Origin of the sequence: Commensalibacter melissae (genome assembly GCF_009734185.1) — a bacterium.
Lineage (GTDB): Bacteria > Pseudomonadota > Alphaproteobacteria > Acetobacterales > Acetobacteraceae > Commensalibacter > Commensalibacter melissae.
On the sequence record NZ_CP046393.1, the window covers coordinates 821,544 to 936,886 of the forward strand.

Genomic DNA, 115,343 nt, shown 5'->3' on the forward strand with positions numbered 1-115,343 from the left:
AGGATCCCATCAGGCTGGTCCTTACATGCCTAAAAAGCTGCTTATGGATCTTTTTCCATCATTGCAATATAGTGGTAAAAAAAATCCAAGGGTTACATTCGAACTGCGACTTGACAGTTGTCATGATATCAGGGATGTAACGGCAATATGGTATAATAACAAATGGCATGATGGTGGAACTCGAGATGAAGTGCGTATAACAAACTGGGGAGGTCAGCATTCCGCTTTGCTTGAACCTGAAAATACGGGTTCTTTGGTCATTTTTTCTTTTCAAAGACAACAGGGACGGGATGTTTCTCTTTGTAATGTGTGGGTGTGTGATCATGTAACAGAGGAAGATTTGATTGAAAATCTTATAGGAGTTATTATTCCCGGGAAACATATTATTCGATCCTGGGATAGGATTTGCTTTGCAGAAAAGAACAAAAACAATTCTTGTTGCTTGTCACCAGAGAATATACCAGAAGATTGGAGAAATAACTTTCCGACAACTATAGATATTTTTAAAAAAGTAATTGAGTTAATACCTGATATTGGTGATACTATCAATGAGCGTCTTATTAGACGTAGAAATTGTGAATTTGAGCTTTTTAGAAATATTGAAAAAAATATAGAGTTTTCTTTTATTCAGCAGGGATTTAGTACGATTGACGCATTTCTTGAAACAGCAAAAAAAATTTTGCAAAGAAGAAAAGCACGGTCAGGTCGTTCGTTAGAGCTTCATCTTAGAGAGATTTTTTTAGAAGAGAAATTAAAGGAAGGGTTAAATTTTTCATATCAACCAGAGACGGAAAATGGTAAAAGACCAGATTTTGTTTTTCCATGTGAAAATGCCTATAAAAATCAACATTTTTTATCAAAACAATTGAGAATGCTGGCTGTTAAAACAACATGTAAGGATAGATGGAGACAAATATTAAATGAAGCGGATCGTATCCCAGTTAAACATTTGTTCACATTGCAAGAAGGGGTTTCGGTAAATCAGTTTCAGGAAATGTGTGAATCAAATGTTAGATTGGTGGTGCCAAAACCTTTAATAAATAAATATCCTTTGGAAATTCAAGGACATCTTCAAACCCTAGAATCTTTTGTGGGAGATGTGCGTTTATTGTCCAATTAATATAGATGCGAAAATTTATCGTGATAGTTTTCTGGTAAACTTATATCTTTTAAAGATAACTTATCAAAAGCGGGTGTAATTTATATATTGTGATTGCCATCTTCTCCGTTATTTAATAAATTTTTCAAGATAGAATAATAATTATTCTCAGATCAATTTACTCAATAAGAATTTTAAATTCGTAATTTCAATATTTCATCCCATCGTGTTGTATAGCGTTGGCTCAACTGTTCCCGTTTAAGGTGCCATCTTGCCTTTTTTCTCTGTCCACCTATGAGAATCGTATGAGATCCCATTTGTTGATTAATCCTGTCGATCACTTGCATAAGACTATTATTGCGCTTGATTGATTGGTCATTTTGGATATGGGTGAAAAAATCAAGCTGTCTTTGATTTTTATGGATGATATCCAAAAGCATTATGCCTGCTTTATGATAATGGTATTCAGCCCTGAAAATTTTACGAAGCCCTTTTTGAGCAGCCCTGATGATTTCTCGGCTATCATCTGTAGGATATGGCATGGATATGGCAAAGGAAGGGTTGTATTGTAATGATTGATCGTGAAAACGGTTGGTTCTTAAAAAAACCAGAACAGCATGGGTAATGGAATGCTGTTTTCTTAATTTTTCGGCAGCTCGGCAGGTATGCAAGCGAATGGCTTCCTCAATATCAAACAGGTTGTTGGTACTTTGACCAAAACTTCGAGAAGCGACTATATTTTTTTTTGGTGTATGAAAATCTGTCAGTTCAATACAGGAAATTCCTCTTAATTCCAGAACAGTACGTTCCAAAACAACTGAAAAATGCTGTTGCATAAATTTGGGGCTGCAATTTTTTAATTGCCAGGCATTTTCAATACCCATTGCGATCAGTTTGGCATTTAAGCGACGGCCGATGCCCCATATTTCAGAAATTGGTAAATTTTCAAGAATATGTCTAAAATCAGGACCATGAATATCTAAACAGAAAACACCTTCATGTTTTTTATCTTTTTTAGCGATATGGTTGGCTATTTTTGCAAGAGTTTTGGTGGTTGACAGACCAATGGAAACAGGGATTCCAGTGTTTTTCTTAATGATTTTTTGAACATAGCGACAATAATTATTGGTTTTCTGATCCCCATTCAAATGAATAAATGCTTCGTCAATAGAATAAAGCTCAACATGATAAAAATAATTCTGAACTGTTTCAAAGACACGTTGGCTCATATCACCATAAAGTTCGTAATTGGAACTTAATAAAGTGATTTTCTCTTGTAAATCCGAAGGAATTTTAAATGCCGGCATTCCCATGGGGATGAAAGGTTTAAGCTCGTTAGAGCGGGCAACAACACATCCATCGTTATTTGAAAGAATACCAACTGGATGATTTTCCAATTTTGGATTAAAAACACGTTCACATGAAACGTAAAAATTATTACAGTCAATTAATCCAATCATTATTTTATTTATTATGGTTGAACAGTTTTTAACGATTGCGGTTTCTGAAAGAATGGATTGTATGAATGACCACTCCCCAGATCATGGTTTCTTTATCCTTGATTTCTATAGGGGGGTAATTAGGGTTGCCAGATTTCAAATAAGGGATATTGTTTTTAATTGCCAAAGCTTTACAGGTTAACTCTCCATCAACAGAAACAATGACAATATCACCCTGACGGGGATCTAGCGATCGGTCAACTACCAAAAGATCATGATCGAAAATACCGTAATCAATCATGGAATCTCCAGAAACCCGTATGTAATAAGTTGCAGAAGGATGATCAACCAAATGTTCTGTGAGCTCCAGTTTCCCTTCAAGATAGTCATCTGCAGGAGAGGGGAAACCCGCTTTCACCAGCATTTCAATGTGAGGTAAAAAATATCTGCGTGTGTCAGGATGGACAGGGTGAATGGAAACTATTTCTGTCTCAACCATAATTTGATCTCCATAAATAATTTTTTGGCTGACTATAAAAGTTAATTTTCTATTAATCAATGAAAGAATAAAAATTTTTATAGTTATTTGAATGACTTATTTGGCTTTGTTATCAAGTTTGAGATATGGGATCATTTAGGATAAACGGATTAATTATTTAATAGTAAGAATGAATTTTAAAGTCCGAAAAATTACAATCTAGATATTGGGTAATTATGACCGATATAAATCGTTAAAGTTAATGAATATATTTATTTATACCATGAATTATATATATAAATCAGATGGTTATCTTTTGAGATTGGAGTGTATTCAGTAATTGATTTTAGTTTTTATTAGGTTAAATTATGAAATTTAGATTTATACAGACAATTTTTATGAGTATATAATTATAATCTTGTTATATCGCTTAATATATGTTGCGGGTTCTTAAATGAAACCTATCATCGATATGACGAAATCATTATTAAAAAACGAATGATAACATATCGTTAGCTGTATCTTAATTGAAAATCAATGACCAATATTAAGCTTCAGATGGATCAATTGTAAATTGTCCATTAATCAGGTTTGTTCCAGATAGACAATCTATGTTTACATCGGGACAGCAAATATTACAGCTTGGTGGTGATATGGAAAAATTCCCATTGGTGCGAATATACATGATGTTAATGGATATTATGGGAAATTAGTAATTTTGCCTGATTAAATTACGACAGCAAAAATTATGGAACATCAAATAATTAGGTCATTTTTCCGCTTCTTATTCTTTTACTACACCATGTATGTTAGGTGAATTTAAAAGATGATATAAATTATCATTATGTTTGTGTAGTGGCCAATCACTGGAAAAATTTATATTATCATATTTTTAACTAAAAGTAATAATGTTGAAACAAATGGTAATAAAGATGGTAAATAATCCTAATATTAGTAAATTGAAAATGAAGAAATTTTTTCTTTGAAGATGCGGTAAAACATTACTAAACATAATGTTTAGAATTATAGCCACCCTACGGGGTGGTTTTTTTATTAATGTATTTATATATTCAAAAAATCAATTATTTATTTTATTATATATATTTAATGAATTAGTTTAAATATTAAAATAATATTTTTTAAATGCAAAAAAATTATTAATTTTTAAAATTGAAAACTAATATGTAATGATATATAATAAATACATTTAAAAAGCCGAAAAATAGAATGAGAACAAAAGGTGCTTAAACAAGTTTTCAATTCTATTTTCCGGAAGCGAAATATATTATACGGAATGATATAAAGATATTCAATACTTAATTATTAAAAAATTAACTGTTTTTTTATATTTTAATTATAAAATTATTAAAAATCATTGAAATTCAAATAAAAATTGAACTAATAAATTTTTGTTGATTTGTATAAAAATCAAAATGATTTTGATTTTGTTTTCAGCTACAGTTTTTTGGCAAATTGTTGCAATAGTTCATGATGCAATAGGGCAACTTGAACTGAACTTGCCAATTGTCGGGCTGAAACAGTATAAGAAGCATTGGAAACAACGGCGGCATAATCAGCGTGATAAAATTCTTTTGCCGATAAAACTTCTTGCACTGCTTTGTTGCCAACCGGTTTGGTATACAATTTGCATTGTAAAATTAATGTCTTGTTGTTTTTATAGGCAATGACATCGGCTCCCTGATCGCCACTAGCGTTTGTTACCTTAGCATCCCACCCAATCTGTTGCAGTAAATTTGCACAAAATGCTTCATATTCCAGAGGTTTTAGATAATTGACGTTATTAACATTTTGTTTTTTTTCTAAATTTGTTTGTTCAACAATTATATGAATATGTTTGACCAGTTGTTTTTTGATTGATGGTAACAAATCAACAAGATTTTTTTTTGTCAGACGCGGACGAATTCTAGTCTTAATAAATCGTTGTATTTCTTTGAACCATCTATCTTCGATAATGGAGCCATAATCATCTTTATAACAAAGTTGTTCTCTTTTAAGTGTTAATATTTTCCGATGACGTTTTATTTCATTGATTGCCAATTTCATAGCTCTTTTTTTACGGTAAAAGCTTGTAAATTTCAGGAATGAATTTCTAAGTGTAAATTTTTTGCGGATAGTAAAGATAGTTATAAAAACAATAATAAATATGAAAATCCATTGATATGGATATGTAAATATTAAATTTTTAAAATTATATAAAATAAAAAAAGTTGTATTATTTGTATAAGAATTTTTTTCCTCGGAAATAATTTTCAAAGCCGTATTGAATATCGATGTTGTTCCTTGTAAGGAAAGTTCAATAGTTTGATTGGGAAATGTAATGTATGCGTTTTTTTTTGTAATAATTTCTTTTGCAAATATATTGCTTTGATCCGTATTCAATGAGGTTTCATATATGAATGGATGTGTATTTTGCTTTTTTTTTAAATAGTAAGAGTGATGATCGGTTTTGAAAACAATTGAGGGTTGCTTATTAAATTGATTATCGAATTGAATAAGGGCTAGCTTGATCAATATGGGTTGATTGATCTTTAAATTGATAAAAAAATTAAATTTTTTTTCTTTTTTTTTAATAATTATTTGATTGTTGGTTACAGATTCTATTTGCCAATTATTGGTTGCAGCTTGTGATGCAAAAGGATAAAAAAGATAAAAACTGAAAAATAATAAGTTAAAAGCAAATTTAGGTAGCATAAACAAATGAATAGGGGTTTCGTGAGATATTTTTTTAATAATTTATGAGAAAATTGACAAAGATTTATATTATTTTATACAATTCAGTAGTGCCAAATATCATTTTACATGATTAGTTTATCATTTTTATGGTGCCCAAAAGAAGACTCGAACTTCCACAGCCTTGCGGCTACAGGTACCTGAAACCTGCGCGTCTACCAATTCCGCCATTTGGGCTCTTAAATATATTGATACTTCTTACTGATGTTCTTATAGTTGGTCAATGGAATTTTTGATTTTTTTAATTTTTCAAATGAGAATAAACACTATTCGATAAATTTGATTATGAAGCTGGGAAAGTTTGATGCGTAAAATAGCAACGATTATTGGTGGTAATGGATTAATTGAAAATTACCTTGTTGAGCGGTTGGTTAAGCAGGGATACGTGATAAGATTGGCAGTACCTTTTCCTGCACATACGAGAGAACAGAAAATATTTGGTAATGTTGGACAGGTTACTCCATTGTTTTGTTCATTTGATCAAGAAAATACTATTGTTCGATCCATTGAAGGTGCAAGTGTCGTTATTAATCTGGCAGAAGCTTTTGTTGGAAAAAGCAAGGGTAATCTTGAAAAAATAAATGTAAAAATCGCTGAAAAAATAGCAAAAATCGCAAGTGCAGCAGGTGTCAAAAATTTATTGCATTTTTCTGCTTTGGGTGCTGATTCCACAAGTCCCTCCTCATATCTGGTCAGCAAGAAAAAGGGGGAGGAAACTGTATTGAAAACATATCCTTCTTCAACGATTGTAAGGGTTGGAATCAGTTTTGGTCCAGAAGATCAGTTTTTGAATAAGTTAGGATTTCTATCAACTTTTTTCCCTATTATGCCAGTTTATAATGTTAATACACGTTTACAACCTGTCTATGTAGGAGACATTGCTGATGCTGTTATTAAGATTGTTGAAAATGAAGAAAATAATGGGGAAATTTACGAGTTGGCAGGTCCTGAAATACTTACTAATCGTGAGTTGATTTCCAAGGTTTTAAAAATAGTTCATCGAAAAAATGATGTAAGCGGGTTATGTCCAGATTTTATAAAATTAATGGCTTATTTCCTGGAATATATGCCAGGTTCCTTAATGACCGCACGATTGGTTAATTTAATGAAATATGATTCTGTTGCTGGTTACAAGGGTAAAAATTTTGAATCTCTAGGTATTGTTCCATCTTCAATTGAAATGATCGCTCCCGCTTATCTATATTGTTACAGGCCTGCTTGCGACTTTGAAGAATTAAAAAAATTACAAAAAGAAGCCTATATTTGAAAAAAAGTTATAAAAGGTCAGTAGTACTGTCTTTTTATTAAAAACGGAATAGGATAGAAAGTTTAGGTGTAATCTGCCTTAAATATTAAGGAATTTAATTATGCCTAACCTAATGCTTAAATTTGTTAATTTAGATCAGCAGCAGCCTGAAAAACGTAATGCTGTTGAACGCAAACATGATTTTAACGAGATTTATCGACGCTTTTCAGAGGAACAAGCCAGAATTCAGGCCAGTCGCTGTTCACAATGTGGTATTCCATTTTGTACAACGAAATGTCCATTATCAAATTATATTCCTGATTGGTTGAAACTTACGGCTGAAAATCGTTTGGCAGAAGCTTATGCACTTTCAACTGCAACCAACAGTTTTCCTGAAATCTGTGGGCGCATTTGTCCACAAGATCGTTTGTGTGAAGGCAGTTGCGTAATTGAGGCGGATTACAAAAGTGTTACGATTGGAGCGGTGGAAGCTTTTATAACCGATCATGCATTTGATCAGAATTGGGTTACACCTATTATGCCTTTGGAAGAACTATCGCAATCTGTGGGAATTATTGGTGCCGGACCTTGCGGTTTGGCTGCAGCGGTCGTTTTACGAAAAAAAGGATATCAAGTCCATGTATATGATCGCTATGATCGGGCTGGTGGTTTAATGGCTTATGGTATACCTACCTTTAAACTTGAAAAAAATATTGTAACTCGTCGTCAGGAATGGTTAGAGAAATCAAATGTGATTTTCCATTTCAATACAAGTGTCTCAGATAAAACAGCTGAGCATTCCATCGCTTTTGAGGATCTAAGAAATAAACATGATGCGGTATTGATTTCAACGGGAGTTTATAAAAAGAAAGAAGTAAGCCTTTTTGGTTCAAATCTTAATGGAATTGTGCAGGCACTGGATTATCTGATTGATTCTCAAACGCAAAATAACGATAAAAATGAAATGAATGCAAAGGGTAAAAGAGTTGTCGTTATTGGCGGTGGTGATACTGCCATGGATTGCCTAAGAACTGCAATTCGTCAGGGGGCGACCTCGGTTCAATGTTTGTATCGTCGAGATAGGGCAAATATGCCTGGCTCCATGCGAGAGGTAAAAAATGCAGAAGAAGAAGGTGTGGAATTCATTTGGCAGGCAGCTCCAGACGCTTTTGTAGGTGAAGAAAAAGTGGAGGCAATTCGCGCATTAAGAACCGAATTGGGTTTGCCAGATGCTGGTGGTAGACAAAAAATCAGAATTATACCTAACAGTCATTTCACCCTGCAAGCGGATATGGTTATCAAAGCACTTGGATTTGATCCTGAACCATTGACCACCCTGTGGGATAACGACCAATTGGATACAAATGAATCTGGTACCATAAAATTGAATCATCATAGTCGTATGACTTCTTTACCTGGCGTTTTTGCAGGCGGCGATATTGTACGCGGGGCAAGTCTTGTTGTATGGGCTGTCAAGGATGGACAGGATGTGGCGGAAAAAATTGCCCATTGGCTTGAACAACAAAATAATAAACAGAATGTTTCTGCTGCTTGAAAACAGATATCCAGAATTGAATGGATTCATTACGGTAGGTTAAGAAAATGAATAATTATTCCTTTGTTGAACAAAGAAAAAAGAATGAAGCGATCCTAAAAGATGTTTATTCCACCGAACAAGAACATGATGCTTGTGGTGTAGGATTTGTTGTGGCTCTTGATGGTCAAAAACGCCGAGATGTGGTTGAGGCCGGTTTGGCAGCTTTAAAAGCCTTATGGCATCGTGGCGCTGTTGATGCTGATGGGAAAACAGGAGATGGTGCCGGTATTCATGTTGAAATACCACAGGATTTTTTCTTGCAATCCATTCGTAGTGGTCATCATGCGGTAAAACAGGGGCAGCTGGCTGTAGGAATGATCTTTCTTCCTAAAAATGATTTGGCCAGTCAGGAGCGCTGTCGACAAATTATCGAAACCGAAATTATGGGGTTTGGCTATTCAATTTATGGTTGGCGTCAGGTGCCAATTGATACGAACTGTATCGGTGAAAAAGCGAATGCCACACGTCCTGATATTGAACAGATTCTTGTCATCAATACACATCACCATTCAGAGGATGTTTTTGAACGCAATCTTTATATTATTCGACGGAAAATAGAGAAAAAGGCTGTTGAAAGTCATGTTGATCTTTATATTTGTTCAATGTCCTGCCGTTCGATAATTTATAAGGGCATGTTTTTGGCGGAAAATCTGTCCGATTTTTATCCGGATCTGTTGGATGAACGGTTTGTCAGCCGTTTTGTGATTTACCATCAACGTTATTCAACCAATACTTTTCCGACATGGAAACTTGCGCAGCCGTTTAGACGCATTGCCCATAATGGTGAGATAAATACATTATCAGGTAATATAAACTGGATGAAAAGTCACGAAACAAGACTTTCCCATCCGGATTTGGATGCCTATATGACAGATTTGAAACCGGTCATTCAATTCAATGGATCTGATACCGCGGCGTTGGACAATGTATTTGAGCTATTAACGTTTGCGGGTAGGGATGCCCCTACGGTAAAGGCCTTGATGATTCCACCGGCCCTGGGATTGCTGCAGGATATTACCCAGGATGTGAAAGATATGTACAGCTATTCCAACGCGGTAATGGAACCTTGGGATGGACCTGCCGCTTTATGTGGAACCGATGGTAAATGGATTATTGCCGGATTGGATAGAAACGGGTTACGTCCTTTACGTTATACGATAACAGCTAATGATTTGATGATTTTGGGATCAGAAACAGGAATGGTGCATATTCCTGAAGACCAAATTCTTGAAAAAGGCAGATTAGGACCAGGAGAAACAATAGGTTTTGATATGGATAATTGTCTTTTTTATCGCCCTGAAGATATAACACAGCTTCTAGTTAAACGTCATAATTATAGTGATTGGATTACGAATACGCAGCAGATTACTTCCATAGTAAAAGATCAGGATAATGAGCCTGTCTTATTCGCAGAGGATGAATTACGTAAAAGACAGCTTGCTGTTGGAATGAGTATTGAAGACCTTGAAACAGTATTGCAGCCTATGGTTGAAAATTCTGCGGAAGCGATTGGTTCAATGGGCGATGATACTCCCTTGGCGGTACTTAGTGAGCATTATAGAGGATTATCGCATTATTTCCGTCAACGTTTCAGCCAGGTTACCAATCCACCGATTGATAGTCTACGAGAAACCCAAGTTATGACGTTGAGCACTCGTTTGGGAAATTTGGGTAATATCTTGGATCAGTCTTCCGAACAGTGTCAGTTATTACGTCTTAGCAGTCCGGTTTTGACGAGCAGTGAATTTATAGCATTGAAACAATATTGCGGTAAAACCGGGTGCAGTATTGATTGTAACTATAAGGTCAATGATGGTGAAAAAGGGCTTCGTCAAGCATTGGCAAGAATTTGCAGTGAAGCTGAAGAAGCTGTTCGATGTGGGTGTACACATATATTCCTTAGTGATGACAAGCAAGATAGGGATTATGCCAATATTCCAATGATTTTGGCAACGGCTGCCGTACATACTCATCTTGTTCGTCAATCCCTGAGAACCTTCACTTCTGTTAACGTGCAGGCGGCAGATTGTCTTGATGTGCACTCTATTGCGGTTTTAATCGGGGTTGGAGCTACGACAGTCAATGCTTATCTTGCTCAGGAATGTATAGCGGATCGTCATAAAAAAGGGCTTTTTGGAAATATTACATTAAGACAGGCTGTTCAAAACTATTGTAAAGCCGTAGATAAAGGCTTGTTGAAAATTATGTCCAAGATGGGAATTTCTGTGGTTTCTTCTTATCGAGGTGGATATAATTTTGAAGCGATTGGCCTGTCCCGGGCATTGGTTGCTGAATTTTTTCCGGGAATGTCTTCCAGAATTTCAGGGATAGGTTTATCAGGAATTGCACAAAATATAAAAAAGTCCCATCAATTGGCTTGGGATCCCAATGTGAAATTGTTGCCGATCGGTGGGTTTTACAAATGGCGTCAACAAGGTGAGAAACATGCTTTAAGCAGTTCTGTCATTAAACTGATTCAGCAGGCTGTGGAAAAAGACAGTTGGCCATTGTACCAACAATATGTCCATGAAATTCACAGACAACCTCCAATGGCTCTAAGGGATTTATTCGATTTTCAATCGACAAACAAACCGGTCCCTGTTGAATCGGTTGAGAATATTACAAAATTAAGAAAAAGATTGATTTCCCCCGGAATTTCTCTCGGTGCGTTAAGCCCCGAAGCACATGAAACTCTTGCGATTGCCATGAACCGGATTGGAGCCCGTTCAGATTCCGGGGAGGGAGGAGAAGACGCGGTTCGGTACAAACCCCGTGAAAATGGGGATAATGCATCGTCGGCAATTAAACAGGTTGCATCTGGAAGATTTGGGGTAACCGCTGAGTATTTGAATAATTGTCGTGAAATTGAAATCAAGATTGCCCAAGGTGCAAAACCGGGTGAGGGTGGACAATTACCAGGATTTAAGGTTACGGAATTAATTGGTCGTCTTAGACATGCCGTCCCAGGAGTTACTTTAATTTCTCCGCCTCCTCATCATGATATATATTCGATCGAAGATTTGGCGCAACTTATTTATGACCTCAAACAAATTAATCCAGAGGCAACTGTGGGTGTTAAGCTGGTTGCAGCTTCAGGAATTGGAACAATTGCTGCCGGTGTAGCTAAAGCCAAGGCTGATACAATATTGATTTCAGGTCATAATGGCGGAACGGGTGCCTCTCCATTGACTTCCATTAAATATGGTGGAATTCCTTGGGAAATGGGGTTGGCGGAAGCGCATCAGGTGTTGATGTTAAATGGTTTGCGTGACCGGGTGGTTTTACGTGTTGATGGTGGTATCAAGACTGGTCGGGATGTTGTTATTGCTGCCATGCTAGGAGCGGAGGAATTCGGTATTGGTACACTCAGTCTTATAGCAATGGGTTGTATCATGGTTCGTCAATGTCATTCCAATACCTGCCCCGTTGGGGTTTGTACCCAGGATGAAAAATTGCGTGCAAACTTTGTTCAGGATGGGGCTGAACGTGTGATCAATCTGTTTTCTTTCATTGCTGAAGATGTAAGAAACATTCTCGCCACACTTGGATTTACATCTTTGACAGACATAATCGGGCGAACAGATCTGTTACGTCAGGTTTTACGTGGTGCATCTTATCTGGATGATTTGGATCTGAATCCATTATTGGCACGAGTGGATCCGGGGATGCATGCTGGTTATTGTGTTCGTGAAGGGCGTAATGAGGTGCCTGAAACATTGGATGCACAAATGATTGTTGATGCTCAGCCATTATTCGAACATGGTGAAAAAATGCAATTGCGATATAATGTTTATAATACATATCGAGCAATTGGAACAAAAATTTCATCAATGATAACCCGTCGGTTTGGTATGAAAGGATTGGCGCCGGATCATCTGACTGTTCGTCTTAATGGATCAGCAGGCCAATCGTTGGGTGCGTTTGCAGTTCAGGGTTTAAAACTTGAGGTTTTTGGGGATTCCAATGATTATGTCGGGAAAGGGTTGTCAGGAGCCACCATTATTGTGCGTCCTGTACCAGAAACAAAACTTGTTTCAAATCATAATGTGATTGTTGGTAATACAGTCTTATATGGTGCAACGGCCGGATATCTGTTTGCGGCCGGAAAGGCAGGTGAGCGTTTTGCGGTTCGCAATTCGGGTGCCACGGCTGTGGTTGAGGGATGCGGTGCCAACGGATGTGAATATATGACTGGGGGAACAGTGATCATTCTGGGTGAAATAGGTCCTAATTTCGGGGCCGGTTTCACAGGTGGAATGGCCTTTGTCTACGATCCCCACCAACAGTTTGAACGTCGTGTCAATGCGTCAACTTTGCGATGGCAGCGTGTGATTGATAAAAAATGGGAAGACAGGATCAAAAACCTTATTGAAAAGCATATTGAAGAAACAAAAAGCCGATATGCTGCGCATCTTTTACATGAATGGCAGAATACAATAAAACATTTTTGGCATATTGTTCCCACAGAATATGCTCGAGTTATAAATTTTGAATTTAATGAAGATATTTTAAAAGAAACTGCATAATTTAAAACGATATTACATCAAATTATGGATGGGCAATAGGATCAATTTCATAAAAATTTATCCTATTTTCAAAGATTTTATCATTTTATTTTAATGAAAATATGTTAATTATAATGCAGTAAAGCTTTCATAACGGTCTAAGATGAATTCTATATTTTTTTACGAGGAATTTTTTTAGTTATATTGACTTAAGTTGATATCCCATCCGTATTAGGCTTGATATATAAAATAATTCTAATTTTGTTTATAGCGGAGAGACATCAATATGCCAGTTACAGGCCTGGCCACTGTTTTATTAGCGACAGCTATATTATTGGTCATTGTAAGCGCCGTTCAGCCATTGGCAAAACGGCTGGAATTATCTGAAACTGTAATACTGGCTATTGTTGGGGTTGTTCTTGGTGGAACAGCTGATTTGATTTTACACAGCTCCCACATACATGTTTTTGATACAGCCGCTGAAATATTACTTGATTTTCCAATAAACAGCGAAGGTTTTTTGTTAATATTCCTGCCCATATTGGTTTTTCAGGCGGCATTGGCTATTGATGTGCGTCGTTTGGCCCATGAAATCGGCACGGTTCTTTTATTGGCCATTGTTGCGGTCATTGTCTCTACTGCCACTATAGGTCTGGCCTTATATCCCTTTTCGGGTATGCCTCTGACGGTTTGTTTGCTGGTTGGAGCGATCGTTGCAACGACGGATCCCTCTGCTGTTGCAGGCATATTCAGAGAAATTGGGGCGGCAACTCGTCTTACCCGTTTGGTTGAAGGCGAAGCTTTATTGAATGATGCTGCAGCAATTTCCATTTTTTCGACTTTGGTTGCCGCTATTATTGCGCATAAAGAGGTACATTTATTTAGTTCAGCTCTAGCAATTTTTCTTTCTTTTGTCGGGGCATTGATTGCAGGATTTTTCTTTGCACGTTGCGCTTTGTGGATGATTGTAAGTTTGGGTTCAAATACAGGTCGATCTGCGGAAATTACTTTAACGGTTGCCTTACCATATATTTCCTATATTGTCTGTGATGACTTGTTGCATTGTTCCGGTGTTGTGGCAGCGGCAGCGGCAGGATTGACCTTATCCGCTTATGGTCCCTCGACATTTAGGCCTCAAACATGGCGATTTTTGAATGAGTTATGGCAACAAATAATATTTTGGGCAGGATCGCTATTATTTGTGTTGGCTTCTATGCTTGTCCCCCGTTTATTGATTGGTATGACAAAATGGGATTTTATTCTTATTTTATTGGCGACAATTGCCGGGTTGCTGGCACGTGCAATGGTTATTTTTGGGATGTTGCCTTTACTTGCAGCTACAAAACTTTCGCCTCCAGTGCCGACGCCATTTAAAGCGACAATGGTATGGGGTGGATTAAGAGGTGCCATTACACTGGCCCTTGCATTGGCGGTAACGGAAAATGAATTGATACCAACACCGATTTCCCAGTTTGTAGGTATTGTTGCAACGGGTTTTGTATTGTTTACCTTATTGGTTAACGGAACAACGTTAAGAGCGGTGGTAATTTATTTCCGGCTAAATGAACTTACACCCATTGACCAGGCTGTGCGCCACCAGATTCTAGGAATTGGATTGGGTAATGTTAAGGACAAGGCTCGTCGCGTGGCAAATGAATTTGGATTTTCAAATGTCATTACCAATTATACGCTTGAAGAGATTGATCGTCGTATTAATGAGGAAAGAGAAGCAAATAGTTTTGATACAATGTTGACTGATCGTCAACGTATTTCACTGGCTTTGATTACAATAGCTGCACAAGAGCGGTCAATTTTACTGGATCTTTTCCGTATGCAGGGTTTGCCACGAAGAGTGATGGAAACTCTTTTGCGTTCAGCGGAAGCTACGTTGGATGGTGCATGGACCGAGGGAAGGTATGGATACGTAAAAGCGATGCAGAAAAGATTGCATCCTCCTTTTCGATTTCGTGTTGCGCAATATATACATCGAAAATTGCATATCGATCGTCCCTTGATGTACTGCATGATGGAACGGTTTGAAATATTGCTGGTATCCCGATTTGTATCGATTTCCTTAACACGTTTTATGAAAAGGCGTATAGAGCCGACATTGGGTGTGCGAATTGCCGAAATTGTTTCAGAAGTTCTGGATAGGCAAAATCGTATGTTGGATGATGCGCTGGAAATTATGCGCATTCATTACCAGGGATATATTGAAGCTCTTGAATCAAGGTTTTTGAAATTGGTCACTCTCAGATTAGAAAGTGATGAATATAACAGTCTTTGGGCTGAGTCTTTGGTTAGTGATGAGCTTTATTCCGAATTGGAAAAAAATGTTGAAAAGCGTTTTGAACGTTATAATCGCCGCCTAAAATTCAATCTCAAAAGTGGATTGGAAGAGCGCGTGAAGGAATTGCCATGTTTACGCGGTGTGCCACAGGCTGTTTTATATGATATAAGTATGTCTATGTCGGTCTATTTTGTATTTCCGAGTGAAAAAATCCTTCATCGTAAACAAAAGGTTAAAAATGTCTATTTTGTCAGTAGCGGATTATTTGAAACACATTCTGCAAGTAAAAGTCTAACATATGGGATTGGTGATATTCTTGGTGCATCAGAACTTATTGCGGGTAAAAGAATTTATGCAAATTATCGTGCATTGAGGTTTGGATATTTATTGGTGATGCCAGCCGATGTATTTAAACGGTTAATTCAAGATTATCCGATTGTGGCCTATAATCTTTCAAAAATTGACGAGGCAAAAGATCGCCCCAATTCCCAGGATGACGATTTCATGATGTTGGGATATACACGACGTATAGCCAATAAGAAAAAACAGTTGATGTTGGGGTATGAGTCCAAGGAAATCAATAATTTAAAAAATGAGGGTAACATTGAAAATAATGATAAACAAAATAAAAACTGATAATTTATTCTTTTTGAATTAAAAATAGAACAGCAATCAGAACCAGATATGATTTCCATCACAGTTAATAAAAAGAAAATAGAACTGGATGTTCCATTAGATATGCCATTACTTTGGGTTTTGCGGGATATTGTTGGATTAACGGGTACGAAATATGGATGTGGTATTGGTTTATGCGGATCATGCACCGTTCATCTAGATGGTAAAGCTGTAAGATCTTGCTCCATTCCTGTTGGTGATATCGGGAATAGGGAGATAGTTACTATCGAGGGGGTTGGGGAAGACTCAATATTTCAAAAATTATTGGCGGCCTGGAAAGAGACGGAACCAACGCAGTGTGGTTATTGTCAACCTGGTCAGATCATGACGGCTTTAGCCTTGTTAAAAGAAAATGATAAACCTGATAAAAACGAGATTATAGAAGCTATGACAGGTCATATCTGTCGATGTGGAACATATCAACGTATTTATAAAGCTATTCAAATTGCTGCAGGTATAATGGATGAAGCATAAAAAAATTTCCCGTCGTGTTTTTTTGGGAAAAACGGGTGCTTTGCTTTTTGGGTTCATGTTACCTGTAGGAGGCAATGCACAAAATGATCAGTTAGAGAAAGATTCAGATTTTTCCGAGCGAAAAAACAAAAAACAACAATATTTAAATGCTTTCATAAAAATAAAAGCAAATAATGAAATCACTTTTTTCATACCCGATATTGAAATAGGGCAAGGGATTTTAACGGCTGCCTCAATGATTTTGGCCGAGGAATTGGATGTTGATTTAAAATCGGTTTCAATTGAAACCAAAATGATTGAAAATGAACAAATAAAAAATATGAAACCAAATGAGGATTTAAATCTGACCTATGGTTCAGGTTCTGTTGCGAAAGATTGGTTCCCTCTCAGACAGGGTGCGGCCGAATTACGAATGATGCTTTTACAAACAGCAGCTGCGGAATTGAATATAGATAAAGGACGATGTCATACTGAAAATGGATATGTTATTTGCCCTGATAATCAAACATTCTCGTACGGAATGTTAATTTCAAAAATTATGACACTTGATATTCCAGAATCTGTTCAATTTAAAAATAGATTAGATTATAAAATTATTGGCAAACCACAACCAAGGGTTGATACGGATAAAAAAATTAAAGGTCAGTCTGTTTATGGTATGGATATTAAACTTTCCGGGATGAAAACGGGTTATATTGTCAGCTCTCCTATTGAAGGGGACCAAATCCATCAAATTGATGATAGACAGGCCAAAAATATTCCTGGAATTCAGGATATTTTAAAAAATGAAAAGTCAATATGTATTATTGCTGATAATTTTTGGCGTGCCCTGAAAGCGGCTGAACGTCTTGTAATAAAATGGCAGGGTGATGAAAATATTCAACTGAATACATCAATGATTTATGAGAATTTAAAAAAGGGTATATCAAAACCTTCCACTATGCTTTTTCATAATAAAACTGCTTCAGTATCAGTTGAAATGGAAAATGAAAATAAACTGTTTCAATGGGATTTTTTTCAGTCTATGCTTTTGCATGCGGCATTGGAACCTATAAATTGCACAATATATTTTCACGACAATCAATGTGAGTTATGGATAGGTTCCCAAGCTCCATCAATGTTAAAGGAGCATATTGCTGAAAAATTTCATCTTTGTAAAGAAAATGTAATTCTTCATTATAATGAAATTGGCGGTAGCTTTGGTCGTAGATTGGACCAAAAATACATTCTTGATGCAGCTGAATTTGCACGACAGGTTTCATATCCGGTAAATTTTATATGGTCAAGGGAAGCTGATTTTCAAAATGATGCGTTACGTCCTCCATATTATGATCAGTTAAAGATAGGCGTAAATAACAAATTGGCGATTACCTCTGTTCATCATAAAATGATGACTTTTATTGACGATACAGACAAGAGGAATCCATCCAGTCCGAATTACCTTTTGGGGTTGGATACAATGCCTTATCATATTCATGACTATAAGTTTGAATATTCTGTATGTGACGCTCCGAAATTGAATTTCGGATCTGGACAGGGTAGAGAGGCAACTCGTAATGTTTTTGTATTGGAAAACATGATTAACAATCTGGCATTATATACACGTATGGATCCGATCGAATACCGTAAAACTTTGGGTCTTGATGATCGTGCAAAAGCAGTTGTTGATTTGTTATTGCAAAATGTCGAATGGAATAAATTTCAATCTGGAGGCATTCGGCAAGGTTTCGCCATGGCACATGTATTTGGCAGTTATATCGCTCTAATTATAGAAGCTGAAATTACAACCAGTTCAGTCATTCTTATACATCGTGCTGATGTGGCGGTTGATTGTGGTTTTATTGTAAATCCAGAACAAGTTTGTGCGCAAATTGAGGGTTCAGTTGTTTTTGGATTAAGTGACGCCTTGTATGGCGAAGTGCAAATAGAAAACGGACAAATTAAACAGCGGAATTATAATCAATATCGAGTATTGAGAATGAATGATATGCCTAATGTCAAGGTTCATATGGTTAACAGTAATGAATCTCCATCAGGGGTAGGTGAATTGGGAACAATAGTGGCAGCACCAGCACTGGGCCATGCCTTGGGATTGATTCAGGGTAAATTTTTTCATTCATTGCCTTTGGCGAAGCAGGTATTTCAGCATAAATAAGAATTTTCATGATTAAATTCATCAATTCCTTAATTTTTTTTAAGAAAAATTATCGTTTATTCATAATTTTATGTATCAATTTTTCCAGCTCATCATTTGGCATATTGATCGGTCAGGCAACTGATGTGAAGAAGGACCAAATGGATAAAGGAGAGTATCTTTTTCACGCATCAGGTTGTGAAAGTTGTCATACAGCTGATCATGGACCAAGACTGGCAGGGGGAAAACCTTTTTATATATCCAAACAGGGAACTGTTTATTCTTCAAATATTACCTCAGATGTGAAAACAGGAATTCAGCGTTATACAGATGATGAATTTATAAGTGCATTACAAAAAGGAATTGGTCATAAAGGAAAATATTTGTATCCCATAATGCCCTATACTGCCTATCGTGCCATGAGTCGTGATGAAATATTGGCAATCAGACGTTATCTTGAAAAACAACCTGCCATTGAAAATAAAGTTCCTGATAAAGAAATGGCTTTTCCCTATAATATGCGATGGGCCATTCGTTTTTGGCAGATCATAAATTATACGGGCAAGCATTTCGAGTATAACAATCAGAAATCACAATCATGGAACCGGGGAAAATTTTTGACTGAAGGACCAGGTCATTGTTCATATTGTCATACTCCTGAAAATTGGTCCAATGGTCGCTTTGTTGTAAAAGATTATGCAGGGGGCGGTCATAAGGGATGGACAGCATATAATATCACCGCTGATGAGGATACGGGAATTGGTTCATGGAGTGACACTGATTTGGAAAAATATTTATCCCGGGGATATGTTTCAGGTCATGGAGCTGCATCCGGTCCCATGGCAGATGTTATAAATACGCAACTATCTTATTTAACACCCCAAGACATTCATGCAATTGTAATTTATCTACGTTCTTTACGTCCCGTGGAAAAGCAACAAGGGGCAGCCAAGATATCTGTTGAAGAATTGGAGGTTACTGAACAAAGTCATAGTCATGGAAGCCATCTTTATTCTTCTGTTTGTTCAAATTGCCATCTGGAAAATGGTCAAGGAAGACAAGGGGAATATGAAAGCCTTTGGAGTTCGAGAACAGCAACGATAACGGGTGGTAATAACCTTGTTAAGGTTATTTTAAAAGGATCAAACCTTAAAGATTCTAAGCTGGGTAATTATATGATGCCTTCTTTCAAGGATATTTACAATGATCAGGATATTGCAGATATTGCCAATTATGTTATTTCCCATTTCGGGGGAAGAAACGGGCATGTAACCGCTGAACAGGTTAGAAAAGAAAGGGCAATGTTAAATAAAGAATAAATAGTGTAAATTAAAATACTATTCATTTTTATTCATTAATTCTAATATCTCTTTAGCTGCTTCATGAGAGGGTGGTTGATGATGTGGTGCTTTTAAAGTGTTTAGAATTTGAATAAAAGCTTCTTTTTGTTTTTGAACCATATTTTTATCATCTAAAAATTCGATAACCTTCTCAGTCAATTTTACGGGATTACAGTTTTCTTGTAAGAGTTCAGGTACAACCTCTTTTTGGGCTAGAAGATTAACCATTGCTACAAAAGGCACCTGAATCATGTGTCTGGCAATCATTGCCGTGATGGGATGAACCCTATAGGTTACGATCATGGGTATATGGGCCAATGCAAGTTCCAAGGTTGTGGTTCCGGATTTTGTCAGGGCGATTTGTGCTGCTGCGTAGGCATTATATTTATCCTTTTTTTCATGAATAACCAGTGGTTTTACAGGCCAGTCTTCAATGATTCTTTCAACATAATGTCTGGCGAGGGGAGAGGTGGGTAACACGGCAATGAGTTCTGGTTTTGTTTGTTTTAATAAAATTAAAGTTTTTTTGAATACGGGCATAAGCTTCGGCAATTCGGACCGACGACTGCCAGGCATTAAAAGTAAAATCGGTTGAAGTGGATCTATATGATGTTCAGAGCGAAAATCATCGGCATTTGCATGATGAATTTCTGTCTCGATAATGGGATTGCCAACAAATTGGGCTTTAATTCCATGTTTTAAAAAAAAATTTTCTTCGAAAGGAAAGAGGCAAAGAAGTTTTTCCCATAGTCCCGGAAATTTTTTTACTCTATTTTCATGCCATGCCCAAACCTGGGGTGCAACATAATGAACTCTGGGAATTGATAAAGATTGGACTTTTTTTAATAATCGTAAAGAAAAACCGGGACTATCAATTGTTACAATGATATCAGGATGAATTGTTTCAATATGTTTGACAGCTTGGTTAAGGCGTTTTGACAAGGTCCATATTTTCGGAAGGACTTCAACCAATCCCATCACGGCAAGATCCTGCATGGGAAAAAGGATTTTCATTCCCTGTTCTTGCATTCTTGGCCCCCCAACACCTAAAAACTGCAGAACGGGGTTAAAATGACGCAAAGCTTTAATTAGTTTTGCTCCCAATTCATCACCACTGGTTTCACCAGCCAAGATCCATATTATTGGCGGATTTTCTGATTTGTTCATTATTTATGTTTATTTTGATATAATTTTTCAGGATTAATCAGGGGGCGGCTTATTTCCTTGATCGATCCGTTTTGCCATGCATTATAGAAGCAACTTTTACGCCCGGTATGGCATGCCACGCCTTTCTGATCGACAAAAAGCAGCAGTGTATCGCCATCGCAATCAAAAAGGAAATTCACCAATTTTTGTGTCTGACCTGAAGTCTCACCTTTATGCCATAATTTTTGACGGCTGCGAGAATAATAACAGACCTGACCAGTGGAAATAGTTTCAATAATTGCTTCCTGATTCATCCATGCCATCATTAAAACTTCCTTACTATCATATTGTTGGGCAATAGCTGGAACCAAACCATCCTGATTGAATTTTATCTTGGCCAATAATTCATTGAAATTGGAACTGTGCATTATAATTTTTTTTCGTTGTTAAAACCATATTGTTAGAATACAGTTTGTTCATTGAGAATATCCATCTTAATTATCATTTAATTAATTAAATAATAAATAGTTTAGAACTAAACTGTTTTAAATTGCCAACTTATATATTATTTAATTTGGATTGAAAGAATAAGGGTTTGCATGATGGTATCTTCAATCAGGAAAATTCTGTTTATCACCTCTACCCGATTGGGAGACGCCGTAATTTCAACCGGAATACTTGACTATTTGTTACAAACCTATCCACAAGCAAAGTTTACAATTGCTTGCGGACCAGTGGCTGCTGGTCTTTTCGATTCAATGCCAAGGCGTGACAAGACATTGGTTATGAATAAATACCGTTTTGATTTTCATTGGTTATTATTATGGTCACAATGTGTGATGCAATCCTGGGATTTGGTAATTGACCTTCGTGGTTCAGGAATAGGCTATTTTTTAAGAACAAGAAAAAAATGCATTGTACGTGGTGGAAGGATTAAGGAACATCGCGTGCATTATTTGGCCAGGTCATTATCATTGCCCTATACACCTTTACCAGTAGTATGGATTGATGAAAAAAATAAAAAAATGGCTGCAGAAAAATTGCCTGCCAACCATTATATTGCCTTGGCACCAACCGCAAATTGGATTGGCAAGATTTGGCCAATCGAACGGTTTATTCAAGTGGCAAAAAAACTTTTGGTTTATAATAAGGATTATGAATTCGTTCTTTTTTATGGGCCAGGAAGTCAAGAATTTAATCTTGTGGATCCAATGAAAAGGACCAGTTTGCCAGTTATAGATAGTGGTGGTCAAAATACTTTAACAGAAGTTGCCGCTTTATTATCACGTTGTAAAGGTTTTATAGGTAATGATTCAGGTTTGATGCATTTGGCTGCCGCTTGTCAAATTCCAGTACTTGGTTTGTTTGGACCAAGTAAATTGTCTGAATATGAGCCAGCCGGGAACCATGCCCAAGGATTGTCAGCGTCAGGTGGAAATGGAGTGGCAAATATGGAAAACTTAACTGTTGATGAAGTTTATAATGCTTTTCAGAATCTTTTGGAAACCTATAATAAACAAGATAGACAAAATGATTAAAATGTAATTTAGGAATAAGTTTTGTAAATATGAGCAATCCATCAAATTTCCGTATTGCACACATTATGGCGGGAGCGGTTAATGGTGGGGCAGAATTGTTTTTCGAGCGATTATGTATTGCCCAGCATCTTCAAAAATTGTCTGTATTACCTATTATACGGAAAAATTCCGATCGTAAACGGAAATTTACCGAGGTTGGTTTATTCTCCCATGAATTACGATTCGGTGGGTTGTTGGATCTTTCAACGAAGTATGAACTAAAAAGAATTCTAAAGGATTTTTCACCAAGAGTAGCGGTGGCTTGGATGAATAGGGCGGCCTCTTTTATGCCAAGGGGTGATTGGATAAACGTGGGACGTTTAGGCGGGTTTTATGATTTAAAATATTACAGGCAATGTGATCATTTGGTTGGTAATACCAAAGGAATTGTAGAATGGATCAAAAACCAAGGATGGCCGGAAAATCGTGTTCATCATGTTCCCAATTTTGCAAGAACATTTCCCGATGCATGTGCAAGGCGTCCCTCTTATATTCCCAATAACGCACCGTTTTTACTGGCGTTGGGTAGACTGCACGTTAATAAAGGATTTGATATCCTTATAAAGGCGATGCCTAATCTTGCAAATACCCATTTGCTTATAGCTGGGGAAGGTGAGGAGCGTCAGAAGCTTGAAAATTTGGCAAGATTCTTAAAGGTTCAAGATCGTGTCCATATGCCTGGATGGATTGGGGATATATCAGGTATTATCCAGGCTTGCGATATTCTGGTTTGCTCCTCTCGTCATGAACCTTTGGGTAATATAGTTCTAGAAGGTTTTTCCGCGACTAAACCGGTAGTCGCATTGGCTGCGCAAGGACCTGTGGAATTGATAGACAATGGGAAAAATGGTCTCCTAACCCCTCTGGAAGATGAAACAGCCTTGTCAAAGGCTATCGCGTCCTTGACAAATGATGCGGCATTATCTCAAAGAATTGCAATTGCAGGACGTCAAAAATTCGAAAGGGAATTTAGTCAGGCGACTGTTTTACAAAAATGGTATGAATTTTTAACGAGAATTGAGAAAATCTGATGTGCGGAATAGCAGGAATTGCCTTGAAAGATGGCCACAGCATTTCTGAACATCAAAAAAAGATCTTATTGGAGGCTTTGCATCACCGGGGTCCTGATGGAAACGGATCATGGGAAAATAGTCATGTTGTTTTGTTGCATTCGCGTCTTTCCATTATTGATATAGAAGGGGGAAAACAACCTCTATCCAATGACAGCCAACAGGTTTTGATTGCAAATGGTGAAATATATAACAGTCCCGAATTACGCCATCTTTTTAAGAATTATATTTTTAAAACGGGAAGTGATTGTGAGGTAATCCTCCCCTTATGGCAGAAATTTCATGCCGATTATGTGAATTCCCTACGTGGCATGTATGGAGTTGCCATGGTTGACATAGATGAAAAAACGCTTGTTTTAAGCCGTGATCCCTTTGGTATAAAACCTTTATACTATGCTAGTGTAGAACAGGGTGTTGTTTTTGCTTCTGAAGCGCAAGCAATTATCAAGGCGGGTTTTGTTAGGCATGATGATATAAATCAGTCTGCAGTCGATACATTGTTGCAATTGCAATTCATACCGGGCTATAAAACAATCTATAATAATATTTATCGGATTTTACCAGGTGAAACCCTGATAATCCGAAATGGTGAAATTATTCATCGGCAAACACAGTCTTGTTTTCCAAAAACAAGGTCTATGATTACAGATGAGAAAAAAGCTTTGAATCAGCTTGATAGTCTTTTGGAAGATTCGATTCGTATTCATGAACGTTCTGATGTGCCATTCGGACTTTTTCTATCAAGTGGTATCGATAGCTCAATTATATTGAAAATGATGCAGCGTCTGGGACGAATTAATCGTCTTCATGCCTGGACAGCCCGTTTTGAGATAAATAATGATTCTGGCTATGTTAAGGATGAAGCATTACAGGCGGCATCATTGGCAAGGGAAATAGGTATTCAACATCATTGCGTCACCATAAATCAGCAGGATGTTTTCAGACATTTACCTAAAATTATTGCTTGTATGGATGATCCTGTTGCCGATTATGCAATTATCCCAACATGGTTTCTTGCAAATGAGGCCAGATCCATAGTTAAGGTTATTTTATCTGGTGAGGGTGGTGATGAATTATTTGCAGGTTATGGACGATATCGTAAAGCAGCAAAATCTGTTTGGCTAGGCGGTAAAAGACTTTATCGCAAGGGTATTTTTGAACGAGACAATTTTTTCCTTCATTCCGTTTCCAGCGAATGGCAAGATTATTTCAGATTACAATATAAATTGCAGGATAAAAATGATTCACGCCTAAAAATTGCTCAAAAAATTGATATGAATGATTGGTTACCCAATGATCTTCTAATCAAGCTTGATCGTTGTCTCATGGCTCATTCTATTGAGGGAAGAGTCCCATTTCTGGATAAAAAAATTGCAGCATTCGCCTTTAATCTTGAAGATCATTTGAAAATAAGAAATGGCCAAGGGAAATGGATATTACGCAAATGGCTTGAGTGGCAGTTTCCTCTAGCACAACCTTTTGCCAAAAAATCTGGATTTAGTGTTCCAATTGGTTTGTGGATCGAACAGCACGCCAATGAATTGGCCCAGGCGGTTTTTTGTCAGACAGATATTGGTAACAAAATTTCCTTATCAAATGTGAGATCTTTATTTGAAAAGGCATCTGGACGCAAGGAACGATTTATGGCTTGGAATATTCTATTTTATGCAATATGGCATCAGGTGCATATTGTTGGGAAAAATCCGCTGGGAAATGTTTTAGAAGTTTTAATGGATTGATAAAGGATTTTGCTTGTGCATTACGATCTGATAATTAAAAATGGTAATTGTGTTTTACCATGGGGACAATATGAAACTGGTATTGGTGTAATCAAAGGGCGTATTCAATCCCTATCTGTTCAATCAAGTGATGATGCTGAAAAAATTATTGATGCGAAGGGTCTTTATGTTCTTCCAGGTTTGATGGATTGTCATGTGCATTTTCGCGAACCGGGAAATGCCATGATTGAAACAATTGAAACCGGGACAAGAGCGGCAGCGATGGGTGGATTGACCACTGTTTTTGATATGCCCAATACAAATCCTCCCACAGCGGAAAAGGAAATGATCATATGGAAACAAGAAAGGGCAAGGGAGACAAGCTGGGTTAATTTTGGATTTTACGTTGGTGCCACAAGGGAAAATACGCAAAACCTATCCAAGCTCGAAACGATGAGAGGGGTGTGTGGTATCAAGGTTTACGCCGGCTCTTCAACCGGTTCCTTAATGGTGGAAGATGATCAAAGTCTTGAAAATATCATGCGGTATGGTCATCGTCGAGTATGTTATCATGCCGAGGATGAATATCGTTTACAGACTAGGAAAAAGTTATTCTGTGAGGGTATGCCTTACGAAAATCATCGTTTGTGGCGTGATGAGGAATGTGCATTTCTTGGAACACGACGTATCATAAAATTAGCTCGTAAAACAGGTCGACCCGCGCATATCTTGCATACAACGACACAGGAAGAACTTGAATGGTTGGTTGATTATAAAGATATCGCAACCGTTGAAGTGCTAGGAAATCATCTAACCCAAATCGCACCGGAATGTTATGAACGGTTAGGAGGTTTGGCGGTGATGAATCCTCCTATCCGTGATAAAAGACACTATGATGCGTGCTGGAGAGGGATTGAGAATGGTGTGGTTGATATCGTTTCCTCGGATCATGCGCCCCATGATCCAGAAGCCAAGGCAAAACCATGGCTATGCTGTCCATCAGGAATGCTGGGTGTACAGACTCTCGTGCCACTTATGTTGAATCATGTAAATGAGGGACGATTATCGCTTGGTCGTTTGGTCGATTTAATGGCATCTAATCCGGCAAGAATATATGGCATGCCTACAAAAGGACGAATTCAGGTCGGTTATGATGCGGATTTCACCCTGGTTGATATGAAAACAAATCGTCGTATCACCAATGACTGGATCGTTTCACCTGCAGGTTGGACACCTTATGATCAAATGGAAGTGACAGGATGGCCTGTTGCAACAATCGTAAAAGGTAAAATCGTGATGCAGGATAATGAAATTTGTGGGAAACCTGACGGAGATTTGGTAGATTTTCTACCATGAGTCTGCATCATATCTAACTTTATCATCGAAAGGAAATATCCGATGAAAAAATTCATTTTGACCGCTATGATTGGATTTTCTCCAATATCCGGCGTGGCTGCTTTTGCACAGGATTGGACTGCATCCTGTGGCAATGAACCCAAGTCACCAGTGATAAACGTAAGCAATGTTACCAAATACAATGCCAGTGTTGAGCAGTTTAATAATTATAATAAGGCTGTTCATGTGTATTATGCATGTATTTCAAAACAGGCGCATGCAAAACAGGTTGCCATTAGCCAAAAAGCAAAAAATGAAATGGAATCGATCCAAAAAGTTAGCGCTGAAATGAATGCTAGAATTACTGCCAATCTTACTAAAATGCGTGCCACGATTGTCGATGGAAGTAAAAAATTAAAAAATGCAACAGGTGGAAAATAAAAAAACTGCCAAATTCAAGTCATAATAAACGCACAAAGGAGAAACTGTAAGTGTCAGAAGACCTGTTTAAAGAAATAGATGAAGAATTACGGACAGAAAAACTGCATTATTTCATGAGACGTTATGCTAAATTGGCAATAGTTGTTATTATTGCTGTTCTGGCCGTATTTGGTCTTTTACAATTTAATCATTGGCAAAAGCATAAGAAAATTGTAAATGCATCAAATTCTTATATGCAGGTCATGCAAAAAACAATACAGTTATCTCCTAAATCCAAAGATGATAAGATGGTTGACCAGATCATTGGTGAATTTAACCATATATCCAATCATTCTCCCCAATCTATACGGGCATTGGCACAATTAAAACAAGCATCATTACTATTGGATCAGGGAAAGCTTAAAGAGGCATCCGCAATTTGGGAAGCTTTAAGATTTGATAAAACTGCATCGCCTGATTTTCGTAATCTGGCTAATTTATTGTGGATTGAAAGCCATCTTGATAATGTAGATCCAGGTGAATTACATAATCGTATCAGAGAATTGTTGGATCACAAGACTCCCTGGTATGCTTTGGCACGAGAGTGTGAGGCGATTTTGGATCTTAAAACTGGTAAAGTTATAGAGGCGAAACAGGTTTTTGGACGTTTATCTACGGATATGAATGCCAGTCCAGAACTACGGAAAAGGGCAAATGTGATGTTGCAGGTTATTGCAGCGAATAAAAGGGTTTAACGATGCAAGATATTCTACCTATAAAAAAGAAATTTTCACGTCGATCGATTCTTGCGACAACCGCAACTGGAATGGCTTTGGCAGCTTGCGGGCATAAGGATAATAAACCTGTTATTATTGGTAAACGAATAGACGTTTTTAGTACTGGTGCCGGACTGATGGTCGATCATAGTGACAAAACTCCAATCACTATTCCATCACCAGTTATCGACGAGAAATGGATGCTTGAGGGAAGAACGGCTGATCATGCCTCAATTCACAGTGCGGTGGGTGGCGTGCGTAGAATGTGGAGTTGCAGTATCGGATCAGGAAATTCCGAACCAAGCCCTTTATCCTATATTGCGCTGGGATCAAAAGGCCAGGGCATCATCAATACAACTCCGGTTATAGATGGCAATCATTTTTTCACAATGGATGCTGTTGGTAAGGTAACTGCGTTTGATTGGCAATCACGTAAGTTGCTATGGCGGCTAAATCCCAAAAAGAAAAAGTCAAGATCAAGTAATTTGGGAGGTGGTATTGGATTAACCGAGGATGCTTTATATATTGTGGATGGCGTGGCCGAAACTTTGAGGGTGGATCGGAAAACGGGAAAGGTTGTATGGCGTGTGGATGTTGGTACACCTGGTCGTTCCGCACCAACAATCGTAAACCAGTTATTGTTTTTTGGCACCATTGATGGACGGTTATTTTGTTTGGATACAAAAACGGGAAATCAGTTATGGTCCTATAGTACAGGCAGTGTTCAAACAAAATTATTTGGTCAACCAGCACCAGCCTATTCAGAAGGCATTCTTGTCGCAGGCTTTGGATCAGGAGATTTGATTGCGTTGCGGGCAAATACCGGGGAGCAGATTTGGACTGATACGCTGGGTCGAAATGGCCGTAATGCTTTTGTGGATTTTGCGGCAATCAGTGCGCTTCCTGTAATTGCTGATGGTACGGTATATGCTATAAGTATCGGTTCAATCTTGGTGGCACTGGATTTAAGGTCTGGTCGACGTATTTGGGAACGTGAAGTTTCAGGTCAAAATTCAATGGTTGTTATTGGCGATTGGTTATTTGTTCTTTCCCTTGATCAGCAACTGGCTTGTCTTGACCGTGTAACGGGTCGGGTTCGTTGGGTCACTCAACTGAGACGTTTCAAGAATATGGAAAAATATAAAGATCCCATCGCTTGGTATGGTCCTGTATTGGCAGGCGGACAAATTATCTGTATCAGTGATTTTAACGATATTGGACTGGTAACCTTCAGTCCGGCATCAGGTAAAATAACCAATATTGTTAAAACAGGTATAACTCCCGCTCTAGCTCCGGTGGTTGTAAATGAGCGTTTGCTGATTCTGGGGCAAGATGGTAAATTAACTGCTTTTGGTTAGGAAATAAAATACGTGACATTGGCTAAACACAAATTGCCTGTTATTGTGATCGCGGGTCGTCCTAATGTCGGTAAATCGACATTATTCAATCGGCTGGCGGGAAGACGCTTTGCAATTGTAAGCGATCAGCCGGGGGTGACACGAGATCGGAAATCAGTTGACATTCTTCTAAACGATCGCTCCGTTACCTTAATTGATACGGCTGGATGGGAAGAGGATGATCCCGAAACTGTTCATGGTCGTATGCGTATATCCTCCGAACGGGCGGTTGATATGGCAGATGTGATTCTTTTTTGTGTTGATGCCAGAATGGGTATAACACCTGTTGATGAACATTTTGCTCAATGGTTGAGAAAACAGGGGCGTAAAATTCTTTTGGTTGTGAATAAGGCCGAAGGTCATTCCGGAAATGTAGCCGCCTTGGAAATGTATAAATTTGGTTTTGGGGAACCCATTCCTGTTTCTGCAGAGCATGGTGAAGGTATCATGGATCTTGTAGACCGGATTGAGGTGGAGCTTCCAATTGAACAGTTCCAGGATAATTCGGCATTAAATATATCATTGGAAAACTCTGAAGATAAACCATTGAGATTGGCAATTGTGGGACGTCCCAATGCCGGCAAATCAACTTTGATCAATCAATTGATAGGGGAGCAGCGTGTAATTACCGGGCCGGAAGCTGGATTAACGCGGGATTCAATTTCAGTATCCTTTCATGATGAAAAAGGGGAAATTGAATTGGTTGATACCGCCGGATTGAGGAGAAAAGCCAGAATTGATGAAACACTTGAAAAAATGTCTGTCTCTGCCAGTATTGAAGCCCTTAAAATGGCCGAAGTGGTTGTATTGGTTATTGATGCTGAATTGGGTATTCATGAACAGGATTTACAAATTGCCCGTCTAATTGAAAGAGAAGGACGTTGTTGCGTTATTGCGCTTAATAAGTGGGATATTTTAAAGGATAGGGTGGCTACCCGCCAGACTATAAGAGATAGAATTGAGATGTCGCTTTCACAAATGCATGGCATTCCTATCATTGCTTTTTCAGCTCTTACAGGTCGAGGGGTTCATAAATTAATACCTGCGGTTCGAAAAGCCTATGATATTTGGAACAAACGTATTCCGACAGGGGAATTGAACCGTTGGTTTGAAGAGGCTATTTTGAGGCATGCCCCTCCCATGATTGATGGACGCAGATTAAAATTACGTTACATCACGCAAACCAAGGCCCGACCACCAACCTTCATATTATTTGGAACTAGAACTTCAAAACTTCCCCTGGATTATCAGAGATATTTGATGAACGGTTTGCGTGAAATTTTCGATATGCCTGGAACGCCAATCCGTTTGCAATTCAGAGATAGCAAGAATCCATATATTCATGAAAAACAATGAAACTCAAAAAACACATTTTTAAAATTATTTTGTAATAAATATAAAAAATCTTCATACTTTTGCCTAAAACTTTGATAAAATTGAACTAAGTGATAAAAGAGTCCAAACCTTTTATTGCTTTTCAATAAAGAAAGGATGGCTTTTTATGTTTAATAAGAAAATGTTAACTTCTCTGGTTGTTGCCGGCGGTCTAAGCCTTGGCAGTATGGTATCCGCAATGGCCCAACCTGTTGGAATGGCACCTCCACCTCCACCTCCCGGTGGCATATTTGGGCCTGCGGTTGGTCCATTGGGATACATGTTCGAAAATCTTAATCTTAGCGCCGAACAACAGGCAAAAGCCAAGGTAATCGTCGATAGTGCTCGATTAAAGGAAGAAACCACTCGTCAGCAAGTTGAGGCTGTACATAGAGATATGGCAAATGCTTTATTGGCACCTGGTAAAGTAACAAAAGGAAATCTTGATCCATTTGTGGATAAATTGGAAAAACTTCACAGAGAAACTGCTGAAAATCATACCAAGACATTACTTGCCCTTCGTAACATTTTGACGCCAGACCAGTTGGTTCAGTTAAAAGCGCGTATTATCAAGATGAAGGATATTCATGGTCAAATGCAGTTATTGCGTGGACAGATGCGTCAAACAGCAACAAATGGAACCGCAGCACCAATGGTTGCTCCTAACCAAGCTCAATAATAATCAATAATTAGCTGAAGCTTTTTATAAGAAGCATGGTGACAAATAGAATTGAACAACATGCTTCTTATTAAACGATTATTCAATTGACAACCAATTAAAAATCAGGTTAATTCTATTTTTTAGATTAAGAAACGTTACCTCACGAAGGCTCGTGCAGTAACGCGCTATTTATTGTGTAAATGTAAGGAAAAAACGTGTTTAACCGTTTATCTGGTAAACTTTCTGGCGTATTTGACGGACTTTCGAAACGGGGGGCATTGTCTCAGGAAGACGTTAATGAGGCCATGCGTGAGATCCGTTTGGCAATGCTTGATGCCGACGTTGCTTTGCCTGTCGTCAAGGAATTTGTTAAAAAGGTTCAGGAAAAATCTGTTGGTCAGGAAGTCTTGCACAATATTTCACCTGGTCAGGCAATTGCCAAAATTGTAAATGATGCATTGATTGATGCATTGGGTGGATCAGGTGCTGTACCTCTTGCATTGAATGCTGCGCCACCTATTCCTTATTTGATGGTGGGTTTGCAAGGATCTGGTAAAACCACGACTTCGGCAAAGATTGCATATTTCCTAAATCGTCGTGAACGCAAGAAAATATTGCTTGCCAGTTTGGATACCTATCGTCCTGCCGCTCAATTGCAATTGCAGCAATTGGCCAATCAGATACGCGTAACTGCATTACCAATTATCGAGGGACAAAATCCATTGCAAATTGCCAAACGGGCCATAGAGATCGGCCGTTTAGAGGGATATGATATTGTTATCCTGGATACAGCTGGACGTTTGGCGATTGATGATGTTTTGATGCAGGAGGTTCAAAATATCAGAGATGCGGTTCAGCCTGTTGAAACCCTTCTTGTCGTTGATGCTATGACAGGGCAAGATGCGGTTAACACAGCCAAGCATTTTAATGAGAAAGTTGGGATTACGGGTGTTGTTATGACCCGTATGGATGGGGATGCACGAGGTGGTGCCGCATTATCAATGCGGGCAATTACTGGCGCCCCAATCAAGCTGGTTGGTATGGGTGAAAAGGTTGATGCATTACAGGAATTCTATCCCGAACGTGTCGCCAGCCGTATTCTGGGATTGGGAGATATAGCGGGGCTGGTTGAAAAAGCTTCTGAAACTCTCGATATAGAGGAAAATGAACGTCTTGCCAAGAAGATGCTCAAGGGAAAATTTGATTTGAATGATTATTCGACTCAAATTTCACAGATAAATAAAATGGGATCAATTTCCAACATTATGGACATGATCCCAGGTATGGGAAAAGTTAAAGAAAAACTTGGTAATAAAGAGATAGACACCTCGATTCTTAAACGTCATCAGGCCATTATTTCATCAATGACTAAGGCCGAACGCAAAAAGCCTGATATTATTAAGGCATCTCGTAAAAAAAGGATTGCGGCAGGATCGGGGACAACAGTTCAGGAAGTCAATCGGTTGTTAAAACAATATGATCAGATGGCTTCCATGATGAAGCGGTTTAACAAGCTGGGCGTTAAAGGTTTAATGCGACAGGGGTTATCTGCTCTTTTACCTAAAGGAATGACGCCTCCACCTGGTGGTGGGATGATGCGTTAGTTTCTTTCATTAATGGCTAGAATCTGGAGAAAAAGAATCAATGAGCCTTAAAATCCGTTTATCCCGTTCAGGGTCAAAAAAACGTCCATACTATCACATAGTTATTGCTGATAGCCGTTCACCTCGGGATGGACGTTTTATTGAAAAAGTGGGTTCTTATAACCCCATGCTTCCTTCCGATCATGCTGAAAGAGTTCGTTTGTTTAATGAACGGATTAGTTATTGGTTGACAAAAGGGGCACAGGCAACCGATCGTGTTGCACGTTTTTTGGCAAATGCTGGTTTGGCGGAAAAATTTGTCTATAACGAACAGCCTCAGAAGTCTGCGCCGAAGAAAAAGGCCCAGGAACGTGCTGAAGCCGCAGCTAAGAAAAAAGAAGAAGCTGAAGCTGAGGCTTAATTGTTGATTATTGAATAAGGTTGCCCCTTTGATGAAAAGACAGTTGGTTCATGTTGCAACGATCGGGAAACCCCATGGCGTTAACGGGCTGGTAAGGGTTTATTCGTATCTGGAAAAGGCAACAAATCTACAAAATTACAAGGAACTGATTGATAATCATGGGGAGCGCTGGTCTTTAATCTGGAAAAATGAACCAATTGCCATCCTTTATGATGGAAATAAAAATCCTGTTGATTCCAGAACAAATGCCGAACATCTGACAAACCGTAAGTTATACGTAACAAGAGATTCTTTTTCAGATTTGGAAGAAGAGGAATTCTATTTGGTAGATTTAATTGGTTTGCAGGCTCGTGTTCAGAAAATTAATCAGCAAAAGGAAGCGTTTGGTATCATTGATCATGTCCATGATTATGGTGCGGGTACCAGTCTTGAAATCAAACTGGATTCCAAAGAAATCATTATTGTTCCTTTTACAAAGCAATGTGTACCGGTAATTGATCTTGAAGCGGGATGGGTAAAAATCTGTTTACCTCATTTTATTGAGGTTTCACCTAATGAAGGTAATAAGGGAAATGTGTTGGCAGATTGAATTGTTGACTTTATTTCCTGAGATGTTTCCCGGCTTTTTGGAATTTTCCCTGGCGGGCAAAGCATTAAAAGAGGAAAAATGGACTTTGAAAACGCATGATTTGCGTCAGTTTGGTCATGGCAAACATAAGGCTGTTGATGATACGCCGTTTGGTGGTGGGGCAGGAATGGTTATTCGAGTGGATATACTTGATGCTGCCTTACAGGCTACTTTACCGCAGGATGATCGTCCAGTTGTTTATTTTTCGCCGCGAGGACGTGTATTGCAACAAAAAGATATTCTGCGGTTTGTATCAGGGAGTGGTTTATATTGTATTTGTGGTCGCTATGAAGGGATTGATGATCGGATATTTCAAAAATATTCAATAGAGGAGATTTCTATTGGAGATTACATTCTTTCTGGTGGTGAGCCTGCCGCACTTGTTTTAATGGATGCCTGCATACGTCTGTTACCTGGTGTTATGGGATCTGATACCAGTGGGGAAGAAGAAAGTTTTTCTGAAGGTCTTTTGGAATATCCGCATTATACGAAACCTGCCAAGTGGCAGGGATATGACGTGCCCGAGATTTTACTTTCAGGACATCATGGGGCAATTGCTGCATGGCGTCAAGAACAGGCTGAAATGGTGACCAGAATGCGCAGACCAGATTTGTGGGACAGTTACCAGCGTAACAGTAACCTTAAAAATAATGACTGAATTTATATATTGTTAAAGGAAAAGATGATGGATATTATTCAAAAATATGAGGTTGACGAAATTGCTCGTTTAACAGCAGATCGTGCCATTCCTGAATTTTTCCCTGGGGATACAGTACGAGTTGATGTTCGTGTTGTTGAAGGGGAACGTAAACGTGTTCAGGCTTATGAGGGTGTCGTAATTGCACGTTCAAATAAGGGACTAAATAGTAATTTTACCGTTCGTAAAATTTCAAATGGTGAAGGAGTGGAACGTGTATTTCCTCTTTATTCTCCAACAATTTCTGCGATTACGGTTGTCCGTCATGGTCATGTCCGTCGCGCAAAACTATATTATTTGCGTGGTCGTAGCGGTAAGTCAGCCCGTATTGCAGAACGTAATCGCGATGTTAATAAAAAAACAGAATCTGTTTAACAGGTTGAACTGATTTTTTATTTTATATTCTGATAATTTATAAAAATTATCAGAATAAATTATTTTAGTTTCTTGATATTTTGGATATATAAACTTATTGAATATAAAATTTTAAAAGGATAAAAAAATGAAAGCTCGTACTTTGTTTGATAAGTTGTGGGATAGTCACGTGGTAAAACAACTTCCAAATGGTACGGCACTCCTTTATATTGACCGTCACTTAATTCATGAGGTTACTAGCCCGCAGGCATTTGAAGGGTTACGGTTGGCTGGACGTAAAATTCACAGTCCGGAAGCGATGATGGCAGTTATTGATCACAATGTTCCCACAACAGATCGGGATAAACCGATGGAGGAAGGAGAAAGTCGTCATCAGATAGAAGTTTTAGAGAAAAATGTTAGGGAATTTGATGTCCCATTCATTCCATTAAAATCTGCCCGTCAGGGGATCGTCCATGTTGTTGGACCCGAGGAAGGGATAACATTACCAGGTATGACTATTGTTTGTGGTGACAGTCATACTTCTACCCATGGTGCATTTGGTTCGCTTGCTTTTGGTATCGGAACTTCAGAAGTTGAACATGTGATGGCAACCCAAACTTTGCTACAAAAACCAGCCAAAAATTTTAAGATTAATATTGAAGGTAAATTAAAACCAGGTGTAAGTGCGAAAGATATTATTCTTGCTGTTATAGGAAGAATTGGTACAGCTGGTGGAACAGAACATGTAATAGAATTTACTGGTTCAGCGGTAAGAAATCTTGATATGGCGGGGCGGATGACCTTGTGCAACATGGCTATTGAAGCTGGTGCCAGAGCCGGGATCATAGCACCTGATGAAGTTACTTTTGAATATATTAAGGGGCGTCCATTTGCACCAAAAGGGAAAAATTTTGATGACGCTGTAGCTTACTGGAAAAGTTTGGTTTCTGATGATGGGGCGCATTATGATAAAGTTGTAGATATAGACGTCAACAATCTTGATCCTATGGTAACATGGGGAACAAGTCCAGAAGATGTGATATCTATTAAAGATAAAGTGCCAGATCCAGAAAAATTGAAGGATGAATCTCAACGTAAAAGAAAAAAACGTATGCTGAACTATATGGATCTGAAAGTTGGTCAACCGATTGCCGGTACAAAAATTGATGCTGTTTTTATAGGCTCTTGTACAAATAGTCGTATAGAAGATTTTCGGGCTGCGGCATATATTCTTAAAGGGCATAAAATTGCAGATCATGTCTGGGGACTGGCTGTACCCGGGTCTGGATTAATTAAGAAACAAGCTGAATCCGAAGGATTGGATAAAATATTCAAAGAGGCAGGTTTTGAATGGCGTGAAGCTGGTTGTTCCATGTGTTTGGCAATGAATCCAGATCGTTTGGAACCAGGACAAAGGTGTGCCTCCACTTCCAATCGTAATTTTGAAGGTCGTCAAGGTCCTGGCAGTAGAACACATTTAGTATCTCCAGCCATGGCTGCCGCTGCTGCAATCAAAGGTGAATTAACGGATGTAAGGGATATGATGTGATGGAAAAATTTGACATTTTGACAGCAATTGCAGCTCCATTACCCGAAGAAAATATTGATACTGATAAAATAATACCGGCTCGTTTTCTTAAAACGACCAAAAGAAGTGGTTTGGGTAAATTCGCTTTCTATTCTTGGCGTTATGATGATAATGGAAATGAACGAAATGATTTTATACTTAATCGTGACCCGTATCGTCAGGCGAAAATTTTAATCAGTTATGAAAATTTTGGTTGTGGTTCGTCTAGGGAACACGCGCCTTGGGCTTTGCTTGATTTTGGAATACGATGTGTAATTGCACCTTCCTTTGCGGATATTTTTTTTAATAATGCATTTAAAAACGGAATATTGCCGATAAAGGTGTCCAGGGAAATTTGTGAACAATTGGTTGAGGATACCAAAATGGGAGCAAATGCTCGTATAACGGTTGATTTGGTACATCAAGAAATTATACGACCTGATGGTGAAAAAATTAAATTTGAAATTGACCCATTACGCCGTCAATTGCTTTTGGAAGGTTTGGATGATATTGGTCAAACCATGCAACATGTTGAATCAATTAGAAATTTTGAAAAAAACAGAAAGGAAAAGCAACCCTGGTTTCCTGAGATAATAATTGATGAACATAATATATAATTAATTCTATTCATAAATGGTTCATTTATTTTACTGAGCCATTTTTTATATTTAATTAATCACAAAACTAGGCATTAGTCTTTAGATTGAATTATTTTATAAGAAAAAATATTTGTCTAAAATTAATTATACAATTTTTTTGCAAACTCATTCTTAACAATAAAAACCAATGTATAAATCAGGTCAAAAATTATTTTTTCAAAATTAAAGCTTTTTTAATTAGGTTATGTAATAGATAATTACATTTTCTTTGTTAAAACTAATAAAGTTAAAAAAAACAATATTTTTAATTATTTTTATTATTGCGAGAATTTTTATGACAAAAGAAAAAAAAATTTTGGTTTTGCCAGGGGACGGGATTGGTCCAGAAATCATGGAACAGGCTGTAAAAGTACTTGAGTGGGTAGATAAAAACTCGACATTATCTTTCAAGCTTGAATATGAAGTGGTTGGAGGTGCATCCATAGATCAAAATGGAATACCATTAACTCAAGAGGTTATTGAAAAAGCAAAAAAAGCTGATGCGGTTCTTTTTGGAGCTGTTGGTGGACCGAAGTGGAATAATATTGATTTTAATAATCGACCTGAATTAGGGATTATTGGTTTACGTAAAGAACTTGGCTTATTTGCCAATTTACGTTCAGCGATTGTTTTTGATTCTCTGATTGAGGCCAGTTCAGTTAAACCTGAGATCATTAAGGGTTTGGATTTAATGATTGTTCGCGAAAGCACAGGAGGCGTTTATTTTGGTTCTCCTAGAGGAATTGAAACATTACCTGACGGAACTCGTAAGGGAATCAATACAGAAGTTTATACAAGTAAAGAAATCGAAAGAATTGCCCGTGTAGCTTTTGAGTTGGCTCGTCAACGCCAAAATCATGTTTGTTCTGTTGATAAATGTAATGTGATGGAAAGCGGTCTTTTATGGAAGGAAGTGGTGACAGAGATTCACCAAAAAGAGTATCCAGATGTCAATTTATCTCATATGTTAGCAGATAATTGTGCAATGCAATTGGTCCGTCAACCCTCACAATTTGATGTTATTCTGACCAGCAATCTTTTTGGGGATATTCTGTCAGATTTGGCTGCCATGCTGACGGGAAGTTTGGGTATGTTGCCTTCAGCTACACTAGGGGAGAAACAGTCAAATGGGGTTATTCCAGCATTGTATGAACCAATTCATGGCAGTGCTCCAGACATAGCTGGACAAGGAAAAGCCAACCCCTTGGCACAAATTCTTTCTTTGGCAATGATGTTGAAATATTCATTTAATGAACAACAAAATTCACGGAAAATCGTAAATGCATGTAAATTTGTATTAAACCAAAATTATCGTACACCGGATATTATGAGTATGGGAAAAAAAGAGGTTAACACGCAAGAGATGGGAAAACTTATTCTTGATCATTTAAATGGAAAAAATTAAAAATATTGAATATAAAGTTTTTAACATAACTTTTGAAAAATTATTATTCATTAGATGAATAAGATCAATTACAACGATATGTAAGGTTATGTTTAGCATAGCAAATGCTGGTAATCAACATTATCAATATAATATTTTGGGTAAATTTAATTCTTATCTAATATTATTTGCTCAATTTAGATTAATGGATTTTTGGTGATAAAAACTTATATTGTAAAATGTAAATTTACTTTAGAATATATCTTATAAAAGAAATATTATTTAATTTCTTTTATAAGAATAAAACTTTTGTGGATTAAAAACCTTCACGTTCCAAACGTTTACGTTCCATTTTACGTGCACGTCTTACAGCTTCTGCAGCCTCACGGGCACGTCGCTCAGAGGGTTTTTCATAATGGCGACGAAGTTTCATTTCACGGAAAATTCCCTCGCGTTGCATTTTCTTTTTTAAAGCTTTCAAAGCTTGATCAACATTATTGTCTCTAACCAAAACCTGCACTTGGCCATCATCTCCTGTTAAAGTTTAAAGTTAAGTAGAAAGGTATATAGTGTATATCAATGTTTATAATTGTTATAAGTTTACCGCAAACATACTCTATTTTATTTAAAAAGAAAATAGATTATTATTGTCTCACGGTTTTCAACTTATATAAAGTTTTTTATTTGTCTCATTCTATAAATTTTGATTTACCTTTATACAAAGCTGGTGAAGAGTTATTATTTCTGCATGAAGATAAAATTCGATTTATGCAAGATATATTTTTTTTTATCCATCATGAAGCCATGTCTATTGTTGAACCAATATTAGATGAATATAGAATTGGGTTGGCTCATTTTCGATTGATGCAATTTATCTGTCATTATCCTGGGATTTCGGTAGGTGAGCTATGTTCAATGCTTGGAATTACAAAACAAAGTTTGAATCGCGTATTAAGAGAAACGCTTGAACAAGATTTTGTCTATTTTCAGCAAACTCCCACAGATCGCAGGAAAAAAGTGTTATTCTTGACAAAAAAAGGAAAAAAACTAGAGGAGGAACTTTTTAGTCTTCAACGCAAACAATTTGTTCGCGCTTTTAGAGAGGTTTCCAATAATACATATATAGAAGGATTCCAGCGTATATTATATGGTATGATCAGTAAAAAATCCAAAAAAATGCTAGAAAATCTTACCATTCGTAAAATCAAAGATAAAAATAATGTCGGAAAATAACAAATCACCAAACGAAAAAGATATTTTACATATTTTAGTTATCGATGATGATCCGCGTTTACGCCGGTTGTTACAGCGTTATTTAAGTGAAAATGGTTTCCGGATCAGTGGAGCGGAATCGGCATATGAGGCACGTCAAATGTTAAAGTTTTTGCAACCTGATGCATTGGTACTGGATGTTACTATGCCAGGTGAGGATGGTTTGCAATTGACACATTCCCTTCGCGAGGAAGGCAAGGATATGCCGATCATCCTTTTGACAGCCAGGGGAGAACCGGAAGATCGCATAGCTGGATTAGAAGCTGGTGCAGATGATTATTTGGGAAAACCTTTCGAACCCAAAGAGTTGTTGCTTCGGCTGAAAATTCAGTTTCGCCGATTGACGCAACCCATTGCAGCGGAAAATATACGTTTAATTCGTCTTGGAAATATGGAGTTTGACCCTGTTCGAAATTTGTTATGCGATAAAAATGGTATTATTCATTTAACAGGGGGGGAGATAGCTTTGTTAAGGGTATTGGCGGCGCAACCTAATGAAATTTTATCTCGTGAGGAAATCGTTCAAAAAATTGGAATGGAGGAAATTGGTGAGCGTGCTGTTGATGTTCAAGTAACAAGGTTACGAAGACGTATTGAGACGGACCCTCGACAACCGCAATTTTTACATACCGTAAGGGGTAAAGGGTATGTTTTAAAACCTGGATATTGAAAAATTCATTAATAACAGAAAATATAATTGTGAAAAATTCATATACGAATTTAAAAATTCCAAATTATTTTATAAATCGTAAATTTATCGTTGATCGCACTGTACGACGAATTCTGCCGCGTTCCTTATTTAGTCGTTCACTTTTGATGATTTTAATTCCATTGATTGTTACGCAAACAATTTCACTGGAATTGTTTTATGGTAATTATCTTAGTACTGTTTCTCGTCGTTTGACAGATACTGTTGGCAGTGAGGTTGAGTTCATCGTAAATCAGTTTAATCAAACTAATTCGAGAGTAAAATATAATCAGATTATTGAGGATGCACAAAAATATTTTCAATACTCGATTACCTGGCGCAAAGGTCAAATATTTCTTGGGAACTCAAGGAAAAAATCGAATATTATCGGGCCTGTTGATGAGCTTCTCAATCAAACCCTGTCGGATCGACTTGATGAACGGTTTGTTGTTGACTGGTTCAGTGTAAAAGATCAGGTCAAGATATCCATAGAATTAAAAAAAAGTGTAGTGGACATCCTAATACCTAAAAAAAAATTAACGGCTGGTAGTGTTTGGCTTTTTATTTTCTGGATTGTGGGAAGTGCGTTGGTTTTGTTTATAATGACTTCTGTTTTTGCGTGGATACAGTTCAGGGCCATTCGAAGATTATCCAGATCTGTTGAAAAATTTGGTAAAGGGATTGATCCAGGTAATTTACATCCTGATGGTTCAAGAGAATTAAGAAATGCAGCAATTGCCTTTAATGTCATGCGTGAAAGAATTTTAAGATATGTTAAACAACGTACTGTTATATTGGCAAGCGTTTCCCATGATTTGAGAACGCCTTTGACCCGATTAAGGCTTAGTTTAGCCATGCTCCCTCAAAAAGGAATGTTTAATGCTGAGGAACAGGTTCAGGATATTTTGGAAATGATTACCGACATTGAGGAAATGGAACAAATGATTTCTGCTTATCTTTCCTTTGCAAGGGGTGAAGGAACGGAAGAACCGGTTTCAACAGATGTTTCTCAGTTAATTAAAGATTGTGTTGCAGCAGCATCTCGGGCTGATACACGATTTTTGTCAGTTGAAATTGATCATGACCTGCCAGATTTGATTATTAGACCTCATAGTATACGTCGAGTTTTTTCCAATATTTTAGATAATGCTAAAAGATATGGGGGTGATGTAAAACTAAGGGTTCATATGAAAGGAAAAGGAATACAATTCATCATCGATGATGACGGTCCAGGAATAGAAATCGAAAGAAGAGAAAGTGTATTCACGCCATTTGAGACAGGTAATAGACAAAAAGGAACCGGATTGGGACTGTCTATTGCGAAAAATATAATTCAGGGACATGGTGGTGATATAAAATTAGAAACCAGCCCATTGGGAGGGCTGAGAGTAATGATATTTATACCCAGATAGTTTTATGGCAATGTATTTCCTGAGCTGCCAGGTCCACCCGTTGTAAGTGGATTGCTTGAGAAAGGACCACCATTACTGTTCGGTCCAAAGGTACTTCCAAGTCCCATTGCACTTAGTGGAGAGTATTTGCCAATATTTCCTAATAATTGCTGGAAAAAATTAGTTTTTGTTCCAGGAGTTGGAGTTACCTCTGATACCATGCTGACATTTTTAGCGTCTCTTTTACCCAATTCTTGAATTTTTGTTAATGTCCCACTTTCATTAAAATATAAGGAGAGCACTTTTTGTTTTTTTATTCCTGGATAGGAAAGCGGGACAAGATGAGTCATCATCGATATGTAAATCCAGTTATTATTATTAAATGTCGCGTAGGTTGTAGGAGATCCCAAAATGTCGATAACATCTGATTTACTGGTACTGCCAACTTTTAATGCAGAAAGGTCATTTTTTTCAATTATTGTTCCTCTTGGCATTGGAGGGGGGGAGAGAACTGAGCAGGCGGAAAATAATAGGCTGCAAGAGATTAAGGAACCTAAAATAATATTCTTGCTTGTTTTTTGCTTAAATTGAGGACAGGATTTATTTTTAAGAAGGGATACAAGAGGTTTTTTGTTGAAGCTGGAAGGCATAATGAATACATGATCCTCAAGTTAAACGAAAAATTAATCTTATAATTAAAGAGGTATTGTAGTTTAAATTAAACTGCAACAAAAAAAAACATTAGAAAGAAAAAAATGAATAGCTGTTGCGAGTTTTCAAAAAAAATATTTATCAATCAAATACAAAAAAAAGAATTCAGGATTACCATTGAAGCGGATAAATCAGAAAGAAAGGCTTTGGCTGAGCGGTTTTCAATTCCTGAAATTCTTTCTTTGTCATGTTTTTATAAATTGGCTTATTTTCATGGTGGTCATATAAGGGCGCAGGGAATACTAAAAAGCAGCATAATACAAAATTGTGTTGTTTCCCTAGAGGATTTTCCGGTTGATATCGAAGATGGATTTGAGTTGATTTTTATACCTTTGTCTCAAGTTTCAAGTGAACTGGAGGAGCTGGATGATCCAGATATCATTCCTTATGATAATGACTATATTGACATTGGAGAGGTGACTGCACAGCAACTGGCATTATTACTGGATCCTTATCCTCATAAGCCTAATGTTGAAAAAAAACTGATAATTAAAGAGAAAGATTTGGAAATACAAGGGATAAAACGTAAAAAGGACAGTCCATTTAAAATTTTGGAAAAATTGAAAAAAGGTTAAAAAATTGTTTTTTCATAATATATTTGTATATTAATATTCTTGTTATTTTAATCAATTAAAGTATATTGTTTTTCAAAAGTGTTAGGTAAATCTTGACATGCTTTTTCAAGCTTGCTTAAAAGCTGATATTCTGTTAGACAGGTTGCTTCAATTTGAATGTTGAATCATGTCGAATGAAATTGGTTATATTGGTTAAATTATTAAATAAATTAGGATAGGAGGGATCCCATGGCTGTTCCAAAGAAGAAAACGTCACCATCACGTCGTGGAATGCGTCGTAGTCATCATGCTTTACGCACTGAGGCTTATGGTGAATGTGCAAATTGTGGTGAACTGAAACGTCCACATCATGTGTGTAGCCACTGTGGCTATTATGATGGTCGTGAAGTCGTCGCTGCCGGAGATGCTTTGAAGACCGCAGTATATCAATAAGACTGGAAAGCGTATTATAAATACCAATAACAACATTTTGGTGTTAAGTTTAATGGTTTTTATAAATTGTAACTGTATTTATGACTGCAGAATCAGATATTCAAACGAAGCCTCAATATGATCTTGCGATTGATGCAATGGGGGGAGATCATGCCCCTGAAATTGTTATTAAGGGTCTTGAGATTACAGCCGTTAGACATCCAGAAGCAAAAATACTGTTAATCGGAGATAAAGAAAAATTGTCTCCGTTAATAAAAACATATTCCAAGGCAGCCAAAATATGCGATGTTCAGCATACAGACGTGGCTGTTCCAATGGAAATGAAACCTACTTCCGCTTTGAAACTACGAAATTCATCGATGCGTCTTGCCATGCAAAGTGTTGCATCGCAACAAGCCAAAGGGGTTGTTTCTGCCGGAAACAGTGGTGCAATGTTAGCACTGGCACAGGTTATCGTTAAAACGATGCCTGGTATTGCACGCCCGGCAATGGCTGCGATTACTCCAACAGCTAAAGGTGATATTGTAATGTTAGATCTGGGGGCGAATGTTTCCTGTGACAGTCGAAACCTGGTTGATTTTGCCATAATGGGTAACGCTTTTGCAAAAGCTGTGCTTGGTTTACCTAAACCCACGATTGGACTTTTAAATGTTGGTTCAGAAGAATTGAAGGGTGATGATCGTCTTAGAAATGCAGCCGAAGTGTTGCGGAATAGTCCTTTGTCCGGACAATTTTATGGGTTTGTAGAGGGACATGATATAACGGCAGGTACAACAGATGTTGTTGTTACAGATGGATTCACTGGAAATATTGCCTTAAAAACAGGTGAGGGTGCCCTCAAACTCGTTTTTCACCTTTTAAAACAAGTTTACAGTTCTGGCTTGCGGGGAAGGTTGGGTTATCTGTTTGTTCGACCCGGATTGGAACGTATGCGCGAGTGGCTGGATCCCAAACGTTATAATGGGGCAATTTTCGTAGGTCTAAACGGGGTTGTTGTGAAATCTCATGGAGGTACGGATGAAGAAGGTTTTGCATATGCCGTGGATGTTGCGATGGATATGATTAGGCACGGATTTTATGAAGAAATCCTTACGGGTTTATCACAGGTAAATCCACAGTAATAGCGGTTATATTAAATTAAAGGGTTTCTATAGGAATGATTTATCGTTCACAACTTGTTGGATTTGGTGGATATTTACCTAAGCGTATCTTAACAAATGATGATTTGACATTGATGGTAGATACTTCTGATGAGTGGATTCGTGAACGTACAGGTATTTGCGAACGTCATATTGTCTCGGAAGGTGAGACGTGTGTTTCGATGGCTGTTGAGGCAGCAAGGCAGGCAATTGACTATGCAGGGATGAGTGCGCAGGATATTGATGCAATTGTTGTCGCGACTTGTACACCTGACAAAATATTTCCAAGCACTGCGGTTGAAATTCAAAAAGCGCTTGGAATAAAAAAGGCTTTTGGATTTGATGTTTCATCTGCCTGTGCTGGATTTGTATTCGGATTATCAGTTGCAGACAATTTTATCCGTTGTGGACAGGCAAAAAATGTACTGCTGATAGGTAGTGAGGTTTATTCTCGTATTCTGGATTGGAAGGATAGAAGGACCTGCGTTTTATTTGGTGATGGTGCGGGTGCTGTTGTTTTAAGTGCTGTTAACACGGAGACCGAGAGGGGAATTCTTGGATGTTATCTTCATACGGATGGTCAATATGCGGATTTATTATATGTGGAAGGCACACCAGCAAAATTTCAAGATCAATGCTTTTTACGTATGAAAGGACAGGAAGTTTTTCGTCATGCAATAACAAAACTATCCGAGGTTATTGAAGAAGCGCTAAATGATCACAATCTAATATATCGTGATATTGATTGGTTGGTTCCACATCAAGCAAATTTACGGATTATTTCACGTATGGGTGCAAAAATCAAATTACCCCCTGAAAGGGTGATTGTAACTGTTGATCGGCATGCCAATACGTCTGCGGCATCCATACCGTTGGCCTTGAATGAAGCAGTGAGAGATAATCGTATGAAAAAAGGTGATTTAATCGTAATTGAAGCAATAGGAGGCGGTTTAAGTTGGGGGTCTGCATTGGTAAGATTGTAAATATATTTTTAAAAAATTAATTTAAAAATAATACAGAATTTATTTGGTAACACTATTGAATGAATGGTGTTAGACTTGTCATTTCAGTAACGGATTGTAATTATTTTAGACTATGCAAACTTTAACTCGTGCAGGATTAATTGAAAAACTTTATAGTCATATTGGCTTGTCCCGTAGTGAATCAGCTCAATTGCTAGAAACGGTTTTGGAAAAAATCGTTGCAACCCTGGAAAAGGGTGATTCGGTTAAAATCAGTGGATTTGGTACTTTTTCTGTCCGAAGAAAAGGAAACAGAATTGGACGTAATCCTAAAACAGGTGTCGAGGTTGAAATTGAACCCAGATATGTTTTGAGTTTTCGTTCCAGTCAGAAATTGAAAAAAAATGTTAATGAGGGTATGATTAAAAAATCTTCTTGAAAGGATAAATAATGACCCAAGGTAACTCTGTTCAGATTATTAGTCAACCGAATGAAAAAGTAAATCCTGATTCAGACAATAATGGAGTTACCAAAAAGGAACCTGGAGCTTTTCGTACTATTAGTGAAGTGGCTGATGAAATTCATGTACCCCAACATGTTCTACGTTTTTGGGAAACGCGTTTCCCTCAGGTACAACCAATAAAACGAAGTGGTGGTCGTCGTTATTACCGTGTTGAAGATATAACGCTTCTAAAGTATATATCTGAACTTTTATATATCCAAGGATATACAATAAAAGGTGTTCAGCGTCTTTTACAAGAAGAATTATTGAATAATAAAGTTTCGGATAATAAACAATTAAATTTTAAATCGGAATCTGATATATCGATAACAAATGAATCTCAATCCCCAAATGATGATCTGACAAATACAGATGAAAATAATCAGCAAGATTTACGTAAGGAATTGGAAAAATTGAAAAATGAAAAATCAATGCTGATTGATTCATTAAAAAATGTTTTGGTTGAATTGCAAGAATTAAGAAAAATAATAGCTGAGGCTTAATTTTATATTGATCCAAATAAAATTGACTGCTATATGGCTGTATAGATTTGACGGGCAGTAGCGCAGTCTGGTAGCGCATCAGTCTGGGGGACTGGGGGTCGTGGGTTCGAATCCCGCCTGCCCGATATTCGTTAATATTTTCTTTTTTCAGCTGTCCAATTGTTCCATAACATAATTATGGCGGCCATTATCGCTGGACCGATAAATAAACCAATCATACCCCAAGATTCCAGCCCTCCCAAGATACCGATTAATACCCATATAAATGGTAATTTTGTTGAGCCACCAATCAAAGCTGGTCTGATAAAATGATCTGCAATAAAAATAATGATGCAGCCAACAATCAGTATAGTTAAAGCGATCAAATAGGAAACTTGAAAAAAAGCGATAAACGCAACTATACCAATGGCAATCAGGGGGCAAAAGGGGATCATTGCAGCCAAGGCTGTCAATATGCCCAACAATGCCGCATGCGGTATATGCAGAAAATAGTATAGGGTTCCGAGAATGATACCCTGTCCTAGCCCGACCAGAACTAGTCCCGAAACTGTTCCATGAACTGATGAGATCATTTGTTGAGCAATTGTTTCTCCTTGTTTGCCAAACAATCGTCTCGAACCTGATTTGCATTGATGAATAATTGATTCTCCATCTTTAAAAATAAAAAATAAGGTTAAAATTGAAAAGAAAAACAGTAAACCTCTATGAAGGATTTGTGATCCTATTTTTTGTGTAACATATACTCCATGACTTAGATGCAAATTGGAAATTAGTGTCGAGGCAGAAGATGGATCTTCAAGGTTTTCTTTCCACCAGTGAATGATATTATTGTTTATAACTGGGATTTTATTAAGCCACTCGGGTGGTGGTAAACCCTCACGACTAATTTTTATGACCCAACTTATGCCTGTTTGCAAATCTTTTGTCGCTTCAAGTGCTATAAAACCCAAGGGAAGAAGAAAAACCAGGGTAATAAAACAGGAAAAAATAAAGGGTAGTATAAAATTAAATCGTTCATAGGGCCATTTTTGCTTGACAGTTTTGTAAAATGGCCAGCATGCTATGGCAAAGATAATTCCCCAAATCAGGGAAAACAAAAAGGCTTTAATGGTATATAGACCAAATAATATCAATACGATACTTAAACAACTGTGAGCAATAGTTTGATTATGGATTTGCTCTGCCAGTGACAATTGGCGCGAAATTTTTCTATTGATTATATGATCATCTTGGGACACGTTAATTATTCCCCAATATCCGTTATAATTCTTTTTTGATAATGGAAATGGCGAAGGCCTGAATGAAGGCGGCCTCTTTTAAGGCTGTATATCGACCTGCAGCTCCCCCGTGCCCTGAATCCATATTTATTTTCAAAAGCAAGGGATTGGATGATATATTGTGATCTCTTAGTTTTGCAATCCATTTTGATGGTTCCCAATAGGTAACACGGGGATCAGTCAGGCCTCCCATTGCAAGTATGGCAGGATAGTCTTGTTCTTTTATATTATCATAAGGTGAATAACTGGCTATATATTGATATGCTTTTGAATCTTTGAGAGGATTGCCCCATTCTGGCCATTCTGGAGGTGTGAGTGGTAAAGTAATGTCTGACATTGTGTTTAATATGTCTACAAAAGGAACAACGGCAATGATTGCCGCAAAAAGATCAGGGCGTTCATTGGCTATATATCCCATTACCATACCGCCTGCTGATCTTCCGTCAGCAACGATTTTTTTTGGCTGTGTATAATTTTGTTCAACAAGATAATCGGCACAGCAAATAAAATCGGTAAAAGTGTTTATTTTGTTGAAGCGACGCCCCTCCATAAACCAATTCCAACCTTTTTCTGATCCGCCACGAATATGGGCTATGGCATAAATCCACCCTTGTTCAATATAATTCAGTGCTGTTATGGAAAAAACAGGGTCAATGGCATATCCGTATGATCCGTAACCATAAAGAAGAGTTGGGTTTTTACCGTTTAATTCAATATCTTTACGATAGGTCAAGGTCATGGGAATTTTTTCACCGTCGTTTGCAATAGCCCATATCCTTTTTGATTTGTAAAGGCTTGAATTATAACCGCAAGGAATTTTCTGCTGTTTAATGATTTCTTTTTTACCAGTTGGAATATGAAAACGATTCCAGCAACGTGGAGTTGTAGGAGACTGATAACTATATCGTAACCATTCTGTATCATATTCAAGCGTTTCATCCAGGGAAAGAAAGTATGCATCTTCATCACCTGAGATAATTTCATTTTCATCGTTTGTATTGGTGATGATTATTTTTGTATTAACCTCATGACGTTCCAATCTTATAAAATAATTTTTAAACGCCTTGAATTCCATTAGGTAAATATCAGGATTATGATTAATCCAATTTTGCCAATTTTTTCTTTCTATTTTATCCTGTATCAAATTATTCGGTATGGGCAATCGCATGAGTTTAAAATTGTATGCATTATCTTCATTTGTATAGATTATAAAATGATTGTTCCAATCTGTTATTTTGTAAAAAACACCTGTTCGTCTTTTTTTAAAACATATTGCTGCATGTGTGGGGTGTTGTCCCGATATGATCCAGACCTCGCTGGTATCATGATTATTGGCTGTTATATAAATCCATTGGTTGGAAAGACTACGCTCAATATTAATAAAAAAGCCTGAATTTTTCTCTTTATAAACTAGAGTATCTTGAGAAGTGGCTATATGATGTCTGTAAATTGCGGTAGGTCTGCCTTGATCATCGCGATAGACCCAAAATATATACTGACTGCATGGTGAAAAACAGTAAGATCCAGAACAGGGTGAAATAGATTGTGGTAATACATCTCCTGTTTCCAGATTTTTAATTTTTAAATGCCAAATTTCTGAGCCTTGGGTATCTTCAATATAGGCAAAGTATTTATGGTTAGGGCTGTGTGAAACCGAGCCTATTTTATAATAGTCAATAGTACTTGCCTGAATATTTGGATCAATAAGCAATTGTTCTCCAAAATCATGAATTGATTTTCGATAAAAACTCTTATGCTCTTTTCCCTCTTCAAATCGTGAATAATATATCCAGCTACCGTCAGGTAGTTCAGGGCTGCTTTCTTTATCAGCCAATTTTGATTTCAAGGAAAGAAAAAGCTTGTTTTGCAACGGTTTAGTCTGCTGCATTATTTTATTAGCATAATTATTTTCCTGTTCAAGATATTGTTTTATCTCTTTTTTTAGTTTTGAAGGATTGGACAAGACTTCCTGCCAATTATCATCTTTTAACCAGGCATAAGGATCAGTTCTTGTAAATCCCAGTTGTTTTATGATTTTCTCTTTTTTAGGTGCTTTTGGCGGAAGAATTGATGACATAAGCTAGAACATTTCCCCATTTTTAAATAATTTGCATAAGAGATAAGACTATCATATTTTATCTGGATTAATGAAATAATTAATTATTAGAAAATTGATAATTTCAGATTGATAATGTAAATTCTGTATATTTTGATAAATTGTTTTGAAGGTGGTATGAATGTCAGAAAAAAGAGTTTTAATCGTTGGTGCCGGTTTTTCCGGTGCTGTGATTGGCCGTATTCTTGCAGAAAATGACTGGAATGTGCATATTATTGATGAACGATCCCATACTGCTGGAAACTCATACTCCGAACGGGACAAAGATACAGGAGTCATGGTACATATTTACGGTCCCCATATATTTCATACAGATAATGAAGACGTATGGAATTTTGTAAATAAATATTCAGAAATGATGCCCTATGTCAATCGTGTGAAGACCACAGTTAAGGGACAGGTTTTTTCATTACCGATTAATCTGCACACGATTAACCAATTTTTCCAGAAAGCATTATCTCCTGATCAAGCAAAAGAACTTATTGCCGAAAAAGGTGATGAGTCAATTAAAGAGCCTGAGACATTTGAAGAACAGGCTTTGAAATTTGTTGGTAAGGAATTATATGAGGCTTTTTTCAAGGGTTATACCCTTAAGCAATGGGGACTGCATCCCTCTGAATTGCCAGCATCTATCTTAAAGCGTTTACCTGTTCGTTTCAATTATGACGATAATTATTTCAGTCACAAATTTCAGGGAATGCCAAAAAGGGGCTATACAGATTTGGTCGATAATATTCTTGATCATCCTGGAATTAAAATTTCTTTGAATACAGTTTTTGATAAGGAAAAAGCAAAAAATTATAAACATGTATTTTATAGTGGTCCATTGGATGGTTATTTTCATCATCAATATGGTCGTTTAGCATACCGCACCCTGGATTTCGAAAGATTCATATATCAGGGTGATTTTCAGGGAACTGCTGTAATGAATTATGGAGAGGAAAGCGTTCCATATACCCGTATAACAGAGCATAAATATTTTGCTCCTTGGGAAAGTCATGAAGGCTCGGTTTGTTATAGAGAGTATAGCCGTTTATGTACAGAAAAAGATTTGCCTTACTATCCAATACGTCTTGTAGGTGAAATGAATCAGTTGGATCAATATATAGAATTGGCCGAAAAGGAACCTGATATTACATTTGTTGGACGACTGGGAACCTATCGTTATCTTGATATGGATGTAACCATTGCAGAAGCAATAAAAACAGCAAGATTATTTTTGAAATCCATTGAAAATAATGAAAAAATGCCAGTATTTACAGTCAGTATGAAGTAATTCATATTCATATTGCCTAAATCTATCTAAAAAATAATCGCTATTTCAATGTTAAATCGACTTGCTTTAATTTTAGCGATTATAAATTATTCTAATCAAAAATATTTATAGTAAATGGCAATAGTTTATCAAATTTTTTATAATAATTTGTAATTTACGTTATCTTTCGTTATTTATAAAATTTACGTAAAATTGTTTAGATTCATAATTTTTTAGAATTTAAAAAATTTTGAAGAATTCGTAACAGCTTTTGTTTGATTTTTTAAAGTGCTCTATATAGGTTCTTTTGAAGACATACATTAACTATATAGTTTTAAAATCGATGAGTGATTCAATAAAATCAAAACAAAATCAATATGTTTTAACACTTTCTTGCCCTGATAAACCAGGTATTGTTTCCGCAATTTCTACAGGATTATTTGAAGCTCAAGCCAATATTGTTGAGTCGCAGCAGCATGATGCTCTTTCGGGTTATTTTTTTATGCGTGTTGTGTTCACCCTAGAGAGCGATAAAAAAAATTATCAATGGTTATATTCCAGATTGGAGGCTATTGCTGCCCAATTTAAAATGACATGGTTCTTGCATGATCGGGAACGTAAAAAACGTGTGTTGTTGATGGTATCAAGATTTGATCATTGTCTGGTTGATCTTTTATATCGATGGAGAATAGGGGAACTGGCAATAGAACCCAGTGCAATTGTTGCAAATTATCCATATGAAGATTATGGTCATATTGATATGCAAGATGTACCATTTTATTATCTTCCCATTCTTAAGGATACCAAAAGGGAACAAGAAACGAAATTGTGGGATATTATTAAGGAAACCCGGACAGAGCTTGTTGTTCTTGCGCGCTATATGCAAATTCTGTCTCCTGAAATGGTAAAAAAATTGGCGGGTCAATGTATAAATATACATCATTCCTTTTTACCCGGCTTTAAGGGTGCAAAAGCCTATCATCAGGCTTATGAACGAGGGGTTAAATTGATTGGTGCAACAGCACATTATGTAACCGAGGATCTTGATGAAGGTCCAATTATAGAACAGGACGTTGAACGGGTCAGTCACAATGACACCCCTCATGACCTTATCCGTAAAGGAAGGGATATTGAAAGACGAGTTCTGGCAAAAGCCGTGCGTTATCATATTGAAGACCGTGTTCTTTTAAATGGTCACAAAACCGTTGTATTTTCGGATTGATCAGGGAAATAATTTCCCTCTCAATCCAGTTTTTATGCGATGGGCATACTGAGAATTCTTTGCGATGATGCCCATGCGAATAAAAAGATCGATTAATACAAGATTGACATTAAATTTGAAATCATCTGTTTCGCACACTTGATGGTAAACATCTTCTAATTTTTTTAATTGGAAAGATTCAACCTCTCCATCATTGGGAACCGGTTGAAAATCTTCCGGCAACCATAGATCATAGCAATATAACACATCTCGCCTTAACCCTTCAGGTCTGATCATGCTATAAGTAATCAGTGATTTATATTCCGCATTTATCATGAGGGCGTTCGGAATGCTTGCTTCTTCACGTGCTTCTTTTTCTAGAGTGTTGTTATGGGTAAATCCTGCTGGTATACCTCCCGCGACGATATGATCCAGTTTTTCAGGATCAAGCCGTTTATACTTTGCCCGTTTCGCGATCCACAAATAAATTTGATTTCTTTTCTTAACCAAACCATTGAGATGAACTCCAGTTCCAATCAGTCCAAGATCAGGAATAACGGCACGATCAATTTTTCCAACCGGTTTAGCATATGGTGAGGGATAGACATCAAAAAGTTCATTCATGGCGCGAACCATATTATTTTCAATTAGTTGATTACCCAGCATCTCGATTGAATATTGTGCTGGTAAAGTACAAATATTATTTTCTTCCATAACAACATGATGTTTTTGGAGAGTATCCATAAATGAAGGTCGAACCCATCCTATGATCTGATTATGCGCCTTGAAAGGTAAAAAATCTTTTTGTAACTTGGCGGTATTACATTTTTTTATATGACGAAATAAATTTTTAAATTCAACAGGTTGCATTAAAAATCTCTTATATTGCTTTAATAGTTTTTTTTATTTCAAAGTTATCTATTTTTATATTTTTTCATTTTTGGGGTAAACACTTCATATATATTGATAAAACAATTACAATCTTTTGAAAATAACATGTCACGATATTCCAAATTTTCCTATGTCAACAAAGAAAGCACTCGTTCAGGATGGTCAACTTTACTAGAGCTCTTGACCTATTTGTGGCCTCGTCAGCATATAACGTTGAAAATTCGCTTTATCTTTGCGATGGTTTTGATGATTGTTGCCAAAATCATAGCCTTGGGTGTTCCTTATCTTTATAGCAAGATTGTGGATTATTTTTCCCAGAATAATCATGAAATAATTTATGTGCCGATTTATCTTATTGTTGGATATGGATTGGTTAGGATTTTTTCCAGTTTATGTTCGGAATTGAAAGACACGGTTTTTGCGCCATTACGATTTAGGGTGATGCGTATAATAACCCTAAAATGCTTCGAGCATGTTCAAAGACTTTCACTAAAATTTCATTTAAATCGAAGAACCGGAGCAATTACACGGGCTATTGAGCGGGGTGGTGAGGGAATTGAAACAATTTTGAGAGTGGGTATATTCAGTATCATTCCAACAGTTATTGAAACCTTGATGGTTCTCGGTGTGATTGCTCATTTGTATAATGGATATTATACACTTGTTGTCTGTCTTGCAATATTAGCCTATTTTTTCTTTACGATTTGGTTTACATCTCGGCGTATCAAGATTCGTCGAAAAATGAATGAAATTAATAATGAAGCCAATAATCGTGCCTTGGACAGTTTGCTGAATTATGAAACTGTTAAATATTTTTGTAATGAAACCCATGAAATAAGACGATATGATGAAGCATTGGCACATTATGAAAAAGCTTCCATTAAAACACAAATAACGCTCAATATCCTGAATTTTGGTCAATCTTTCATTATAGCCATTGCATTGACATTTATTATGTTAATGGCAGCACGTGACATTGTCAGTTATCATTTTACTGTCGGAAAATTTGTTTTGATTAACACCTATTTGATGCAGCTTTATCAGCCCTTGAATTTTCTTGGCAGTATCTATTCTAATTTGCGAAAATCAATTGTTGATTTGGAAAATATGTTTTCTCTTTTGGCACAGCCAATGGATATCAATAATCAAGAATGCGCCAAATCACTTCCAACTGAATTGGTGAATGCGGGGCCTGCCAAAATTGAATTTAAAAATGTTTTTTTTGGTTATGACCCCTCTCGGGAAATTTTGCATCATGTAAGCTTCCTGGCGGAACCAGCCCAGCAAATTGCCATTGTTGGACCAACAGGGGCCGGGAAATCAACAATTAGCCGTTTGCTGTTCCGTTTTTATGATGTTACATCCGGTGCTGTATTAATCGATAATGAGGATATACGGTCTTATAAACAGGATGATTTGAGAAAGGCCATTGGAGTTGTGCCTCAAGATACGGTTTTGTTTAATGATTCGATTGGTTACAATATTGCTTATGGTAAATTAGGAAGCTTACAAGCAGAAATTGAAAAAGCAGCAAGGCTGGCTCAAATCCATGATTTTATTGTTGGTTTGCCCGAGGGATATAATACTCAGGTGGGAGAAAGAGGGTTAAAACTTTCCGGTGGCGAAAAACAAAGGATAGCTATTGCAAGAACGATATTGAAAAATCCAAGGATTTTAATCCTGGATGAGGCAACAAGCGCGTTGGATAGTCAGACAGAAAAAGAAATACAGCAGGCTCTTTTCCAGGTTTCTCAGGGTAGAACCGTGATTACAATAGCTCATCGTTTATCAACAATTATTCATTCGGACATGATTCTGGTTATGATGGATGGGAAAATATGCGAACAGGGAACTCATGAATTCCTGCTTGCAAAAAATGGTTTTTATGCCAATATGTGGTCTATACAGAGTCAACATTCTGATAAATAGGCTAGAAATAGTGAAAATTTTTAATTTTGAGGTTTAAAATTTGGATTTTTACTTGACTATTTCGTGAATTTTAGTCATAGGGCTAAACTAAGTATTTTTTATTTGCCAAACATTAAGTCTTGGCTTTCACAATCCGAGGATGAAAACAAATGTCTCGCCGTTGCCAAATCACAGGCAAAGGTGTGTTGACAGGAAATAATGTCAGTCACGCCAATAACAAAAACCGTCGCCGTTTCCTGCCTAATCTGCAGGATTATTCCTTAAGGTCCGATATTTTGGGTCAACAAATACATTTACGCGTCACAACGCATGGTCTCCGTACCATTGAACATAATGGCGGTTTAGACAATTTCCTGCTAAATACACCGAATCGTAAGCTTACAGAAGAGGCTTTAGTGATTAAACGTCGTATTCTTCAGGCTCAGGAAAAAAAATCAGCAGTAGCTGCTTAATTTTTTAAAAAATTGATTATCTAGTAATTAAATAACTTCCTTGATTTAATCTTAAGGGAGTTATTTTGAGTTAAAAAAGGAAATTATTCTTTTAATCTTATGATTTGATGAATATATTTTCTGAATATTTTTCTATCGTTTGTGGAGGTTTTACTTTTGTCCGACCATTCTGATCTTTCTAAAATCCGTAATATAGGTATTACCGCGCATATTGATGCGGGTAAAACAACGACAACTGAACGTATTCTATATTATACAGGTGTCTCCCATAAGATTGGTGAGGTCCACGAAGGGAACACCACTACTGACTATATGGCACAGGAACGTGAAAGAGGGATTACCATTACTTCCGCTGCCGTTACCTGTGAATGGAACAAGCATCGTATCAATATTATTGATACTCCGGGCCATATTGATTTTAACATTGAAGTTAACCGTTCATTGCGCGTACTTGATGGTGCGGTTTTCATTATCGAGGGTGTTGCTGGTGTCCAACCTCAGTCTGAAACGAATTGGCGTTTGGCTGACCGTTACAATGTCCCTCGCATTATTTTCATTAACAAGTTGGATCGTACAGGTGCAAATTTTGAATATGCTTTCAGCACTTTAAAAGATAAGCTGGATATTGTCGCTATCCCTTTACAGCTTCCGATTGGTGCGGAAGAAAATTTAAAAGGTGTTATCGATCTTGTTAATATGAATGCCATTATATGGGAAGGTGATGATCTTGGTGCCAAATACAATATTGTTGAAATCCCTGCTGAATTAAAGGAAAAAGCAGAAGAGGCACGTCAAAATCTTCTGGACACCGTTTTGGCTGTTGATGATGCGGCTATGGAAGAATATTTTGACAAAGGTGATGTTTCTGTCGAGGTTTTAAAGAAATGTATTAAAAAAGGTACCATTTCTGGAGAATTTCGTCCGGTTCTTTGCGGTTCTTCTTTCAAGAACAAAGGTGTTCAGCCTTTATTGGATGCAATTGTTGATTACCTTCCTGCTCCTGATGATGTGGAAGGAATTCGTATTGCACCTCCTGAAGATGAAGAGGTTGATGAAAATAAATTACCAATCATTCCCGTTGATCCAAATGGCAAATTTGCCGGTTTGGCTTTTAAAATCATCAATGATAAATATGGTTCTCTAACTTTCGTACGTGTTTATCGTGGTATCTTACGTTCTGGTGACACGGTTTTGAACACAACCCATGGTCATAAAGAGCGTATTGGACGTATTTTCCAAATGCACGCTGATAAACGTATAGAAATCAAAGAAGTGCATGCTGGTGATATTGCCGCTTTTGTTGGATTGAAGGATACAAAAACAGGGGATACTTTGGCAGATCCGGCAGATCCGGTTGTTTTGGAACGTATGCAATTTCCAGTACCTGTTATCGATATTTCTGTCGAACCAAAAACCAAGGAAGCGGTCGAAAAAATGACCCTTGCGCTTCAGAAATTGGCGGCAGAAGATCCATCTTTACAGTTAAAGACAGATCAGGAAACGGGGCAAACAATTCTTTCAGGTATGGGTGAGTTGCATCTTGATATCATCATTGACCGTTTACGTCGTGAATATGGTGTTGATGCGAATATTGGCGCACCACAGGTTGCATATCGTGAAACCATTACTCAGTCTCATACAGAAACCTACACCCATAAAAAACAGTCTGGTGGTGCGGGTCAGTTTGCTGAAGTCAAAATTATTTTCGAACCTACCGAACGAAATGAAGGAATCATATTCGAAAATAAAATTGTTGGCGGTGCGGTTCCCAAGGAATATATTCCAGCTGTTGACAAGGGTATCAGAAACCAAGCATCTACCGGTGTATTAGCAGGATTTCCAACTGTAGACTTTAAATTTACGCTTGTTGATGGTAAATATCATGACGTTGACTCTTCTGCATTGGCGTTCGAGATTGCCGGTAAAGCCTGTTTCCGTGAAGGAATGAAAAAAGCTGGTCCTGTCATTCTTGAACCTATCATGGATGTCGAAATCACTACACCTAATGATCATGTTGGTGATGTTGTTGGTGACTTGAACCGTCGTCGCGGAATGATTCAAAGTCAAGAAACTTCTGGAAGCACTGTCATGGTTCGCGCTTTTGTTCCATTGAAAGAAATGTTTGGCTATATTTCTGATCTTCGTTCAATGACCAAAGGTCGTGCGTCCTTTACAATGCAATTCCATCATTATGATCCAGTTCCCCGTAATGTTGCGGATGAAATTATTAGTCAATCTGCCTAATTTTAAATAACAATTTGATACGATTTAAAGCAGCCTTTTTTGTATAAAAGGCTGTTTTTTTTGTGAAAATGTATGTGATTAAATAAATATTTTAGGTTTTATTTGTGTAATTTAAAAAATTACATCATAATTAATTTTTATCAAAAAATTTTGAAATTTTATGGGATTTATTAAAATAAATTTATCTTTTTTTAAATTAAGACATCAAAACTAGTGAAAATAAAGTTCAATTAGAACAGTAGACTTATTTTAATACGTTAAGGGTTGCAGGCGATAAGTCAATAAGGTGATTTATGGAAACCTCGTGTTACTATTATTACTTATTTTTCTAAAGTTTAAAATTATATTAATAAAGCTTTGGAGGTAAAGAACGTCAAGAGCGTTACCCTTTTGCCGTTATTGATGAAAATACAGGGAAAGTTTTGGGTACAACTAGTTTTTTTTGAAATTGCCCCTGATCTGCGACGTTTGGAAATTGGTTATACATGGTATGTAAAATCTTTTCAAAGAACTCATGTAAACATAAATTGTAAATATTTATTGCTAGAATATGCTTTTGAAAAATTGCAAGCCAACACCGTCGGTTTACGAACTGATATTTTTAATTTCAAAAGTCAAAGAGCAATTTAACGGCTTGGTGCAAAAAAAGATGTAATTCTACGTGCTCATATTCTTAGACAGGATGATACTTTGTGCGATACCATTATTTACACCATAATTTCAAGTGAATGGACAAACGTCAAAGTATATATATCCGCTTTGTTAAATAAATTATATTAATGAATATTCACATATTAGAAGTATTTTAAATTAGATAAAAATAAGTGAGAGGCAATATTGATATAAGAGTTAAATATTGCCTCATGTCAAATAATATTTTTAATAACTGGTATTCCCTTTATGTTCCATAATTTTTTTATAAATAAAAAGAATGATAACAGCTCCTACAATTGAAAATAATATTCCAGCTTTTTCTCCATCACGATAGAAGTGAAGAAGCTCTCCTAACCAAGTTGCCAAAGCGGAACCGGCAATTCCTAAAAGAACAGTGATAATAAATCCGCCCGGCTGTTTTCCAGGCATAAGTAATTTTGCAATACCACCAATAATAAACCCAACAATAATAGCGCCAATTAAAGAAAACATAAGTTACTCCCTTGAACAAAACTATCTTGTTGTATAGTTTAAACGATTTTTTACTAAAACAATAGATTTATTATTTTCTTTTATTTATCCGAATGCATGTAATCGATGAATGAGAGCGATTGAAATTTCCCTGACCAAATCGAAATTATATTGCATGGGTTTAAATATTTGACGGTCATCCATTGCATATGCACCTTCATTTCTTGGACCTTTTGGTTCATAAAAATATAGATCGGATACATGTTCAGATGCTTGTGGAAAGATATGATTGACGAGCATATGCAAAACCGAGGGTATTTCCAAACACAAGATTTTAATATCCAAATGTTCTCTGTTATAACCGTTAAATGGAGAGAAATATGGAATCTTGGTTGATAACATCCAGATTTTTTCAATCAATGCCAATCGGATAGCATGTAACAAGATTTCCTTATCATCCATGATTGGCGTATTTTTCCAAATTGACAGAAGAATAATATGATCTTTCTGTATGCGATGAAAAGTTGCCTGGGTACTCGACCAGCAATCCAGCCGTTGCAATCCGTTTGCCAGCGCCATATAGGATTCCTGTATCACAGGATTTTCTTCAGTTGCAGCCCGATCTAGCCAGATGCCGGGATCAAGCATATAGATTCCAGCTCTCAAGACAGATGCATCGGAGTGCTTAAGGGCATGAAAGGCAAAATCGAGGGATTGCCTGAACCGTTTGCTGTTTGTCAACATTTCTTCAAATGTATCGGGGTTGGCCGACATTGCGGTACCCAAACCTTGAAGTACATTAGCACACCAACCCAATTGTTGTAGAATTGCATTGTTAGGAATAGCACGCAATTCCCTTGGATGTTTTATATAACTTCTTCCCGCTGCTGTATCATTTTGGCGAACTGCCGGTCTTGACCCCGTTTGATCAATGAGGGAGGGACCAAATGTGCTTAACAAGGTTCCATATCCCTTATCATTAATCAATTCATTCATGGATGCATTGATCGTTGAAAAAAAATCTGCATTAAAATCTTTTTCATCATAGATGGGATCATGTTCAACCTTATCAAAATCGTAGATATGCTCTGCTATGATACTGATTGTGGCATTGGCCAGCAATTGTGTGCCAAAAAGTAAATATCCGTCTCCACCTTGAAAGGCCGTTTCTTGTCTGCTTCGTATACCAAGTTTATGAAAATATTGCTCAGTAATTTTTGGGGAAAGATATTCCAGACGATCTTGCATGCTGAATGGATGACCACCACGACCGATACTTTCGCCATGTGTATCGAATAAAATAAGTTGAATATTTGATAATTGATATTTAGCCAAAAGTTTTGCAATTTTCTTGCGTAATTTTTCAATCTGATATGTGGCTGCAATTTGACCAATAAATCTGCCGGAATCAGAATACCCAAATTGCAGGCATAACTTGCCTGTTTTTTTCAAGTAATTGCGCCAATGCGGTGATCTCAGGGCTTGTTCAATAATCTTGTCGCCATGATTGAGGGCATAATCTGTTTCAAATAATGGCGAAATCTCGATATTTTTCTCAATCCCAAATAATCTTGCAAGCCAAAGGGCCATAAGTAATGTAAAACCGCTTTCTGTTTCCGCAATTAAAAAGCGAATAGGGGTTTTGCTATCAATATGTTTGAATATCTGGGTTAACAGCATCATTAATATGCTTGCCGAGGCCTTTTCAGTTAGCAAAGCACCGAAATCCACAGGAACAGGGTCAATTTTATCCAATGCTGTATTTATCGTATTAAAAAGTGTTCTTGTATGAGAAGGATTTTCAGGATTACTGGTTATCCCCAATCGTTGACGGGCCATATTATGAATTTGGGTGGAATTAAGTCTAACATGGGAATGTGAAAGACTTAAACCATGAGTGACAAAACCCGCCTTCGCGATCAATAAATCAATAATGAAATTATCATCAACATCGTTCATGGCTTGATCAAAAAGAGGAAGAAGCTGATCGGTTGAAAGAATTGATTCATGACGGTTTTCAATCAATATTCGGGAAAAATTTGAAAATAGATCAGGGTCAGGCTTTAAAGGACAGTTATGGATTTGATCCTTGACATGGTTTAGGGCAATTGCAATAGTATTTTTTAATTGGTCGACACCATTTGGGATGTTGTCTAATTGCTGATATAGACGTTCCAATTGTAATTTTTTCATCTGTAGGCGTATGAGTAAACTATCCCACCAGCCTATGTCGCTTCGGCCATCCGTATCATATCCTACCCAACTGCTCAGTAAAATTGGACTGGGATTCAGATTGGTCCAATGGTCAGGCCAATATTCCTTCGCAGTCTCAAAAAGGGTATAATTGAATAGATCCAAAGCGTTTCGTCCCCTAATAATAGCATTATTTGCAAGTTGAAGTTCCTCTTTCAAATCAGGGGGGGCAGATCGTCTGTGAGTCGTAAAAAAGGGAATATCTGTGTCATCATCTATAGGATGACTGGCCATATCTGCCAAGGCTGTGTAAACTGGATTGGCGAGGGAAAAGGTTGGATGTGCCGTAAAAATTGCGGCGAATTTGATAGTTTCAACTAATTTCTTGAAATTTTCAAAACTTGTTTCCTTATTTTTTTCGTTTGCGTAATCGGATTGCTGGATCAATTTTTTTATGACGGTTTCGATACGTTGCCGAATATTATCTTTAGTGGGATTGTAAAGGTATTTTTGCAGATGTTTGGCATGTGACAAAAAAGCGGAATCTCTCAATTTCTGGATTATTTCTTTGAGATTTTCTGTAGTAAGATCATTTGACTCTAATTTTTGGTTAATTTTCTGTGCTAAGGTCAGGACAGGATTTTCTGTTGGTTGGTGATCTTTTTTTGATCTCAATTGATTGGTTAACTGTAGCAGCTCATCAAGTATCTGGGAAGAGGAGTTCGTTGATTCCGTCATGATCCAAAATTATCCATTACTAGTTTCATATAATTAAATCTGTTTTAATATGATTAATTATTATAAAGAGAAATAAAAGGTATAAATTCACGATAACAATAATTACACGAAAAAATGTTGAAGGCGATGAATAAAGTTTCAAGTTCGGATGACCACGTAAAAATAATTTTCCTACGCTATCATCGATTGGCAACTTTTTTGCTGTTAATCATGGGATGTATAACTTTATTAGGCTATTATCTGACGACTTATACAGAAATCAAACATAATTTCTGGGTTGAATTGATTTTGGCTGGTAGCCAGGCTGGATTTATTGGTGGATGTGCTGATTGGTTTGCGGTGACAGCATTATTTCGACATCCCATGGGTTTGCCCATTCCTCATACCGCAATTCTACCAAAACAAAAAAAACGTCTAGGATACGGGTTGGGATGGTTTATAGCTCAGTATATTTTTACTGAGAAAGACATCACACTTATTTTGAAAAAAATGGATCTTCCAAGTTTTTTGGGAAAATATTTGGACAAAACAGAGAATATTGAATATCTGAGCAGTATTTTGTTGAAATCTCTTCCTGATTTTCTTGATCGGATTGAAGATGGTCGGATCAGCAACTTAATAACAAAAATTATAAATCGTCTTTTGAGTGGAGAATCAATCTCACCTTTTATCGGTAGAATCATAAGAACAATGCTTGATATCGATCAGCATCAAGACATAATTTCATTCATTTTGGAAATTCTTAAGAAAACGCTTAAAGAAAAGGAATCAAGCCTCAGGGAAATGATTCATAGTCGAGTGGAAGAACAGGGTGGTCGTTTTCTGGGATGGATGATCGGTGATTCAATTGCGACAAAAGTTTTGGTCGCTGTAAATAAGGAAATGGATCGGATAGATCCACATAATGATGCTGTAAGAGAAAAAATCGGCCAGTGGATAAAGGATGAAATTGATAAAATTGAGAATGACCCTGAACGTGTCAAAAATATATCTGAAGCTTTTAGACAAATTGTAAATCATGAAAGTATACAGGAATGGCGTGAAAATCTTTGGAAAAAAATTAGAAAATTTATTCACGATGATGCCAGGAATGAGGATGGATGGTTTAGGAACGTGATTATTGATTCAATTCATTATTTTTCTGAACTGCTACAAAAAGATCCTAAAATCAGAAAAAAAATAAACAAGGCGATATTGAAACTTATTTCAAGATCATTACCAAATTTTAAGGAAGGGTTGATCCGTTTTACTGAAACTGCTGTTTCGCAATGGGACAGTCAAGCGTTGGTTGATCGACTTGAATGTCGAATAGGCAAGGATTTGCAATATATACGGATAAATGGTTCTATTGTAGGTTTTTCAATCGGAATAATCTTTTTTTTATTTGTTAAACTGTTTTTTAATCCTTAAACTGTTGTATTATAAAAAAATAAAAAAAACTTTTAAATCGATAAAAATGGACTTATATAGTCCTATATAATATGTTTTATTTGATCGAATTGATAAATTATGTTGAAACTATCCAAACTTATTGATTATGCAACGATTATTATCATAAGTCTTGATCAATATAAAACTGTTGTCTCTTCATCCACACTTGCTGCGAGAACACATATTCCTGAACCTACTGTGGCCAAGATACTGAAAATGCTGACCAGGGCTTCCTTGACAAAATCTTCGCGAGGACCGGGAAGTGGATATTATCTATTGAATGAGCTTAGTGAAATTTCTCTTGCTACGGTTGTTAGAATTATTGAGGGACCCATTAAGTTGGTTGATTGTAAAAAGGATGATTGTCGTATTGAGAATGAAGAGTGTATTTTATATGGAAAATGGGAAATATTGAATTATCAAATAAAAAATGTTTTTGAAACTTTAACTTTGGCAGATTTAAAAAAGAGTTCTGCCAGATTTGACTTAAATAAGAATTAACAAATTCAAGAAACAAACATTTAGAAACAGAGCATATTATGAATAAACATGTCCAAGATGAGGCCTTGTTGAAGCAGCTTAAGACAGATACCTACAAGTGGGGGTTCGAAACGTATATTGAAATGGATATCCTACCCAAGGGACTTGATGAAAATGTTATCCGTTCAATTTCTGCTCGCAAGAATGAGCCTGATTGGATGCTGGAATGGCGTTTGAAAGCCTATCGGATGTGGATGACCATGGAGGCTCCAACATGGGGTAAGTTCAAACATCCTGAAATTGATTTCCAGGACTTGCATTATTATGCAGCGCCAAAAAAGAAAAAAGGACCAAAGTCTCTGGATGAGGTCGATCCCGAATTATTAAAAACATATGCTAAATTGGGTATACCCTTAAAAGAACAGGAAATTTTGGCGGGGGTTGAAAAACCGGAAAATGGAGAGACTGTACCTGTTGCTATTGATGCAGTTTTTGATAGTGTCTCTGTTGCAACGACGTTTAAAGAAACTCTTGCGAAAGCGGGAGTGATTTTTTGTCCAATTTCAGAAGCTATACAATCTTATCCAGATTTGGTTAAAAAATATCTTGGTAGTGTGGTACCACAGGGAGATAATTTTTATTCAGCCTTGAATTCCGCTGTTTTTACGGATGGTTCATTTGTATATGTTCCGAAAGGTGTGAAATGCCCTATGGAACTTTCAACCTATTTTCGTATAAATGCAAAAAATACCGGACAATTTGAACGTACGCTCATTATTGCTGATGATGCTTCTACCGTATCATATTTGGAGGGATGCACAGCTCCTCAACGGGATGAAAATCAATTGCATGCTGCTGTTGTAGAACTTGTGGCCATGAGTGAGGCTTTTATAAAATATTCCACAGTTCAAAATTGGTATCCGGGTGATAAAAATGGTAAGGGGGGAATTTACAATTTTGTAACCAAGCGTGGTGCTTGCCGTGGTGTACGATCACGTATCTCATGGACACAGGTTGAAACCGGATCGGCAATTACCTGGAAATATCCTTCCTGTATTTTACAAGGGGAAGGATCAATCGGGGAATTTTATTCTGTAGCCGTAACAAATGGGTATCAGCAAGCTGATACCGGTACAAAAATGATTCATATAGGAGCCAATTCACGTTCCACCATTTTGGCAAAAACCATTAGTGCAGGAAAATCTGACAGTACATATCGTGGATTGGTTAGAATGATGCCAAAAGCCCGAAACAGTCGCAATTTCACTGAATGTGACAGTTTACTGATCGGAAATAATTGCGGTGCACATACAGTTCCCTATATTGAAAGTAAAAATAGTTCCGCCAAAATTGAACATGAAGCAACAACTTCGAAGATTTCCGAAGAACAGTTATTTTACTGTCAACAGCGTGGATTAACCAAGGAAGCGGCAATCGGATTAATTGTGAACGGGTTTTGTAAAGATGTTTTAAAAGAGCTTCCAATGGAATTCGCTGTAGAAGCGCAACAGCTTTTACAGATAAGTCTTGAAGGAAGTGTGGGTTAGTTTAAACTATGAATATGTTATTAGAAATAAAAAATTTACATGCATCCGTTATTGATGACACTGTTGAAAATGGATCAAAGCAAATTTTAAAAGGTGTCAATTTATCAATTCCCGCTGGTGAAACTCATGTTATTATGGGACCTAACGGTTCTGGTAAGTCAACGCTTTCCTATGTCTTGTCTGGTCATCCCAGTTATAAAGTGACATCTGGTCAGGTATGGTTTAAAGGGGAGAATCTTCTGGAAATGTCTCCTGATGATAGAGCCGTGGCGGGATTGTTTCTTGCCTTTCAGTCTCCCGTGGAGCTGCCTGGGGTCAATAATGCAAATTTTTTACGTACAGCAACCAATTCCGTTCGTAAGGCGCGAGGACAGGAAGAACTTGACGCGGTGTCATTTCTTAAACTGGCCCGTCAGTTGGCAAAAAAGCTTTCATTTCCAACAGACATGCTTAAACGCAATGTAAATGTCGGTTTTTCTGGAGGTGAGAAAAAACGAAATGAGGTTCTGCAAATGTCCTTACTGCAACCATCTTTTGCAATATTGGATGAAACTGACAGTGGGTTAGATATTGACGCGCTGCGTATTGTCGCAGAAGGAGTTAATACTCTTCAATCTTCAGATTTTTCCTCTTTAATTATCACTCATCATCAGCGTTTATTGGATTATATCAAGCCTGATTATATCCATATTTTAGCAAGAGGTCGCATTATCCATACTGGAGGGGCTGATTTGTCACTTCAGCTTGAAAAAGAAGGTTACGGACGGTTTTTGGATGAAATTGATGAATAATGTCACCGCGATGAACAAGCGTGAAAATTGGTTGGAAATATTAAATAGGTTGTCTTTATCTGAATATTTACAAGACAAGAGAAATATTGTTGATAAATTGCTGACTCTTCAATTCCCGACACGTAAAACTGAAGCTTGGAAATACAGCGATTTGAAATGGTTGCAAAAAACAGATTTTTCGCGTGATTTTGTTATTGATGAAGCGTTTGTTCATAGGGCCTTAGAAGAAATATTAACCGTAGATTTGCTAAATTTACCTAGAATAATCACCTATAATGGTCAATATCTAGAGACTTTTTCAACAATTAGTCTTCATTCAAACGAATTTTCTTTAAATAAGAATTTCAAAAGTGATTGGTCAATTCCGAACGATGATTTTTTGACGGCATTGAACAAAGTTGTTGAAAATCCCGTTTTGCAATTTAATTGTAATAAAAATTTCAATGATCAGACAATTTTATGTATTAATCTAGGAAAAGCTGAAACAACTGAAAAACTGTGTTTTTCACCAAAGTATTCATTTTATATTGAGAAAGAAAATAAATGTTCTGTAATTGAAATAAATTATGGAAAAGGTGTTTATTTTGCAAATTCCGTTTATGAAATAGAACTGGGAAGAAAGTCTAAACTAAACTATACCATTATTAACCATACATTATCAGAAAGCTATAATTGTTCTAGTAATTATGTTAAATTGTCTGATCATGCATGTTATCAGCAATTTTTGTTAAATAAAGCTTCCAGATTTTCACGTTATGAACTGAATATTGATTTGGTCGGAGAATGGAGTAAGGCAGATTTTGATGCTGTCCAGATTTTGTCAGGTCAACAGCATGCCGATATTGCATCAAAAGTGGTTCATAGTGTTCCACATTGTCAATCCAATCAGAATGTTAAAAATATCCTGTCTGATAATAGTCATGGGGTTTATCAGGGCAAGGTGCTAGTCAATCGTTTAGCCCAGAAAACGGATGCACAGCAGCAAAACCAGGCCCTATTATTGTCAGATAAAGCGGAAATAGATACTAAACCTGAGCTTGAAATCTATGCAGATGATGTTAAATGTTCCCATGGTGCAGCAATAGGGGCATTGGACCAAGAACAATTGTTTTTTTTAATGTCTCGTGGAATTTCTTATGAATTGGCCAGAGAAATGTTGATTAATGCATTTGTTAACGAGTCTATTGAAAAGATCGAAGATACCCTATTGCAGAATTTATTATATTATTACGTAACCGCCTCAACTTGAAAAGTGATTGCGATGTCTAACCCTGTCTATTCTTTTAATATTGAGCAAATTAGAAATGATTTTCCAATTTTAAAACAAAAAATTCACGGTAAAGATTTTGTATTCTTGGATAGTGGCGCATCAGCCCAAAAACCAATACAGGTTATTGAAGCGATGCAAAACGCCGCATATACGCAATATGCAAATGTGCATCGAGGCATTTATGCCATGAGTGAGGCTGTTACAGATCAATATGAATCAATCCGAAAAAAAATTGCCGGTTTTTTAAATGCATTTACGTCCGATGAAGTGATTTTTACTAAAAATAGTACTGAAGCGATCAATCTTGTAGCTTTTTCCTATGGAGGTCTGATAAAAAAGGGGCAGGGTGTTTTAATAACTGAAATGGAGCATCATGCCAATCTTGTTCCCTGGCAAATGTTGCGTGACAGATTAGGGATCCATTTATACATTGCACCGATATTGGAAAATGGTGATATCGATATATTGGCATTTGAACAAATTTTAATTGAAAATGATATTGCATTGGTTGCTGTAACCCATATGTCCAATGTGTTGGGAACGATTAATCCAATCAAAATGCTGGCTGAGATGGCACACAAGAATGGTGCCAAAATTCTTGTTGATGGCAGTCAAGGAATTGTTCATCAATCGGTTAATGTTCAGGATCTTGATATAGATTTTTACACTTTTACAGGACACAAACTTTACGGTCCTACGGGTATTGGCATTTTATGGGGAAAAAAAGAATGTCTGGATCAAATGCCTCCCTTTATGGGAGGAGGGGACATGATTGAGAATGTGACTTTTGAACGGTCAACCTGGGCAAAAATTCCTACTAAATTTGAAGCCGGTACTCAACCCATACTTGAGGTGATCGGTTTGGGGGCTGCAATAGATTATGTTTTATCTATCGGATATGATATTTTAATGCAGCATGATAAAAATCTGGTTGAATATGCGCTGATTAAAATGAGGAATATTCCTGGTTTATCTATATTGGGATCACCATCTGTAAGGGGAGGAGTAATCTCTTTTTCGATAAAGGATATTCATGCTCATGATATTGCAACCCTGTTGGATCAAAATGGTATCGCCATTCGTGCAGGTCAGCATTGTGCTGAACCGTTAGTGAAAAAATTTGGTTATACAAGCGTATCGCGGGCTAGTTTTGCAGTTTATACAACTTTTGATGAGATCGATAAATTTGTGGATGGATTGAATATGATTATTGATTTTTTTCAAAGATCTAATCATTGATAAAGATTTTTTACCCATAATTATATGAATGGCAGAGTTTTTTATGGATAATGTTGATCAAAAAAGGTCAGATAATATTGGAAAAGCAGTATCTACATCTGAATCTGATGTTAATCAAGAAAATATCGAGACTTGGAAACCTGAGGATAATTCAAACCCACAGATTAACAATCCTAAGGAAGAAATTGATGAAAATGCAATTATTGATGCTGTTTCAACAATTTATGATCCAGAAATTCCAGTTAATGTATATGACTTGGGATTAATTTACGCTATCGATTTACATGATGATGGAAAGGTGCAAGTTGAAATGACTTTAACAGCGCCCAATTGCCCAAGTGCGCAAGAATTACCCGTCATGGTTCAGCAAGCTATTGAAAAAGTTAAAGGAGTGACCGAAGTAAAGGTGGAAATTGTCTGGGACCCTCCCTGGGATCCTTCAAGAATGAGCGATGAAGCTCGACTAACCTTGAATATGTTCTGAAATTTATATCGGTTTAAATTTTAACTGAAGATAAATAATAATGTTATTTATCTTCAGTTTCTTTTTTTAAAGCTTACGAAACGGCGATAGCATAAAGGCAGGTACAAATTGTCCAAATCCAATAACAGGTGTATCGTTATCAATTAATGCATGTGTTAGAGGAATACGTGGAGCAACTTCAATCAAATTCTTATTATCCGCCTTTCTAGATTTGGTTTTTTGTTGACGAGAATTTTTATTTTTAACCAATTTCTTATCTGTTGAATTATCTGTTTCTTTAGAGGTATTCATAAAATCGTTAATATCAAGAACGGGAATGGTTTCATTTATAAGTTTTTCGATATTTACAATTAACTCTTTTTCCTCAAGTGTTGCAAGGCTATAAGCATAACCCGTTTTTTCCGCTCTTCCTGTTCTTCCAATGCGATGCACGTAATCTTCGGGTTGAAGAGGTATATCAAAGTTGAAAACGTGCGTTAGATTTTCAACATCTATCCCTCGTGCGGCAATATCAGAACAAACGAGGAACTGAATTTTTCCATTTTTAAAATCTTCCATCGTTTGGGTACGATGATGTTGTGCGATATCACCATGAAGAGAGGCACTTTTGAAATCATGTTTCTTCAGGGAACGAGTTAAAATGTCAACATCTTTTTTTCTATTGCAGAATATTATCGCATTTTTTACATTTTCCTGCTGTAAAAGAGTGCGTAAAATTTTTCTTTTTTTGTTATCAGGAACGATGATAACTTTCGATTCAATAGTTGAGGCTACTGATGAAGGTGGTGAAATAGATATTTCAATTGGATCTACAAGGAAAGAATTTGTCAATCTTTTGATTTCTAGGGGCATCGTAGCTGATAAAAGCAGGGTTTGTTTTTGTTGGGGTAAATAGGAAACAATTTTTTCAATGTCTGGGACGAAACCCATATCGAGCATACGATCTGCCTCATCAATGACGAGTATCTGAATCTGATTGAGTAAAATTGCTCCCTGACTAAACAAATCAATCAATCGACCCGGTGTTGCAATAATAATATCGGTTCCACGTCGAAGATTTTCTTTCTGTTCAGACTGACTTTCGCCACCAACGAGTAAACTATGGGAAAATTTTACATATTTATTATATAGTTTCAGATTATCTGCAACCTGAAGTGCCAATTCACGAGTGGGTTCTAGAATTAAAGCGCGTGGCATTCTTGCCCGTCCCTTGGACTGGGAAAGCATCTCGAGAATTGGTAATGTGAAAGAGACGGTTTTACCGGTACCAGTTCTGGCTATCCCAACGATATCTTTTTTTTGCAAAGCCATGGGAATGACAGCTGCCTGAATTTCCGTAGGCTTGTCAAATCCTATTTTATCAATGGCTGACAAAATTGAGGGAGACAATTTGAGTTGTTCAAAAGTCTCAATTTTTTCAATCGCAAGATTTATAGATGTATTGTTGTCAATTAATTTGTTTTTTTGTATATGAGAAGGCAAAATAAAACTTACCGTTAACACTTAAAAATAATAAAAATAGCTTATTCATTTATATAATAAGAATATTGTAATTAATCAATATACTTATTTTGTTGTAAAATAGAATAACTAATAATAATTTCATTAAAAATTTAATAATAAAATGTCTATTATTCCCAAAAATATAATTAATTTGAAAATATTACAAATTTTATTATAAAGATCAGTCTTAGGTCGTATAGATCGGTTTGCTTTTTGATAGGCTGACGTAAAACTATATAGATGGAAAATTATCATTAGAATAATGGTAATTATGGCGGCATAACCAGACCAGTTTACAGTTTTGTCAAAATAGTGGTGAATAAAAAGAATCAATTGACAAATCAGGATGGCAAAAGCGTTAAAACCATTAAGTTGATAAATTCTTTTCAGGTTTTGCAATAATACGGAAGATTTGAGTGTTTTATCAAGTAATCCCACTGATGATTGAACACTCAGACAATAAAAAAATATACTTCCGATCCATATGGAAAGAGCAATAGAGTTAATCGAAGTGATAATTCCCCAGTAAAAATTCATATGAGCCATATTAATTCCCTAGATATTGTGGTTTCGATAGATTAAATCCGTCTTATCATTGACGTGATGATTGTTAAAATCATTCATGTCAAATAAAGGCAAAAAAAGCAATTTTTCTTTATAGTTTGTCATATTATAATCATTCGTAGTTATAATTATAAGTGATATACTTAATTCATCACATTGAAAGATATATCATTATGCAATTAAAAAATGAAAAAACTAATTTGCTTCTGATAAATCCAGAAGAAATGAATCAGGTTGACAAGATCGCAATGCAATATTTGCCTGTTTTAACTTTGATGGAAAATGCTGGATTAGCCGTTGCACGGGCAATTATGCAATTTTATAAACCTTGTAAAATACTTGTTTTATGCGGTCCTGGAAATAATGGAGGTGATGGATATGTCGTGGCACACATACTTGCCAATGAGGGATGGCCAGTTAAGGTTGCCTCTTTGAAACCTCCAGAAAAGGGAACTGATGCTTACAAGGCTTTTGTTCAATGGAATGGAGATAAAACTGATTTTAATATTCAATCTGTGAGGGATGCAGATTTAGTTGTGGATGCTGTTTTTGGTGCGGGATTATCTCGTGACATTGATGATCATATAAGTTCAGTGTTGAAAGCTGCAGATCATCTTGTTGCCATAGACATGCCCTCTGGTGTTGATGGCAAGACGGGTATAATTAGAGGTTATGCTCCCCACGCTGAATTGACCGTAACGTTTTGTAGAGCCAAAGCGGGACATTATCTTTTACCTGGACGAGAATATATAGGTAAACTTGTTATTGCAAATATAGGTATACCAGAAAATATATTGTCAGAGCTATCAATAAATACCTGGTTGAACGAACCGGGATTATGGGAACTTCCAATTGCAGACGTTGAAGATTATAAATATCATCGTGGCATTGTAAATGTTGTGGGAGGGGGAACGGTAACAGGAGCCGCTCGTTTATCAGCATTAGCAGCTTCTTCCTGCGGGGCTGGATTGGTGCATATCTTTGCCTTTGGTAGCCGTGATTTATATTTGTTAACTTCACCCTGTTTTATGGTTGATGAGGGTGACTTCACTGATACCTTACAGGATAAACGAAGAAAAGTCTGGGTATGCGGGCCTGGTCTGACAGAAGATGAGGTTAAAATATCCCTAATAAATTTAATCAAGACAAATAAAACGATTGTTGCCGATGCAAGCGCTTTGACAAAAGAAAATTTTGATTTGTTGAAACAATGTGCCGTTATTACGCCTCACATAGGTGAATTTAAACGGATATTTGGTGATTTTAAAGATTGCCGGATTGAAGCGGTTAAAAAGGCAGCTAGTATTCTTAATACAGTGGTCATTCTCAAAGGTCCGGATACATTAATAGCTTCTCCCGATGGCAGGGTAGCGGTCAATTGTCATGCAAATGCACGATTGGCGACAGCAGGATCTGGGGATGTACTAACGGGAGTCATCGCGACTTTGCTTGCGTGTGGTATGGAGGTATGGGAAGCGTCTTGTGCCGCGGTCTGGATTCATGGAGAGGCAGCTTTTTTACATAACAACTCTTGGCCTAATGCAATGGACTTAATTCACAATCTTGGCAAGGCGAGAGATAATGGTCGATATCACGTGGAAAAATGAAAATAAGAAAAATTGAGTTTTGTTAAAAAAATTGTTGCCCTGCGATAGATAGTGCGTTAAATAGAAAAACTTCAATGCACAGACGTGCGGATGTGGTGAAATTGGTAGACACGCTAGACTTAGAATCTAGTGGCGCAAGTCGTGGGGGTTCAAGTCCCTCCATCCGCACCAAAAACGTATGATGTTAATTCCATGTGATTTTTGTGATCTGGCTGTTAAAGTGATATAAATTAATGTTAATTCTGAAACGCTCTATAATATTAGGGTAAAATTTAATTTAGACCGAGAGGATGGCCTGGCTGATGCAGGTTACTGAAACGCTTTCTGAAAGCTTAAAACGCGGCTTCAAAATCATTATTGAAGAAAAACAACTCGCTGAAACGAGAAATCAACGATTAACAAAACTTGGACACGAGATGAATATCCCTGGTTTCAGGCCGGGAAAAGTGCCATTAACGATTGTTGAGCAACGTTATGGAGAATCTGTTCAGAATGAGGTTGTCAATGAGGCGATTTCAAATGCAGTCAGAGATACATTGAGTGAAAGAGGTCTGCGACCTGCCCGTCAACCATCGGTCAATCTCAAAGAGGGTTATAAAAAGGGGGATGATCTGGAATTCACTTTTGAAGTTGAATTGATTCCAGACTTTGAAATTCCAGATCTTAAAGATATTCATTTGACTCGCTTAAAAGCCAAGCCAGATGAAAAATCGCTTAAATCTGCTTTTGACACAATTGCCCAACGGCAACGTGAATTTAAGGCTATTGATGAAAAGCGGCCTGCTAAATCCGGTGATGTTCTGTCTGTTGATTTTGTGGGTAAGGTTGAAGGTGTAGCTTTTGAGGGCGGCACTGCAGAGAATGTTGATGTTGAAATTGGTGGTAAGGGGTTTATTCCGGGATTTGCAGAACAGATTGAAGGAATGACACCAGGAGAGGAAAAAGCAATAACGGTTACTTTCCCTGAAAACTATCAGGCTGCCAATTTGGCTGGCAAGGAGGCAACATTCGATATCAAGGCAAAAATCTTAAAAGAGGCTATTGTTCCTGAAGTGAACGATGAATTTGCAACCAAACTTGGATTTGAAAATTTAGATAAACTAAAAGAAGCTGTTGAAAAGCAAATTGTTGCTGAATATGATCAGATGTCCCGTTTGAGATTGAAACGTGATATTTTGGATGTGTTGGCTGAGAAAGTTAATTTTGAATTGCCTGAAGGATTGGTTGATACAGAATTCAAGCAAATTTGGCAGCGTATTGAAAATGACCGTAAAAATGATCTTCTTGATGAAGAAGACAAGAACAAAGACGAGGAAACTTTAAAGGCGGATTATCGCAAAATTGCAGAAAGACGTGTTCGCCTTGGATTGCTGGTTGTTGAAATTGGAAGAGTCAATTCGATAACAATTAATGAAGACGAACTTGTTCAGGCGATGCGGGCTGAGGCAATGCGTTATCCGGGGCAAGAAAAAGAAGTTATGGAATTTTTCCAGAAAAATCCGCAGGCTGTCGAATCTATTCGCGGTCCACTATACGAGAATAAAGTTCTTGATTATATTACAGAGCTTGCCACGGTAGAGGATAAAGAGGTGAGTCCGGAAGAGCTCTCTAAGATGCCCACTGTTAAGATTTAGGAATTTTATAGATTTTGGTATTGGGAATGTCTGGAAATTTTTCCAGACATTCTTTTTTTGGAAAATTGAATTCTATCTTATTTTTGTTGTATTTATTTTCTTAAATTGAATAAATATACTATTATTTAATCAAACATAAATTTGGGAAGAAAATTAATGAGAGATTTCAAGTCTCTGGAAATATATGATAATACACTTGTTCCAATGGTTGTTGAACAAACGTCCAGAGGGGAACGTGCTTTTGATATTTATTCTCGTCTGCTTAAGGAAAGAATCATTTTTCTCACGGGTCCTGTATATGATCAAGTTGCATCTTTGATTTCTGCTCAGTTATTATATTTAGAAAGTGTAAATCCAAAAAAAGAAATTTCTTTCTATATCAACAGTCCTGGTGGTGTAGTATCGGCTGGTTTGGCAATTTATGATACGATGCAATATATACGTTGTCCTGTGAGTACTGTCTGCATTGGTCAGGCTGCCTCAATGGGATCATTACTTTTATGTGGAGGTGAACCCAATAATCGATTTGCCTTGCCCAATGCGAGAATCATGGTTCATCAGCCTTCTGGTGGTGCGCAAGGTCAGGCAAGCGATATAGAAATTCAGGCCAAAGAAATATTGGAAATACGTAAAAAGCTTAACGAGATTTATAAATTGCATACCGGAAGAACACTAGAGGAAATTGAACAACGTCTTGAAAGAGACAGTTATATGTCACCTGAAGAGGCTAGGGATTTTGGTATAATTGATAAGGTAGTTCAAAATCGTAATGCAGATTTGTTAAAAGAAAGTGACAAATAGTCATAATATTATTATAAGATTTCTTTAAAAATTATCTTATTTAACTAAATAATTTATATAATGATATTTACTGGTTGGTATTTCTGACCCTGACTTTAATTGGGGGTGAAGGTTAAAATGACTGATAATAAAAAAGATTCAAAAAATGCATTATATTGCTCTTTTTGCGGGAAGTCACAGCATGAGGTGCGTAAATTAATCGCAGGTCCAACCGTATTTATTTGCGATGAATGTGTCGAATTATGTATGGATATTGTGCGTGAAGAGAATAAAACGCAAATAGCAAAAAAACAAGGCAATCTACCCACTCCTAAAGAAATTTGTAAAATTTTGGATGATTATGTTATAGGACAGACAGACGCAAAAAAGGTTTTGTCCGTTGCTGTTCATAATCATTATAAACGGTTAAACCAGATCGATAAAGCTGGTGATGTGGAGATAGCTAAATCCAATATCCTGCTTATTGGACCAACCGGAACCGGTAAAACCTTGTTGGCCCAAACCCTTGCAAGAATTCTGGATGTTCCTTTTACAATGGCAGATGCAACAACCCTGACCGAGGCAGGATATGTTGGTGAAGATGTCGAAAACATATTATTGAAATTGTTACAGGCTGCAGATTATAACGTGGAACGGGTGCAGCGGGGTATCGTTTACATTGATGAAATTGATAAAATTTCACGTAAATCTGATAATCCTTCAATTACAAGGGATGTAAGTGGCGAAGGTGTTCAGCAAGCTCTTCTTAAGATTATGGAAGGTACTGTTGCATCTGTTCCTCCTCAAGGAGGACGGAAACATCCGCAACAGGAATTCCTGCAAGTGGATACTACGAATATTCTCTTTATTTGTGGTGGTGCATTTGCAGGTTTGGATAAAATCATTAGTGATAGGAGTGTAGGGTACACGATTGGATTTGGTGCAGATGTAAATTCACAAGATCATAAAGAAGTTGGGAAATTGTTTCGACAGATGGAACCCGAAGATTTGATGAAATTCGGGTTAATTCCTGAATTTATTGGAAGATTGCCCGTAATCGCTACACTTGATGATCTTGATCAAAAAGCCTTGATGAAGATACTGACTGAGCCAAAAAATGCTCTAGTAAAACAATATCAAAAACTGTTTGAAATGGAGAACGTACAATTGCAATTTACAGAAGAAGCTATTCGAGAAATTGCTAATAAGGCTATTGAACGACAGACAGGTGCGCGTGGGTTGCGTTCAATTCTGGAAGATATTCTTTTGTCGACAATGTATGAATTGCCAGATCTTAAAGGGGTAAGCAAAGTTGTCATTAATAAAGAGGTGATTAACCATAAAGAGGAACCGGTTTATGTTTATGAGGAGATATCTCCTCATAAAGAACAAACAGCATAAACACTTATTGTTTTATGGAAAAGACTCTTTTAAAAGGGTCTTTTTTATTATTATCAAAAAAGGTTGAGAAATATCTTATTTTTGATGTAAATTTTTTTTATATTAATTTATTATCTGTAATAAATCTTGATATTTAGGATTGTTTTTTACTCATAAGGTTCAGGATAATTAATTCTGTTTATTACTTTAAAAAAAATTAATACACTGCATATATAATATTAAGATTGTAATCTTATAGAATGTGCCATCCTGGGCATTCTTACAGGATCGTCCATATAAGGAGGTCATAAATTTATGACAGAAAAGAAAATTGAATCCGAAATCTCTGAAAAAAAAGAGAAGGATGCCAATAAAGACCAAGAAATAAGGCAGCCCAATATTATGGCTGTTCTACCGTTAAGGGATATTGTTGTATTTCCATATATGATTGTACCTTTATTTGTAGGGCGAGAAAAATCGGTCTGCGCTTTAGAGGAAGTTACAAAAAATCATTCAAAAATATTGCTTGTTTCCCAAAAAGATGCTTCAGTTGAAGATCCTACGGAAAAGGATGTTTATTCATTTGGAACAATTGCAACTATTTTACAGTTGTTAAAATTACCTGATGGAACAGTCAAGGTATTGGTAGAGGGTATTCAACGTGCCAAGGTCAAGAAATTTATTGATCATGAAGCTTTTTTTGAGGCAGAGGTTGAGCTTATTGAAGAAACGGAGAATGATGACAAGGAGATTAATGTCTTAAAAAGAACAATGACTAATCAGTTTGAGCAATATGTTAAACTGAACAAGTCGATCGCGCCTGAAGTTCTGGTAGCTGTCAATCAAATTGAAAATTCTTCCAAGGCTATAGATACAATTACAAGCCATCTTAATCTTAAAGTTTCTGAAAAACAGGAAATACTTGAAACGGTTGATTTGAAAAAACGCTTGGAAAAACTTCTTGAACATTTGGAAACAGAAGTTGGAGTATTGCAAGTTGAAAAGCGTATACGAAACCGTGTTAAAAAACAGATGGAGAAGACACAGCGCGAATATTATTTGAATGAGCAGTTAAAGGCTATTCAAAAAGAATTGGGCGAGGGCGAAGACGGCAAAGATGAGTTGACAGAATTAGAAGACAAGATAAAAAAACTTCGCTTAACCAAGGAAGCTCGTGACAAGGCATTATCTGATCTTAAAAAATTACGCGGGATGAGTCCGATGTCTGCAGAGGCAACCGTTGTGCGTAATTATTTAGACTGGATTGTAGGTTTGCCTTGGAAAAAACGTTCCAAAATTTCCAAGAATCTAAAAAAAGCGGAGGAAATTTTAAACCACGATCATTATGGACTGGAAAAGGTTAAGGAAAGAATTCTTGAATATCTTGCTGTTCAAATCCGCTCTTCTAAACTTAAAGGTCCAATTTTATGCCTTGTTGGACCGCCAGGTGTTGGTAAAACATCCCTTGCCCGTTCTATAGCCAAGGCAACGGGACGTGAATATGTTCGCATGTCCTTGGGGGGTGTACGCGATGAAGCCGAGATTCGTGGACATCGTCGAACATATATTGGTGCAATGCCCGGTAAAATTATTCAGGGAATGAAAAAGGCTGGGACTTCTAATCCTTTATTCTTACTGGACGAAATTGATAAACTTGGAGCAGACTGGCGCGGAGATCCAGCTTCCGCTCTTTTGGAAGTTCTTGATCCTGAACAGAATTCCACGTTTGTAGATCATTATCTAGAAGTCGATTATGATCTTTCTGATGTGATGTTCATTACAACGGCAAATAGTTTCAATATGCCACAACCTTTATTGGATCGTATGGAAATTATCCGCATTGCCGGTTATACAGAAGATGAGAAGGTTCAGATCGCCCGTCAGCATTTGATCAAGAAGGAGGGGGAATCTCACAGTCTTAAACCTACAGAATGGTCGATTGATGATGAGGTATTGCGTGAACTTGTCCGCACATATACCCGTGAGGCAGGTGTACGTAATCTTGAACGAGAGATAGCGAAAATTGCTCGTAAAATTGTCAAGAAGATCGTTTCTGGAGAATGTGACCATGTAAAGATCACGTTGGATAATCTGGAGGATTATGTCGGGGTTAAACGGTATTTTTATGGTGAAAGTGAAGAACGCGATATTATAGGTGTCGTAACTGGACTTGCGTGGACAGAAGTAGGTGGTGACATTCTTCATATAGAAAGTGTCATGGTTCCAGGCAAGGGGCATATAAAGATAACCGGGAAGCTTGGCGAGGTAATGCAGGAAAGTGTATCTGCAGCCTTATCTTATGTAAAAAGTCGAGCTTTACAATTTGGAATACATCCTGACTTGTTTGAAAAGCATGATATACATGTTCATGTTCCTGAGGGTGCAACCCCAAAGGATGGACCATCTGCTGGTGTTGCGATGGCAACCAGTATTGTCAGCATTATGACAGGTATTCCTGTTCGTAAGGATATAGCCATGACAGGGGAAATCACTTTGCGGGGCAGGGTTTTACCTATAGGCGGTCTTAAGGAAAAATTGCTTGCTGCATTGCGTGCAGGAGTTAAGAAAGTTTTCATTCCTCAAGAAAATGAAAGGGATTTGGTGGAAATACCCGATAATGTCAAATCAAATCTGACAATTGTTCCGGTTAAAATGGTAGATGATGTTATTCATCAAGCATTGATTAGACCCTACGAATCTATTGAGCTAGAGGAAACCTCTACACCAGTAATTGCGAAAAAAAGTAATGTTTCATCAAAAAAACAGCTGGCACATTAAATAATGTGGTGATATTGCAACCAAAAATAGAATAAATGTATTAAAATAACTATTGAAGTCCTTGAACGGTTGACGTTCTTGAAAAGTGCTTCAATAGTTTAAGATATGGATGTAATATCCATTAGCAGTTAAATTTAGTCTGTGATTATTATAGAAAGAAAAAAGAATGGAAAAACCTCTAAATAAACAAGAACTTGTTGCCGCTGTTGCTGAAAAAACAGAATTGTCAAAAGCCAAATCAGGTGAGGTTATCGATGCAGTATTGAGTACTATTGAAGAAACACTTGCAAAAAAACAAGAGGTTCGCCTTGTAGGTTTTGGCAGTTTCGTCACTGCTCATCGTAAAGCAGCCAAAGGGCGTAACCCACGTACAGGTGAAGAAATCAAGATTCCAGCATCTACTTCAGTACGTTTTAAACCTGGTAAATTGTTAAAAGAAGCTGTTAGTAAATAATTTTAAAAAAAGTTCATTTTTTTTGAAAAAATAACTGGACAACACAACGGCTTCAGTGTTAAGAAGTCGTTGTTCCGGTAAACGGAGCGGGCGATTAGCTCAGTTGGTAGAGCATCTCGTTTACACCGAGAGGGTCGGCAGTTCGAGCCTGTCATCGCCCACCATAAATTAATATTTTGTTAGATATTAATATTGACAAAATATTAAAGAGCTTTTAGAAAGCTTCATGTAATGCGCGGGTGTAGCTCAGTTTGGTTAGAGCGCCGGCCTGTCACGCCGGAGGTCGCGGGTTCGAGCCCCGTCACTCGCGCCATTTAATTTATAGTATAATGGCGCAATAATAGAAAATCACTAAAATTTTCATCAAAATAATTTGTTCCATCAAATTTATTAAAATAATCAATAAAAATCAATATATTTAATATTAACAGTGTAATTCTTTTTTTTCTTTGATATAAAGAATTGAGTTCATTTTTGATAAATGATTTAATTTTCTATAAAAAATTAAAGAGTATTAGCCATGCAGGCAATTTTAAACAGTTATTTACCCGTGTTAATATTTGGGATTATTTCTTTAATAATTGCGGTTGCAATGTTGGGTGCGGCATTATTTTGTGCAAAACAAAAACCATATGCTGAAAAGATAACGCCTTATGAGTGCGGATTTCCGGCATTTGAAAATGCACGTCATATGTTTGACGTGCGCTATTATTTGGTGGGAATATTATTCACGATATTTGATCTGGAAATGGTGTTTCTGTTTCCATGGGCTTTGACCCTGTCTAAAACTGGCATGTTCGGTTTTTTCTCTATGGTTGTATTTCTTTTAGTCCTGACCATAGGTTTCACGTATGAATGGTGCAAAGGTGCACTGGAATGGGATTGAGTAAAAATTATTCCATTGTCGGTTAAAACGAGTAGATAATGAATATAAAAATAACAAATAAATCTGATCCTGATCAGGTTTACTGGAATCAAGAAACGTTACCTCCTGGATCTGAACAGGATGCAGTTATTAAAGGAATAACGGGGGCAATTTCAAATAAAGGTTTTGTTGTTGCCAAGCTTGACCAATTAATCAATTGGGGAAGAACTGGCAGTCTTTGGCCAATGACATTTGGGTTGGCTTGTTGTGCTGTTGAAATGATTCATGCCTATATGCCACGTTATGATTTGGATCGTATGGGGGTTGTTCCAATGGGATCGCCCAGACAGGCAGATGTCATGCTTGTGGCTGGTACGGTAACGAATAAAATGGCACCTGCTTTACGTCGATTATATGACCAGATGTCAGAACCAAGATGGGTTCTTTCAATGGGATCCTGTGCAAATGGTGGGGGATATTATCATTATTCCTATTCAGTCGTAAGGGGATGTGATCGTATTGTTCCTGTAGATGTTTATGTACCCGGGTGTCCGCCAACCGCTGAGGCATTGATTTATGGTATTATGTTGTTGAAAAAGAAAATCAAGCGTACAGGGACAATTCTTCGTGGTTAATTTTACAGAAAATTCAAAAAAAAGAACTTTAAATCAAAAAGCAAATTTGCAGGCGATTGGCATGATGCTCATGTCTTCGTCAAATGGCGTTGTCAAGGCTGAGTTTGATCACGATGAATTAATCATATTGGTTAAACTCAACTGTTTGATTGATGTGTTAATTCTGCTTAAAAATCATCCCATTTGCAAATTCGAACAATTGATGGATTTGTGCGGTGTTGATTATCCCTACCGTCAAAAAAGATTTGATGTTGTCTATAATCTTTTATCTGTAACATTGAATCAGCGTATTCGTATCATTGTTCATACAGATGAAAAAGAACCGGTTCCCTCCGTTCATCATTTATGGAAAAATGCAACGTGGTGGGAACGTGAATGTTATGACATGTTCGGTGTATTATTTTCCGGACAGCCTGATTTGAGGCGCATTTTGACGGATTACGGATTTGATGGACATCCTTTGCGAAAGGATTTCCCTGTTACAGGATATGTAGAAGTTAGATATGATGCTGATCAAAATAAAGTAATTTATGAACCGGTCCATTTGACACAGGAGATGCGGGACTTTGATTTTGACTCACCCTGGGAAGGTATTGTAACACTTCCTGGTGACGAAAAGATTCATGAGAAGCGTCAAAATATTAAACCGTATTCTATATAGGATTAAACGGTAAAAGGATATTTGATGAGTGAAATTATACAAGAAGGGGTAACCGATAAAACATCACAGGTGAAATCTGAAATTTCTCAGAATATATCTCATGTTTTATCAGGTGATACGCACACGATTAATTTTGGTCCACAACATCCTTCTGCTCATGGTGTGTTGCGTGTTGTAATGGAGTTAGAGGGTGAGGTTGTTAAAAGGGCAACTCCGCATATTGGTTTATTACATCGTGGAACAGAAAAATTACTGGAGCACAAGGCTTATCATAAGGGACTGCCTTATTTTGATCGTTTGGATTATGCCTCTCCAATGAGCGAGGAACATGCCTATGTTCTTGCTACAGAAAAATTGTTGGGGATTGATGTTCCTGATCGTGCAAAATGGATAAGAGTTCTGTTTGCTGAAATAACCCGTATATTAAATCATTTACTGAACGTGACTGCCATGGGTCTCGATTGTGGAGCGATGACACCTGCATTGTGGGCTTATGAAGAGCGCGAAAAATTAATGGAATTTTATGAAGGTGTGTCTGGAGCCCGCTTTCATGCGAATTATTTTAGACATGGGGGTGTGGCTAAGGATATGCCCGCAGGTATGGAAGAGAAAATTGGAAAATGGGTTAAAGATTTTCCTAAATTAATTGACGATATTGAAGGGTTGTTAACAGAAAACCGTATCTGGAAACAGCGAACTGTTGGGATTGGAATCTGTACAACTGAAGATGCATTGTCATGGGGATTTTCTGGTCCATGTTTGCGAGCATCGGGAGTTGCATGGGATTTGCGACGATCCCAACCCTATGATAATTATGATAAAGTTGATTTTAAAATTCCCGTTGCTCGGCAAGGGGATTGTTATGATCGGTATTTGATTCGTGTTGTTGAAATGCGCGAGAGCGCCAAAATAATTGAGCAATGCTTAAGCAAGATAAAACCTGGTCCAATTAAGACTGAAGATAATAAAATCTCACCTCCAAAACGCAAAGATATGAAACATTCAATGGAGGCATTGATTCATCATTTTAAACTATATAGTGAAGGATTTCATGTTCCTGCAGGCACAACCTATACCGCTGTTGAAAGTCCAAAAGGTGAATTTGGGGTATATCTTGTGGCGGATGGCGGAAGCAAACCTTATCGTTGTAAAATACGTCCGACAGGTTTTTCGCATCTTCAAGCATTAGATGAATTATCCCATCGATATATGTTGGCTGACATGGTTGCAATTATTGGTTCGTTGGATTTGGTTTTTGGTGAAGTGGATAGATAGGGTGTAATGTCAGAAAGTAAAATGAATATTGAGCCATCTGACTTCACTTTTGATAAAGAAAGTGAAATGCAGATAGAGAAGGTGCTTGCAAAATATCCGACAGGGAGAAAAGCAAGTGCTGTTATACCTTTATTATATATCGTTCAAGATCAGATGAAACGTTTGACCAAAAGTGCTTGGGTGTCAAAGGCGGCCATGGCTGCTGTTGCAAAACGTCTGGAAATTTCTCCTGTGAGGGTATTTGAAATTGCCACATTTTATACAATGTTTAACCTCGAACCCATAGGGCAATATCATTTGCAAGTTTGTGGAACAACACCATGCTGGTTGAGGGGATCGGATGAAGTGGTTGAAGCCTGTAAAAAAGCGACAGGCATCAGGGAATTTGGTCAAACCAGTGAAGATGGATTGTTCACGCTTTCCGAGGTTGAATGTTTGGGTGCCTGTGCAAATGCGCCTATTCTACAGGTTGATCATGATTATTATGAAGACATGAATGGTCCAAAAACCATTGAGTTAATTAATGCATTGAGAAGAGGGGAAAAACCGCCTCCAGGATCTGCATTAAATCGTTTGAATTCGGCTCCTTTGCGTCAAGATCATTCCTTATCAGATAATTCAAAGGCCAAAAAACGATGCTAGAATTTAAAGACCGTATTTATGTCAATTTGCATGGTCAGGATGACTGGAAATTGGCAGGTGCTCGTAAACGGGGTGATTGGGATAATACAAAGGCTATTTTATCTTTGGGACGTGAAAAAATCGTTAAAGAGGTAATTGATTCAGGGTTAAGGGGACGTGGTGGCGCAGGTTTCTCTACAGGTCTAAAATGGTCGTTTATGCCCAAAGGGGATGGTCCCTTACCTCATTATCTGGTAATTAATGGGGATGAATCAGAGCCTGGCACTTGCAAGGACAGGGAAGTTTTACGTCATGAGCCTCATAAAATTGTTGAAGGTGCATTGCTTGCCTCTTTTGCGATAGGCGCGCATGTTGCCTACATATATATTCGTGGTGAATATTACAATGAAGCCAACAGACTGCAAGTTGCCATTGACGAGGCATATGAAGCGGGATTGATCGGTAAAAATGCCTGTGGTAGTGGTTGGGATTTTGATTTTTATATTCATCGCGGTGCAGGCGCATATATTTGTGGTGAGGAAACAGCCCAGCTTGAAAGTCTTGAAGGCAAAAAGGGGCAGCCGCGTCTGAAGCCACCTTTCCCAGCGGGTAAGGGATTATATGGTTGTCCGACCACGATCAATAATGTTGAAAGCATTTCGGTAACCCCTACAATAATGCGTAGAGGAGCCGCTTGGTTTTCAAGTATAGGGCGTAAAAACAATACTGGTCCAAAACTAATGGCGATTTCGGGTCATATTCAAACCCCCTGTGTATTTGAAGAGGCATTGGGATTGCCCTTGAAGGAAATTATTGAACGTCATGGCGGGGGTGTACGTGGTGGATGGGATAACCTTTTAGCTGTTATTCCGGGTGGTACGTCAATGCCCATGCTGAACAAGGAAGTGTGTGATACCGTTATAATGGATTTTGACGGTATGCGTGAAGTTGGATCCGGGTTGGGAACGGCTGGCATAGTTGTGATGGATAAATCAACGGATCTTATTAGGGCGATTACACGTATTTCTCAGTTCTATAAACATGAAAGCTGTGGTCAGTGCACTCCATGTCGGGAAGGATCCAATTGGGTGCTGAAGGTCATGAAGAGAATGACAGAGGGACGTGCAGAAATAGAAGAAATTGATATGTTGATGGATGTAACGAAACAGATTGAAAACACAACAATCTGTGCAATGGGTATGTCTGTTGCCTGGCCTGTGCAAGCATTAATTCGTAATTTCCGTCCAATGATGGAACAAAGAATTATGGATTATAAGAAAACCCATGGTGGTGCTGTTCAGGTCCAGGTGCCTGTTGGAACGCCGGTATTGGGATAGGAAGGAATTATGGTAAAAGTTATCGTTGATGGTATTCCTGTGGATGTTCCCAATGGTTCTTCAGTATTACAGGCCTGTGAGGCAGCAGGAAAGGAAATCCCTCGTTTTTGTTATCATGAAAAACTTTCTGTGGCTGGAAACTGCAGAATGTGTATGGTTGAGATAACCGGTTCTCGTAAACCTCTGGTTTCATCATGCTCACAGCCAGTAATGAATGGAATGCAGGTTTTGACTGACACAGAAATGGTCAGGGCAGCGCGTCGCAGTACAATGGAACTGTTATTAATCAATCATCCCTTGGATTGTCCTATTTGCGACCAAGGTGGTGAATGTGATTTACAGGACCAGGCAATAGGTTATGGACGTGAATGTTCGCGATTCAGGGATGAAAAAAGGGCAGTTACTGATAAGTATCTCGGACCGTTGGTTCGCACTGTCATGACACGTTGCATTCAATGTACACGTTGTATTCGTTTTATGAATGAAATCGCTGGTACGGCAGAACTTGGCGGAATCAACCGGGGTACCAATCTAGAAATCACCCCCTTTCTTGAAGAGGGTATTAATACAGAACTTTCCGGAAATCTTATTGATGTTTGCCCTGTTGGGGCTTTAACGGCCAAACCAACCGCGTTCCGTTACCGTTCGTGGGAACTGAAAAATACTGATTCAATAGATGTGATGGATTCTGTGGGAACGAATATAACTTTACAAGTGCGAGGAAGTGAGGTTTTGAGAATTCTCCCCCGTCAAAATGATGATGTTAATGAAAGTTGGCTTGCTGATAAGGGTCGTTTCTCTCTGGATGGTTTGAAACGGCGGCGTCTGGATCGACCATGGATAAGGAAAGAAGGCAAACTTGTCGAAACTTCGTGGAATGAGGTAGTCCAGGTTGTTTCCCAAAAATTAAAATCTACGAAAAAAGAGCGTATAGGCGTCATTGCAGGGGATTTATGTGATGCAGAAAGCATGTTCGCATTAAAAAATTTGATGAACGATCTTGGAGTCAGCAATTTAGATTGTCGTCAAGATGGGGCATATTACGATACCTCTTATCGTGGGCATTATGTTTTCAATAGTACGATTGCAGGAATTGAGCAGGCTGATGCTTTATTGATGATAGGTGCTTTTCCACGTCAAGAAGCACCTGTGTTGAATGCCCGTATTCGTAAAAGATGGTTGTCTCTTACCGAACAATTCCCAATTGCATTTATAGGTGAACTTATTGATGATCCTACGTATAAAATTGAGAATTTAGGAGAGGATCCAACTTTAATTGATTCATTGTTACGAAATGAGCTTGCCTTTAACGAAATTTTGAATAATGCGAAACGCCCAATGATTATTATTGGACATGGGGCATTGGTTCGTGAAGATGCAAAATTAATATTTGAAAAAACCTTGGCTTTGGCTCATAAAATTGGTGTGGTAACCGAAAATTGGAATGGATTCAATGTCCTTCATCATGCAGCCGCTCGTGTTGCGGGTCTGGATATGGAATTTTATCCTAAATCGGATTCACAAGATGCACGCTCGATGGTTACGGGTGGCACAGATCTTTTGTGGTTGCTTGATGCAGATGAAATTGATCTTTCAAAATTGGCTGCTGATTGCTTTGTGATTTATCAGGGACATCATGGAGATCAGTCTGCCAAACGTGCTGATATTATTTTACCTGGAGCTGCTTATACAGAAAAATCAGGTACTTATGTTAATACGGAAGGCAGAATTCAGCAGGGTAACAGGGCGATTTTACCTCCTGGAAATGCCAAGGAAGATTGGAAAATTATTTCAGAAATTGCTCAATCAATGAATATTGATCTTCCTTATTCCAATTTATATGAGTTAAGAACTTGCCTGGCACAGTCCTATCCTGTATTTAAGGAAAAGGGAGTAGTTAGAAACCAGATGAGTTCTTCCATAAATATTTCAGAAAAAAACATTGAAAAACAATCTTTTAGGGCGATTATTTCAGATTATTTCTTAACGAATTCAATCAGTAGAGCCAGCCTCACAATGCATGAATGTTCAAAAACACGTGGTGCCAATTCATCGGTAAAAGCTGCGGAGTGATATCATGGAGCATTTCTTTATTCATACATTACTCGGATCAGTTATCCTGATTATATTAAAAACACTGGCACTATTGGTTCCAGTGCTTGTCGGTGTCGCTTATCTGACTTGGTTGGAACGTAAGGTTTTGGCTGCAATTATGCTTCGTAAAGGTCCGAATGTTGTTGGTCCTTTCGGTTTGCTGCAACCCTTTGCCGATGCGGTTAAAATGATTTTTAAGGAAACGATCATTCCTGCCAAGGCAAATCGGGTCTTGTTTTTTGTCGCGCCAATTCTAGTCTTTACATTGTCCCTATTCGCATGGGCGGTAATTCCCGTGAATGATGGTTGGGCTGTTGCAAATCTTAATATTGGTATCCTTTACCTATTGGCGATTTCCTCCTTGGGTGTTTACGGAACTTTGTTGGCCGGCTGGGCTTCGAATTCGAAATACTCTTTATTGGGAGCCATGCGTGCCACGGCACAGATGATATCATATGAAGTCTCAATTGGACTTGTTATCGTTTCCGTACTGTTGCTTGTTGGTAGTGCAAATATGAACGATATTGTCCTGGCACAAAAACATGTTTGGTTTTTCCTGCCAATGTTTCCCATGTTCATTATTTTCTTTATTTCATGTTTAGCTGAAACCAATCGTCCACCTTTTGATTTTTCAGTTGGTGAAAGTGAATTGGTTGCAGGTTTTTTTGTGGAATATTCCTCAATGGCCTTCGGATTATTTTTTCTGGCTGAATATGGCAACATGATTTTGATGTCTGCAATTACCAGCATCATATTTTTAGGTGGATGGTTGCCACCCTTTGATTGTGTGCCGTTTTCCTGGATACCTGCACCTTTCTGGATGATAATTAAAGTTTTATTTTGTCTATTCTGTTTTATATGGGTAAGAAGTGCGTTTCCAAGATACCGTTATGATCAGTTAATGCGATTAGGCTGGAAAATATTCTTACCCTTTTCATTAATATGGGTTGTGCTTACCGCTGCGTTTGTAATGGTAACCGGCGTAGGGATATATGGAGGAGCTGGTTAATGGGGTTTATTGATAGAACCGCACGGTCTTTTTTATTATCAGAATTGTTGACTGGACTTGGAATAACACTACGTTATTTCTTCAAACCGAAGGCAACAATCAATTATCCTTATGAAAAAAGTCCTCTTTCACCACGGTTTAGAGGGGAGCATGCCTTGCGTCGTTATGCCAATGGAGAAGAGCGTTGCATTGCGTGCAAATTGTGTGAGGCAACGTGTCCGGCTGAAGCAATTACCATTGAGGCTGAAGAGCGGAATGATGGTTCGAGAAGAACTACCCGGTATGATATAGATATGACAAAATGCATCTATTGCGGGTTATGTCAGGAAGCATGTCCTGTTGACGCTATTGTTCAAGGACCCAATTACGAATTCGCCACTGAAACCCGGGAAGAGTTGATGTACGACAAAAGCAAATTATTGTCCAATGGGGATCAATGGGAAAGTGCCTTGGCATTGAGACTGGAGCAGGATGCTCCATATCGGTGAGGCAGGAAACATTTAAAATGAATAAATTAATTTATATATCGGGTCTTATAAAGATCTTTGATCAGGAATTAGGATAATGACACCGATTATTCTTTTCTATATTTTCGCAATAATTTTGCTACTATCAGCATCGATGGTTGTTTTTGTTCGAAATTCAGTTCATGCAGCCCTATTTCTAATCCTTGCATTCTGTAATGCCGCTGGATTGTTCATGCTGGCCGGTGCCGAATTTTTGGCTATACTTTTGATAGCCATATATGCTGGTGCAGTCATGGTTCTGTTTATGTTTATTGTAATGACAATGCAAATAGAGCTGGTCCAGTTAAAGGAAGGAATGCAACGTTACATGCCTGTGGGTTGTATCATTGCTTTTATTCTTGTCGTTGAATTTATTATGATTGCCATCCATTGGCATGTTGATCCTGAATTGATAAGCAGGGGTCAAAATTCTGCGTTGCATGATATTTCGAATACCAAAGCATTGGGGGATATTTTATATACGCATTATGTTTTGTTATTCCAGGTTTGTGGATTAATCCTGCTTGTTGCAATGATCGGTGCAATTGTCTTGACCCTGCATAAAAATCCTAAAAACCGTAGACAGAACATTATGCGCCAACATATGCGCGAACCGAGCCAAACTCTGGAAATTCGTGATGTGCCCTTGAATAATAGCATTCAGGATATTGGCGGTTTCCTTCGTCCCAAAGAGACTTATTATGGTGTTGCACAAGAGGATTCCTTCGGTCCAAAACCTGGTGATAAAACCGATATTACTGAAAAAAGACAACAAAGGGAGCAAATGAAATGAATATTTTAAATTCTGTGGGGCTTGCTCCCTATATGATTGTCAGTGGTATTTTATTTTCAATTGGTCTGTTTGGTATTTTTGCCAATCGGAAGAATTTAATTGTTATATTAATGTCTATTGAATTGATGCTTTTATCTGCAAATCTTAATTTAATTGCATTCTCTTCTTTATATAGCAATTTAACAGGGCAGATTATGGTTATGTTTAGCCTTACAGTCGCCGCTGCAGAATCTGCCATCGGACTTGCCATCATTATGGTATTTTATCGTAATCGTCGGTCGGTGGAAGTGCAAGATACGATGATGATGAAGGGGTAAAAAAATGACATCATCATTATTTATTACAGCTGTTATCTCACCCTTGGCTGGTTTTTTATGCGCAGGGTTAATGGGGCGGATAATCGGTGATTCATTTGCAAAGTTTATTTCTATTCTTGGAATGTCCATATCGGTTACATGTGCATGGCTTGTAACTTGGCAATTTTTTGCCAATCATATGGATAGTCAAGTTGTTCATTTCATGGAGTGGATCAATGCCGGTAATTTTCATATTAACTGGTATTTGAAACTGGACAGTTTGTCTGTCGCCATGTTGACGATGGTATCAAGCATATCCTTGTTAATCCATATCTATAGTATGGGATATATGTCGCATGACACGATGCCAACTTATCGCTTTTTTGCATATTTATCTTTATTTACATTCAGTATGATTGCCTTGATTACCTCTAATAATCTGGTTCAATTATTTTTTGGCTGGGAAGGGGTAGGTTTATGCAGTTATTTACTTATTGGATACTGGTATATGCGTCCAGCAGCTATATCAGCCGCAATCAAGGCTTTTGTTGTAAATCGTATTGCGGATCTATTTTTTCTCGTAGGCATTAGTTTGCTTTTTATCACGACCGGTTCGGTTTTTTATAATGAAATATTTCAAAAATTACCTGATTTAGTTCAACTGCATTATCATTTATTGGGTTTTGATTTCCAGATATATGAATTTATTGCATTCCTGCTATTTGTCGGGGCCATGGGAAAGTCTGCCCAATTGTTTTTTCATGTATGGTTACCGGATGCAATGGAAGGACCAACGCCAGTTTCCGCACTTATTCATGCCGCAACTATGGTGACAGCAGGTGTATTCTTGATGGCAAGAATGTCACCCCTGGTTGAATTGGCTCCACATGTTAAGATATTCATTATTGTTATAGGATCATTAACAGCATTATTTGCCGGTTCTGTTGCTTTGGTACAATCAGATATTAAGAAATCCATTGCTTATTCAACTTGTTCTCAGCTTGGATATATGTTTGTCGCAGTTGGTGTGGGAACCTATCAAATTGCAGTATTCCATTTAACGACACACGCTTTTTTCAAGGCATTGTTGTTTCTTGGTGCGGGATCAGTGATTGTCGCGCTTCATGATGAACAGGATATGTTCAAAATGGGTGGATTGTATAAAAAATTACCTTTGACTTGCATATTGATGTGGATAGGCTGTTTAGCATTGGGTGGAATATATCCATTTGCAGGTTACTGGTCAAAAGATGCCATTCTGGAAGCTGTTTGGGCAAACCAATCTTCCCTGGGATATGCAACTTGGGTTGTATTGTTATTAACTGCGTTTCTTACAAGCCTATATAGCTGGCGGATGTTGTTTCTTGTGTTCCATGGAAAACCAAAACATAAGGAAAATTATGATCATGCAAAAGAATCTCCTTTCTCTATGACTTTACCCATGATCATACTTGGTGTTTCATCAATTATTGGAGGCATTATCCTATATCCTTATTATATAGGTTCTCAACAAGTTATATTTTGGGGAGGTTCAATTGTTAATGTTTCAGCTAATTTGCATATGATTATTGAACAACATACACCTGCAATTATTGCATTAATGCCACTTATACTTGGTATACTGGGTATTTTAATTGCTTATTTATGTTATATAGTTAATCCGAATATCCCTATATCATTAGTTCAGTCAATGAAGGGGTTCTACCGTTTTCTATTAAATGCATGGTATTTTGATAAACTTTACGATGTAATAATTATCCGTCCTTATGCGGTTTTGTCTAAGGCATTGTGGAAAATTGGTGAAAAAGATATTATCCAGGAATTTCCTGTCATACTGGCGCAATTTACAAATCGTTCTGCCAAAGGGATATCCTGGATTCAAAATGGTTCTTTTGCTTTATATGCTTTTACCATGGCAATTGGGTTGGTGGTTATCGTCGCCACTTTCCTGATCTATCAATGATATTAAGTTAAGTCAGGATAAATCCGATGAATTGGACGCTTGCTATTCCAGAAATTGTATTAACAATTGGTGGTCTTATTATATTGTTATTCGGGGCGCTGCAAAAAAAGGAAAATTCCTTTTTTCCCTCTGCCATTTTTTCCACGGCAATATTTATTGCCGCGGGATTTTTAACGTTAACCAATGCAAATGGGTTGGCATATTACGGGTTATTTGTAAATGATGAATTTTCCCGTTACATGAAATTGCTGGTTCTTATTGCAGGTTTATTAACAATTATTTTGTCCTTGGATTTTAATAAAAAAAATAAAACAACATATTTTGAATTTATAGCGTTGATAATTTTTTCCACGGTCGGTGCAATGGTTATGGTCTCATCCAATAATCTTATGAGCCTGTATCTTGGACTGGAGTTATCTTCGTTATCTTTATATATTTTATGTGCAATTGATCGTAACAATCCGTTATCAGCTGAATCTGGGATTAAATATTTCATTTTGGGATCAGTCGCGTCTGCAATTTTACTTTATGGTATTTCTATGCTTTATGGCGCAGCTGGAAGTATGGAATATAACAATGTTCATAAAGCCATTGCAGCGGCAAATTATAATAATATAGGTTTTGTCGTGGGACTGGTTTTTGTTTTAATCGGAATATGCTTTAAAATTTCTGCAGTACCTTTTCATATGTGGACACCGGATGTTTATCAAGGTGCTCCCACGCCTGTTACAACCTTTCTTTCGACGTCGCCAAAATTTGCAGCTTTTGCATTATTTTTACGGTTAATGTCGGGACCTTTTGGAACCTTATCCTATCAATGGCAGTTTTTGATTGAAGTTATATCATTGTTATCCATAATTATTGGAAGTATTGGTGCTATATCACAATTAAATATTAAAAGAATGATGGCATATTCTTCAGTTGCACATATGGGATATGCAATGGTTGGATTAGCCGCAGGAAATTCAAATGGTGTTTTGGGAACGATCATTTACTTGACAACTTATCTTTTCATGAATGTCGGAACTTTTGCCGTGATTACATCTATGACGCGAAAAGGTAAGGTTGTAGAAAACATAAATGATTTGGCCGGACTTGGTAAAAGTGATCCGGGCATAGCGGTTGCTATGGCAATTTTCATGTTTAGTATGGCAGGTGTTCCGCCACTTGCAGGATTCTTTGGTAAATTTATGGTTTTTTGGGCAGCTATTCAGATGCATTTATATGTACTTGCAACAGTTGGAATTGTTGCCAGCGTTTTAAGTGCTTTTTTCTATCTTAGGATTGTCAAGATCATCTTCATGGATAAATCTCATGGACAACTTGATCATCGTTCATTATCAATTTCTTTTATGTCCTTTGGTATGAGCGCGTTAACGGTAATTTTTATCATATTTATGGGCCCAATGATGCATGTTGGACGCATTGCAGCTAAATCTTTGTTTAATTAATCATTTAAGTGTCTAAACGTGGAAAAAAGAAGTTTCTGGAAATTTGAACATTATTCCACGTTATCGTCTACCAATGATCACTGCATTGAGATTGCCAGATCAGGAAATAAAACCGATCTGGCTGTTTTGGCTGACTCTCAGTCATCACCACGGGGAAGCCGTGGGCGCAAATGGATCGAGCCTCAGGGTAATTTAGCCTTTTCTTTATTATATTGGCCAAGATCATCGAATATAAAATTGAATTGGATTCCATTTGTTGCAGCATTGTCTCTTTATGATGCTGTAAGATTTTACAGCAAAGTCGATCATGAATTATTTATTAAATGGCCTAATGATCTATTGTATAAAAACAGGAAAATTGGTGGAATTCTAATTGAAAGCAATATTTCCAAGACCAGTCATTTAGAATGGTTGGTTATGGGTTTTGGTGTCAATATCAATAGTTATCCTGATTTGAATAGAAAATTGGGTTGTTTAAAAGATTTTGTAACTAAACCACCCTTAGCAAAAGAGTTATCAAAGAAAATTATATATTATTTTGATTATTGGATAAATTTTTTAACAAATGATCAGGAAAAAATTATACGTGAGGCATGGATAGAGAAATCAATACCTTTAAATTCAAAATTAACTGTAAATTTACAGCAAAATAGTTGGGAAGGAATTTATTGTGGTATTGATGAACATGGGTTACTATTATTACAAACTGTAAAGGAAATGCGAAGTTTCTCTACGGGTGAAGTTTTTTGGTTAGATAATTCTCAGGATTGTTAAAGTGTGTTAATGGTCATTGATGCGGGCAATACCAATGTTGTATTTGCTATACATAATGGTGAAAAATGGGTGGGTTCATGGCGAATGAGTACTATTCCCAACCATACATCAGATGAATACGCCGCGACATTACTTATTTTACTGCAAGCACGTGGGATAAAAACTCATCAGATTGACAACATTATCATTGGTACTGTTGTTCCTCCGATTTTATATCAATTGAGATTATTGTGTCGACAATGGTTTGGCGTCGAACCTCTTATCGCTTCATCTGATCTGGATTGGGGATTCAAAATTTTAATTGATAATCCTTATGAAGTGGGTGTTGATCGTTTGCTAAATGGCCTAGCAGCTCATACTCTATTTGGGGGTCCTTTAATTGTTGTGGATCTAGGGACAGCCACAACATTTGATGTTATTGATGAAAAAGGAAATTATTGCGGAGGAATTATTTCACCCGGTCTCACTTTATCTTTGGAATCTCTACATAAAGCCGCAGCTCGATTACCAAAGATCGGTATAACGAAACCTATTTCCGTGATAGGTAAAGAAACAGTTAACGCAATGCGATCAGGTATATATTGGGGATATATAGGTCTTATTGAGGGTATCATAAAAAGGATTGGAGCCGAAGCTAATTGTTCCTATCGCGTTATAGGAACAGGCGGATTGGCATCCTTATTGGCAGAAGGTACCGATATTTTTGAAAAAATTAGTCTGGAATTAACGTTAGAAGGATTAAGATTGCTTGCAAATCGTAATAAAACATCATAGTAAAAATAATAAAAAGGGTAAACATGAATGAAACTGCAAACGATTTTGCCTTTCTTCCCTTAGGAGGAACAGGTGAAATTGGTATGAATTTTAATTTATATCGTCTTAATGGGTCATGGCTTGCATTTGATTGTGGCATTGGTTTTAGTGGTAACGACATGCCGGAAGCCGATATTCTGGTGCCTGATCCTGAGTTCATCATTCGATATAAAGATAGTTTGTTAGGATTGGTTATCACTCACGCACATGAAGATCATATCGGTGCGATAACATATCTTTGGGAAGCATTGGAGTGTCCAATCTATGCAACATCGTTTGCCGCTTCAATTATTAGAAGAAAATTGAGAGAGGCTAACTTACTGAATGATGTCACAATTCATCTGATTGATATTGGAGCCCGTATCAGAATTGGGGAATTTGATCTGGAATTTATACCTGTAACGCATTCTATACCTGAAGCACAAAGTGTTGTAATTCGCACTCCTTATGGAACAGTATTACATACAGGTGACTGGAAATTCGATCCTGATCCTGTAATAGGTCATCCAACAAATCTTTCAAAATTTGCCGAGATAGGTGATGAAGGTGTTTTGGCAATGATTTGTGATAGTACGAATGCGATTGTCAGACGTGCGCCTGAATCAGAGGGTGCAGTCAGAAAAAGCATGGTTGATCTTATTGCTAATATCAGGGGAAGAGTTGCAGTAACTTGTTTCGCAAGTAATGTTTCAAGGATCGAAACCATTGCTTATGCAGCAAAACAGGCCAATCGCCCTGTGGTAATTATTGGCCGCTCTTTGCAGAATATTGAAATTGCAGCACGTGAAAATGGATATTTTCGGGGTATTCCTCCGTTTTATACGGAACAGAATATGAATGAAATTGATCAGGAAAATGTTGTATTCATTATTACGGGAAGTCAAGGGGAGGAAAGATCAGCCTTAACTCGTATTTCCTATGATACACATCAACATATATCTTTTGGTGTTGGAGATACTGTTATTTACAGCAGTCGTACAATTCCAGGTAATGAATTGGCAATCATGCGTGTACAGGATAATCTGGTGCGTCGCGGGGTCAGGGTAATAACATCCGTAGATCATTTGGTTCATGTTTCAGGACATGCCAGTCATGATGAAGTTACAGAATTATATAAACTGGTAAAACCAAAATACGGTATTCCTGTTCATGGTGAGTGGGTTCATTTGAATGCACAGGCGGAAATTGCCAAGTCTTGTAACTCTGAACCTATCCTGCTTGAGGATGGAGATATCATTCAATTGGCACCAGGACCAACCAAAATTGTAAATAGTGTACCTTATGGCCGCTTGACGGTTGATGGAAATAGGCTTTTATCTATAGATGGGAACGTATTGGCAGCACGTCGACGCATGCTTTATAACGGTGTTATTGTTGCAAGTTTTGCAGTGGATGATGAGGGTATGTTGTTGAGTGATCCAAATATAAGCGCGCCCGGTTTACTGGATCAGTATGATGATTGTGATCTGATTATTGATAATTTTGCCGATGCAATTGAACAATTGCCAAGAACAGTTCGGTTGAATGACGAAGAATTAATTGACAAATCGAAATCAATACTAAGACGTATTCTGGGGCGTAAGCTTGGTAAAAAACCGCTTATCGAGGTTCACGTCATACGGTTGTGATATTCTATTGATATTGAGTAATATTGATCGATTGTAATGTTTCATAAAAATATGGTTTTAATAGGATAAATATGCGTCTATCGTCCAGTTTTCTTCCAACTTTAAAAGAAGATCCAGCTGAAGCTCAAATTATCTCTCATCGTCTCATGTTAAGAACAGGGATGGTTCGGCAAATGTCTTCTGGCATTTATGCATGGCTGCCCTTGGGCTTGAGAGTTCTTGACAATATATCGAGAATTGTGAGGGAAGAACAAAATGCTATCAATGCACAGGAAGTTTTGATGCCAACTTTGCAATCGGCGGATTTATGGAAACGTTCTGGGCGTTATGATGCTTATGGACCGGAAATGCTTCGTATTGTTGATCGTCACAAACGTGATCTTTTATATGGTCCCACGAATGAAGAAATGATAACGGATATATTTGGACAATTTATAAAATCCTATAAAGAACTTCCACAGCTTTTATACCAAATTCAGTGGAAGTTCAGGGATGAAATTCGTCCACGTTTCGGTGTGATGCGCGGACGGGAATTCTATATGAAAGATGGATACAGTTTTGATCTTAATTATGAAGATGCCGTTGTAACCTATCATAAAATGATGCTTTCTTATCTCAGGACATTTCAAAGAATTGGTGTAAAAGCAATTCCAATGTTGGCTGATACAGGTCCGATAGGTGGAGACTTAAGTCATGAATTTATTATTTTGGCACCTACGGGTGAAAGCGGGATCTATTTTGATTCTGATTTCACGGAACAGAACTGGCTTGAAATGCCGGTTGATATAAATGATAAGGAATCCTTGGCCGCTTTCTTCCAACGTATGACACGATTTTATGCCGCCACTGATGAAAAACATGATCAGAATGAGTGGCAAAAAGTTCCAGAATCCAGACGCTGTGAAGGACGTGGAATTGAGGTAGGTCAAATCTTCTATTTTGGAACAAAATATACAGAAGCAATGAATGTTTCTGTGATAGGACCTGATAGTGACAAAATAAATCCTCACATGGGTTCTTACGGTATTGGGGTTTCCCGTCTTGTCGGGGCAATAATTGAATCATCACATGATGATCAGGGGATAATATGGCCAGATGCTATTGCTCCTTTCAAAGCCGTGATTATTAATTTGGGATTGAAGAATCAAGCTTGTAAGGATGCTTGTGAAGCATTGTATAAAATGGATCAAGAACAGTTGTTATATGATGATCGTGATGAACGGGCTGGAGTGAAATTTGCAGATGCTGATTTGATAGGGCACCCTTGGCAAATTATTATCGGTCCAAGAGGGATAGGTAATAATGTTGTCGAGATTAAACGTCGTGAAACCGGCGAAAGAATGGAAGTATCTATAGAACAGGTGATGCATTATATTTCCTCTTATCAAAGGTAATGGATTTATGTTTGGCTCTTTTGAAAGAATGGTTGCAAAACGATATCTTCGTGCAAGAAAAGGTGAGCGTTTTGTTTCAATAATAGCTATTTTTTCATTAATAGGAATAGCCTTGGGAGTTGGAACATTAATAGTCGTTATGGCTGTCATGAATGGTTTCAAGGCTGATTTATTGGGACGTATACTAGGCTTGAATGGAGATTTGAGTGTATACAGTCAATCTTATGATGGGCCAACCTCTTTAAGGGGATATAATAATTTATCCAACAGAATTGAACAAATGTCTTATATTACATCAGCCATTCCCTTTATTGAAGGACAAGTGTTGATAAATGCTGGAAATTTCAACTCTGGTGGAATGGTTAGGGGAATGACAGCTTCTGGTTTGAAAAAACTTAAAATCATTAGCAAAACTCTCGATCCAACAGTTTTGAAACAATTTCAAGGCGATGATGTCATCATTATTGGTGAAACTCTTGCTGAGCAAGCAAATCTGGGAGTTGGTTCAAGGTTAACTTTAATTTCACCTAAAGGGTCCGCAACAGTAATGGGTAATATTCCCAGAATCAAATCCTATAGAATTATTGGTATTTTTGATTCTGGTATGCATGAATATAATTCCAGTTATGTTTTTTTACCGATGCGGGCAGCACAGAAATATTTTCAGCTTGATGATGAGGTAACAGGGATCCAGATATTCTCGAATGATTCAACCCATATTCAAGCTGTTACGCATCAACTTGAGAATTCGTTTAGAAATGATAATCTGAAATTTGTCGATTGGACTCAGAGCAACAATGCTTTTTTTGGAGCAGTGCAAGTTGAACAGAATGTGATGTTTCTTATTCTGGCGTTAATTATCTTGGTTGCTGCTTTTAATGTCATATCCTCTTTGATTATGATGGTCAAGGATAAAACACGTGATATTGCCATACTTAGAACCATGGGGGCATCACGTGGTGCGATAATGCGGATATTCCTGATGTGCGGGGCATCTGTTGGGGTAACAGGAACACTGATAGGAACTGTATTGGGAATTTTATTTTGTAAAAATATAGAACATATACGTCAGGGTTTGCAAAAAATCACGGGAACAAATCTATTTAATCCTGAGGTTTATTATCTTGAACATTTGCCGGCTAAGTTAGATTGGTCAGATGTGATACAGGTTGTGTCAATGGCTCTGTTCCTTTCTTTACTGGCGACATTATACCCATCTTGGAAAGCAGCAAAAACGGATCCAGTTGAGGCATTGAGAAATGAATAATCAAGTTGTCCTCCAGTTAGATAAAATTTCACATGCCTATAAAAATGGTGATGAGAACCTTCAAATTTTGCACAATGCTGATTTTACGCTCAACCATGGTGAAATTGTTGCCCTGATTGCTCCTTCTGGTACGGGTAAATCAACCTTGTTGCATATTGCTGGATTGCTTGAAAAACCCCAAAAGGGCGAAATTATTATTCAAGATCGAAAATCATCCAGATTGAATGATCGGGAAAGAACGCAATTAAGATTAAATTCAATAGGATTTGTTTATCAGTTTCATCATTTGCTTGCTGAATTTACTGCCTTGGAAAATGTTTTGATACCACAATTGATGGCAAGGGGTTCTAAAACGAAAGCGGTAAATATAGGTAGAGACTGGTTAAAGAAATTTGGTCTTGGTCATCGTTTCGATCATTACCCAGGAAAGTTGTCTGGTGGAGAGAAACAGCGGGTCGCAATTGCACGGGCTCTGGTAAATTCACCAAAAATTCTATTGGCGGATGAACCAACGGGAAATTTAGATGAAAAGAATTCCGAGCATGTTTTTAATTTGCTGTTACAGGTTGTACGTAGTGAAGGTTTGACGGCTTTGATCGTTACTCATAATCATTGCCTAGCCACCAAAATGGATCGGATTGTTACCTTGCATGAAGGCAAAATAATTCCTTGTCATTTATAATAAGGTATAAAAATAGATGTCTCTTGCCTCTTTTATCCATCTTCGTAATCATTCTGCATATTCACTAAGTCAGGGGGCTATTCGCATACCTCAAATGGTTAAGCTGGCCAAGACAATGAACATGCCAGCTATCGCAATTACGGATACAGGAAATCTGTTTGGAGCATTGGAATTTTCAAAAACCTGTGTTGATGCAGGCATACAGCCGATTATTGGATCCCAGATCGGTATTCCCGTTTTTGGTGAGCAACCGCGTCATATTACAAATTGGCCAATTGTTTTGTTGGCTCAAAATGAAATTGGATTGTTGAATTTACAATTTCTTTCATCAGAAGGTTTTCTAAAAGGAGATCCATCGGATCCCTTTGTCAATGTAGATACAATATGTGAACATTCAGAGGGTTTGATTCTTTTAACTGGTGGAACACGCGGACCTATATTTCAATTATTATCTGAAGGTCAGGAAAAGCATGCATCTATGTTGCTTGAACAGTTTGCAAAAGCTTTTCCAGGGCGTTTGGCTGTTGAATTGCAACGTCATAATCTGGCTGAGGAAAAATCGGTTGAGCCAGGTTTAATTAATCTGGCAGATCGGTATGGCTTACCCCTTGTAGCAACAAATGAATGTTTTTTTCCGACTCCTGAATTGTACGAGGCGCACGATGCGCTAATTTGTATTGCGCAGGGATGTACTGTTGATATGCAGGATCGTTGGAAAGTTACACCTGAACACTGGTTCAAGCCACCGGAAATGATGTGCGCTCTGTTTTCGGATCTTCCTGAAGCATGCGGTAACACGATTGAAATCGCAAAACGGTGTGCAGTTAAAATTGAAACCAGAAAACCTATGCTGCCACATAGTAGAAAAATAAAGGCGGGGACAACGGCCGAGGATACGCTTGAACAAATGGCAAAATCAGGTCTGGAAAAACGTTTGATATCCATTTGCGATCTTACACAAGATCATCGCCAGAAATATGTAGATCGTCTTGATTACGAAATAAATATTATCAAGAATATGGGCTTTTCAGGTTATTTTCTTATAGTTGCTGATTTTATTCAATGGGCCAAGGAACATGATATTCCTGTCGGACCGGGAAGGGGATCTGGGGCAGGATCCTTGGTGGCCTGGGCATTGACGATTACTGATTTGGATCCTTTGCGCTTTAATTTGCTGTTTGAGCGCTTTTTAAATCCTGAACGTGTTTCAATGCCGGATTTTGATATCGATTTTTGTCAAGACCGGCGAGATGAAGTCATTGAATATGTAAGACAAGCCTATGGAACCAACCAGGTAGCACAGATTATAACTTTTGGAAAATTGGCTGCGCGTGCTGCTGTTCGTGATGTTGGTCGTGTTCTTGGATTTCCTTTCGGAATGGTCAATAAGGTTGCTGAACTCATACCAAACAATCCCGCCCATCCAGTTACCTTGAAACAGGCCATTGAAACTGAACCTAGATTACAGGAAATGCAGGCAACAGATGAAAATATACATCGTCTTTTACAAGTGGCTTTGCAGTTGGAGGGATTATACCGACATGCAGGTACGCATGCAGCGGGTGTGGTCATAGGGGACCGTCCGCTGGTTGAACTTGTGCCGCTTTATCGTGATCCGAAAAGTGATATGCTTGTTACGCAATATAATATGAAATTTGTCGAACAGGTTGGGTTGGTTAAATTTGACTTTTTAGGATTAACCACCCTGACGATTTTGCAGCGAGCTGTTAAAATGCTGGAAAAGTTGGGACAACATATTGATCTGTCGAAAATTCCGCTTGATGATACCCTGACTTATGAAATGTTGAGTCGAGGTGAATCCGGAGGCGTTTTTCAATTTGAAGGCGCCGGGATGCGTGATGTTTTGCGTCAAATGCAGCCCAGTCGTATAGAGGATCTGATTGCCGCTGTCGCTTTGTACCGACCAGGCCCGATGGCCAATATTCCCGATTATTGTCGACGTAAGCACGGAGAGGAATGGCAATCACCGCATGAAAAAATAAGGGATATTCTTGAAGAGACTTATGGCATCATGGTCTATCAAGAACAGGTCATGCAAATTGCCCAGAGATTGGCTAATTATAGTCTTGGAGGGGCGGATCTCTTACGTCGAGCAATGGGTAAGAAAATTCGTTCCGAAATGGATAAGCAGCGTGAGATTTTTACTGAAGGTGCAACTAAAAATGGTATTGATCGGCAAAAAGCGATAGAGATATTTGATTTGATGGCGCGGTTTGCTGATTATGGGTTCAATAAATCCCACGCTGCTGCTTATGCTCTGGTTTCTTATCAGACAGCATGGATGAAAGCGAATTATCCAGTGGCTTTTTTTGCCGCATGTATGTCACTGGCACGAGAAAAAACGGATAAATTAGCCATTCTTCGACAAGAGGCGAAAAGAATTGGTATTTCTGTCTTGCCTCCTGATATCAACAAATCCGGTGCTGATTTTGAAATTGAAAAAAAACCTGATGGCAGTTTGGCTATACGCTATGCATTAGCTGCAGTTAAAAGAGCGGGTTTTAGCGCTATGGAAGCCTTGGTTCATGATCGGGATGGTCGAGATTTCAAAAATCTTGCAGATTTTGCCGAACGCATTGATTATCAGAATTTAAATAAGGGCCAACTTGAAAATCTTGCCAAGGCGGGTGTTTTTGATTCAATCGAAAATAACAGACATATGGTTTTTGCATCAGCCGAAGTGATTTTACGGAGAGCCCATGCACGAAAAGAGGAAAAAGCAAGTGGCCAAATTGGATTATTTCAAAATGCCACGGCACAAATGGCAGAACCGTTAAAAATTAACAGTGTGGCTGAATGGCCCGAAATTGAACGGTTAACTTTGGAAGCTGAAGCAATAGGCTATCATATGACAGCTCACCCACTAGATTCGTTTAGGGCTTTACTGATCAAATTGGGAATACAACCGATAAATAATCTCGAAACAATTGCTCGTTCCGGAGAGGGAAGAATTAAACTTGCTGGCTGTATATTAAATTGTAAGGAACGTCCTACCCGTAAAGGGACCAAAATGGCTTGGGTTGGATTATCGGATAAAACTGGAGCCTGTGAGATAACTTTTTTTTCTGAAAGTTTGAACCGTTTCCGTGATTTGCTTGTAACTGGTAAAATGGTTATCGTAACGGTTGATTTAAGGTTGGATGCAGAAAATTTGCGTATAACGGCAAATCACGTGGAAGATCTTGAAACAGCGATATCCGGTTTGGTCAAGGAACTCAAAATATGGATTGATGACGTCCAGGCTGTAGAAACAATTTCAAAATTGCTGGAAAATACGCAGAAAGGCAATGGTAAAATCATTTTAATTCCCAATCTTGTTCAGCAACAAGAGGTGGAAATTTTATTACCAGGATACTATAATGTATCACCCGTTCTTGCACAGCATATCAAAGTGATCAATGGCGTTGAAAAAGTAGATCAATTCTAAAAAATAAAAAATTATAATAAAATTTTTTGAAATAATTTGTTAATCGGGCTGGTTAAAACATCATAAATAATAAATAGTTATTAATATTTTACAATAGGTTTAATCAGTTATAAATCATAGAGATTTGAATGATAGAGAATAAGATCAAAAGAATTACTGTTCCCCAGATATCGGCGAAAAAAAATAAGGAACCAATTGTTTCCTTGACTGCCTATACTGCTTCAGTTGCACAAATTGTGGATCATCATGTTGATTTGATACTTGTGGGTGATTCACTCGGGATGGTCATTTACGGATTTGACACGACTTTGGCCGTGACAGTTGAAATGATGATCGAACATGGCAAGGCTGTTATGCGTGGATCAAAAAATGCGTGTGTGATGGTTGATTTACCTTTCGCCTCCTATCAGGAAAATCCGCAGCAGGCCTTTAGGAACGCAGCACGCATATTGCAGGAAACTGGTGCAGCAGCAGTTAAACTGGAAGGTGGGGAGGAAATGGCCGAAACCGTTGAATTTCTTGTCAAAAGAGGTATACCTGTTTGTGGACATGTTGGATTGATGCCGCAAGCTGTTCAAACCATGGGTGGGTTTAAAATTGCAGGAAAAAATGCCAAACAAATTGAAAAAGTCATGCGGGATAGTAATGCTATTGCCAATGCGGGTGCTTTTGCAATTGTTTTGGAGGGAGTGGTTGAATCAGTGGCAAAAACAATTACAGAACAATTATCAATTCCAACAATTGGAATTGGTGCTTCTCCAGCCTGTGATGGACAAGTCTTGGTATGTGATGATATTTTTGGCGTTTTTCAGGGATTTAAACCAAAATTTGTTAAACGGTATGCCCAAATTGGTCAAACAATGGAAGAGGCAGTCAAATCTTATGCCATGGAAGTCAGATCCAGAACTTTTCCAAGCGCTGAATTCTGTTTTGAAAAATAGACCAAATATTTCTTGTTAAGGTTTTGAAAAAGGCGAGCATTCATTGATGCATCGCCATTTTTGATATATCTAGGATTATGCTAATGCGGCTGCAATACGTTTTGCAAATAATGTTGGATCAGATGGCATTTCCCCATCCTGTATTTTTGCAAGATCAAGCAGTATAAATGCAGCTTCATCTATATTCTCGCCTGAATTTACTTTCTTGATTAAAGATTTGATTAAATTATGATTAGGATTAATTTCCAGAACAGGTGGGGCTGAAGGAATCGAGCGATCGTTACGACGCATTAAACGTTGCATCTGTAAATCGGGTCCATCCTCTTTTGCAGCCAAAATTACAGGACTGTCAACAAGGCGTGTCGTCATGCGAGCATCCGTAATTTTGTCTTTCAAACTTTCCATCAAAGTTTTTAAAAGTTTTTCTTCTTCCTCGCTGTTGGATCTTTCCTCCTTTCCCATAAGTTTATCGAGATCTTCCTTGGCACGGGTAATGCTGCGTAAAGGTTTTTCCTCAAATTTTCCAAAACGATCAGGCCAGAAAGCATCCACGGGATCAGTGAATAATAAAACCTCGATTCCTTGTGCCTTGAAACCTTCAAGATGAGGTGAGGTTTTTAAGACTTCAAGGGAATCTCCAGCCAAGAAATAGATGGCCTCCTGATTTTCTTTCATACGTCCCACATAGTCGGAAAGACTTGTCAAACCATCAACGGTAGATGAATAGAATCTTGAGATTTTGGCAATTGTATCATTGTTTTCATTGGGTTCCCAAAGTCCTTCTTTAAGAACTGCCCCGAAAAGTTCCCAAAACTTTGTATATTTTTCTTTATCTTCCGAAAGTTTTTTTAATTCACTGATCACACGGTTAACAAGGTTCTTACGAATACGTGCAAGAACGGGTGTGTTTTGTAGCATTTCCCTGGATACATTTAGGGGAAGATCTTCAGTATCCACAATCCCCTGAATGAAACGTAACCAAGGTGGAAGCATGTCCGCTTCATCAGTAATAAACATACGGCGTACATGCAATCGTACCTTGCTTTTTCTTTCTTGATCGACTGGTGCGAATGGAGAAACCATTCCGGGAATAAATAACAAAGAAGTGAATTCAATCACGCCTTCAGCATGCCATAAAAGCGTAGCCAGTGGTTTGTCAAATAAATGGGTTACATGACGATAGAATTCATCTAGTTGTTCATCGGATATATCGCCACGTGGTTTTGTCCAGATTGCTTGACCTTCATTGGCGGATGTTTCTTTGTCATCCTGTTTAATCGTAATGGGCCAGGCAATATGATCTGCCCATTTACGGATAATATTCTCCAGTCGCATGCTTTCCAAATATTCTTCAGCATCTTTTTTAATATGAAGAATAACATCTGTACCAGGTGTATTTCTTGTTGAGGAAGCGATACTATACTTACCTTTACCTTCAGAGTTCCATGCCCAGGCTTCATCCGATCCGGCACGTCGTGAAATCACCTCAACTTTATCCGCCACCATGAAGGCTGAATAAAATCCAACACCAAATTGACCGATGAGGTTAACACGATCTTCGGGTTTGGCATCCTTGAGCTGTTTTTCAAACGCTCTTGTTCCTGATTTTGCAATGGTTCCAAGATTTTGGATCATCTCATCCTTACTCATACCGAGACCATCATCACTGATCGTTAATAAATTTCCCTTTTTATCAACGGTTAAAAATATTTGGGGTTTATCGGGCAAGGCAACTGTTTGATTGGTAAGCGATTCAAAACGTCTTCTATCCAATGCATCTGCAGAGTTGGCAATTAATTCTCTTAAAAAAATTTCTCTCTCTGAATAAAGTGCATGAACAACCAGATCCATAAGGCGTTCAACTTCTGCACTAAAATTGTGTTGTTCTTCAGCATGCGTAGATGTTGCATCACTCATTTTCACTTGTAAGCCTTTATCATATTTATGGGTTAAAATTAAATTTGAATTAATTATATAACAAAATAAACTGGAAATTAACGAAGACAATTAATAATTTTTTTTGGTAACAATTAAATTTTTAAAATTTCTTTCCACTGACTGGTAATCATAATCAGAAATTCAGTCATAATTTTTTGAATTCTAAAAAAATTTTCATTGAGTTGGAAACATTCTTCATTCAAATACAATTTTTTATTTATTTCAATTTGTAAAACATGAATATTTTTAAAAGGATTTCCATAATGACTGGTAATATACCCTCCTGCATAAGGTATATTTTTTTTCACTGTCAAGCCTTTTGATTGAAAATATCTAGCAGTCTGGTTTATTAACAGCGGGCAACAGCTTTTTGAAAAATTGTCCCCTAATATTATATCTGCAAAGGCAGGGGTTTGGATGCGTGGGGATGGCATTGAATGTACATCGAGGATGATGCCTCCATTGAAACGGTTTTTAAAGTTATGAATAAAATTTTTAATTTGTTGATGATAGGAAAACCAATAATTTTGAATTAGTTTTTCAATATGGGTAAATGAAAGATAATATTTGAAAATAACTTTTCCTGAATTGCTGATTTTATGAACTGTTCCAATTCCGTTTTTTACCCGAGCGGATTCTGTATCACACCATGGGGGAAGTTGTTCTTTGAACATTTTTGGATCAAGTTCCCATGCCCATCGATTGAGATCACAGAAAATACGGGATAATTCTGCATTTAACAAACTTCCACCATAATTAGATACATGATGAAAAAGTTCATGGACAAAACTGTCTTCACTCTTGCGTAATTCATCCAAGGGTAATCTTGTTAGTTCAAGCAAATTCTGTGGATAGAATTGTCCAGAATGAGGTGAGCTGACTAAAAACGGTAAAACATTATTATCAGGTTTTTGTAAATGATATATTTTTGTTTTATGAATTGGCACAAAATAACCTTGCTAACGGAAAAAAAGAATGATTTTATATAAAATATTTTATTTTTTTGCATTTGACCACTTGCGCTTTTAAACCAAGATGTGTATCAAGCAGTTTATCAAACGTTAAGATGGGCGCATAGCTCAGCGGGAGAGCACTACCTTGACATGGTAGGGGTCACAGGTTCAATCCCTGTTGCGCCCACCATCTTATCATAACCGTGAAAAAAACTAATCATCATTCAAAAATTATTGTCTTTCGTTTATACGTATAATCATCATAATTTACCTGTATAATTTAAAAAACATCTAAAATTTCCTGTTTGTGTATTGGATAAAATGATGATTAATAATATTTATTGTGTTGGCAGAAATTTTGCTGAACATGCAAAAGAATTGGGAAATCAAATCGAATCTGTCCCCGTAATTTTTAGTAAACCCAACACCTCCTTGGTAGAGGGAGATACAATTATCCTACCTGATTTTTCACAGGATATTCATTATGAAACAGAAATTGTATTAAAGATTTCCCAGGATGGTTTTAAAATTTCGGAGAACAAAGCCGAAAATTATTATGATGAAATCGCTCTTGGCCTTGATTTGACGGCTAGAGACCTGCAAACAGCATTGAAAGAGAAAAAATTACCCTGGTTTTTGGCAAAGGGTTTTAAAGATTCCTGTTACCTTTCCTCTTTTGTAAAAAAGGAACTGTTATCTCATCCTATTTGCTTTTCAATGAAATTAAATGGAAAAGAGCGTCAGAGAGGTAATAGCAATAACATGATATTTAATTTCAGCAAGATTATATCCTATATTAGCCAGTTTGTTCCATTAAAAAAATCAGATGTGATTTTCACTGGTACGCCAAAGGGTGTAGGCAAACTGAAATCTGGGGATCAAATATCACTCTTTTTGCAGGAAAATGAAATTGCTATAGTGAAAGTAAAATAATTACATAATTTTTAATTAAAATTATTTGGTAAGCCAATGTATTTTAATCGACATAAAAGGGTAATAGCGATGAGGCGAAGACAATTTTTGGCAAATTCTATTGGCACAGCAGTTATGGCAGTTGGAAGTGGAAAATTTGTTTTTTCGAATATACCCGTTTTTGCGAGATCATCATCCGAATATAAATCCTTTCTATTCAATATATATCAACAGGCTGTTCAGTTAGGAATGAATGCCTCTATTATGAGGCATGCTTTGAATTATTCTTTACCGAATAAAAAAGTGATTGAACTTGATCATAAACAGCCAGAATTTGTCATGACATGGCAACAATATTACAAAAAAGTCATAACAGTAGAAAAAATAGAACAAGGTCGCAATAAATTTCATGAACTTCAAACGTTTTTGACTGCCCTTTGGCAGAGTTATGAAGTTGATCCTTCTATACTAGTTGGAATATGGGGAATAGAATCCTTTTATGGCAAATTTCTCGGAAAATTTAATGTTATTGATGCTTTGGCAACTTTGGCTTATGAAGGTAGAAGAGCTAAATTTTTCAAAATTGAGCTCATGAATGCATTAAGAATTCTTAATCATAGAAATATCAATCCCGAAAATATGATGGGCAGTTATGCTGGTGCAATGGGTCAGCCCCAATTTATGCCCAGTGCATATTTACGGTATGCGGTTGATTTTTCAGGAAACGGTCATCCAAATATTTGGACAAATGAAAAAGATGTACTGGCTTCAATTGCCAATTATCTGAAGAAAAATGGTTGGCATGGATCTGAACCCTGGGGACAAAAAATTTTATTGCCAAATGATTTCAATGGTTCATATATCGGACATCATGTTTCAAAAACACTTGGTGAATGGAAATCAATGGGTGTTAAGCGATCAGATGGTTCGGATTTTTCCCGTCTGGATATTTATGGCAGTATTTTGAAACCGGATGAGAAAAATAATAATGGTTTTATGATTTATCATAATTTTAATGTAATACGCCGCTACAACCCTTCGGATTATTATGCACTTGCAGTCGGATTGCTGGGAGATGCGATGATTGCATAAAATGATTGTTTTTTTGTAATATAAATATAAAATAACAAAATATTAATTTTGTGAATTTGAATTATATCGTGAAAAAATATTTATTTTCTCTATTGTTGATAAGTATAGCCTGTTGTACCAAGGAAGAAAAACCGTTGCAACCAGCTCAGATTCACTATGTAGTTGGTCAACCTTATCAGGTTGGGGAACAATGGTATTATCCAGAGGAAAATTTTGCCTATCATTCAACAGGTTTGGCAGTTATATCCAAAAATCAGAAAGATAAAGTGACTGCTGATGGGGAATATTATGACCCGCAACGTATGACAGGCGCACATCCCACATTGCAATTACCGAGTATTATAAAAGTTCGCAATGTTGACAATGGTAGGGAAATTTTAATTCGTTTAAATGATCGTCCATCATCTTATCCTTCAAGATTGTTGGAATTGACGCCAAAAGCTGGTGAATTATTGGGAATTTCAAACGGGCAAACAGCGAAAATCGAAATTGTTGAGGAAGAAAATCAAAGCCAAAATCTTGCTTTTGAAATGCCCAATGGTCCGCAAACGGAAATGAAAGTTAACACTGCGCCTTTGGATACAATCATGGTTGAAAATCTGAATGGCAAATCAAGCGAAAATGATGCGAAAAAAAAATCAGATCCCACTTTCCAAAAAGCATTAAATTCTTCATTAATATTAAAAGATTTGCCCGTCACTTTTACGCAAGGTCAAATTACAGGGGGGCAAATATGGATTGATTGTGGCTCTTTCACCTTGCGAATTTATGCTAATAAATTGGCGGCACGTATTGGTGGGAGAGTGATCTATAGTTTTGAAGGAGGGCGCAGAATATTGCATGTTCGTTCTGGTCCCTATCAATCAGTCGAAAGTGCTGATCAAAATCTTGATTATTTGTTAAAATCTGGCATTAAGGGTGCCAAAATTATAGTTGAATAGGAACAAGCGTGCATACTCGTAGATCAATATTGACTGGAATTAGTGGCGTAGCTGCATCTCTGGCTCTGATAGATTCAAATTCAGCAAGTGCCCGAAGAGCCATTCGTAAGGCGGCAGGAAGGAAATTCTCGTCAGCAACTCAAGAAACGGTTTCGAATGGTCCACCAGCCGTAACACCAATAGGTCTTTTTGATACGTTGGCACAATACGCCTTTATCATGGATTATAATACAGGTACCGTTTTGATGGATAAATTGGCAGACCAACCTATGCATCCGTCGTCTTTGACAAAAATCATGACCTGTTATATTGTTTTTGCCATGCTGCGAACCGGGCGTTTAAAACTTGATCAGTTGCTTCCCGTAAGTGAGAAAGCCTGGAAAATGCAGGGATCAAAAATGTTTGTTCCCCTGAATGGACAAGTTTCTGTCCAGGATTTGATCCAGGGTGTTGTTATACAGTCCGGGAATGATGCCTGTATTGTACTTGCCGAAGGAATTGCCGGATCTGAACAGCAGTTTGTATCCATGATGAATGAAATGGCGCCCAAGATGGGATTGCGGAATTCTCATTTTATGAACTGTACCGGATGGCCGGATAGCAATCATCTGATGTCTGCCCGTGATATTGCTCTGATAGCCTATCATCTTATTCATGATTATCCCGAATACTATCATTTTTTTTCCGAAAAAGAATTCACTTTTAATAAAATCACCCAGGGCAATCGAAATGTTTTGGTAGACAAAGGGCTTGCGGACGGTTTGAAAACAGGACATACTGATGCTGGCGGTTATGGATTATGTGCCAGTTCTGAACGGAATGGTCGTCGGGTCATAATGGTGGTCAATGGATTAACCTCGATGAATATGCGGGCCCATGAGAGTGAACGTTTGATAGAATGGTCTTTCAATCAATTTGAAAATGTTAAGTTATTCAATAAAGGGGATATTGTTGAACAGGCACCAGTTTGGATGGGAGCACAAGAAACAGTTCCGCTGGTTGCAGGTGAAAATCTTGTTTTAACCTTGCCTGTCGGGATGCGTGAAAAATTGAAGGTAACCCTTGATTATAATGCCCCTTTGTCCGTACCTGTTATGAAAGGACAAAATGTTGAGGCCTCTCTGTCCGTAAAAAATGGTGGAATTACTGTACAAGTTCCCATAATAGCTGGTGAGACTGTTGAAAAAGCTAATATTATTTCACGTATGATGAAAAATGTAAGCTATCGATTAACGAATAAAAATTAATCAACATTATTTTATTATTTATGTCAGGATATTTTATTACTTTTGAGGGCGGTGAAGGTGCTGGAAAATCTACACAAGCTCAATTATTGAAAGAAAAGCTGCAAAAAGATAATATTGATGTTCTCTTAACCCGTGAGCCAGGTGGAACAACGGGTGCCGAGGCCATTAGGAAATTATTGTTATTTGGGAATTGCGATTTTTCGCTTAAAGCTGAAATCCTGGCTCATTTTACCGCAAGGTGCGATCATGTAGATCAGGTCATAAAGCCAGCGCTGCAGCAGGGTAAAATAGTGCTGTGTGATCGTTTTATTGATTCAACACTGGCATATCAAGGTTATGGATTAGGTAAGGAAAATCCGGATATTTTGGAATTTATTCAAAAATTATCCAATTTGATAGATTTAATTCCCAATTTAACATTGATATTCGATGCCCCTTATGAAACGCTTATTGAGCGTTGTCTAAAACGTCAAACAAAAATTGATGCTTATGAACAACTCGGGTATGATTTTCATTATCGTGTTCTGAATGGTTTTCAATTGATAGCTAAAAATAATAAAAATCGATGTAAAGTTATCAAAGCTCATAAATTATTGCATGAGGTAACTCGGGAAGTTTACAATCTCGTCACGCATAAACTATCTGAATCAAGATATATTAAAAACAATGACAGCAAAACTAGATGACTCTTTATGGGGACATGAAAGGGAATATGATTGTTTCAAACAAGTCATTTTCCAAAATAAGCTTCATCATGCATGGTTGATATGTGGTGAGGTCGGGGTAGGCAAAAAAACTTTTGTCAATCATGTCATTCGTTTGATTCTTGGTAGCTCTGAAAATGTGTTGGCTAAGATAAGGGCGGGTAGTCATCCTGATTTATTAACGGTTAGTCGAAGAATAGATGAAAAGAAAAACCGTCTTCGTTCGGAAATTTTGATGGATGATATAAAAACGGTTGGAACGTTTTTACGATTGACTTCTGCCAATGGCGGGTGGCGCATTGTCATTATCGAAGAGGCGGATTTGATGAATCAGAATGCGGCCAATAGCTTATTAAAAATTTTGGAAGAGCCACCAGATGCTGCTTTAATTTTTTTAATCACTGCACATCCAAACCGTTTGTTGCCAACGATTTTAAGTCGTTGTCGTAAATTAATGCTTCATCCCTTATCAAATACTGTTTTATTAGAAGCCTTGATTAAATTAGCCCCCGAATATTCTGAGGCAGAATATCAAAAGATAATTACCCTGTCTCAGGGATCGATCGGTAAAGCATTATCATTATTGAATTCTGACGCCTCAAATTTGCAAAATATTGTTGATGCCTTTTTCGAGAAGCCTTTTAAAGGAAGTGAGCTGAATGAAAAAGTTAAGTATATTTTACAAAAAGAAGATGGATTTTCTGTTTTTTTTAGCTTATTGACAGATAAATTCAATATGCTGATCGGTGAGGCTATAAAATCAAGGCAGAAACGATTTGGCAATCCATCTCGAACAGTAATGGAATGGATTGACATTTGGCAAAAAATTTTAAAATGGCATAAAGATACAGAATCTTTTAATTTGGATAAAAGACAAACCCTAATTTCCGATTTCGAACTAGTAAGTGAATTATGAAAAACCATTATATGATAACCACCCCGATTTATTATGTAAACGGGTTACCCCATATTGGTCATGCCTATACCTCAATCGCTGCGGATGTTTTGGCCCGATTCAAACGATTGGATGGATATGATGTATTCTTTTTGACGGGTACTGACGAGCATGGACAAAAGGTAGAGCAGGCTGCCCACAATAATGAACAAACATCGGAAATATTTGTAAATGAAATTTCTGCAAAATTCAGAAATATGGCTGATCAGTTAAACATATCATATAATGATTTTATACGAACGACCGAGGAACGTCATAAAAGAAGCTGCCAGACTTTATGGAAAAAAATCGCTGATGCTGGTCACATTTATCTTGGCGCTTATGAAGGGTGGTATTCACTCAGGGATGAGTGTTATTATAGTGAAGATGAACTAACTACTACAGCAGATGGACAAAAGATTGCGCCCACAGGGGCACAGGTCAAATGGTTAAAAGAACCATCCTATTTTTTTAGATTGTCTGCCTGGCAAGACAAGTTGTTGGAATTTTATGAATTGCATCCAGAATTTATCGGCCCAGAAAGTCGTAAGAATGAACTGTTAAGTTTTGTAAAATCTGGTTTACGTGATTTATCCATCAGTCGTACGAGTTTCAAGTGGGGTATTCCAGTTCCAGGCGATAAGGATCATGTCATGTATGTATGGTTCGATGCGTTGACAAATTATATTTCCGCATTGGGCTATCCTGATACGGAATTATCAGATCGGTGGCGTTTTTGGCCAGCAGATTTGCATTTGGTGGGGAAGGAAATTGCACGTTTCCATGCGTTGTATTGGCCAGCTTTTTTAATGGCGGCGGGTTTGGAAGTTCCCAGACGAATATTTTCGCATGGCTGGTGGACTGTTGAAGGTGAAAAAATGAGTAAATCAGTAGGAAATGTTGTTGAGCCTATTGAATTGATCAATGATTTCGGACTGGATCCTGTCCGATTTTTTCTTTTGCGTGAAGTTCCTTTCGGTGGAGACGGAGACTATAGCAGACAATCCCTGATCAATCGCATGAATAATGAATTGGCCAATGATCTGGGTAATCTTGCACAGAGAACTTTGACTCAAATTACCAGAAATTGTGACAGTATTTTACCAGATACTGGAAAAAGATTGGATGTGGATATACAGTTGATAGCAAAAGCTAAACTGTTGCCGATTTTATTAAGGGAACAAATGGACCGTCAGGCTTTTAATGAATCTTTAGAGGATATTTGGAAGGTTATACGCGCTTCAAATGCATATATCGATCATCAGGCGCCATGGAAATTGAAAAAAACTGATTTCGAGCGTATGAAGACTGTTTTAAGAACCTTGGTTGATGTGTTGCGCGAAATTGCCACTTGTTTACAGCCATTCATGCCTAATAGTATGGATAAATTATTGACCCAGCTTGGGGTTGGTAAAAATGAACGTAATTTTTCAGATCTTGAAAAAGAAATTCATTCAGGAATAAAATTACCCTTACCTTCTCCTATTTTTCCTCGTTATACGGAAGCTGAACAAATCTGATGCATCTGGTTGATTCACACTGCCATCTTGATTTTTTTGATGATGATGAAAAAAAAGCCATTATTGATCGTGCAACACATGCAAGTTTGGGTGAAGTTGTAACAATAGGAACGCGTTTATCAAATGCGCGGCAGCAAATAAGAATAACCGATTATACAACTGATCATTTGAGTGTATGGTGCACGATTGGAACTCATCCTGAATATGTGATGGATGAACCTCTTTGTTCTGTTGACAGAATTGTTGAATTAACCAATCATCCCAAAGTTATAGGTATAGGTGAAACCGGACTTGATTATTTTTACGGTAAACAAGAGGCTTTTGAACGACAGAA

Annotated in this window: 97 protein-coding genes and 6 tRNA genes (2 of these 103 cut by a window edge); 87 read left to right on the forward strand and 16 right to left on the reverse strand. The window is 37.4% G+C overall.

Annotated elements, in window-relative coordinates:
- Window positions 1-1,120, forward strand: partial view of a type II restriction endonuclease gene (locus GN303_RS03670; RefSeq protein ID WP_110438880.1) — the 3' portion only. 101 nt of this gene lie to the left of the window's left edge; the window shows 1,120 of its 1,221 coding nt (coding positions 102-1,221); its start codon lies beyond the left edge, outside the window; the stop codon is at window positions 1,118-1,120.
- Between the two features lie 173 nt (window positions 1,121-1,293).
- Here the strand turns inward: GN303_RS03670 and GN303_RS03675 are convergent, their stop codons facing one another.
- The 4 genes from GN303_RS03675 to GN303_RS03690 all read right to left on the reverse strand — a co-directional run bounded on the left by GN303_RS03675 (window position 1,294) and on the right by GN303_RS03690 (window position 5,944).
- Entirely contained in the window at window positions 1,294-2,559 is a 1,266-nt protein-coding gene (locus GN303_RS03675) for a Y-family DNA polymerase (protein WP_110438881.1), read from the reverse strand.
- Between the two features lie 28 nt (window positions 2,560-2,587).
- The gene (locus GN303_RS03680) at window positions 2,588-3,037 is read right to left on the reverse strand and encodes a LexA family protein (protein ID WP_110438882.1); all 450 of its coding nucleotides are present in this window, start codon (window positions 3,035-3,037) and stop codon (window positions 2,588-2,590) included.
- Between the two features lie 1,434 nt (window positions 3,038-4,471).
- A complete protein-coding gene (locus GN303_RS03685; protein WP_158523878.1) occupies window positions 4,472-5,416 on the reverse strand; it encodes a restriction endonuclease in 945 nt (314 codons plus the stop codon).
- 441 nt (window positions 5,417-5,857) lie between these two features.
- Window positions 5,858-5,944 (reverse strand) — tRNA-Leu (locus tag GN303_RS03690).
- A 127-nt stretch (window positions 5,945-6,071) separates the two neighbouring features.
- Here GN303_RS03690 and GN303_RS03695 point away from each other — a divergent pair.
- The 7 genes from GN303_RS03695 (at window position 6,072) to GN303_RS03725 (ending at window position 20,007) form a co-directional block, all read left to right on the forward strand.
- Window positions 6,072-7,034, forward strand: a complete 963-nt coding sequence (locus GN303_RS03695) for a complex I NDUFA9 subunit family protein (protein ID WP_110438884.1) — start codon at window positions 6,072-6,074, stop codon at window positions 7,032-7,034.
- Window positions 7,035-7,134: 100 nt separating this feature from the next.
- Window positions 7,135-8,568, forward strand: coding sequence for an NAD(P)-dependent oxidoreductase (locus GN303_RS03700; protein ID WP_110438885.1), 1,434 nt, complete (start codon window positions 7,135-7,137; stop codon window positions 8,566-8,568).
- Between the two features lie 47 nt (window positions 8,569-8,615).
- On the forward strand, window positions 8,616-13,136 hold the full coding sequence (gltB, locus tag GN303_RS03705; protein ID WP_110438886.1) for a glutamate synthase large subunit: 4,521 nt from the start codon (window positions 8,616-8,618) through the stop codon (window positions 13,134-13,136).
- A 265-nt stretch (window positions 13,137-13,401) separates the two neighbouring features.
- Entirely contained in the window at window positions 13,402-16,041 is a 2,640-nt protein-coding gene (locus GN303_RS03710) for a cation:proton antiporter (protein ID WP_110438887.1), read from the forward strand.
- 48 nt (window positions 16,042-16,089) lie between these two features.
- The gene (locus GN303_RS03715; protein ID WP_110438888.1) at window positions 16,090-16,554 is read left to right on the forward strand and encodes a (2Fe-2S)-binding protein; all 465 of its coding nucleotides are present in this window, start codon (window positions 16,090-16,092) and stop codon (window positions 16,552-16,554) included.
- Entirely contained in the window at window positions 16,544-18,709 is a 2,166-nt protein-coding gene (locus GN303_RS03720) for a xanthine dehydrogenase family protein molybdopterin-binding subunit (RefSeq protein WP_110438889.1), read from the forward strand. The genes GN303_RS03715 and GN303_RS03720 overlap by 11 nt, the downstream gene beginning before the upstream one ends.
- Window positions 18,710-18,717: 8 nt before the next feature.
- Complete coding sequence (locus GN303_RS03725; protein ID WP_110438890.1) at window positions 18,718-20,007, forward strand: c-type cytochrome; 1,290 nt, start codon at window positions 18,718-18,720, stop codon at window positions 20,005-20,007.
- Window positions 20,008-20,025: 18 nt separating this feature from the next.
- Here GN303_RS03725 and lpxB read toward each other — a convergent pair whose 3' ends face one another.
- Complete coding sequence (lpxB, locus tag GN303_RS03730; protein WP_110438891.1) at window positions 20,026-21,195, reverse strand: lipid-A-disaccharide synthase; 1,170 nt, start codon at window positions 21,193-21,195, stop codon at window positions 20,026-20,028.
- Complete coding sequence (gene hisI / locus GN303_RS03735; protein WP_110438892.1) at window positions 21,195-21,602, reverse strand: phosphoribosyl-AMP cyclohydrolase; 408 nt, start codon at window positions 21,600-21,602, stop codon at window positions 21,195-21,197. The genes lpxB and hisI overlap by 1 nt, the downstream gene beginning before the upstream one ends.
- Before the next feature lie 171 nt (window positions 21,603-21,773).
- Between hisI and GN303_RS03740 the strand changes: the two genes are divergently transcribed.
- The 17 genes from GN303_RS03740 to leuB all read left to right on the forward strand — a co-directional run bounded on the left by GN303_RS03740 (window position 21,774) and on the right by leuB (window position 38,798).
- Window positions 21,774-22,712 (forward strand): glycosyltransferase family 9 protein, encoded by a 939-nt coding sequence (locus tag GN303_RS03740; RefSeq protein ID WP_110438893.1) that lies wholly within the window; start codon window positions 21,774-21,776, stop codon window positions 22,710-22,712.
- Between the two features lie 29 nt (window positions 22,713-22,741).
- Window positions 22,742-23,782 (forward strand): glycosyltransferase, encoded by a 1,041-nt coding sequence (locus GN303_RS03745; protein WP_110438894.1) that lies wholly within the window; start codon window positions 22,742-22,744, stop codon window positions 23,780-23,782.
- Window positions 23,782-25,560, forward strand: coding sequence for an asparagine synthase (glutamine-hydrolyzing) (asnB, locus tag GN303_RS03750; RefSeq protein WP_110438895.1), 1,779 nt, complete (start codon window positions 23,782-23,784; stop codon window positions 25,558-25,560). Before GN303_RS03745 ends, asnB begins: the two co-directional genes overlap by 1 nt.
- 15 nt (window positions 25,561-25,575) lie before the next feature.
- Complete coding sequence (locus tag GN303_RS03755) at window positions 25,576-26,895, forward strand: dihydroorotase (RefSeq protein WP_110438896.1); 1,320 nt, start codon at window positions 25,576-25,578, stop codon at window positions 26,893-26,895.
- A 42-nt stretch (window positions 26,896-26,937) separates the two neighbouring features.
- Window positions 26,938-27,315, forward strand: coding sequence for a hypothetical protein (locus GN303_RS03760; RefSeq protein WP_110438897.1), 378 nt, complete (start codon window positions 26,938-26,940; stop codon window positions 27,313-27,315).
- A 50-nt stretch (window positions 27,316-27,365) separates the two neighbouring features.
- Window positions 27,366-28,049, forward strand: a complete 684-nt coding sequence (locus tag GN303_RS03765) for a DUF2659 family protein (protein ID WP_110438898.1) — start codon at window positions 27,366-27,368, stop codon at window positions 28,047-28,049.
- A gap of 2 nt (window positions 28,050-28,051) precedes the next feature.
- Window positions 28,052-29,428 carry an outer membrane protein assembly factor BamB family protein gene (locus GN303_RS03770; protein WP_110438899.1) on the forward strand — a complete coding sequence of 459 codons (1,377 nt, stop codon included), beginning with the start codon at window positions 28,052-28,054 and terminating at the stop codon, window positions 29,426-29,428.
- Between the two features lie 12 nt (window positions 29,429-29,440).
- On the forward strand, window positions 29,441-30,823 hold the full coding sequence (gene der, locus GN303_RS03775; RefSeq protein ID WP_231504068.1) for a ribosome biogenesis GTPase Der: 1,383 nt from the start codon (window positions 29,441-29,443) through the stop codon (window positions 30,821-30,823).
- A gap of 145 nt (window positions 30,824-30,968) precedes the next feature.
- Window positions 30,969-31,520 carry a Spy/CpxP family protein refolding chaperone gene (locus GN303_RS03780; protein WP_110438901.1) on the forward strand — a complete coding sequence of 184 codons (552 nt, stop codon included), beginning with the start codon at window positions 30,969-30,971 and terminating at the stop codon, window positions 31,518-31,520.
- Between the two features lie 197 nt (window positions 31,521-31,717).
- Window positions 31,718-33,106, forward strand: a complete 1,389-nt coding sequence (gene ffh / locus GN303_RS03785; protein ID WP_110438902.1) for a signal recognition particle protein — start codon at window positions 31,718-31,720, stop codon at window positions 33,104-33,106.
- Between the two features lie 40 nt (window positions 33,107-33,146).
- Window positions 33,147-33,506, forward strand: coding sequence for a 30S ribosomal protein S16 (gene rpsP / locus GN303_RS03790; protein WP_110438903.1), 360 nt, complete (start codon window positions 33,147-33,149; stop codon window positions 33,504-33,506).
- Between the two features lie 31 nt (window positions 33,507-33,537).
- Entirely contained in the window at window positions 33,538-34,095 is a 558-nt protein-coding gene (gene rimM, locus GN303_RS03795) for a ribosome maturation factor RimM (RefSeq protein ID WP_146206663.1), read from the forward strand.
- Window positions 34,079-34,792: a tRNA (guanosine(37)-N1)-methyltransferase TrmD gene (trmD, locus tag GN303_RS03800; protein WP_110438905.1), complete on the forward strand. Its 714-nt coding sequence runs from the start codon at window positions 34,079-34,081 to the stop codon at window positions 34,790-34,792. The genes rimM and trmD overlap by 17 nt, the downstream gene beginning before the upstream one ends.
- A 27-nt stretch (window positions 34,793-34,819) precedes the next feature.
- Window positions 34,820-35,206, forward strand: a complete 387-nt coding sequence (gene rplS / locus GN303_RS03805) for a 50S ribosomal protein L19 (RefSeq protein ID WP_110438906.1) — start codon at window positions 34,820-34,822, stop codon at window positions 35,204-35,206.
- 127 nt (window positions 35,207-35,333) lie between these two features.
- Entirely contained in the window at window positions 35,334-36,737 is a 1,404-nt protein-coding gene (gene leuC, locus GN303_RS03810; RefSeq protein WP_110438907.1) for a 3-isopropylmalate dehydratase large subunit, read from the forward strand.
- Window positions 36,737-37,372, forward strand: a complete 636-nt coding sequence (gene leuD / locus GN303_RS03815) for a 3-isopropylmalate dehydratase small subunit (protein ID WP_110438908.1) — start codon at window positions 36,737-36,739, stop codon at window positions 37,370-37,372. The genes leuC and leuD overlap by 1 nt, the downstream gene beginning before the upstream one ends.
- 316 nt (window positions 37,373-37,688) lie before the next feature.
- Window positions 37,689-38,798, forward strand: coding sequence for a 3-isopropylmalate dehydrogenase (leuB, locus tag GN303_RS03820; protein WP_110439015.1), 1,110 nt, complete (start codon window positions 37,689-37,691; stop codon window positions 38,796-38,798).
- A 295-nt stretch (window positions 38,799-39,093) separates the two neighbouring features.
- Here the strand turns inward: leuB and rpsU are convergent, their stop codons facing one another.
- Window positions 39,094-39,297: a 30S ribosomal protein S21 gene (gene rpsU / locus GN303_RS03825; RefSeq protein WP_084440514.1), complete on the reverse strand. Its 204-nt coding sequence runs from the start codon at window positions 39,295-39,297 to the stop codon at window positions 39,094-39,096.
- A gap of 164 nt (window positions 39,298-39,461) precedes the next feature.
- Here rpsU and GN303_RS03830 point away from each other — a divergent pair, with 164 nt between their 5' ends.
- The 3 genes from GN303_RS03830 to GN303_RS03840 are packed head-to-tail and all read left to right on the forward strand — an operon-like array spanning window position 39,462 to window position 42,149.
- Window positions 39,462-40,010: a MarR family winged helix-turn-helix transcriptional regulator gene (locus GN303_RS03830; protein ID WP_158523880.1), complete on the forward strand. Its 549-nt coding sequence runs from the start codon at window positions 39,462-39,464 to the stop codon at window positions 40,008-40,010.
- Window positions 39,997-40,719: a response regulator transcription factor gene (locus GN303_RS03835; protein WP_110438910.1), complete on the forward strand. Its 723-nt coding sequence runs from the start codon at window positions 39,997-39,999 to the stop codon at window positions 40,717-40,719. Before GN303_RS03830 ends, GN303_RS03835 begins: the two co-directional genes overlap by 14 nt.
- A 29-nt stretch (window positions 40,720-40,748) precedes the next feature.
- A complete protein-coding gene (locus GN303_RS03840; RefSeq protein ID WP_146206664.1) occupies window positions 40,749-42,149 on the forward strand; it encodes an ATP-binding protein in 1,401 nt (466 codons plus the stop codon).
- 2 nt (window positions 42,150-42,151) lie between these two features.
- Here GN303_RS03840 and GN303_RS03845 read toward each other — a convergent pair whose 3' ends face one another.
- Window positions 42,152-42,778, reverse strand: a complete 627-nt coding sequence (locus GN303_RS03845; RefSeq protein ID WP_110438912.1) for an outer membrane protein assembly factor BamE — start codon at window positions 42,776-42,778, stop codon at window positions 42,152-42,154.
- Between the two features lie 105 nt (window positions 42,779-42,883).
- On the opposite strand from GN303_RS03845, the gene GN303_RS03850 reads away from it, so the two are divergent.
- The 7 genes from GN303_RS03850 to GN303_RS03880 all read left to right on the forward strand — a co-directional run bounded on the left by GN303_RS03850 (window position 42,884) and on the right by GN303_RS03880 (window position 47,077).
- Complete coding sequence (locus GN303_RS03850; protein WP_110438913.1) at window positions 42,884-43,414, forward strand: YceD family protein; 531 nt, start codon at window positions 42,884-42,886, stop codon at window positions 43,412-43,414.
- 228 nt (window positions 43,415-43,642) lie between these two features.
- Complete coding sequence (gene rpmF / locus GN303_RS03855; protein WP_110438914.1) at window positions 43,643-43,846, forward strand: 50S ribosomal protein L32; 204 nt, start codon at window positions 43,643-43,645, stop codon at window positions 43,844-43,846.
- Window positions 43,847-43,926: 80 nt separating this feature from the next.
- The gene (gene plsX, locus GN303_RS03860; RefSeq protein ID WP_110438915.1) at window positions 43,927-44,967 is read left to right on the forward strand and encodes a phosphate acyltransferase PlsX; all 1,041 of its coding nucleotides are present in this window, start codon (window positions 43,927-43,929) and stop codon (window positions 44,965-44,967) included.
- 35 nt (window positions 44,968-45,002) lie between these two features.
- On the forward strand, window positions 45,003-45,968 hold the full coding sequence (locus GN303_RS03865; protein ID WP_110438916.1) for a beta-ketoacyl-ACP synthase III: 966 nt from the start codon (window positions 45,003-45,005) through the stop codon (window positions 45,966-45,968).
- A 112-nt stretch (window positions 45,969-46,080) separates the two neighbouring features.
- Window positions 46,081-46,386 carry an integration host factor subunit alpha gene (locus GN303_RS03870; protein WP_110438917.1) on the forward strand — a complete coding sequence of 102 codons (306 nt, stop codon included), beginning with the start codon at window positions 46,081-46,083 and terminating at the stop codon, window positions 46,384-46,386.
- A gap of 11 nt (window positions 46,387-46,397) precedes the next feature.
- Window positions 46,398-46,952 carry a MerR family transcriptional regulator gene (locus GN303_RS03875; protein ID WP_110438918.1) on the forward strand — a complete coding sequence of 185 codons (555 nt, stop codon included), beginning with the start codon at window positions 46,398-46,400 and terminating at the stop codon, window positions 46,950-46,952.
- 51 nt (window positions 46,953-47,003) lie between these two features.
- Window positions 47,004-47,077 (forward strand) — tRNA-Pro (locus tag GN303_RS03880).
- Window positions 47,078-47,083: 6 nt separating this feature from the next.
- Here GN303_RS03880 and GN303_RS03885 read toward each other — a convergent pair.
- Both GN303_RS03885 and GN303_RS03890 read right to left on the reverse strand, forming a co-directional pair.
- Window positions 47,084-48,190 carry an AI-2E family transporter gene (locus GN303_RS03885; protein WP_198184922.1) on the reverse strand — a complete coding sequence of 369 codons (1,107 nt, stop codon included), beginning with the start codon at window positions 48,188-48,190 and terminating at the stop codon, window positions 47,084-47,086.
- A 22-nt stretch (window positions 48,191-48,212) separates the two neighbouring features.
- Window positions 48,213-50,306, reverse strand: a complete 2,094-nt coding sequence (locus GN303_RS03890; protein WP_110438919.1) for a S9 family peptidase — start codon at window positions 50,304-50,306, stop codon at window positions 48,213-48,215.
- Between the two features lie 160 nt (window positions 50,307-50,466).
- Here GN303_RS03890 and glf point away from each other — a divergent pair, with 160 nt between their 5' ends.
- Both glf and purU read left to right on the forward strand, forming a co-directional pair.
- A complete protein-coding gene (glf, locus tag GN303_RS03895) occupies window positions 50,467-51,621 on the forward strand; it encodes a UDP-galactopyranose mutase (protein WP_110438920.1) in 1,155 nt (384 codons plus the stop codon).
- A 322-nt stretch (window positions 51,622-51,943) separates the two neighbouring features.
- On the forward strand, window positions 51,944-52,822 hold the full coding sequence (gene purU / locus GN303_RS03900; RefSeq protein WP_110438921.1) for a formyltetrahydrofolate deformylase: 879 nt from the start codon (window positions 51,944-51,946) through the stop codon (window positions 52,820-52,822).
- Here the strand turns inward: purU and GN303_RS03905 are convergent, their stop codons facing one another.
- A complete protein-coding gene (locus GN303_RS03905; protein WP_110438922.1) occupies window positions 52,823-53,671 on the reverse strand; it encodes an NUDIX hydrolase in 849 nt (282 codons plus the stop codon).
- A gap of 126 nt (window positions 53,672-53,797) precedes the next feature.
- On the opposite strand from GN303_RS03905, the gene GN303_RS03910 reads away from it, so the two are divergent.
- The 4 genes from GN303_RS03910 to GN303_RS08935 all read left to right on the forward strand — a co-directional run bounded on the left by GN303_RS03910 (window position 53,798) and on the right by GN303_RS08935 (window position 58,947).
- Window positions 53,798-55,621, forward strand: a complete 1,824-nt coding sequence (locus GN303_RS03910; RefSeq protein WP_110438923.1) for an ABCB family ABC transporter ATP-binding protein/permease — start codon at window positions 53,798-53,800, stop codon at window positions 55,619-55,621.
- A gap of 149 nt (window positions 55,622-55,770) precedes the next feature.
- On the forward strand, window positions 55,771-56,073 hold the full coding sequence (rpmB, locus tag GN303_RS03915; RefSeq protein WP_110438924.1) for a 50S ribosomal protein L28: 303 nt from the start codon (window positions 55,771-55,773) through the stop codon (window positions 56,071-56,073).
- Between the two features lie 156 nt (window positions 56,074-56,229).
- Complete coding sequence (fusA, locus tag GN303_RS03920) at window positions 56,230-58,317, forward strand: elongation factor G (protein WP_110439017.1); 2,088 nt, start codon at window positions 56,230-56,232, stop codon at window positions 58,315-58,317.
- 402 nt (window positions 58,318-58,719) lie between these two features.
- A complete protein-coding gene (locus GN303_RS08935; RefSeq protein WP_110438925.1) occupies window positions 58,720-58,947 on the forward strand; it encodes a GNAT family N-acetyltransferase in 228 nt (75 codons plus the stop codon).
- A 249-nt stretch (window positions 58,948-59,196) separates the two neighbouring features.
- On the opposite strand, the gene GN303_RS03925 is transcribed toward GN303_RS08935, so the two are convergent.
- Entirely contained in the window at window positions 59,197-59,463 is a 267-nt protein-coding gene (locus GN303_RS03925; protein ID WP_110438926.1) for a GlsB/YeaQ/YmgE family stress response membrane protein, read from the reverse strand.
- Between the two features lie 84 nt (window positions 59,464-59,547).
- Window positions 59,548-62,373 carry a phosphoenolpyruvate carboxylase gene (locus GN303_RS03930; RefSeq protein WP_110438927.1) on the reverse strand — a complete coding sequence of 942 codons (2,826 nt, stop codon included), beginning with the start codon at window positions 62,371-62,373 and terminating at the stop codon, window positions 59,548-59,550.
- Window positions 62,374-62,499: 126 nt separating this feature from the next.
- Here GN303_RS03930 and GN303_RS03935 point away from each other — a divergent pair, with 126 nt between their 5' ends.
- The 7 genes from GN303_RS03935 (at window position 62,500) to GN303_RS03965 (ending at window position 69,615) form a co-directional block, all read left to right on the forward strand.
- Window positions 62,500-63,783 carry a DUF445 domain-containing protein gene (locus GN303_RS03935; RefSeq protein WP_158523881.1) on the forward strand — a complete coding sequence of 428 codons (1,284 nt, stop codon included), beginning with the start codon at window positions 62,500-62,502 and terminating at the stop codon, window positions 63,781-63,783.
- 99 nt (window positions 63,784-63,882) lie between these two features.
- Window positions 63,883-64,305, forward strand: coding sequence for an RrF2 family transcriptional regulator (locus tag GN303_RS03940; protein ID WP_110438929.1), 423 nt, complete (start codon window positions 63,883-63,885; stop codon window positions 64,303-64,305).
- 38 nt (window positions 64,306-64,343) lie between these two features.
- Window positions 64,344-65,831, forward strand: coding sequence for a Fe-S cluster assembly protein SufB (gene sufB, locus GN303_RS03945; protein WP_110438930.1), 1,488 nt, complete (start codon window positions 64,344-64,346; stop codon window positions 65,829-65,831).
- Between the two features lie 8 nt (window positions 65,832-65,839).
- Window positions 65,840-66,622 (forward strand): Fe-S cluster assembly ATPase SufC, encoded by a 783-nt coding sequence (gene sufC / locus GN303_RS03950; protein ID WP_110438931.1) that lies wholly within the window; start codon window positions 65,840-65,842, stop codon window positions 66,620-66,622.
- Window positions 66,615-67,871, forward strand: coding sequence for a Fe-S cluster assembly protein SufD (gene sufD / locus GN303_RS03955; RefSeq protein ID WP_110439018.1), 1,257 nt, complete (start codon window positions 66,615-66,617; stop codon window positions 67,869-67,871). The genes sufC and sufD overlap by 8 nt, the downstream gene beginning before the upstream one ends.
- Before the next feature lie 12 nt (window positions 67,872-67,883).
- Complete coding sequence (locus GN303_RS03960; protein WP_110438932.1) at window positions 67,884-69,131, forward strand: aminotransferase class V-fold PLP-dependent enzyme; 1,248 nt, start codon at window positions 67,884-67,886, stop codon at window positions 69,129-69,131.
- Window positions 69,132-69,174: 43 nt separating this feature from the next.
- Window positions 69,175-69,615 carry an SUF system Fe-S cluster assembly protein gene (locus GN303_RS03965; protein ID WP_110439019.1) on the forward strand — a complete coding sequence of 147 codons (441 nt, stop codon included), beginning with the start codon at window positions 69,175-69,177 and terminating at the stop codon, window positions 69,613-69,615.
- 66 nt (window positions 69,616-69,681) lie between these two features.
- On the opposite strand, the gene GN303_RS03970 is transcribed toward GN303_RS03965, so the two are convergent.
- The gene (locus GN303_RS03970) at window positions 69,682-71,097 is read right to left on the reverse strand and encodes a DEAD/DEAH box helicase (RefSeq protein ID WP_231504069.1); all 1,416 of its coding nucleotides are present in this window, start codon (window positions 71,095-71,097) and stop codon (window positions 69,682-69,684) included.
- Window positions 71,098-71,855: 758 nt separating this feature from the next.
- Here GN303_RS03970 and GN303_RS03975 point away from each other — a divergent pair.
- The 30 genes from GN303_RS03975 (at window position 71,856) to panB (ending at window position 104,768) form a co-directional block, all read left to right on the forward strand.
- Window positions 71,856-73,289, forward strand: a complete 1,434-nt coding sequence (locus tag GN303_RS03975; RefSeq protein WP_110438934.1) for an NAD(P)H-hydrate dehydratase — start codon at window positions 71,856-71,858, stop codon at window positions 73,287-73,289.
- Window positions 73,290-73,375: 86 nt separating this feature from the next.
- Window positions 73,376-73,460, forward strand: a tRNA-Leu gene (locus tag GN303_RS03980).
- Between the two features lie 131 nt (window positions 73,461-73,591).
- A complete protein-coding gene (gene tig, locus GN303_RS03985; protein ID WP_110439021.1) occupies window positions 73,592-74,923 on the forward strand; it encodes a trigger factor in 1,332 nt (443 codons plus the stop codon).
- A gap of 156 nt (window positions 74,924-75,079) precedes the next feature.
- Window positions 75,080-75,724 (forward strand): ATP-dependent Clp protease proteolytic subunit, encoded by a 645-nt coding sequence (locus tag GN303_RS03990; protein WP_110438935.1) that lies wholly within the window; start codon window positions 75,080-75,082, stop codon window positions 75,722-75,724.
- Between the two features lie 117 nt (window positions 75,725-75,841).
- The gene (gene clpX, locus GN303_RS03995; protein WP_110438936.1) at window positions 75,842-77,104 is read left to right on the forward strand and encodes an ATP-dependent Clp protease ATP-binding subunit ClpX; all 1,263 of its coding nucleotides are present in this window, start codon (window positions 75,842-75,844) and stop codon (window positions 77,102-77,104) included.
- A 381-nt stretch (window positions 77,105-77,485) separates the two neighbouring features.
- The gene (lon, locus tag GN303_RS04000; RefSeq protein WP_231504076.1) at window positions 77,486-79,861 is read left to right on the forward strand and encodes an endopeptidase La; all 2,376 of its coding nucleotides are present in this window, start codon (window positions 77,486-77,488) and stop codon (window positions 79,859-79,861) included.
- A gap of 166 nt (window positions 79,862-80,027) precedes the next feature.
- On the forward strand, window positions 80,028-80,315 hold the full coding sequence (locus tag GN303_RS04005) for an HU family DNA-binding protein (RefSeq protein ID WP_110438938.1): 288 nt from the start codon (window positions 80,028-80,030) through the stop codon (window positions 80,313-80,315).
- A gap of 88 nt (window positions 80,316-80,403) precedes the next feature.
- Window positions 80,404-80,479: transfer RNA gene (locus tag GN303_RS04010), tRNA-Val, on the forward strand.
- 71 nt (window positions 80,480-80,550) lie between these two features.
- Window positions 80,551-80,628: transfer RNA gene (locus GN303_RS04015), tRNA-Asp, on the forward strand.
- A gap of 207 nt (window positions 80,629-80,835) precedes the next feature.
- Window positions 80,836-81,201, forward strand: coding sequence for an NADH-quinone oxidoreductase subunit A (ndhC, locus tag GN303_RS04020; RefSeq protein ID WP_110438939.1), 366 nt, complete (start codon window positions 80,836-80,838; stop codon window positions 81,199-81,201).
- 38 nt (window positions 81,202-81,239) lie between these two features.
- The gene (locus GN303_RS04025) at window positions 81,240-81,815 is read left to right on the forward strand and encodes a NuoB/complex I 20 kDa subunit family protein (protein WP_110438940.1); all 576 of its coding nucleotides are present in this window, start codon (window positions 81,240-81,242) and stop codon (window positions 81,813-81,815) included.
- The gene (locus GN303_RS04030) at window positions 81,808-82,476 is read left to right on the forward strand and encodes an NADH-quinone oxidoreductase subunit C (RefSeq protein ID WP_408735533.1); all 669 of its coding nucleotides are present in this window, start codon (window positions 81,808-81,810) and stop codon (window positions 82,474-82,476) included. The genes GN303_RS04025 and GN303_RS04030 overlap by 8 nt, the downstream gene beginning before the upstream one ends.
- Window positions 82,477-82,500: 24 nt before the next feature.
- Entirely contained in the window at window positions 82,501-83,751 is a 1,251-nt protein-coding gene (locus GN303_RS04035) for an NADH-quinone oxidoreductase subunit D (RefSeq protein ID WP_110438941.1), read from the forward strand.
- Between the two features lie 6 nt (window positions 83,752-83,757).
- Window positions 83,758-84,393: a complex I 24 kDa subunit family protein gene (locus tag GN303_RS04040; RefSeq protein ID WP_110438942.1), complete on the forward strand. Its 636-nt coding sequence runs from the start codon at window positions 83,758-83,760 to the stop codon at window positions 84,391-84,393.
- Window positions 84,387-85,709 carry an NADH-quinone oxidoreductase subunit NuoF gene (gene nuoF / locus GN303_RS04045; RefSeq protein WP_110438943.1) on the forward strand — a complete coding sequence of 441 codons (1,323 nt, stop codon included), beginning with the start codon at window positions 84,387-84,389 and terminating at the stop codon, window positions 85,707-85,709. Before GN303_RS04040 ends, nuoF begins: the two co-directional genes overlap by 7 nt.
- Window positions 85,710-85,718: 9 nt before the next feature.
- Complete coding sequence (nuoG, locus tag GN303_RS04050) at window positions 85,719-87,782, forward strand: NADH-quinone oxidoreductase subunit NuoG (protein WP_110438944.1); 2,064 nt, start codon at window positions 85,719-85,721, stop codon at window positions 87,780-87,782.
- 4 nt (window positions 87,783-87,786) lie between these two features.
- Window positions 87,787-88,812 carry an NADH-quinone oxidoreductase subunit NuoH gene (nuoH, locus tag GN303_RS04055; RefSeq protein WP_110438945.1) on the forward strand — a complete coding sequence of 342 codons (1,026 nt, stop codon included), beginning with the start codon at window positions 87,787-87,789 and terminating at the stop codon, window positions 88,810-88,812.
- A complete protein-coding gene (nuoI, locus tag GN303_RS04060; RefSeq protein WP_110438946.1) occupies window positions 88,812-89,300 on the forward strand; it encodes an NADH-quinone oxidoreductase subunit NuoI in 489 nt (162 codons plus the stop codon). The genes nuoH and nuoI overlap by 1 nt, the downstream gene beginning before the upstream one ends.
- A 76-nt stretch (window positions 89,301-89,376) precedes the next feature.
- Window positions 89,377-90,111 carry an NADH-quinone oxidoreductase subunit J gene (locus GN303_RS04065; protein WP_110438947.1) on the forward strand — a complete coding sequence of 245 codons (735 nt, stop codon included), beginning with the start codon at window positions 89,377-89,379 and terminating at the stop codon, window positions 90,109-90,111.
- Window positions 90,108-90,428 carry an NADH-quinone oxidoreductase subunit NuoK gene (gene nuoK / locus GN303_RS04070; protein ID WP_110438948.1) on the forward strand — a complete coding sequence of 107 codons (321 nt, stop codon included), beginning with the start codon at window positions 90,108-90,110 and terminating at the stop codon, window positions 90,426-90,428. The genes GN303_RS04065 and nuoK overlap by 4 nt, the downstream gene beginning before the upstream one ends.
- 4 nt (window positions 90,429-90,432) lie before the next feature.
- Window positions 90,433-92,370, forward strand: a complete 1,938-nt coding sequence (gene nuoL, locus GN303_RS04075) for an NADH-quinone oxidoreductase subunit L (protein ID WP_110438949.1) — start codon at window positions 90,433-90,435, stop codon at window positions 92,368-92,370.
- A gap of 26 nt (window positions 92,371-92,396) precedes the next feature.
- Complete coding sequence (gene nuoN, locus GN303_RS04080) at window positions 92,397-93,821, forward strand: NADH-quinone oxidoreductase subunit NuoN (RefSeq protein WP_110438950.1); 1,425 nt, start codon at window positions 92,397-92,399, stop codon at window positions 93,819-93,821.
- Between the two features lie 18 nt (window positions 93,822-93,839).
- Entirely contained in the window at window positions 93,840-94,595 is a 756-nt protein-coding gene (locus GN303_RS04085) for a biotin--[acetyl-CoA-carboxylase] ligase (RefSeq protein WP_110438951.1), read from the forward strand.
- Window positions 94,596-94,598: 3 nt separating this feature from the next.
- The gene (locus GN303_RS04090; protein ID WP_110438952.1) at window positions 94,599-95,369 is read left to right on the forward strand and encodes a type III pantothenate kinase; all 771 of its coding nucleotides are present in this window, start codon (window positions 94,599-94,601) and stop codon (window positions 95,367-95,369) included.
- Between the two features lie 23 nt (window positions 95,370-95,392).
- On the forward strand, window positions 95,393-97,036 hold the full coding sequence (locus GN303_RS04095) for a ribonuclease J (protein WP_110438953.1): 1,644 nt from the start codon (window positions 95,393-95,395) through the stop codon (window positions 97,034-97,036).
- Window positions 97,037-97,107: 71 nt separating this feature from the next.
- Window positions 97,108-98,430 carry a proline--tRNA ligase gene (gene proS / locus GN303_RS04100; protein WP_110438954.1) on the forward strand — a complete coding sequence of 441 codons (1,323 nt, stop codon included), beginning with the start codon at window positions 97,108-97,110 and terminating at the stop codon, window positions 98,428-98,430.
- 7 nt (window positions 98,431-98,437) lie between these two features.
- Window positions 98,438-99,697, forward strand: a complete 1,260-nt coding sequence (locus GN303_RS04105) for a lipoprotein-releasing ABC transporter permease subunit (protein ID WP_110438955.1) — start codon at window positions 98,438-98,440, stop codon at window positions 99,695-99,697.
- A complete protein-coding gene (locus tag GN303_RS04110) occupies window positions 99,690-100,379 on the forward strand; it encodes an ABC transporter ATP-binding protein (RefSeq protein ID WP_110438956.1) in 690 nt (229 codons plus the stop codon). Before GN303_RS04105 ends, GN303_RS04110 begins: the two co-directional genes overlap by 8 nt.
- Before the next feature lie 16 nt (window positions 100,380-100,395).
- The gene (dnaE, locus tag GN303_RS04115; protein ID WP_110438957.1) at window positions 100,396-103,827 is read left to right on the forward strand and encodes a DNA polymerase III subunit alpha; all 3,432 of its coding nucleotides are present in this window, start codon (window positions 100,396-100,398) and stop codon (window positions 103,825-103,827) included.
- 128 nt (window positions 103,828-103,955) lie between these two features.
- On the forward strand, window positions 103,956-104,768 hold the full coding sequence (gene panB, locus GN303_RS04120) for a 3-methyl-2-oxobutanoate hydroxymethyltransferase (RefSeq protein ID WP_110438958.1): 813 nt from the start codon (window positions 103,956-103,958) through the stop codon (window positions 104,766-104,768).
- A gap of 75 nt (window positions 104,769-104,843) precedes the next feature.
- On the opposite strand, the gene htpG is transcribed toward panB, so the two are convergent.
- Window positions 104,844-106,685 carry a molecular chaperone HtpG gene (htpG, locus tag GN303_RS04125; protein ID WP_110438959.1) on the reverse strand — a complete coding sequence of 614 codons (1,842 nt, stop codon included), beginning with the start codon at window positions 106,683-106,685 and terminating at the stop codon, window positions 104,844-104,846.
- Window positions 106,686-106,798: 113 nt separating this feature from the next.
- Complete coding sequence (locus GN303_RS04130; RefSeq protein WP_110438960.1) at window positions 106,799-107,653, reverse strand: N-formylglutamate amidohydrolase; 855 nt, start codon at window positions 107,651-107,653, stop codon at window positions 106,799-106,801.
- Window positions 107,654-107,774: 121 nt separating this feature from the next.
- Between GN303_RS04130 and GN303_RS04135 the strand changes: the two genes are divergently transcribed.
- From GN303_RS04135 to GN303_RS04175, 9 genes are all read left to right on the forward strand, one after another.
- A tRNA-Val gene (locus GN303_RS04135) sits at window positions 107,775-107,849 on the forward strand.
- A gap of 131 nt (window positions 107,850-107,980) precedes the next feature.
- The gene (locus GN303_RS04140) at window positions 107,981-108,592 is read left to right on the forward strand and encodes a fumarylacetoacetate hydrolase family protein (RefSeq protein WP_197037474.1); all 612 of its coding nucleotides are present in this window, start codon (window positions 107,981-107,983) and stop codon (window positions 108,590-108,592) included.
- Between the two features lie 69 nt (window positions 108,593-108,661).
- Window positions 108,662-109,663, forward strand: coding sequence for a lytic murein transglycosylase (locus GN303_RS04145; protein ID WP_110438962.1), 1,002 nt, complete (start codon window positions 108,662-108,664; stop codon window positions 109,661-109,663).
- Window positions 109,664-109,731: 68 nt separating this feature from the next.
- Complete coding sequence (locus tag GN303_RS04150; RefSeq protein WP_110438963.1) at window positions 109,732-110,604, forward strand: SPOR domain-containing protein; 873 nt, start codon at window positions 109,732-109,734, stop codon at window positions 110,602-110,604.
- Between the two features lie 8 nt (window positions 110,605-110,612).
- On the forward strand, window positions 110,613-111,851 hold the full coding sequence (locus tag GN303_RS04155; protein ID WP_110438964.1) for a D-alanyl-D-alanine carboxypeptidase family protein: 1,239 nt from the start codon (window positions 110,613-110,615) through the stop codon (window positions 111,849-111,851).
- Between the two features lie 20 nt (window positions 111,852-111,871).
- Entirely contained in the window at window positions 111,872-112,537 is a 666-nt protein-coding gene (gene tmk / locus GN303_RS04160; protein WP_110438965.1) for a dTMP kinase, read from the forward strand.
- A complete protein-coding gene (locus GN303_RS04165) occupies window positions 112,518-113,471 on the forward strand; it encodes an AAA family ATPase (RefSeq protein ID WP_110438966.1) in 954 nt (317 codons plus the stop codon). Before tmk ends, GN303_RS04165 begins: the two co-directional genes overlap by 20 nt.
- Entirely contained in the window at window positions 113,468-115,009 is a 1,542-nt protein-coding gene (gene metG / locus GN303_RS04170; RefSeq protein ID WP_110438967.1) for a methionine--tRNA ligase, read from the forward strand. The genes GN303_RS04165 and metG overlap by 4 nt, the downstream gene beginning before the upstream one ends.
- Window positions 115,009-115,343, forward strand: partial view of a TatD family hydrolase gene (locus GN303_RS04175; protein ID WP_110438968.1) — the start only. The gene runs 457 nt beyond the window's last position; 335 of the gene's 792 nt are visible here — the first part of the coding sequence; the start codon lies at window positions 115,009-115,011; its stop codon lies off the right edge, out of view. Before metG ends, GN303_RS04175 begins: the two co-directional genes overlap by 1 nt.

What these genes read in the sequence shown, in the direction of transcription:
- GN303_RS04005 (WP_110438938.1), top strand. Translation starts at nt 80,028, where the DNA reads ATGGAAAAACCTCTAAATAAACAAGAACTTGTTGCCGCTGTTGCTGAA.
- htpG (WP_110438959.1), bottom strand. Translation starts at nt 106,685, where the DNA reads ATGAGTGATGCAACATCTACGCATGCTGAAGAACAACACAATTTTAGT.
- sufC (WP_110438931.1), top strand. Translation starts at nt 65,840, where the DNA reads ATGAATATGTTATTAGAAATAAAAAATTTACATGCATCCGTTATTGAT.
- GN303_RS03760 (WP_110438897.1), top strand. Translation starts at nt 26,938, where the DNA reads ATGAAAAAATTCATTTTGACCGCTATGATTGGATTTTCTCCAATATCC.
- tig (WP_110439021.1), top strand. Translation starts at nt 73,592, where the DNA reads ATGCAGGTTACTGAAACGCTTTCTGAAAGCTTAAAACGCGGCTTCAAA.
- GN303_RS03725 (WP_110438890.1), top strand. Translation starts at nt 18,718, where the DNA reads ATGATTAAATTCATCAATTCCTTAATTTTTTTTAAGAAAAATTATCGT.
- GN303_RS03870 (WP_110438917.1), top strand. Translation starts at nt 46,081, where the DNA reads ATGCAAACTTTAACTCGTGCAGGATTAATTGAAAAACTTTATAGTCAT.
- rpmB (WP_110438924.1), top strand. Translation starts at nt 55,771, where the DNA reads ATGTCTCGCCGTTGCCAAATCACAGGCAAAGGTGTGTTGACAGGAAAT.
- GN303_RS03930 (WP_110438927.1), bottom strand. Translation starts at nt 62,373, where the DNA reads ATGACGGAATCAACGAACTCCTCTTCCCAGATACTTGATGAGCTGCTA.
- GN303_RS03710 (WP_110438887.1), top strand. Translation starts at nt 13,402, where the DNA reads ATGCCAGTTACAGGCCTGGCCACTGTTTTATTAGCGACAGCTATATTA.
- GN303_RS03875 (WP_110438918.1), top strand. Translation starts at nt 46,398, where the DNA reads ATGACCCAAGGTAACTCTGTTCAGATTATTAGTCAACCGAATGAAAAA.
- GN303_RS04140 (WP_197037474.1), top strand. Translation starts at nt 107,981, where the DNA reads ATGATGATTAATAATATTTATTGTGTTGGCAGAAATTTTGCTGAACAT.
- plsX (WP_110438915.1), top strand. Translation starts at nt 43,927, where the DNA reads ATGACTGCAGAATCAGATATTCAAACGAAGCCTCAATATGATCTTGCG.
- GN303_RS03740 (WP_110438893.1), top strand. Translation starts at nt 21,774, where the DNA reads ATGATGGTATCTTCAATCAGGAAAATTCTGTTTATCACCTCTACCCGA.
- GN303_RS03680 (WP_110438882.1), bottom strand. Translation starts at nt 3,037, where the DNA reads ATGGTTGAGACAGAAATAGTTTCCATTCACCCTGTCCATCCTGACACA.
- nuoH (WP_110438945.1), top strand. Translation starts at nt 87,787, where the DNA reads ATGGAGCATTTCTTTATTCATACATTACTCGGATCAGTTATCCTGATT.
- lpxB (WP_110438891.1), bottom strand. Translation starts at nt 21,195, where the DNA reads ATGAACAAATCAGAAAATCCGCCAATAATATGGATCTTGGCTGGTGAA.
- GN303_RS03910 (WP_110438923.1), top strand. Translation starts at nt 53,798, where the DNA reads ATGTCACGATATTCCAAATTTTCCTATGTCAACAAAGAAAGCACTCGT.
- GN303_RS03905 (WP_110438922.1), bottom strand. Translation starts at nt 53,671, where the DNA reads ATGCAACCTGTTGAATTTAAAAATTTATTTCGTCATATAAAAAAATGT.
- rpmF (WP_110438914.1), top strand. Translation starts at nt 43,643, where the DNA reads ATGGCTGTTCCAAAGAAGAAAACGTCACCATCACGTCGTGGAATGCGT.
- GN303_RS08935 (WP_110438925.1), top strand. Translation starts at nt 58,720, where the DNA reads ATGAAAATACAGGGAAAGTTTTGGGTACAACTAGTTTTTTTTGAAATT.
- GN303_RS03675 (WP_110438881.1), bottom strand. Translation starts at nt 2,559, where the DNA reads ATGATTGGATTAATTGACTGTAATAATTTTTACGTTTCATGTGAACGT.
- ndhC (WP_110438939.1), top strand. Translation starts at nt 80,836, where the DNA reads ATGCAGGCAATTTTAAACAGTTATTTACCCGTGTTAATATTTGGGATT.
- GN303_RS03940 (WP_110438929.1), top strand. Translation starts at nt 63,883, where the DNA reads ATGTTGAAACTATCCAAACTTATTGATTATGCAACGATTATTATCATA.
- GN303_RS03720 (WP_110438889.1), top strand. Translation starts at nt 16,544, where the DNA reads ATGAAGCATAAAAAAATTTCCCGTCGTGTTTTTTTGGGAAAAACGGGT.
- GN303_RS03835 (WP_110438910.1), top strand. Translation starts at nt 39,997, where the DNA reads ATGTCGGAAAATAACAAATCACCAAACGAAAAAGATATTTTACATATT.
- GN303_RS03695 (WP_110438884.1), top strand. Translation starts at nt 6,072, where the DNA reads ATGCGTAAAATAGCAACGATTATTGGTGGTAATGGATTAATTGAAAAT.
- GN303_RS03715 (WP_110438888.1), top strand. Translation starts at nt 16,090, where the DNA reads ATGATTTCCATCACAGTTAATAAAAAGAAAATAGAACTGGATGTTCCA.
- nuoF (WP_110438943.1), top strand. Translation starts at nt 84,387, where the DNA reads ATGCTAGAATTTAAAGACCGTATTTATGTCAATTTGCATGGTCAGGAT.
- GN303_RS03780 (WP_110438901.1), top strand. Translation starts at nt 30,969, where the DNA reads ATGTTTAATAAGAAAATGTTAACTTCTCTGGTTGTTGCCGGCGGTCTA.
- nuoK (WP_110438948.1), top strand. Translation starts at nt 90,108, where the DNA reads ATGAATATTTTAAATTCTGTGGGGCTTGCTCCCTATATGATTGTCAGT.
- GN303_RS03890 (WP_110438919.1), bottom strand. Translation starts at nt 50,306, where the DNA reads ATGTCATCAATTCTTCCGCCAAAAGCACCTAAAAAAGAGAAAATCATA.
- GN303_RS04095 (WP_110438953.1), top strand. Translation starts at nt 95,393, where the DNA reads ATGAATGAAACTGCAAACGATTTTGCCTTTCTTCCCTTAGGAGGAACA.
- trmD (WP_110438905.1), top strand. Translation starts at nt 34,079, where the DNA reads ATGTGTTGGCAGATTGAATTGTTGACTTTATTTCCTGAGATGTTTCCC.
- GN303_RS04110 (WP_110438956.1), top strand. Translation starts at nt 99,690, where the DNA reads ATGAATAATCAAGTTGTCCTCCAGTTAGATAAAATTTCACATGCCTAT.
- GN303_RS04040 (WP_110438942.1), top strand. Translation starts at nt 83,758, where the DNA reads ATGTCAGAAAGTAAAATGAATATTGAGCCATCTGACTTCACTTTTGAT.
- asnB (WP_110438895.1), top strand. Translation starts at nt 23,782, where the DNA reads ATGTGCGGAATAGCAGGAATTGCCTTGAAAGATGGCCACAGCATTTCT.
- nuoL (WP_110438949.1), top strand. Translation starts at nt 90,433, where the DNA reads ATGACATCATCATTATTTATTACAGCTGTTATCTCACCCTTGGCTGGT.
- GN303_RS03865 (WP_110438916.1), top strand. Translation starts at nt 45,003, where the DNA reads ATGATTTATCGTTCACAACTTGTTGGATTTGGTGGATATTTACCTAAG.
- GN303_RS03990 (WP_110438935.1), top strand. Translation starts at nt 75,080, where the DNA reads ATGAGAGATTTCAAGTCTCTGGAAATATATGATAATACACTTGTTCCA.
- leuD (WP_110438908.1), top strand. Translation starts at nt 36,737, where the DNA reads ATGGAAAAATTTGACATTTTGACAGCAATTGCAGCTCCATTACCCGAA.
- GN303_RS03935 (WP_158523881.1), top strand. Translation starts at nt 62,500, where the DNA reads ATGAATAAAGTTTCAAGTTCGGATGACCACGTAAAAATAATTTTCCTA.
- GN303_RS03925 (WP_110438926.1), bottom strand. Translation starts at nt 59,463, where the DNA reads ATGTTTTCTTTAATTGGCGCTATTATTGTTGGGTTTATTATTGGTGGT.
- GN303_RS04035 (WP_110438941.1), top strand. Translation starts at nt 82,501, where the DNA reads ATGAGTGAAATTATACAAGAAGGGGTAACCGATAAAACATCACAGGTG.
- glf (WP_110438920.1), top strand. Translation starts at nt 50,467, where the DNA reads ATGTCAGAAAAAAGAGTTTTAATCGTTGGTGCCGGTTTTTCCGGTGCT.
- rpsP (WP_110438903.1), top strand. Translation starts at nt 33,147, where the DNA reads ATGAGCCTTAAAATCCGTTTATCCCGTTCAGGGTCAAAAAAACGTCCA.
- leuB (WP_110439015.1), top strand. Translation starts at nt 37,689, where the DNA reads ATGACAAAAGAAAAAAAAATTTTGGTTTTGCCAGGGGACGGGATTGGT.
- sufB (WP_110438930.1), top strand. Translation starts at nt 64,344, where the DNA reads ATGAATAAACATGTCCAAGATGAGGCCTTGTTGAAGCAGCTTAAGACA.
- nuoG (WP_110438944.1), top strand. Translation starts at nt 85,719, where the DNA reads ATGGTAAAAGTTATCGTTGATGGTATTCCTGTGGATGTTCCCAATGGT.
- sufD (WP_110439018.1), top strand. Translation starts at nt 66,615, where the DNA reads ATGAATAATGTCACCGCGATGAACAAGCGTGAAAATTGGTTGGAAATA.
- GN303_RS04065 (WP_110438947.1), top strand. Translation starts at nt 89,377, where the DNA reads ATGACACCGATTATTCTTTTCTATATTTTCGCAATAATTTTGCTACTA.
- GN303_RS03700 (WP_110438885.1), top strand. Translation starts at nt 7,135, where the DNA reads ATGCCTAACCTAATGCTTAAATTTGTTAATTTAGATCAGCAGCAGCCT.
- GN303_RS03965 (WP_110439019.1), top strand. Translation starts at nt 69,175, where the DNA reads ATGGATAATGTTGATCAAAAAAGGTCAGATAATATTGGAAAAGCAGTA.
- nuoN (WP_110438950.1), top strand. Translation starts at nt 92,397, where the DNA reads ATGAATTGGACGCTTGCTATTCCAGAAATTGTATTAACAATTGGTGGT.
- gltB (WP_110438886.1), top strand. Translation starts at nt 8,616, where the DNA reads ATGAATAATTATTCCTTTGTTGAACAAAGAAAAAAGAATGAAGCGATC.
- purU (WP_110438921.1), top strand. Translation starts at nt 51,944, where the DNA reads ATGAGTGATTCAATAAAATCAAAACAAAATCAATATGTTTTAACACTT.
- GN303_RS04105 (WP_110438955.1), top strand. Translation starts at nt 98,438, where the DNA reads ATGTTTGGCTCTTTTGAAAGAATGGTTGCAAAACGATATCTTCGTGCA.
- rplS (WP_110438906.1), top strand. Translation starts at nt 34,820, where the DNA reads ATGGATATTATTCAAAAATATGAGGTTGACGAAATTGCTCGTTTAACA.
- GN303_RS03770 (WP_110438899.1), top strand. Translation starts at nt 28,052, where the DNA reads ATGCAAGATATTCTACCTATAAAAAAGAAATTTTCACGTCGATCGATT.
- lon (WP_231504076.1), top strand. Translation starts at nt 77,486, where the DNA reads ATGGCTGTTCTACCGTTAAGGGATATTGTTGTATTTCCATATATGATT.
- metG (WP_110438967.1), top strand. Translation starts at nt 113,468, where the DNA reads ATGAAAAACCATTATATGATAACCACCCCGATTTATTATGTAAACGGG.
- GN303_RS04145 (WP_110438962.1), top strand. Translation starts at nt 108,662, where the DNA reads ATGAGGCGAAGACAATTTTTGGCAAATTCTATTGGCACAGCAGTTATG.
- GN303_RS03745 (WP_110438894.1), top strand. Translation starts at nt 22,742, where the DNA reads ATGAGCAATCCATCAAATTTCCGTATTGCACACATTATGGCGGGAGCG.
- panB (WP_110438958.1), top strand. Translation starts at nt 103,956, where the DNA reads ATGATAGAGAATAAGATCAAAAGAATTACTGTTCCCCAGATATCGGCG.
- hisI (WP_110438892.1), bottom strand. Translation starts at nt 21,602, where the DNA reads ATGCACAGTTCCAATTTCAATGAATTATTGGCCAAGATAAAATTCAAT.
- proS (WP_110438954.1), top strand. Translation starts at nt 97,108, where the DNA reads ATGCGTCTATCGTCCAGTTTTCTTCCAACTTTAAAAGAAGATCCAGCT.
- rimM (WP_146206663.1), top strand. Translation starts at nt 33,538, where the DNA reads ATGAAAAGACAGTTGGTTCATGTTGCAACGATCGGGAAACCCCATGGC.
- clpX (WP_110438936.1), top strand. Translation starts at nt 75,842, where the DNA reads ATGACTGATAATAAAAAAGATTCAAAAAATGCATTATATTGCTCTTTT.
- nuoI (WP_110438946.1), top strand. Translation starts at nt 88,812, where the DNA reads ATGGGGTTTATTGATAGAACCGCACGGTCTTTTTTATTATCAGAATTG.
- GN303_RS03845 (WP_110438912.1), bottom strand. Translation starts at nt 42,778, where the DNA reads ATGCCTTCCAGCTTCAACAAAAAACCTCTTGTATCCCTTCTTAAAAAT.
- dnaE (WP_110438957.1), top strand. Translation starts at nt 100,396, where the DNA reads ATGTCTCTTGCCTCTTTTATCCATCTTCGTAATCATTCTGCATATTCA.
- GN303_RS03960 (WP_110438932.1), top strand. Translation starts at nt 67,884, where the DNA reads ATGTCTAACCCTGTCTATTCTTTTAATATTGAGCAAATTAGAAATGAT.
- GN303_RS04025 (WP_110438940.1), top strand. Translation starts at nt 81,240, where the DNA reads ATGAATATAAAAATAACAAATAAATCTGATCCTGATCAGGTTTACTGG.
- tmk (WP_110438965.1), top strand. Translation starts at nt 111,872, where the DNA reads ATGTCAGGATATTTTATTACTTTTGAGGGCGGTGAAGGTGCTGGAAAA.
- GN303_RS04165 (WP_110438966.1), top strand. Translation starts at nt 112,518, where the DNA reads ATGACAGCAAAACTAGATGACTCTTTATGGGGACATGAAAGGGAATAT.
- leuC (WP_110438907.1), top strand. Translation starts at nt 35,334, where the DNA reads ATGAAAGCTCGTACTTTGTTTGATAAGTTGTGGGATAGTCACGTGGTA.
- GN303_RS03975 (WP_110438934.1), top strand. Translation starts at nt 71,856, where the DNA reads ATGCAATTAAAAAATGAAAAAACTAATTTGCTTCTGATAAATCCAGAA.
- GN303_RS03850 (WP_110438913.1), top strand. Translation starts at nt 42,884, where the DNA reads ATGAATAGCTGTTGCGAGTTTTCAAAAAAAATATTTATCAATCAAATA.